Source organism: Marinicella litoralis, from assembly GCF_002591915.1.
Classification (GTDB): Bacteria; Pseudomonadota; Gammaproteobacteria; order Xanthomonadales; family Marinicellaceae; genus Marinicella; species Marinicella litoralis.
In genome coordinates, this window is record NZ_NIHB01000002.1 from 173,014 (window position 1) to 255,493 (window position 82,480).

The following is an 82,480-nucleotide window of genomic DNA, read 5'->3' on the forward strand; positions in this document are numbered from 1 at the left end:
TGTATGGTGCGCCGAACAATTCATCAGCACACCGTCAATTATGGGTTTCGAAATCCTGTGAAGGACAATTGGTGGTTGGAGCCACATGGGGTGATGCAGCACCTTGGTGGATGCAGGCGGATGCTGATGCAGTATTTACCTACAGCGATCATTTTTTTTCATTGGCCATAAGGTTTACATTAGATGACAATAATCAAGCCTCAGAACTCACTCATGATCTAGCAAACTTTACCAGTCCCTTGATTCGCACTGGACCTTTGACTGCTGACTATCCATCATGCTTAGAACCACACAGAAGATAAAGATTAATTGAAACCCATTGAAACAATTAACATATTTGAATGACAAATTTTTATGTCAGCACTTATGCTTCTTGTTCAGGTACTTCCATCAACAAGGCAGGCTTATCCAATTCAAAATCAAAGGGCATAGAAACATGCTCATGTACCACTTTCCAGTGATCATTGATTTTTTGAAAGCAAACAGTGAGTCTGAACCAAGCTTCGGCAGCTGGGTTATCAGTTTGCGCCCCACCGACTCTTGAATACCCATACAAAAAACCCATACCATCTGCCGCATGTATGGTGACACGCTGTCTTTCCACTGAAATATTTCCAGCAAAATAAGGAAAGCACTTGATCCACAGGTTTTTGTAACCCTCTTTGGTTTCGGTTTGTGTGCCCAAATCATAAACTTTGGCATCATCACTGTAATAATGTGCCATTAACTCAGCATCTTTCTCATACAGTGCTTCCGACCACTCCTGCATCAATGCTTCAATCTCTTTGGCTTGTTCTGTGTTTCCTATTCTTTCAATTTTCATGTTTTGACTGTCAATAATATAAATATGTTCATCAATTTATCACAGCTGCAATATTCTGATCAAAAAATCACAAAATGATTTAAAATCTAACTTCCTTAGAAATACCTCAATGGTTAACATGATTGAATTTTTTGCCCGCAAAACTTTACAAGCCCTACCCGCTGAATTGGCTCATGACTTGGCCATCAAGGCACTGGGTTCTCCATTGTCGATTTTTTCTAAAGCCAAACAAATGAAGAACCCTGTTGAATTGATGGGCATCACTTTTCCAAACCCTGTAGGTTTGGCGGCTGGCTTTGATAAAAATGGCGATGCACTACATGGCTTAAGTAAACAAGGTTTTGGTTTTTTGGAAATTGGCACCATCACACCCAAGCCTCAAACTGGAAATGACAAACCTCGATTATTTAGGTTGGCGGCCGACGAAGCCATCATCAACCGAATGGGGTTTAACAACAAAGGCATTGATTACTTGGTCAATCAAGTTAAGCAATCAAGTTATAAAGGCATATTAGGCATCAACATTGGTAAAAACAAAACCACAGCCAATGAAAAAGCCGTTGATGACTATGTCCATTGCTTTGAAAAAGCCCGCACCTTATGCGATTACATCACGGTCAATATATCGTCACCCAACACACCTGATTTGCGTGAGTTACAAAACGACCAAGCACTGATCCATTTATTGACTGGAATCAAAGCCAAACAATTAGAATGTGAACAAAAAGACGGTAAATACACCCCTGTATTGGTAAAAATTTCGCCCGATCAAAATGAACAACAACTGGAGTTCATGGTGCAGCAAATAATAGCATTGGGCTTCGATGGCATCATCTGCACCAACACCACTGTTGACAGACCCAAGACACTAAACAGTGATAAAGAAACCATCAATCAAATGGGTGGATTAAGTGGTAAGCCATTACTAAAAAAATCCAATGAAACCTTGCGCTTGGTAAGAACTTTTGCAGGCGAAAATTTCCCAATTATTGCAGTTGGTGGTATCATAGATAAAAAGGACGCACTGACTAAATTAAAGTTAGGTGCCAATTTAATCCAAATTTATACTGGCTTCGTGCTCAAAGGCAATAACCTTATTAAACAAATCAATGACCATATAAACAGTGAAAATACACAACGATTATAACCTTAAGCAATTAAACACCTTATCTGTAGATTGTCACTGTGATCAATTTGTTGAAATCAATTCACTGGCAGATCTAGAATCATTGCCTCAAGACATTAAAATCACTGAAATGCTGGTATTGGGCGGAGGCAGCAATTTACTGTTCACTCAAGACCTCAATCGTTTTGTGGCACACATTAAACCCAGAAAGCACATCACCATCGTCGACAATTTAGTTGTGGCCTGGGCCGGTACTGTTTGGAATGATTTGGTTGACTGGGCAGTAGACAGGAATTTGGGGGGGATTGAAAATTTAGCCGCCATTCCTGGTTTGGTAGGGGCAGCACCCTTTCAAAACATTGGCGCTTATGGAGTTGAAATCAAAGATTGTCTGGTTTGGGTCGAAGTATACAACTGGCACACCGGACTTTATCACCGATTAAGTAATGAAGAATGTTTATTTTCTTATCGTCACAGCATATTTAAATACCATGATCAACCATGGATAATCAGTAGAATTGGGTTGGATCTAAGATCAAATGCACCCGTCAACATTGAATATGAACCACTCAAGCAAAGGATTATGGGCACCACCAAAAATCCAAGCTACCGACAAGTGGCTGATGAAGTCACCCGAATAAGGGCTGAAAAGTTACCCGACCCAAAAACCTTGCCCAATGCAGGAAGTTTTTTCAAAAACCCTGTCATCAACGCACAACAAGTCAAGCGAATTCAAAGGCGGTTCAAAGACCTTCCCTTGTTTGACACGGCCCAAGAACATGAATACAAGACCAGCGCAGCCTGGTTATTAGAACAAAGTGGTTTCAAAGGACACAAAGAAGGCGACGCGGGTTTTTATGACAAACATGCCTTGATTTTGGTTAATCATGGCAATGCCACTGGACAAGATTTATTTCGCATGACTAAACTGGCCAAAAGAGCGGTCAAAGCCAAATTTGGTATTGAATTGGAAGATGAAGTCAGGGTGCTTTAAACTGAAGCCTTGAAAAAGTTTGACCCAAGTCAAAAAGGCAGAAAAGAGTCCCTCTTTTTATTACATATTGATTTTTAATTCACCTGTAAAATGATAACCTTGCCTCACGATTAAAAATTGGAATATATCATGAAAAAACGCACCCTCTTTGTATTTATATCAGTCCTGTTTTCACTTCCAGCTATGGCAGGTGATGTCGCAGCAGGCAAAGCCAAATCTGCCGTTTGTGCTGCTTGCCATGGTGCCGATGGCATCAGCCCAACACCCATTTGGCCTAACCTGGCCGGACAAAAAGAAGCCTATTTGGTCAAACAAATCAAAGCATTCAAAAGTGGTGAAAGAAAAGACCCAAGCATGGCCCCAATGGTTGCTGGGTTAAGTGATGCGGACATTGAAAATTTAGCCGCTTATTATGCCAGCTTAAAATAAAGCTTAATATATTAACTGTTTCACTAAAGGGTTGTATTTCAACCCTTTTTTTTCGGAATTAATTTGAATTCGATTGAGTCATCATGCCTATCTGACTATAATGGGCGTTTTATTAAATTTGGATTAAAATGAAAACAATATTGATACTGGCATTGATGATTTTATCTTTCCAAGCATTGGCAGCAGGCGATGCAGAGAACGGTAAAAAAATAGCTTATACTTGTACCGGTTGTCATGGCATTCCATTTTATCAAAACACCTATCCTCGTTACCACGTTCCACGTTTAGGTGGCCAAAACGAAGCTTATATTCAATTGGCATTGAAAGCGTATCGTTCAGGTGAAAGAAGTCACCCAACCATGCAAGCGCAGGCAGGTAACTTAACGGATCAGGACATCGCTGATATTGCCGCTTATTTCAATACTTTTAACAAATAACAGGAAGTCATCATGAAAAACATATTTTTATTAAGTCTACTGGTATTTGCTTCAGCTACATACGCTGGTGACGCTGAATTAGGAAAAGCCAAAGCAGAACAAGTTTGTAAAACTTGTCATGGTATGGATGGTGCTGGAATAGACGACACTTACCCTAAGTTAGCGGGCCAATACGCTGATTACATGGCTCAGGCTTTGAAAGATTACAGATCTGGCGCCAGAAAAAATGCCATCATGTCTGGCTTTGCCGCCACATTGACAGATGAAGACATTGAAAATGTTGCCAAGTATTATTCAACCCTGAAAGAAGGTCGCTTAACCGATCTAACCATCAAGTAAGCCAATACAACTTCCAAAGGCCAGTTTACTGGTCTTTTTTTTGGCATTAAACTGCCACCTTAAAGAAAAAACAAAATCATGAAAAATAAATGGGCATTGATCACTGGAGCTTCAGCAGGCATAGGTGCTGAATTTGCTCATCAACTGGCAGTCAAAGGCTGGCATTTATTGTTGGTTGCCAGGCGTGAAGAAAAGTTATTGGAGTTACAAAAAAAATTAATTGAAAATCAATCAATTAACTGCCTCGTTTTACCTAAAGACTTAAGTCAAACTTCGGCCAACCAAGAGATCTATAACTACTGCCAACAACAAGGCATTCAAATTTCAATGTTGGTCAACAATGCTGGCTACGGTGTTCCTGGTGATTTCGATTCAGTTGATTGGAAAACCCATCATGACATGCTCCAGTTGATGCTGACTTCGGTGGTCGAACTGACTCACCTGTTCTACCCCAACATGAAAAACAATCAAAATGGTTTTGTGATTAACGTGGCCTCATTGGCGGGTTTTGCACCACCCACAGCTGGCCACACTTTATACGGAGCCGTTAAATCCTTCGTGATAAAATTCAGCCACTCATTACACCTTGAAGCCAAGGAACATGGCGTTCATGTAACGGCGTTGTGCCCTGGCTTTACCTATACAGAATTTCATGACGTCAATGGCACCAGAAACATGGTAAATAAAATGTCATCAAAATTATGGATGAGTGCCAATGATGTTGTCAGCCAAGGCATTGCTGCGGTAGAAAAAAACCAAGTGGTGTTGATCAATGGTTGGCGCAACAAAGCCATCGCAACTTTGGTCAAAATACTACCCGATCGTTTAGTCAGGTTTTTAATGCAAGGCAGTGTCGCTAAATTCAGAAAACGGTGAATTTAGCCTGAGTATTAACTGGGTATAACCACTGCCTAATGATTGTACCCAGTCAATGACCAAAACATTTATTTGGTCGCTGCCACCAAATGACTCAGTGTGTTGATGGCAACCATGATGGTAGGATAATCAATTTGTTTTTCTACTTTAATGGAAGACATCATGTCTTTAACATTCTTCACCTTTTGACCAAACTCTTGATTCCATTGTGTCAATGATTTTTCACTGTCCTGTTTCTTACCATAACGCTTTAACAAGGACGAAGTCAGCTGCGCATGGTAATCACTCAAATCATCACGCAAGCCACCACGAGCATGAACATGCCACTGATTACTTACCTTAAGTTTCTCAATCATGTTCTGCAACCAAATCAAATTCAACATTTTACCCAGTGGGAAATACATGTCTGCTGCTTTTTTAACGGTAACGCCCTGCTCATTGGCTACCATAACCACATCCAAAGCGGCACTTAAATAAGGCAAGGCAGCAATGTCATGGGCTAAGTTTTTGGCAAATTTTTGCTTACTCAAAGCGTTGATAACCCGCTCCATAGAAACGCGATCTGTGTCACTGATGTATTTGGCAAAATCTTTTCTGAACTGTGAAACACCCTTGCTTAAATCATTGACATGTTTTGCAATGTCTAAATTATGACCGAGGTTATTCAGCACCCAGCGAATGGTTTGTCTAACAAACTTCCAAATCGCAACAAAGGCTTCAATTTGTTTTTCAAACTCGACTTTGCCATCTTGTGATTCGATGCCATGCCACAAATCATTTAAATTAAACAATTCGGTAACAATATAAAATGCCTGGCAAATCGCTCCGACATCAGCACCAGTATCCTCTTGCATCCGCATCACAAACGTGGCCCCCATGCGGTCAATGATTTGACTGGTTAAAATGGTGCCAATGATTTCACGTTTGAGTCTGTGATTGTCTAAATATTTATCATCGACTTGCTGTAATTTTTCAGGGAAGTAATTGATCATTAATCGACGTAACCAAGGGTCATCCAATACATTTGAACCAATCACCTGATCATACAAGTCTAGTTTTGAATAAGATAACAACACACACAGTTCTGGCCGAGTCAGCCCTTCTTTGCTTTTTCTTCTTCTTTCCAGTTCGGCATCATTCGGTAAGAACTCAATGTCACGATCCAACAAACCTTTGGCCTCCAAAGACCTGATCAAATGCGCTTTGGCACCCACTCGATTAGCACTTAAATGCGACATGAAACTGAGGGTTTGGGTTTGCATGTAGTTATTTTTCAACACCAACTCACTCACATCATCAGTCATTGAAGCCAACAATTTGTTGCGTGACTGCATGTCGTACAAATCATCTTCCATCATCGCTTTTAACAAAATTTTGATATTAACTTCGTGGTCTGAACAATCCACACCAGCAGAGTTGTCAATAAAATCGGTATTGACTTTACCGCCATTGTTGGCGAATTCAATTCGGCCTTCTTGTGTCATTCCCAAGTTGCCACCTTCTCCAAAGACCTTACATTTCAACTGCTTACCGTCTACTCTTAATGCATTATTGGCACTGTCTCCAGCATCGGAATGAGATTCATTGGATGCTTTTACATAGGTACCAATACCACCATTCCAAATCAAATCAACTTCAGATAACAACAAGCGATTGATTAACTCTTGAGGAGCCAGTTCGTCTTCTTTGACCTTTAGCCAAGCTTTTACTTCAGGAGAAATGGGGATGGATTTATCAGAACGAGCATACACACCGCCTCCTTTTGAAATTAAAGAGGCGTCATAATCTTCCCAACTTGACCTTGGTAATTTAAATAAACGGTTTCGCTCTTTCCAAGAACTGGCAGAGTCAGGCTTTGGATCGAGGAATATGTGCATGTGATTGAAGGCCGCTTTTAGGCAGATGTGCTTAGATAACAACATGCCATTACCAAACACATCACCCATCATGTCACCAATACCGACCACTGAGAAATCTTCCGTTTGACAATCAACGCCCAATTCTCTGAAATGGCGTTTAACGGATTCCCAGGCGCCCCTGGCAGTGATTCCCATGCCTTTGTGATCATACCCTGCAGAACCACCTGATGCGAAAGCATCACCCAACCAAAAACCACGCGCCTCTGAAATGCCGTTGGCAATGTCTGAGAATGTCGCGGTTCCTTTATCCGCTGCCACCACCAAATAGGGATCATCCTCATCATGACGCACCACATTTTTAGGTGCAACGATGCGTTTTCCTTTGATGTTGTCGGTGATATCCAGCATGCTACCAATGAAAATTTTATAACAACTGACCACCTCAGCCATCACTTCATCACGTGAACCATTGGGTAGGTTTTTAACCACAAAACCACCTTTAGAACCCACGGGTACGATGATGGCATTTTTAACATTCTGCGCTTTCATCAATCCCAAAACTTCCGTTCTGAAATCTTCATAACGATCAGACCAACGCAAACCACCTCGAGCCACCTTACCCATTCTCAAATGAATCGCCTCAACCCTTGGAGAATAAACAAATATTTCTCTGAATGGCACAGGTTTAGGTAAAAAGGACAATTCAGATGAATTGAATTTCATGCTGATGGCCGGTTTAAAATCACCATTGGCTTCGGTTTGATAAAAATTGGTGCGCAACATCGCATTGATGGTATCAACCACATATCGAATGATTCGATCTTCGTCTTGTGATTTAACGGTATCCAATAAAGCTGTAATGACTTTGACCACTTTATCGGCCATGGTGTCACGGGCAAATTTACGACTTCTGATGTACTTATCGACGCAATCCTGTTGATACTGAGTCAGTTCAACATTCAAATGATTACATTGTATGCTGAATTTCTCACTGAATTTATCTAAATAAGCGCGCACTTCTTTGGTATCGACATGATCCAGTTTGGGTGAGAATTTTATGGTGAACAATTCAACCAACCACCGTGAAATGTGTGGGTGTTGGATCATTGCTTTTTCTATGTAATCCTTACTGTAAGGCAAACCGGTTTGTAGCAAATATTTAACCACGCCACGCAAAAAGTTGATTTGTCGCCACGTCAAACCACCTAATATAATCAACTTATTCAATGGATCTGATTCTAATTCGCCATTCACCACTTGGCCAAAGGCTTCATGGAATCTGGTTTTAACCAAATCCAACTCAAGTCCTTTGCCTGAAGCTAAATTCAAATCAAAATCTTGGATCCAAATACTCTGGCCAGAATTGATTTTTAATTCATAAGGCCGCTCACTGACCACATGTAGCCCTAAATTTTCTAAATCGGGCAAAACTTCACTGAGTGGGATGGTGTTATGAAACCTGAATACTTTGAAACGAAAATCACCTTGGCGTTTAATCCGCGGTTCATACAAGCTCATTTCAATGTCGTTTTCATTTTGTACTTTGTCCGCGTTTTCAACATCATAAGATGCCACCCATGGACTCACGTCTTCGGTGTATGCCACTGGAAACGAACCTTTGAACTTATCCATCATCCGCAGGCTTTCTTCTTGACCCAACCGTTCTTTCAGTGCCGCCGCTAGTTTATCTTCCCATGTGGTGACAATATCAATCACATCGGTTTTGATGTTTTCCAGAATAGTCTCATTGAATTGCGTGATGTCTCTGATAACAACATATAACCTGGCATAATGCGAATCATCAATGGCCACGGCATATTCAACTTCAACACCACCCACCGATGAAGCCAACAGGCTTTGGATTTTATGTCGCGTATTGGTATTAAATAAGTCTCTTGGTACATAAACCATGAACGAACAGAAGCGGTTGAATTTATCTCTTCTGGCGGTGACTTGAGTGGTGATTTTCTCTTGAATCACCAATGATTGGTAGACAGCGTGGAAAAGCTCTTTGGTATTGGACTGTAAAACTTCATCGCGTGGCATGGTATTGATGATGTGCATCAGCATTTTGCCAGAATGAGATTGTGAATCGAAACCAAACTGTCTGATCAATACTTTTATTTTGCTGTTGATATATGGAATTTTCAGTGCGTTGGTATTGGATGCAACTGATGTAAACAAACCAATAAAGCGGTGTTCAGCGATGACTTCCCCTTTGTTGTTGGTTTCCAACAACCCAATGTAATCTAAATTGCCTTTTCGGTGAATTTTTGAGATCACATTGACTTTGGTAATGACCACCAAATCTGATTGCTTTTTGATTTGGTAAGAATCAACCGATAATTGGCTGGCATCATTACCATCCGCATCCAACTGAGAACTGAGCAATCCCAAACCAGACTTTGCATCTGCCATCAATTGATCTTTTTTTCTGTTGTATTTTCGATAACCCAAGAAGGTGAAATTGTCTTCAACCAACCAATCAATAAAGGCTTGCTGTTCAGACCTGACTTTTTCATTGTCCAACACACCGATGGCTTGTTTGGCTTGGTTGATGGCGTCCAACATGGGTTGCCAATCATTCACTGCTTGCCTGATTTGCGAGAACACTTGATCTAAATAGTTTTGTAAGGCTTGCGCTTCTTTTTTGCTTTCTAATCGCTTGACTTCAATATAAATCAATGATTTTGCTTCGGTCTCACCTTTTTGCGATTTATCAATCAGCACACGTTGATTGTCTTCGCCTTTGATTTCAATGATCGGGTGCGAAATCAACTTGACAGTCAACCCAAATTCAGCACAGGCCATGGTTGCAGAATCAACCAAAAATGGGATGTTGTCATTGACCAGAAATATTTGGGAAACCGAACTGTCAACTTCAGATTGATTGACTTCAATGATCGGGTTCTTTAAACGCCGCACTGACATACTCTTGATCATGTCTGAAATGGTTTGGTACCAGTAATTTAATTCATGACTTTTGATTTCATCCATCGACATGTGCGTAAACAATTGCTTACCCAGCTGCTTTATGCTGTCGGAAAAGGGGGCATTACATTGATTGATATGCTTTGAAAACTTTTTGATGAACTTTTTGTGTTCTGCCGTAAGTAATGATTGCATCAGCTTCTCTTTATCAATTTGTCCTGTGACTCATGGGTACTACCATGAGGTTTATTTAACGTGCAGACGATTACAAGAGCTTGGAATCAACTCATTGCATATTGTCCCGCTTTATCAAAAAATAGGCCCATGTACATCTTGTACACTAAGAGCCAAGTGCAAACTGGATTTTAACTTTTTAATCAGCTGAAATATAGGGAATATAAAATTTAATCGCAGATTTTTTCTGTCATTTTAAGTCGCTGCGACAGAATAAAATTGCTTTCAAGCACCGCGCCAATTTATAAGGCCTGAAACAGCTTGTCATTGGACCAAACCAAAGACTCATTCTTATTGTGCATGATTCATTCCCACTTTGAAAGATTCCCTCTCACTCAGCATATCAAACCATTGTTTCACATTGGGAAATCGCTCATTAAGCAAATATACTTTCAGCGCATCCACAACTGGAAAAGCCGCAATATCAGCAATACTGAGTTGCTCACCTACCAGGTATTGTTGGTCAGCCAATTGTCGTTCAAACAACTGGTAAAAATCGATGGCCCTTTGCTGCAAGACTGTTGCGGCTTCAGGGTGTTTGGGTGAGACCAAACATTTCAGAAAAAAATGATTGAAAACATTGGTAGAAATGTCTGTTAACTGAAACAGCAACCATTCTAAAACTTGGGCTTTTATTCGCGGTTCATCAGGTAACAATTGTCGGGATTTTTCAGCCAAATATATCAATATGGTACCCGTTTGCGAAACCACAATCGGCGGGGTGATTGATAGGTCAACTATCACTGGTATCCTGCCTGAAGGATTCAATCTCAAGAATTTTGGCTGCTTTTGTGCACCCTGCATTAAATCAACCACGACCACATTGTATTCAATGTCCAACTCTTCGAGGGCAATGGCCACGGCTTTACCATTGAAGGTTCCATAGGAGTAAAAGTCAATCACATCAATCTCACACCATTAACTGTTTAACCCCATTATTTTATAAGCTTTATCAAAGGAATGAAACCTTTTCACTCCTTTGGTTTGGGTCGACTCCACAACTTAAAGTGGGCTTTCAAATCCGTCTTCAAAGATCAAATCGTTACCAATAATAGTGAAATTGCTGTTTGAAACATCAAAGAACACATGGTCTGAGCACTGAACTCTTATGCGAACTTGATCTGAGTCTACGTTGGGAACTTCAATATTCTGAATACCGTCATTGGCGGCGCCTGAAACAACACTGAAAAAATGCCCGCCGCCATTGATCGTCATCATGATATCAACCGCTGAACAACTGACAGGAGGTGAATCTGTATTGGCCACATCCCAGGTAACGTCCATCGAATCATAAGCATTGAATGTGAGCGCTGAGTTGGGATAAGTCACCAAAAACGGCCCACTGTTACCAGCCACCGATACCGCGTATTCAACGGTATTGAATGCACCACCGTTCAGTTCATTGTCTCTGGCCGTCATTCTGAAGCTTAAATCCCGCTCATAAGAGGGTAAAATTTCACCTTTGGTTTGGGTATTATTTAGAATATCTGACCATTGGGGAAAGGCTCTACAGCCAGACGGACTGGCCAGAAAACTTCTGAATATGGGGGCATTTCCTGTCGGTGAATTGGGAGAACCTGCTGGGCCTAAATCATATTGTTCCCAACTGTAAGTTAAGTTATTGTCATTGGTATCAATATCCGTGGCATCTGCACACAGTTCAAAGGGGGTGTCACTGGGAATGGTTAAACCAGTTGGTGACTCGACTGTTATGGTTGGCGCCACGTTATTGGTGAGCAATAAATTGGCACAAGAAGCACCGGCGTTAGCAGTAACATAGGTGTTCATTTGATCCAATGACCTGGCATGAAAATATGGGTCAGAATTATTTTGTAAGTTATCCGAACCACAAATGCCGGCATATCCTTGAATGGTAGAGGCACTGCCTGGTTCATACGCTGAATTGGCTGAACGATTTCCGCCTCCACAGGCACCAGTGACAGAATTAAAGGTGTGACTGCCACCCCATTGATGTCCCATTTCATGTGCCACATAGTCTACCCAAAACACGTCTCCAGTTGGACTGCCAAGCCCGGTAACACCACCTGCCTTAGAACCTGACTGACAGGGAACACCTAAATAAGCAACACCACCACCGCCGGTGCTGAATACATGGCCAATGTCATAATTCGCATCACCAATCACTGCGTCTATGTTGTTTTGGTTTTGACCCAACATGGCACCACCGCTGTTATTGGAATAAGGATCGGTTGAACTGTTGGTATAAACAATGGCATCATTATTGGCCACCAAAATCATGCGGATACCCAGCTCATTTTCGTAAATACCGTTTACTCGAACCATCGACGTCACAATGGCAGCCAAACCAGAGTCAACCGTTCCACCGTGAAAGGCCGTGTACTCGCCGGTGGCCGCCACAGCCAAGCGATACCGTTTCAAAGTCAATTCATTGATGGGTGCTGTGCCTCTGGTTGATCCCGATTTAATTTCATGATCATGATCTGCTACACCACAATTCCATGCCTGGTGCTTATTGCTATAATCGTTTCTGTAATAACTTGCATACAGGCCATTGCTTTGTTGACTGATTGGGTCAATCCAATAAGACTTCCCACCACCCAAACTCATGGCATGTAAGCCATTTGGTGTGATATCCATATAAATAGTTTCCGCAGGATTGTTGATGTTAAACCCATGAAATGTTTGAATTTCTGGAATTTTGTTTTTCAGCCCCTCCTCCATCATCTCATACACCGCTATTTGATATTCTGCCACCCCGCCGTCTGGTAGAGGTAATGCCACTGTGCTGTGCTTTTTTATCGCCATTTCCTGATTTATTTGTGCCTTAAAGGCAACTAAATCTAATTCCAAGGCCCTGAATTTATCTGGATGAACGTTTATTTCTTGTACTGATGACCACATTTCACTCGACGAGATGTCCTGCCAATTAGAGTTGGCTGCAAATACCAAATGAGGAGTCAGGCTTAACAGCCAAATTATATTTTTCATTCTTTACCTCTGAAATAGTTTGATTGAATCACAATGACTCAATTCAATGATTTTAAATGGCAGATTATTATCTATTTTTCGACCCTGATGTTAGAACGCCATCACTTTTTTGTCTATTGACACCATATTAAGGATTAAAATCACAACCAAAGTTTCCAAGAACAATAAGACATACACCCTATTTAATGCTTGTAAATTCACAATAATAGCCTAAAATTCAATATATCTCTTAATCAAGATACAAAGATATAATGAATTTAAATGACTTGTTCAAAACACTGGCTGATGAATCTCGCATACGCCTGATTCTGTTACTACAACAACAGGAGTTGACGGTTGCAGAACTGGCAGAAATCACACGTTTGGCACAACCACGCGTTTCAACCCACCTGTCACATTTAAAGAAAAACCACTTGGTTCAAGTCAGAAAACAAGGGGTCAGTTCATTTTATCGCCTCAACAGCAATCAATTTGATTCCGATTACTCAGGTATCTTGGATATGGTGATCAAACATTATGCCGGCCATCCATTGATTGCTCAGGACAACAAACAATTGTCATTGGTGATGTCCAGTCAAGCCGCTTCTAACCAATGGGTAGACTCTGTGGCTGGGGACATGGAAAGACATTATTCCCCTGGGCGAACTTGGGAAGCAACCACTCGGGTGGTGGCCAAACTGGTTTCATTGGGTCATGTCCTTGACCTCGGTTCAGGCGATGGTGTTCTGGCAGAATTATTGGCAAAAAACTCTCAACAATACACCTGTGTTGACAACAACGCCAAAGCCATTGAAGCGGCAAAATTCAGACTGAAGCATTTAGATAACGTCCACTTTCGCCAATGCGATATCCATGAGCTGCCATTTAAAGACAATCAATTCGATTGTGTGTTGATGCTCCATGTTCTGACTTATTCTACTCGTCCCGAAGAAGTGATTAAGCAAGCCTATCAAGTATGTAAACCAGGCGGTCAATTGATCATTTCAACCTTACAAAAACACAACCATGAATCAGTTAAAGTCGATTATGGACATAAAAACCTGGGCTTTGAAGCTGATCAATTGAATCAATGGTGTACAGCGGCTGGATTCAGCCAAATTGATGCCGTGATCAGTTCACAAGAACAAAGAAAACCACATTTTAAAATCGTCACTGTAGAAGCCAATAAATAATGAATGCAAATAAAACCAACACCCGAGATCAAATCATGGCTCATTTGCAACAAAGGATTTTGTTGTTAGATTCTGCCATGGGCACCAAGATTCAAACCTTGAAATTACAGGAAAATGATTATCGAGGTGAATTACTGCAAAACCACTCAGATGATTTGAAAGGCAATAATGATATTTTATCGTTGACCCAACCACAAATCATACAAGACATTCATGAACAAAACTTAGCAGCTGGATCTGACTTTGTTGAAACCAATACTTTCAATGCCACCCGCATTGCTCAAGCGGATTATGCCACCGAACATTTGACCTTTGAAATCAACAAGCAATCTGCCCAACTTGCAAAACAAGCCTGCGACAAATACAACAGTACTGAAAAACCCCGTTGGGTGATTGGTGTGCTGGGACCGACCAACCGCACCGCATCCATATCACCAGACATCAATCGACCAGAATACCGCAATGTCACCTTCGATGAGTTGGTGACAGCCTACACCGAAGCCACCTTGGGCTTGATTGAAGGGGGTGCAGATGTGTTGATGGTGGAAACCATATTTGATACCTTGAATGCCAGGGCTGCCTTGTTTGCGCTACAAAGTGTACTAGAAACGCAACAATCAGCCATTCCCATCATGATCTCAGGAACCATAGTTGACGCCAGTGGCAGAACCTTATCGGGACAAACCTTGGCGGCCTTTTACCACTCAATTCGTCATGTTAAACCATTGGCCATAGGTTTAAACTGTGCCCTGGGCGCTGACGATTTAATCCCATACATCAAAGAATTGTCTGACATTTGTGACTGTTATGTCAGTATCCATCCCAATGCGGGCTTACCCAATGAACTCGGTGAATATGACCACAGCCCTGAACACATGGCAGATATCATGCAACAAATGGTGGCCTATGGTCACATCAACATCATGGGCGGCTGCTGTGGTACCACGCCAGATCACATTGCTGCCATGTCTGAACTGGCCACCCAGCACCCACCCAGGCAAATTCCGGAATTGCCCACTTACTGTCGCTTGTCGGGTTTAGAACCCTTGACCATCACCCCTGAAATGAATTTCATCAACGTGGGTGAACGAACCAATGTCACCGGTTCAATCAAATTCAAAAGGTTGATCAAAGAAAATGACCTTCAAACAGCCTTAGAGGTGGCCCAAGAACAAGTGGACAATGGCGCTCAAATCATTGACATCAATATGGATGAAGGTTTGATTGATTCCAAGGAAATGATGGTTACGTTTTTGAATTTAATTGGTTCAGAGCCCAATATTGGTCGTGTACCCATCATGTTGGACTCTTCCAAATGGGAAGTCTTGGAAGCCGGTTTACAACACATCCAAGGCAAAGGCGTGGTTAATTCTATCAGTCTCAAAGAAGGCGAAGCTGAATTCATTAAACAGGCTCAATTGGCGCAAAAATATGGTGCTGCTGTTATTGTCATGGCATTTGATGAAACCGGTCAAGCTGACAGTTATGAACGCAAGATTCAAATTTGCCAACGTTCTTATGACGTACTGACCAAACAAATAGGGTTTGCCCCTGAAGACATTATTTTTGACCCCAATATATTTGCCATAGGCACCGGCATAGAAGAGCACAACAATTACGGTAAAGATTTTATCGATGCCACTCGTTGGATCAAAGCCAATTTACCCCATGCCATGGTATCAGGCGGGGTATCAAACATCTCTTTTTCTTTTCGGGGTAACAACCCGTTGCGTGAAGCGATTCATTCGGTGTTTTTATACCATGCCATCCAAGCGGGTATGGACATGGGTATTGTCAATGCCGGACAATTGACAGTTTATGATGACATTCCGACTGAGATTAAAGACAAAATCGAAGATTTGTTGTTCAATCGAGATGCCAATGCCACTGAAGAATTACTGACTTTGGCCCAAGGCATGCAAGGCAGCCAACAAGACGACTCTGATAAGTTAGCGTGGCGGGAGTTACCGGTCAAACAGCGCATCAATCATTCTTTAGTGCATGGCATCATTGATTTCATTGAAACCGATGCCGAAGCAGCCATGGACATACACAATGATCCACTGTCAGTAATTGAAGGCCCATTGATGGATGGCATGAATGTGGTGGGTGATTTGTTTGGTGAAGGTAAAATGTTTTTACCGCAAGTGGTTAAATCGGCGCGGGTAATGAAAAAAGCAGTGGCTTGGTTAACCCCGCACATTGAAGCACAGAAAGGCCGACAACAAGCCAAAGGTAAAATCATCATGGCCACTGTTAAAGGCGATGTGCACGACATTGGTAAAAACATCGTTGGCGTGGTGTTGGGCTGCAATAATTATGAAATCATCGATTTAGGCGTGATGGTGCCCGCTGAGAAAATTCTCAAAGCCGCAGTCGACCACCAGGCTGACATCATAGGCCTTTCAGGGCTGATCACACCTTCATTGGATGAAATGTGCTATGTCGCTGAACTGATGAAAACCAAAGGCATGAATTTACCACTGCTGATTGGTGGTGCGACCACTTCCAGAACCCACACGGCATTGAAAATTGAACCCGAATACGACCAAGCCACCGTTTGGGTCAAAGATGCGTCACGTGCAGTGGGTGTGGTGGCCAAACTTCTCTCAGAAATAGAACAAGATGAATTCAGTGCCAGCATCAAAACGGAATACCACCAAATTCGCGAACGCCGAAAAAATCGCAGTGGCATTAAAAATTTAATCAGTTTAGCACAAGCCAGAAACAATGCTCTTAAATTGAATTGGTCTGAATTTAAACCCGCACAACCTCAGTTCACTGGCACCAAAGTGCTTGATAACACCTCTTTAGCCACCTTACGTGACTACATCGATTGGACACCATTTTTCCAAACTTGGGAATTACATGGTAAATACCCTGATATTTTGAGTGATGAAGTGGTCGGTGAAAGTGCCTCTGAACTGTACCAAGATGCAGTGGCCATGCTGGATCAAATCATCCGCGAGGAATGGTTACAATGCAAAGCCGTGTTTGGCTTCTTTCCAGCCCATTCTGAGGGTGATGACGTGATCATCAAAAAAGACGGAACTCAACACAGGTTAGTGAACCTCAGACAACAGGCCAACAAGCCAAAAGCCAACCTGTGCCTCAGTGATTTTATTGCACCTGAAGCAGCCAAGCTCAATGACCACATCGGTGCTTTTGCAGTCACCACAGGCATCGGCATTGAACAACATGTTGAACGGTTTGAAGCCAACAACGACGATTACAACAGCATATTACTCAAAGCCCTGGCAGACCGATTGGCCGAAGCTTATGCCGAATACCTCCATCAACAAGTCAGAATCAATTATTGGGGTCATGACCAAAACGAAACATTGACTAACGAAGAACTGATCAAAGAAAAATACCAAGGCATCCGACCGGCTCCAGGCTACCCAGCTTGCCCAGACCACACCCAGAAAGAACTGCTGTTTGATTTGCTCGATGTGACGAAAAATACCGGCATTGAGTTAACTTCTGGTTTAACCATGTACCCAGCTTCATCTGTCAGTGGCTTTTACTATGCCCACCCCGATTCGCAGTATTTCGTGGTTGGCAAGATCAAAAATGAACAAGTTGAAGATTACGCGCAACGAAAAAATGTATCTGTTAAAGCAGCCCAAAAAGCGCTGAGACCAAATTTAGAAGATTGATTATTGAATTGCTTGCTTAGCCCATGAAACAGGGTCATCAGTCTCAATAAAATCTGGATCAACCCAGAGCAAACCATCAGCTTCGTTTGCCAATGTTGCAGCCGCCATCATTGCTGCTACCACAGATTCTTCGGGAAGTCCTGCAGCAATTGAAAAGCCTACACAAATATCACGTTTTTGAAGACGATTGGCTAATGCGTAATCGGTGGTCGGATCAAACATGGTATCCTCGAGTACATCATAGTAATATTCAAAACCTGCTTCCTGACCATCTAACTTGCACGGTAGCATCCCCGACATAATTTTGGTATCAAAGCTCGGGTACAGGTCAACCGAAAACCCTGCCAATTCAATTTTCTCTTGCCAATCATTTCGTGAAAGCATTTTATTACCTTCAATAAAAACATTGATATCTAGTGACATTTGTTACTCTCCACTTTTTGCAAACTTATGATTATATTACATGTTCTAGCAATAAAAATATAACCGAGTCAATCAAAATTTAAAAATGACTGATTTGAATTTCTACACTTTTAAGTGCGTCAGAACTGACATGCGATCAAGTCTACCAATCATGGGTTATAAATAAAATGATGATGTTGAATCAAATCCAAATGACTTAAGCACACTGAGCCTGTCTAAGTGTTTTATAATATGCCAATGCCATTAGAAACAACATTAACAACAGGTGATGCCACATGAGTTTTTATGAAATAGATGGGGTTCGACCCGTCGTTAATCCCTCAAGTTTTGTCCACCCAACCGCATCGGTCATTGGCCATGTGGTGATTGGAAAAAACTGCTACGTTGGACCGCATGCCAGTTTGCGTGGTGATTTTGGTAAGATTGTTTTAGAAGATGGCGTTAATTTCCAAGATGGTTGTATTGCGCATTGTTTTCCCGGTGGCGAGACACGAGTGCGTAAAAATGGTCACATCAGTCATGGTGCCGTATTACATGGCTGCGACATTGGAGAAAACTCGATGGTAGGCATTCAAACGGTGGTGATGGACAATGCCAAAATAGGCAAGGAATGCATGATTGCTGCCCTGAGCTACATCAAACCCAATTTTGCAGCCCCTGCCCGCTCAATCATTGCTGGGTCGCCGGCAGAAATCAAAAAACAAGTCACAGACCAGCAAATGATTTGGAAAACCGAAGGCACTGCTGTATACCAGCATTTGGCACAGCGTTGTTTGGATACCTTACACCAGTGTGAAGCACTGGAGTCAGTTGATGATCAATATTTAGCCGGAAAATTAAATATCAAAAACTTTAAACCTCTTTAAGTTTAATTAGGGTTAATTAAATTTAAACATCTTATTGAATCATAATTTTGTGTAGGGTATAGCTTATTTGAAGGCAAATATACAGTTTCAATTATCTGCTCTTCAGTTAAGTCTAGAATTGTTTCATCTTCATATACAATACTAATCAAATCAGGAAATACGCAAATGTTTTCAATGTCCCAAATTTCAAATCTCTTACTCGATATTGCACCGGGAGGCGTTCGGTCTAAAACTTCAATTTCAATTGGAACAAACGGTGTAGATTTTTCCACTATTGAATTTAGTGGATAAAATGACATATTAATTGACTTTATCACTTTATCAGAAGCGTTCAATATTTCTACAAAGCCTTCATTAATATCAAGAGACTTATTTCTATCAACTTCAATTCTTTTAATAATAAAAGGCTTCGCTAATTTATGAGCAAAATTCAAATAGTAATCATTTTCAAATTCCATAGATATTATTGGGCCAAAATCATATCTTTTAAACCACTTAACTCCAACCATAGAAATTCCTTTTATTTTTTTTTCTTCCTTGGCTCCTATGTTTTGAAACAGCAATTGTGGGTATGAGTAAGAAACTTTTGAATGTAATCCATTTTTATCAAAACGATCAAAGTCTAACCAAGTCCAAATAATTGCATATTCAGAATCGTTTTTTAAATAACCGCTCATTTTGCCATTAGATTTAACTTTCAAATTCGTAAAATGCAAATTAAAACCTTCATTTTCAAATGTAGGACTATACTCTTCTCTTACTTCATACTTACCTTTTCCCAATAAGCTAAAGCTTAAAATACTCAAGAACAAAATTAATATTTTTTTCATATTTAATTACATTATTATTTTAAATAATAAAACAATAATAGTTATACTAAGCTTTTGAATCAATAATTTTTAATTATGAAAATTACAACTCTTACCTTGATAACATTTATATTACTTTCATTCAATTCAAATTCTCAAACAGTAAATGATGTGCCAATGGCCGACATTGACAGTAATTACATTCAAGTTTCAGCTTATAACAAGTTTATGAGTAATAAGCTAAAAGTTCATTTGGACTTCGGACAATTCAATAGTATTTGGAAATCAAAAGACACCCAGTTGAGAGGACGCGATGGCAAAATGATACAGTTCAATTCAGTCGCTCAGCTATTGAATTATATGACTGAAAATGGATATGAACTCATTAGTTTTAATACTTATGCAATAGATAACGCATTAGGTCATACTGTTTACTCAAACATGTTGTTGAAAAAGATAAAAAAATAAATCTATCAAACCAAACCATCAACCTTCTTGGCACAAATAAAATCATTGGTGGTCAATCCTTTGGCCTCATGTGTGGTCAATCTTACCCTACAATAATTATATCCAAATTCAACATCTGGATGGTGCCCTTGTTGATCTGCCATAGCAGCCACCGCATTGACAAAAAACATGGTTTTGCTGAAATTTTTAAAGTTGAATGAACGCTTGATAGACACTGCTTCCGGCAGATATTGCCATGCTGGGTTTATCGTTTGCATATAGGATTTGATTTGATCCTGGGACAAAGCATTCATCCCGCCCTGACAGGGTTGGCATTGTGTTTCTAGGGTGTCTGAATTGTTCATGATGTTTTGCCTAACAAGCTTTGGCCAATAAATGATGTGGATCCTGCAAACCCATTTTACGGGCTTGCAGGATATCAATCACTAAATTTCTGGCTGAAATTTCAGCCAATTGATCAAAGGATTCCAACACATAATAAATGGGTTGTTTGATATCAATGCGATAAGGTGTGGTCAAAACATCCATCACATCGAACGGTCTCCTTTGAGGTGCTTCACTGCTTGCGGCATATATCAACTCTGTGGGAGAAGACGCTAACCCTGAACCCATCGGTACCACGCCATTGATGTTGTTTTTGTTTTTTATCAGGCCAAACTCAATGGTAAACCAATACAATCGAGCCAGCCAGGCATGGTTGTCTGCAGTGACATTGCTACCCAATTCTCCAATAAACTGAGAAAAGGCGGCCACCTGTGGATGAGTCAGTAAAGGGATATGACCAAATATTTCATGGAAAATATCAGGCTCTTTGACATAGGCAAAATCTTCCTGGCGTCTGATAAAAGAGGCCGCTGGAAATCGCTTATTCGCTAACATATTAAAAAATCGATCATAGGCAATCAGTGCTGGGACCGGCTCAACTTGCCAGCCATTCAATTTTTGTAATTTTTCTGATACTTCAGAACATTGAGGTATTCGATGACTTGGCAGGTCGATATGATGCAATCCCTCTATATACTCGTTGACCATGTGCCGGTGTACCAGACTGATTTGCGCTTGGTAAAGTTCAGACCACATGCGGTGTTCATTATCTGTGTAATGTATCAAGCCATAAGCATTGGCTTGTTTGGCTTGATATTGATTTGATGTGTATCTGGACATGTTTATTTAAAATGTAAGCGTGTGTCTATTTTAAGTACAAACATTGAAATATAATTCTTTAAATTCTTTATATTCTCGACACATTGAAATATAGTTCCTATTTACTCAATATTTATAGCATTAAATTCCATGAACGACTTAGACATCCATGATTTTAAGATTTTACAAGCCTTACAGAAAAACTCCAATATAAGCACCCAAGATCTGGCAGATCAGGTCAACTTATCAAAAACCCCTTGTTGGCGGCGAGTCAGAAAACTGGAAGAACTGGGCTACATCAAAAAGTATGTAGCGCTGCTTGACCACAAAAAGTTAGCACTTTCGGTGATGGCCTATGTTCAGGTATCCATGCTGAATCATGACTTAAATACTTTGCGAACCTTTGATGCTTTTGTAGAACAGAGTCCTTACATCCTTGATTGTAATTCGACTGCTGGAAACTTTGATTATGTGATGAAGGTGATCGCCAAAGACACCGAACAATTGGAAAGTTTTTTAATGCGAGACTTGCTCAGTGTCGGTGTGGTGCAATCCACCAACACCAACCTCATTTTAAGACAAAAGAAAAGCACCACAGAATTACCCTTATAAGTTTCTCATCGCTTCGAGTTAAGCACCTATTACGGATACAAAAAAACCCAAGTAACTACCGCTACTTGGGTTCGTTTTTTAAACTATATGGTCAGCTTATGATTTTATGCTTTGTTTTCTGTAAAGCAAAAACAACATCATGCCCATCATAATCAACAAACCATAAAAACTCAAACTTGGCACAGGGATTGAGAAGCCAACATAAAAGACCGTTGGACCATTGCCCGTTGGCGGGTTACTCAAGGCACTGCCTTCATTCAAGTTATCACCATCGTTGTCATAAAACACTTCGGCTTGATTAGGAATGTCACCACCCACACCATCATTGATCATGGCATCTATTGTGACCGTAACAGTACCACCAGCGCTGACGGCGCCATTCCATGAGACTGTATTACCCACATTCGAAACAATACCTGAGGACGCCATTGCCGATACATAGGTCAGTTGACCTGGTAACACATCAGTCATTTCATCACCAGGGTTATCCAGTTGATCATTCGGACCAGCGTTACTGATTTCCAAAGTATAAGTGACAATCTCTCCAGGACTGAAATTACCCACCACTGACTTAACCACAGACAACACGGCATGGGTGGAGTCATCGTTGTTGATCGTGCCCGTACCTGTAGAGTTGGCGCCCAATACAGCACCGGACTCATTTGACAAGTTCACACTGAATGTTTCATTGCCTTCAATAAAGGTGTCGCCATTGACATTGACCGTAACCACTTGGGTGGTTGCACCACCTGCGGTGAAGTTAACCGTTTGGTTGTTGACCGCCACATAATCATTGTTAGCCGTGGTGGCACTGCCGTCACTGGTAGAGACATCAACACTGGCATTGACAGATTGATCCAGGCTGACCGTGAAATTGAACGAGGTTGTACCTGAGTCACCTTCAGCCAATGTCACATCATCTATAGAAAGGGTGGCCGCATCATCATTGTTGATGGTACCTACCCCAAGCCCGTCAGTAATGACACCACCTGTGGCATTGGACAAGTTCACATTAAAAGTTTCATTCGGCTCAACCGTGGTGTCGCCGTTTACATCAACAGTCACTGTTTGAGTGGTTGCGCCACCTGATGTGAAATTAACCATGAGTGCAGTGATTGCTGCATAATCGCTGTTTGTTGTGGTCGCTGATCCATCGCTGGTATCAACTTGTACCGATACATCTGCAGAAGCATCAATACTTACCGTGAAATCAAAAGCAGTGATTCCAGCATCGCCTTCAGCCAGCGTCACATCATCGATGCTGATATTAGGCACCACCAACACATCGTCATTCTGTATTGTTCCGGTGTCTGTATCATATATATTAATACCTCGATTGGGTGCATCGCTTAACTCAACTATAAAACCTTCATCCGATTCAACATCTGTGTCACCTGACACATTGATTGTTAAAGTCATGGACGATTCACCTGCAGCAAAATTAACCACACCTGAAGGGAACGTACCTCCAAAATCTGCTGCATCTGCTTGATTAGCACTAAACCCACTAACATTATAAAACATTGAACCCGCAAGACAGCTGTTTGAACGTGTTACAGTAAAATTAAATGCTGTATTACCAACATCACCTTCATCTAATGAAGGTGTTCCTGTTATCGTTACCGTACCAAATGGATCTTGAAGTACCATGATACTGCTTGTATTTTGACCACCGTTGGCAGCACTTTGGGTCAATGTACCACCAGACCAGCTTCCCGCAACATCTGCAGAAAATACAGAGTCGGTATTGAAAATGCCTGTGTTATTGGCAGGGCCTGAAATGGTTACATTTGCATTGGCACCAAATGTACCTGGGGTAGAATCCCAGTTTACTGCAAACCCATCTGCACTGATGGTGGTGTTACCTTGGGTCCCATCCGTATCGACGTAGACCACATCCGTACCGGCAAAGTTTCCGGTGCTTCCATTACCAGTTAAAAACGAACCTGCCGTCTGTAAAGCGATTGACCAATCACCGTTTGCTGGGTCATAGGCTGTATCTTCAGTCGCCACACCAGCAGTTCCTCCGACAGAGATTATAGTCCCTGCACAGAAATTAGCTGCGATTGTTTCCATGGTGGTAAATTGATAACTTGCAAACTTGGAGGCTGTTGAACCGGTTGAATCACCGACAAAAAATCCATTCAATTCGGCAGCGGTTAAATCTTCCAACAAAACAATTTCCGCCCATTCATCACCGTTGGCTAAATCACCACCTCGGTAAAATTCATTAACGACAATTTTAGAGGAAATACCTCCGGCTTCAGATGCTGTTGGTATTGCAGTCAATGATGCAATGCCCAGTGCCAAAATTAAAGGTTTGATGTTATTTATATTCATGTGTGCCCTGTCCTTCTTGTTATAAATCAGCAGATTATTTTACCTATTGAGCCGAATAATTTATACCGTTAATTGAAACAATTGACGATTAAGCACTCCCTTGCTACCCAAAGGTTCATCAACAAGCCAATCTCTCGGCATCAATCTTTAATGGGTGAGAGCAGTTCTTGCCATTGGTGCTTGCCTAAGATTTCATTGATGTGACTGGTTTGACTCAATAGATTATCGGCCAACTCCTGTTTGTGTTTCTGCAGATTATGGATTTTTTCCTCAACCGTTCCATGGGTAATCAACTTATATACAAACACTTGTTTGTCCTGTCCTATACGATGGGCCCGATCGCTGGCCTGTAACTCAGCGGCAGGATTCCACCAAGGATCAAAATGAATCACTGTATCAGCCGCTGTCAAGTTGATTCCCGCGCCGCCGGCTTTCAGACTGATCAGAAAGACCGGTTTATCACCTTGCTGAAAGGCATCAATGCGCGCTGTTCTTTTGTGGCTCGGGGTCTTTCCTGTAAGCTTAAAATATTCAATATTCAGCTCATCTAAATTATCAGCAATGATTTTTAACATACTGGTAAAGCTTGAGAAAATTAAAACCCTTCGACCCTCTTCAATCAAATTAGGCAAAACCATGGTCAACCAATTTAACTTGGCAGAATCGGCCTTATCGACCACAGAATTCAATTTCAATAATGAAGGGTGACAACACACTTGACGCAAGCGCAACAAGGCATTACCAATTAAAATTTGATTGTTTTGTTGGTTTTTAACAGCCTTCAATATTTCATCATTCATGGTAATGCGAATGCTTTCATATACATCTGCTTGTGCATCAGTTAATTCAATCAATTTGACTATTTCAGTTTTATCAGGCAGCTCTTTGGCCACTGCTGATTTGGTTCTGCGCAAAATAAATGGGGCCAACCGACTTTGCAAGGCCATCAACTGTTCTCTGTTTTGCTCCTTTTCAACAGGCCACTGATAGAGTTTTTGGAATATTTTTTCGGATGACAAAAAACCAGGCATCAGAAAATCAAACAACGACCAAATTTCACCCAAATGATTTTCCATCGGCGTCCCACTGAGGCAAAGCCTGTGCTTGGCGGATATCAATTTAACGGTTTTGGCTACTTGGGTTTTTCTGTTTTTAATGGCTTGGGCTTCATCCAAAACCACAGTGTGCCAAACCGTCTGACTTATTTCAGCATAATCCCTGCTCATCACCCCGTAACTGGTAATCACTACATCATATTCATCCAACACCTCATAATGTTGCTTGCGGTGTTGTCCAGTTAAAATAACTGCGTTCAATTGAGGTGTGAATTTATTCATTTCAGCCAACCAATTGCCCAACAAACTGGTTGGAGCAACCACCATCACAGGGGCGTCCAATAAGTTTTGATTTTTCAGTGCCAAAAAATGAGCCAAAACTTGTAGGGTCTTACCCAAGCCCATGTCATCGGCCAAAATACCATGAAAATCATTGTCATGTAAAAACCGCAACCAAGCCAGTCCAGTGAGCTGGTATGGCCTCAATGTTGCTCTTAGCCCTTGAGGTGCTTCGATTTCAGGCAAAGCCTTGATTGTATTCAACTGTTGGGTTTTCAGCTTTAAAGCATCACTGCCTAGCCATTGAATGTCTTTTAAAATATGGGTTGCAGTTTCAGCTGAATCCTTTTGAATTTCAGCCAATCGAATCAATTGATGTTGATTCAGTGATAACTTATCTTCTTGATTCAATTGCTTTTCATCATACAATTCGTTCAAGGTAGATAAAATTTGGAGTATTTTTGACTTCGGCATATCAATCAATTGACCCGTGTCTAACTTGATCAACAAATCCTCTTTCACTGAATCAAACTGACCCGTTTTGATGGCTTTGACCAAGTAAGGCAATATATTGATTGATTGGTCACCCAACTTAACGCCAACTTCAACATCAAACCAGCCCAGACGGTTGTTATTTGAAGCTTTATTGGTTTGCTGATCCACTTGAATGTATAAGCGATCAACCCTTTCATTGTTCAAGCGATAACTGTCATCAATTTCAATCAACCAATTTCTTTTTTTCAAGGCCAACAACATGGGAGCCACTGCAGTAAAAGGAGCTGGAATGTAACGGTCATTGATGTCAAATCCTTGACTGATGGGTTGTTCATATTTGGCATGAATCGATGCCAACTTTTCAACTTGATAACAGAAGCCAGCCACCTGTTCCAAAGAAGCTGAATCCAATACCACTTTGCCTTTGGACACATCCGCCAGTTTAAAAACCACGTTTTCTGTCACAAAAGTCATTGCTGCCCAGTCAATGCGCTCACCAAACTCTGGCTGCCAATTCAACTCTTGCCAAGTCGTGGTTAATGACAATTTGGGCCTTATCGATTGATTGGCCGTCACAGGCGTCACTGTCTGATTAACCTCACTTTTAATTTGCTGAATGAATTTGTTTTCTGCGGGCACAAAAAATAAAGTTTTTGTGACCTGCGAATAATACCGCTTGGGTTTAACTGAAACGGTATCTAATAACAATGGTGGACGGTAACAAGCCCGCCAAAAACAACGATTGGTTTTGAGCATGGACAACAACAAGGCTTCATGCTCAGCAGTAATCGCAAAACGATGGGTTTTCAGTAAAGCAAATTGGTTCATTTGATGAAACACATGTTGATCCAATAAGCTGACGAATTTGGGCAAACTTTTTTTGAATATAAGGCTGCTGTCAATTTTGCTTTTGACCGAGTATTGATCTTCTTGTGACAAGTAGCCCTTAAACAGATCCACTGTAAACTGACCGTCCTCATTCTCATTAAAAACATAAATCACACGGTGCCTTGCCATCGCTGGAAAAGGATCATGGGTTTGTTGGTTCAGCCAATGCGCAAATGTTTGAGTGATGTTCTTCAGTGCCCTGACTTGTTGGGTGAAAGGCGGTAACAGATCCAACCTTGATTTGTTGTACATGGCCAAAGCAATCAAATGATCGCAGACCCCCTGTACTGGACATTGACAGGTTCCTATTTGATCGGCTTGGATTGGCCAAGCCATCACCATTGGGAGAGCTTCTCCCGTCGTGGTTAAAAAAGTCGCATAACTGATTTGTGACTCTTCATTGAAACGCCAGTGAGAAATCGAATCATCCTCCAATAACTTAAACGCTTTGAATACATCTTTTTCATCAAATATTTTCTCAAGTTGACCCAATGGGCCTTTGAAACTGATGGGCGTTTTAAGCATGGAATTAAACACTCTAAAATAAGCAACAACCGTCCATTATAGATCACTGCTGATTGCCACGTGTGAAAATATGCTCGCTTTTAATTGGCCTATTCTTGTGACTGATTCTTTCACGGATTTATTTATTTAAGAACCAATAGATACATTGATATTTATTTTGCTTTTTCAGTTGTTTGCACAAGTCAATTAACAGTGATATTATGAATTGTAATCTTCTTGCTAAAAATTTTATAAAATAATGGCTACGATAGAATCTCTTTCATTTAAATGGTGCCATTATTGCTGGAGTGTCTATGTCTGAAGTATTCAGCAAAGTACTTTGGAGGTTGTATGTTTTTATTATCATCGTCTCTGCAAGTTTGCTGGCCTTAGGTACTAAATTTTTATGGGATTCAATTGTAAAGGAAGTCAAAACAGAGTTAATTTATTCCAATAAAATAGTATCAAGATCTCTGTTCACAATGTTAAACAAAGACGAAGCCTTGTTCCGCTTAACGGGTGAACGTTTATTAGAATTAGGACTTTTTTCCAATAATCCAGAGTCAATCACTTTACTAGACAATCTATTGGACCACAACCAAGCGTTGGTCGGTATGACCGTGGCCAACCCTCAAGGTGATATAATCCTTTCATCGTCAAACATCGATAAAGAAGAATTTTCCAATTTATTAGAACAAGAAGAAACTCAACTATCCTTTATTCAAGCAATGAATTCAGACGCCTTGGTAATGGGGCGCACGTATTTTTCAACAGAATACAATGATTGGATTGTCCCCATCAATTACCGTATATTGAATAAAAACAAAGAAGTGGTTGCTGTGCTTTCCAATGGCATCAAAGTAAAAGGCAATCATTCACCTTGGCAAAACAACAATGAAGATAGTGCGCTGCGTGTTTCAGTCATGGATTCAAATTATTATTTTCAATTTGCTTCATTTGTTGAGGCCGATGGTCTAGAAGCACTCTACAGCCAACCAGTTAAAGACATCTATTTAACTATGTTTTCTGATTCTTTGTTCCAACAGACAGGCTACACCTTAAAGGAATTTATGACCAAAAACCATGGCACGGTTGTTATGGAATATTTAAACCACACCGGAGAATTATTGATAGGCGCATTCAGCTATGATTTGAAATACGGCCATTTTATTTTTACCACCCATAAAAAATCAGCATTAACTTACAAACTGATGATCCCCTTTGTTTGGCTATCATCATTGATACTTGCATTCAACATAGTCTTGTTTTACTTATTCAGGAATTTCAGTCGATTACAAAGAAATTCCAAAGCTGATTTAGAATTCCAGTCTCAACAAGATCAATTAACCAGCTTGCCCAACTTGCGGTATTTATCTAGGCATTTTGCACAATGGAAAAAACAAAATGGTGAGCAGTATTCAGTCATATTCATTGATTTAGATAATTTCAAAAACAGTAACGACATTCATGGCCACCCCGTAGGTGATCAAATTTTAATTGAAGTGGCCCGTAGGTTGAAATTATTTTTCAAAATGGGCTTATGCGTGCGCCAAGGCGGGGATGAATTTATCGTAATCACACCTTATTCTAATAAAGACAGCACCATTGAACTATGTAATGATTTCCTTTTGACATTAAAACAACCCATCAAAGTGGAAGAGTTGGAGTTTTCAATCAGGGCCAGTATAGGGATAGCACATTCACCTGTTGATGGAGAAGCCGACGAAACCTTGTTAAGAAAAGCCGACATAGCGATGTATGAAGCGAAACGTTTGAAGTGTGGTGTCTATGTTTTTAATCAACAATTAGATAAAAAAAATGCACGGAGTGCAATGATAGGCAAAGAGTTAAATCATGCATTAGAAAAAGGCGAGTTCAGCCTTGTTTATCAACCGCAAATAGATGTAGTGAGTAAAAACGTTATTGGCGTTGAGGTTTTGTTGCGATGGCACAATGAAATTTTGCATCAAGTCTCACCTTATGAGTTTATACCCATTGCAGAATCCACTGGTGCAATTTTAGACATTGGCAATTTTGTCTTTGAAAAAGCCTTCGAAGAATTTGAAGACATTTGCAATGAAATTGTAAAAAATAACAAAAAATACACACAAGCCAATCCATTTCGACTGTCAATCAATGTGTCAATATTACAATTATCAAACGAAAATTTCTTGAGCAATTTGTTCGATCTCATCAATAAATACGATTGTGAAAACGCCAAACTGATGCTGGAAATCACCGAAACACTGATCATAGAAAACCCAAGAAAAATTGGCACCATTTTAGAAAAAATCAGGCAATCTGGTATAGAAGTGTCACTTGATGATTTTGGTACGGGTTATTCATCACTTTCCTATTTAACCAAATTACCCATCAATGAACTAAAAATCGATCAAAGTTTCATCCATGGTCTAACCACCAAAAAGACCAACTTGACCTTGGTCAAAAGCATCATCAATTTGGGTAACAGTCTGGGGATTAAAGTTTTGGCAGAAGGTGTAGAAACTAATGAGGAACTCATGATATTGAAAAATCTAAAATGCCAATTCATTCAAGGATATTATTTCTCGAAACCATTGAATAAAACTAATTTAATGAATTTTTTAAAAGAACATTGAATATACAATTCAAGCAAACACCATACAACGAATAAAGCCAATATGGTTCATACCAAAATCTTTTCTCTGCTGAGCAAAATTCTTTAATTACAGCCAACATTCAAACAAACGTTTGAAATTATTTTGATTTTATGATAAAAAAATAACACAGCCCAACTAATTAGGGCTGATTAATTATAAATAATAAAAAAGAGGAGAGAATATGAAACATCGCATCATGCTATTGATGTCTTTGGCTGTGCTGTCATTCAGCACCTTGGCCAATACAGGCGTCGCCTTCGTCCACGGTACCGGACACCAAACCAACGCAGCCAGTGATTATTGGCAATGGAACAACATCAATTCCATCCGCCAAGGGCTTGCCAACCAAAATAACTATGTAGTCATCAACTGTGATTTTGAACAATACATGTGGGACTCAAGGGCATCGGGTTGCTTGGCTGGCCAGCTAAGCAGTTTCATCAGCAGCAAGAACATCACCGACCTGGTGGTGATCACTCACTCAAATGGTGGAAATGTCATCCGTTGGATCATGTCCAATCCCACTTATGACAGTCGTTACCCAAACATCATCAGTAAAATCCGCTGGGTCAATGCATTGGCACCCTCATCAAAGGGAACCCCATTGGCCAATGCCGTGATGCAAGGCAATGTATTTGAATCAGCATTGGGTTGGTTGCTGGGCTATAAAAGCAATGCCGTCAGAATGCAACAAACTTCATGGATGGATTATTACAACAACAACTACCTACTCGGCACTGCTGGGCGCCCCAGTTTACCCAAGACCTTTTACAATGTAGTGGGAACTGATGTAGAGACATCCATTTTTGATGGTGACTCTTATTGTGGTGGTTACAGTTTAAATCTAGGATTAGAAATCACCCAAGCTTGGTTGAATTCCTGTTCTGATGGTTTCTTAGAATGCAGCTCTCAAGAAGGTGCCGGCACCACTTGGTTTCGCGACACCGCTCGCACATCAGGTCGAGAGCCATTAAGTCATAACCAGAGTCGCAGAAAATGCTTCAATCTGGATGTTATTTTAAGAAATGATCTTTGAGCCCAGGAGAGTCAAAATGAAAAACCACAACATACATAAAACAATCATCTTAGCCAGCCTGTTGGCGGCAAGTCAAACCAGCTTGGCTGAATCAAGCATCACCTGGGTTAAAGCGCCACAAATGAAAACTTTGCCCAGTTTACAACAAACCAAAGCAGCAACAGCCACCCAGTGGCAACAACAACCTGTTCAGTACAACATCGATGCCATAGACAAAGTCATCACAGCCGCAGAAAACCAAGGCTATGTGGCTGAATCCAAATCATTTTATATGGATGTGAATGGGGCTGATTTGACCAAAGGCATAGACATCCCAGTGGCATCGCATTCAGCGGTCATCAGAATCAGTTCAATGGGAGAAAATATTCAGATCGACGGCAGTCAAATTGAGTTAAGCCAAGGACCAACACAAATTTCTAAACAGGTAATGGCCACCGGTGAAGAACTTAACAGCATTGGTATGGCCGTGCCAGAACACACCGTTGCAATGAAAATTAATCACCAGCCTGGTGCTTTAAGGTTGAAACTGAATGGCTTAAAAACAGCTAATAATGATCGATTTGTGATTCATGTTTTAGAGCCCGAAAGCCCTTACCGCTTGGCCATGACTACCAGCAAACAGTTGTATCAAGCAGGTGATACTTTAACGGTAAAAGCTGAATTATTGGCTGCAGACAGCAAGCTACCCATAGCCATGCAAGGCTATATCAGTCGTCCAAATGGTGAAAAGTATGCAGACCTTAAATTCACCACTGATGGTGATGGCCAAATGGTCGCCAACTTAGCTCAGTTGCCATTGGCATCATTGAATGATGGCCTTTGGGAAGTTCACACCATAGCCAAAAGTGAAAATGCTGACCAAACCATCCTCAGAGATGTTTCTTCTGCTTTCGCTGTGACTGTGCCAACAGCCCAATTCAATGGTCAGTTAAAGATGACCCATGCTGAAATCAAATTAGGCATCGATAATCACATGAGTTCCAGGTATGAAGCCAGTGGCCTGTTGATGGGGCATGACAAAACCGGTAACGCACAACCCATTGCCATGTTGATGACGGCTGATTGGTTGTCACAAGGTGAAGCCACTTTAAGTTTTAAACTGCCTAAACTACTGATCAATAAATCTGGATTATCAGCGCCATTTTTGGTGACTCAATTGAATTTAAAAAATCAAAGTTTAATGGCACCGGTACAACAAATTGATTCAGGCTTTCAATTCAATATGAAGTAAAAACGCAGTATAAGTACCGCAACTGGCTGAGCTTAACTTCAAGTTGGCTGAGCTTGTCGAAGCCTCTTTCTAGCCTGAATGATCAGTGCTTTGCATAAAACACTTCGACAGGCTCAGTGAGCTGCATAGAATCAAAAGCTGGCTGAGCTTGTCGAAGCCTCTTTCAAGCCTGAATGATCAGTGCTTTGCATAAAACACTTCGACAGGCTCAGTGAGCTGCATAGAATCAAAAGCTGGCTGAGCTTAACTTCAAGTTGGCTGAGCTTGTCGAAGCCGCTTTCAAGCCTGAATGATCAGTGCTTTGCATAAAACACTTCGACAGGCTCAGTGAGCTGCATAGAATCAAAAGCTGGCTGAGCTTGTCGAAGCCGCTTTTAAGCCTGAATGATCAGCGCTTTGCATAAAACACCTCGACCGGCTCAGTGTCCTGAATGTCCAGTCGACATCAACTCAACCCATGAAATACCCAGCCTTGATTAATACCTGGTTTTTATAGTACGCTTGCTGCGTTTATTTTTAACTTTAATGTGAAAAACCATGAGCCCAATTCAACTGTGGAAATTTATTGCAACCATTTACGTACTGATTTTTCTCACCGCTTGTCAAACGGTTCCCATCGAACGTAAACCACAGCCAGCATCGGCTTTTGATTTGGACACATTGTATGCCGAACAAAGCCTTATCGGCACCACCCCACAACAGCCATCCTGGTCAACTGATGGCCAGCAAGTGGCGTTTCTTTGGAATGATGCCGGGTATACATTTCGGGATGTCTGGAGTTACTCGGTCACCACTGGTGAAAAGCATCGACTGACCCATCTTGCCGAACATAAAAACAAACAAGGCTGGCACCCAGGAATCAGCGAAGTGGTCTGGCTTGATGCGGCTAAAATCGCTTATGTATTGGATGGCAAACTTTATTTTCAACAGGCTGACAACGAACCACAACAAATGGAAAGCGATAAAAGCCGCCTCAGAAATTTAACCGTTTCGCCCAATGGACAATACCTGGCTTTTACTGCCGAGGGTTCACTTTGGCTGAGATCAACTGACATGAATGCTACAAACGAATCTCAATTACTGATTGATCGAGGCCAACCCAAGGCCTACATAGAAAGTTATGCATGGTCTAAGGACAGTCAACAACTGGTGTTTAAACTCACCAACAACAGTCCACTGCCGGAACGAGATATTTTTTATTATGCAGACGCTGCCTTACAAAAGTACCAAGTACAACGGGCTTTTCCTGGAGAAAAAACCGCCGAATTCAAGATTGGAATCGTCAACATAAATGGTCAGGACAGTCGCTATTTTGATCGACCCAATACAACTGATTATATTTGGGATTATGCACTGTCAACCGATGGCCAATCACTGATGATCAATTCATCGGACTTACTGGTCAAAGACCACAGTGTTTTTGTCTATGATGTGCACACTGCTGAACACACACTTTATTACCATGAACATGATCCCAAGCATTTAAGACCCGATTGGCAAGTGGCATGGGCTCCCAATGATGATGGGTTAATCATCATGACCGACCGAGATGGCTATTTACACCTTTACCACCAAAGATCTGCTGATTCAAAAGCTGAGGCACTGACTCATGGCAATTGGGAAATTGCATCATTTGAAGTCGATCACAACAATGAAAAAATCTATTTCATCGGTAATAAATCACACCTGGCTGAAAGACAGATTTACAGCGTATCAATGACTGGCAATGACATCAAAAGAATCAGTGCTGCTGAACCCGGCAGCCATCAAATGTCTTTTTCAACAGACAAACAATATATCACCACCCTGTTTTCCAGTGACAACAAACCATTGGAATTGTATGTGATCAATCTTAACAGTATGCAGACAACTCAAATCACCGACTCGCCGCAACCATTATTTCATCAACTGCCATGGGCCAATATCAGTTACATTGAATTCAACAGTCACTTAGATGATACCAAACTGCTGGGACGTTTGAGCTTGCCGGCTAATTACACACCAAATCAACGGTATCCATTGATTGTTGGATCGGTTTATTCTGACAGCGTGCAAAACCAATACGGTGGCAGGACTTCTCACCCCACCTGGGGTTTTGACCAATATTTAACTGCGCAAGGTTATATTGTACTCAATGTGAATGTTCGTGGTAGTTGGGGCCAAGGCAGAAAACACAATCAAGGCCTGCGATACAGTTATGGAGTGATTGACATCGAAGATTTACACAGTGGTGTCAAACACTTGGTTCAAACAGGCTATGTAGATCCTGAACGTGTGGGCATCTGGGGCTCGAGCTATGGCGGCCTGATGACCATGATGTCTTTATTCAAAAAACCAGGTGTATACGCTGCTGGCATCGCTGGCGCACCAGCCACCAATGTAGCCCATGCTTACCCAGGACAAATGTGGGTAATGGGTGAGCCCAGTGGCGACGACCAGCCCGAACGCTACCAACAACAATCCGCGTTGTACCACACCAGTGGTCTTGAAGACCCCTTGATGATTATTCACGGCACCAAAGATCCCGTAGTACTTTATTCAGACACCATCGCTGTGGTAGAAAAACTTATCGCCGAACAAAAAATGTTTGAGTTAGTGACCCTTCCTGGCACCAGCCATGGTTGGGACAATGAAGGCAATGACGTCAGGTTGTTCTCATTCAAAAAGATGGTAGAATTTTTTAATCGACACCTGCAATCACCTTTCTGAAACTGTAAAAAACTCACACAAGCTCCCTCTCACCCTATTGCTGATGAGAGGGGGTGTGTTTTCAATATCAACCTACTGGTAATCACTGATGTCTTGGGTTCTGTTTGCGGCGTTGATGGATTTTATTCTTGCCAAGATGGTATCCAATTGACTTCGATTATATAAACGGCCATTCATGATGACAGCATTTATGGTGGTGGTGTTCTTGATGTCATCCAAGGGATTTTTCTCGAGTAAAACCAAATTGGCCACAAAGCCGGGTTTGATGGCGCCAACCTGACCATTGGCTGGATTTTTATTGACTTTATCAAGCCATTGTCCGGGAATTCTGGTGGCAGTTTGAAGTGCTTGGGCTGTACTCATACCAAGGCTAACCATGGATTGTAGCTCATCGTGAATCGAGAAGCCTGGTACGCCACCGGAAACCACTGAATCGGTACCCGCAGTGAATTCGACTTCATGCTCGACCAAAATTTGGGTCATCAGGTGGATGGCATCAACATAGGTGTTCCAATACAACCACAATTGATTCCTGTTTTCTTCTGACTCAAACCAGTATGGATGACTGGCATAACTGTGATGACCTGGTAACCAGCCACTTACCAAAGGTGAGCCTTCCACCATAGCCGGATCGACGTATTCCAATTCAACAGTTTTAAGGAACACTTCCAATTCAAACTTTTGTTCAAGCAAGCTTTCAATCAACCAGATAACAGACGTCACATGCACGCCTTTGGCTTTGATGGTTTTAGCCACCTCATGGCCTCGTTTTTCAACATATTCAAGGTATTCAGCGATGGTTTGATCATTGATTTCATTGATATACAATGCAAACTCCCGCTCAAAAACCTTGGTGATTTCCTCTACATGTGCAATTTCTTGCTGTCCCAGATCCAGCACTTCTTCAATACTGACCCCTTCAGGAATATGCCCAGTAACCAATAAATCAGCTTCATGAGCGGCTTTGACTAAACTGCGATAATGCGCAGGTTCTAGTCCATTGCTGATTTTCAGAGCATCAAATCCACGCTGTTTCAGGTCATTAACTATGGCCTCACCTTGTGACGCGTCACTCATGGTAATGCGACTATAAGTCCAGTTCATAAACCAGGTTTTCCACCATGGCGTGGTGTAGACTTTTTCAGAGGCAACGAACACATCCGGCCACAATGCTTGGTCAGAACGATCATCGCGAACTTTCAACTGGTAATCTGTGGCTCCCATATCCCTGACATGGGTCACCCCATTAACCAGGTATAACAACAAATTATTGACATTTTCAGACAAGTGGACGTGACCATCCATCAATCCTGGAATCAGGAATTTTCCTTGACCGTCAACAACGGTCAAATTTGTTGATTGAGTAAGATGTTGGCCCAATTGTTTGATTTTTCCTGCACTGACAAGGATGTCTTGTGCTGGTAACATGGCATCACCTTGCGGGTTCAATATATGTACATTTTTAAGGATAAATTCACCACTGATGGGTTGAATGTCAGCCGTTTCAACGACTTCGGTCAACTGGCCTTTGACTCGGCGCATTTGGTATTCTACCCACAGCACAGCAATCACAGCAATCAGGGTCATCAGGATCAGGCTGCGAAACGACCATTTACGAAGTTTTGAGTTTTTAAATTGACTTGAATTATAGGAACTGTCTTTGTTTGTCATACGTTGTACTTAGATAAAAAAACGTTATCTTATGGGTTTCAAATCCCATTATCCTCTCAAATCATGAAATGAGAATACTTAGTTTGAATTAATTCTTTGGTGCTATACACTTGATATCAATTCAAACATGTTGATGATTGGGTATGGGGATAGATTGGTTGATATCAGGAATCTCGGGGATGGTCGGCTTTGTGGTCTTTTTAACTTTTGGCGTAATGACAAGCAAACAATGGCATAAAAACAGTCAATCTGGCCAAGATGTTTCCTGGCTGGTATTTGGCTTTTTCGGAACCTTGGCTTTTGCGATTGTCTTGGTTCTTGGCATTGTTTTATATCCGGAGCCTTCCAATCAGCTTGGCATCGGCCAGTACATCACAGGCATACTATTCAGTTCTGCAATTATTGGCGGATCACCTGGTATCGGTTTACTAACAAGTGCCATGGCAGTGAAATTAAAACAAAAATCCAACTGAATGCAAGACCGCATATTCGTTACAAACAACCGAAAATGACAAGGCCAGTGGCTCAATGGTCACATGACAAATGATTTAACCAAATCACTGACCAAAGACTTTCTTCAGTAATTCAGTGGTTTGTTTGGCAGGATCTTGGCGAATGGCAGCCTCTTGTTTTGCCAAATAATAAAACACACCATCGATGCCTTTTTCCACCACATATTCGGTCAGATTGGGGTTGACCGAGGACACAAAAGGGATGTCTTGGTATTTATCCATCACTTTATTCAATGATTGTAGCGCCCCTACTTCTGCCAAACTGCTTTCTACGATGGGATTCATGTTCTCAGTTAACCTTGCGGTCATTTTTTGTTTGAAATATTGCGTGGCAGAATCATCAGCACCTTGGTATATGGTTTTCACATCTTCAAAGGTCATGTCTGTGATGGATTTGATAAATAAATCCTTGGCAATAGGTACCGCAGTTTCAGCGGCTTGGTTCATCTTTAATTTCAAATCATCTATTTGCTCAGTCATGCCAATTTTCTTCAATACTTTGGCAACTTTTTTGAGGTTCTTTGGCAATGGAATTCGAATGGCTTCATCGGCACTGAAGCCACCTTCTGTACCCAACTGACTGATGACTTTTTCAGCACCTATGGTCAAGGCTTGTTTAAACGCTCCACTCAAATCAGTCACACTCAACTCATTGGTTTCAAAACCTTCTTTACTGAATACTTTCTGCCACCATTTTTCACCCGCCTCAGCTGTATTGCCAAACAAACACAGCATGAGCATGGATAAAATGCCTGCATTTTTGATCGATTTCATAATGAACACCATTTAATAGTTAAAAGTTTTTAACGACTGTTGCTTGAATCGTTCAAGCAAAAACGCTGCTTGCTGTCATGCCACATCGCTACATCACACCATACATAATACCATGTCAAAGACAATCGCTTGTTAATGATGTACTTGGAAGCATTTTGACACGACAATTTTAAGCCCCTTGCTTCCGGTAAACGATTTACGCTTCGATCGACAGCCAGTCGGGCTATTTGATTACCTTTTATTGACTTCAGCACAATTAAAATTGATGAACAAATATTCGGGAGGGTTTCGGCTCAGCGTAATTGGGCTGTTTGATTGGACCAGTTGAGAGGCTTTGACTTTGTCAATCAACTCAGTGTCCTTTCGCTCATCAAGGTCTTTTTCAAGAAAGACAATGCGCTCACCGATGATGTCATGCGATTGCCAAGACTGATAACAAGCTGGGATGTCATCGAAAGTGCCATGTTGTTCAAAGACCACGGTGGTCTCTGGTTCATTGGGAATGCAATTAAAATCTGCAATCATGTGGTTCTCCTAGGTTATATTTAAAATGAATAGTTGGATGTTTTAAATCTTAGGAGGCAGGATTCGCAATACATGAGAATGGACTGACTTATTCAGTTGTTCGAATTGATGCATTTAAGGAAAGTTTTGAAATGATATAAACCCTTAAAACACCCCAGTTCATACTGTTTTCCTAATGCACAGCCCAAAGATGACAACAATGATATTTAATCGGCTTCAGCCATCAAACAAAATAAATGGCGCAGAACTGATCATTTTCTCGCATATACCTATATTGCACGTTTAAAAAGAGGTATTCATCATGTGTAAATTTGCATTCATATTTTTGCTGTCGTTACTAACGTCTGGACTTATTAGAGCAGAAGGTACCGGCGCACCAGGTAACTGGATCAATGTTCCCATCTTCAATCAAGCGCCCTTAGAAGCCAAAATAGGCATATTTTCAGACGACATAAATCCAGACTTGGCAATTGTGGTGTTGTGGAATGATGGTAATAATAACCGCCTTGATGCCATTAAAGTTCCACCACCCTATGACGGAACTGGCATAACCACCACCTTTCTCGAAAACACCAACAACCTCTTTGCTTTGGGAGACATTTGTACCGATGGAATCAACGTTGTGGTTCCATACATCAAAAACTTCAATGTCGAAATAGCAAGATTCAATGGCTTGAGTTGGTCCAAATCCACCCTGCCTGGCACCAAGACCAACAACTTCGACAACGCCGACTGCGCCACCACTACTGATGGAATCTTCATTTCCACCCATGACTTATCTGATGGGGAAACAGAATTTTTTAAATCCAACAACTCTGGAAACTCGTATACCTTTTACGGTAGGTACATGTCAAGCGGGCCTTTTGATGGTGCAATCAGAGAACCTTTGGCCACCAGTTTTGGTGATCGTTACGCGATGACTGTTTACCAAAACAGCAGTGGTATGGTCAGAACAGCAAAATTCAATACCGCTGACAACCCACCGGTCTTCAATCATACAAACATTGAACAATTACCTGCTCCCACTGGATTTACATTTGTAAAGGAAGGTGCTGGGGTATTTAATGGTGCGGGCATTACAGTCACCTACAATGCCAATGGCAGCGCCAAAGCCGTCGATATCCCTGCAACTGATCCGTCAGCATTCACCAGTAGAGATTTGGGCATAATCAATAACAATGGCAGTCAATTTAACTTTCAAGGCGGCACCGTCCTCAGTGTATTGGATGAAAATAACCAACCGATGCAAAACAATGTGCTTTGGGGTGACTATCACCTATACCGCCCTTTTAACCCATCAATTCCTCCAGAAGAGGACAACAATTTTCCCTTCGCAGGTGTCGGTGGGCCGGTAGATGGTTGCGTAGCCAGAAAAACTGAAGGGACTGTAGATTTGTTTCTGCAAGCTTTCTTCGTGGCCTCCAGAGTGGGTTCAGATGGTACCGATCTATTTAAACGTGAAATAGCAGCAGACCCAATTTTTGCCGACGGGTTTGAGTCTGGAGATGTATCAAGTTGGTCAATGACTTGTCCTTAATCAATCAATGTCTCGATTCACCACCACAGAATTAAATTTTAAAGGCGTTTAATCTTTGTCTTGCAAACGATTAGTTGGATTGGTTGCACATACACCTCTCAAGCATTAAATATTCAAAACCGAAAAAACTTATGAACAACTTTGATTGATTAATATTTATCAGAAAGACTATCAATTCAGGATACTGTTTTTTTTATTCAATGATTAGTCAACAACAAAGCCTTGTGTCATTATAATAATGGCTTTTAAAAAACAAGCACAAGACAAACCATGACAAAGAAAACAAACAAACCCCAATATACCTTGGCTCTTTTAACTCTGGCAGTTTGCAGCCTGATGTTGACCGCCTGTGAAAAACAAGCTGATTCTGCCATCTCTGAATTGAATTCATTCATAGCAGAACAAAAAGTAGACAAAACCAAAAACAACTGGAAAACCAGTTTAAGTAAGCCACCAAAAGTTAAATTCAGTAAAGACAAAACATACCAATGGCACTTGGAAACCACCGAAGGCAAAATGGTCATTGAGTTTTTACCTGATGAAGCGCCCATGCATGTATCCAGCACTATTTATTTGACGCTTTTGGGCTTCTATGATGACATCAAATTTCATCGAGTGATCAATGGTTTTATGGCTCAGGGCGGGGATCCATTGGGTATCGGATCTGGTAACCCCGGGTATAAATACGATGGTGAATATGATGGTTCATCAAAACACGACAAAGCAGGCACTTTGAGTATGGCCAATGCTGGCCAAGGTACCGATGGCAGTCAATTTTTCTTGACCTTCACAGCTACGCCCCATTTAAACGGTAAGCACACCGTCTTTGGCTACCTCAAAGATGGCATGGACGTATTAAGAAAAATAGAGAAACTGGGTTCAAGATCTGGCCGACCCAGCAAAGAAATCAAAATCATCAAAGCGACTGTAGCCGTTGAATAATCCCAACATACGTTAAGCCTGGTGACATTTATCATCGGGCTTAGCAAGCGAACCAGAGCACAACGATTTTTCCTTAGATTGCCAAGTTATCTAAGACCTAAAGCTTAAAGTAAACAATAAGTATTACATAGTAAAAACTTATACCCATAAAAACACTGCCATTTTTTAGCAGTGAACTGTTCCAAAAGACCCTTATTTCAACAACAACCATGCAAAATCCATCAAAGTGACTAAAACCATGGGTTTGTAGCGGGAAATCATGGCAGCTTCATTACCAATCAGTAACATAGTTAATAAGTGTGTGCCGGTATTGTTCTGCAGTGTGTGTAAAGCTTGTTTTTCCGGCGTCTCCTTGTTTGTGTATTGATACTTTCTATTTTAAAGCACTCGATACATAAGCACGGAATGGATTTGCCAACGAGGTATTGAATGAGCGAGCAACAATTTTCACCTGGCTACCTGGCCAATCAAGTGAATCGACTGAGAAAATGGTCTTTGAATTTGGCAGCGATTTATTTGGTTATTCTGGTTTTATTGGATTTTGTGCGTTTTCCCGCTGATGTCATCACCAGTGTATTTACATCAAGAATTCTGTTGATGATACTGCCGTTGTCGGCCATGATGGCGGCATTTTATTACCAACAGAAACTGAGTCTAAGTAAACCATTGGTTCATAAGATCACATTTATTGGTGTCTCTCTAATTGGCATTGGTCACTCAGAAATCCTGTTACTGGCTGAAAGCAGCGGAGTCATGTTCCCCAAAATTGGTATCACCATCATCCTTATTTATTCGGGAATGTTATTGGCCCTACCCATTAAACTGGCAACTTTCAGTTCACTGGTCATCATCGCTTTCACCTGTTACTCATACAGTTTGATTGGCATGGATTACAAAAGTATATTGTCCTATTTATCGTTCTATTTAATGTTCAGCAGTTGTTGTATTTTCAGTAGCATGGTGAGTATTAAAATCCTGAAAACCAACCTAAACTTAATCAAAGACAAAGACAAACTGGCCAGTACAGATGAACTGACTGGGCTCAAAAACCGTCGGCACTTTTATACCCACGCAGAAAATGTCTATAAACAATCGACTCTTGAAAATAAAAACTTGGCCTTGGTTATTATTGATTTAGACAATTTCAAAGCCGTTAATGATGCACTCGGTCACTATATGGGTGACAAAGTATTGGTTGAAGTGGCAGAAATCATCAACAACAATTGTCGTCGGGCATTTGACATGGCAGCACGGATCGGTGGCGATGAGTTTGTCATCATGATTTATGATTCTAAAACAGATTACCTGAAAACCATGTGCGAAAGTATTATTCTTAAAGTTGGACAGATAGCAAAAACCATCAAAAAAGAAGCGCCATCCATCAACTTGGGGGTATCGATTGGTGTGGCTGAAAACAAACAAGGCTGTTCATTTCCTATCAAAGTGCTATTGGACATCGCCGATAAGTCATTGTATGAAATCAAAGCCAATGGCAAGAACAATTACAATATCAGCAACACTCGCCATTTTGTCCAAACTGATAGCCCCATCAATATACTTGAAACAATTTAAAGCCAATCAGATAACCACAACGATGACCTAGCCACCGTTGCGGTAATCAAAAAACACTTTTAAGTTTTATAGTCTTTGTTTGTTTGACTGTATAGCGCTTACGATTTCATTTCGTCCCTTGGTTTTTATAAATCACCCCGTCCTTCATCACAAAACGCACATCTTCCAAGGTTTTGATGTCATCTAAAGGATTTTCCGTGACGGCTATGATGTCGGCTTTGTAGCCTGTTTTGATTTGGCCAATGTCATTGATACCAATCAAATCAGCACCATTGATGGTGGCCGATTGGATCGCTTCTAAAGCGGTCATACCGTGACTCATCATGGCCGATAACTCATAGGCATTTTTACCATGTGGTATCAAAGGTGAATCGGTACCCAAGGCTATTTTAACTTTGGCTTTGATGGCCTTTTTCAAATTGGCCTGAGCCAGTGGCAAAGTTTCGCGGGCTTTTTGTGCTGTGATGGGCGGCATTTTATCGACATCATTAAGCACAAAATCTACCAAACCAGATGTGGGGACCAAATACACACCCTGCTGCTTCATCAGCTTCATGGCTTCATCATCAATCATCGAGCCATGTTCTATCGAAGCCGCACCGGCTTTAACAGCCGCAATGATGCCCTCAGTGCCATGAGCATGAGCCGCTACTTTATAGTGGTGTCGATTGGCTTCTTCCACGATGGCGCGCATTTCTGCATCACTCAATTGCTGTGCGCCAACCGTATCCTCTAAAGACAATACGCCAGAAGTGGCATGCATTTTTATCACTTTGGCGCCCTGCTTGATTTGATACCGAACGGCTTTAATGGCTTCATCGGTACCACTGACAACGCCCATCTTGTGCGTGGGCTCAAGTAAAGAGGGCACCAAACCTTGGGTCACATCGCCATGTCCGCCCAAGATGGTAATCATGTGACCAGCTGGAATGATGCGCGGGCCCTTGATCCAGCCCTGCTCTACTGCTTGGGCCAAAGAAGCACCGATTAATTCATCAGTGATGTGCAAAGAACCCACGTTCCGCACCGTGGTAAAACCGCCCATTAATGTTAACTCAGCATTTTTGGCGCCCCGTAAAGCGCCTTTGGTGGCAGTTTCCTGAGTGATGATGGCATCAAAATTACCCACATAATCTAAATCCAAATGGGTATGCATGTCAGTCAAACCAGGCAGCAGGTATTGATGTGTTAAATCAATGATGTGGGCATCTGCCGGATACTGATCGGGGTTAATGGCCTCAATGCGACCACCCACAACCAAAACATTGGCAGGTTCTATCCATTCTCCATTAACCACATCCAAATAGGCTTTGGCCTGTATCAATTGGCTGTTTTCAGCTTGGGCCATGCCCATTGAACTTAAAATCACTAATAGCAGTATCCGCATAATCACCTCTTAAAAAATCTCACAAGCATATCATATATATTTTAATCATTAATTCAAAAGCACTCAATACCAGACACCACACGTCAACAGGCTTGACCTTGGTTGAAACCAATGAATAAAATGTAAGTAAATTTACATATATGACATAAATTCACAAAAATAAACTAACAATCTGTGATAAAAATGAATACATTATTAGTTATGAAGATGATATTCAAAAAATTGAATATTTATGAATTTAAATCAAGCTATCTGGAGTTAGCCTATTAATATGAGTACTAAAGACATCAGTATTGCCGTCTGTGGCGAACCTGCTTACATAAAAAGTTTGATTGACAGCATCAGTTTTGAACCCGTTGATTCCGTTACCCTTCGAATTAAGGTACCAGGCATCGAAACAAAGCAGGTCCTGGAAATGAATATTGGCAAATTACAGGTTGATGACAACCATCGAATTGATTTTTTTGGTAGCAATGACGAGGCTTTGTTTGAATTCATGAAAACCCGACCAGCCAACGAATTTAACGGTTTGATTGTGGTGGTGAATGCCGATGACACACACAGGCTTGAAAGCATCCAGGATGATTTGATGCAGCACAAAAATTATTTAAAAAAACATGCATTGGTGGTGGCCGTTACTGGCAAAGAATACAAACGGATTAAACAGGCCGAAGAGCACATCAGACAAGCCTTGTATGACATCAGCATTGTCGCCCCAGTTTTCAGTATAGACCCTGAAAACAAACAAGACGTGAATCTATTGGTTGAATCACTGTTGTGTTCAGCCAGCCCTGGCATCAATGAATCGAATGTCGCCACTGCTTAATAAGCAAATCAATGATTGAATTAAACCCTATAAAACACTTTAACCATGACTAAATCTAAATCCACAGTTAAATTTGTCGCTGTTTGTTTCCAGAACTTTGACGCCATTACGCAAAAATTATTACTGTCTGCCTTGACTGACTCAAAATATTCAATTGAGTTGATGGAAGAGCCAGTTGATGCTGATTTATGCTTTTTCAATCAAGAACGAGAAAGCGACCAGCCGGAAATTGAAACTTTGATCGAGTTGTTAGAAAATCATGACATCCCATTGATTTTATTGACTGATTATAAAGACTTATCCGATAAACCATTGTTAAAAACCTTGGACAAGCCGGCTGAAAACCATCCAATCAGTGAATTTCTCAACCAAGTTCAAACCGTCTTCTACAAAGAACTCAACAACACCTTAAAACGCAAAGCAGCACAACAACCGGCCAAATTAATTTTCAACAAACATTTATCCAATGCGATCAACCCAGAACAAATTCAGTATGAAACCAATCGTTTCTATGCACAAAAATACGTGGGTCTAACCCCTGATATTGATTTTGATGTGGCCGCAGAACTCAAACACATCCAATTGAATCCTCAAAGCTACTTCTTTCATTACCTCAAAGCAGCGTTTGCTCTTTCCAAAGAGAATCAAAGAATAGCTCGGGTCAAAACGGTTTATGGTATTTTTTATGTCGATGCTTTACAAAAAGTGATTTATCACGATAAAAACACCGAAGAAATCATCAACATCCATAAAATTCCATTTTACAAAGAAACCCAAGTGACCATCCCTAAATTCAAACGTGCAGAATTGAATGCATTACAAGAGCTGTATAAGTTTGATTACGAGCCCTTTGTCTGGCTCAGCAGCATCAATGCCAGCAAAGGCAAGGTTCCCGCCCATATCGACTTCAATGCTCCCATAAAATTGCTGGCCTGGCCCGATTTGACAAAGTTGGTGGTCTTTAAACACTCCATTCGCATCATTGCCTTGTGGTCCAGAGGTCAGTACTCATTGAAGCAAACGGGTCAACTGTTAAAAATTCCTCAACGCTATCCACTAACCATCTACACGGCCATGCACGCATTGGGACTGATTGAAGAAGCGAAGCCTCAGTAAACCGCATTGATATGCAGTACATCATGAATGCTAAACGTTAAAATCACAGCACCAAAATTCTGACTACTGAAACAAGCTGAAATCAATATTCAGACACGTTTTAGTAGCCGTTCACTCAATTGAATTAAGCACCAATCAATCAAAGCCATGCCTGAATATAATGTCAGGCGCATATTCAAAAGCACCCGCATCGTAAGCACCGAATGCATTGTTGACACTTGCCATGTCATATCCCCTCAGCACATTGTTCAGATCATGGTATTGTGCTGGGAATAAATCATTGGCACAAAAATCAATGGCATCAGATGCCAATGATGGCCTGAAATCTGCAGCAGCTGCATTGATAAACAACGGATCGTTGCTTAATACAACACCAACATTTCCGCTCAAAGATGCCGTTTCATGAACTATTGAACAATCAATTTGTGCTGTGGCAGGTCCGTTAAAATTGAACACCGTACCGTTGTCCCAAATGATGCTGTTAAACACATTGAGCACTTGTCTGTTATCAATGTTGTTGGCCGTAAAAAAGTTGTTAACGTCATTGTTGACTACCGTGTTGTACACAAAATCGAGTTGCGCTGCTTGGCTATTGGCAGCCCCTATGTGAATCAATGAAGTCGCGGGTGATTGATTGCCATTCGATTCGTTGTCTCTGATCAGGTTGCCCTCTAAACGCAACATGGCCGAATCATTGATGACAAAGCCACTGACCAAGTTTGAGCGATTGCTGTTGATGTCAGTTTGGGAAATTTGTACATTGGACCCATCACTGAAATACCCTGCACCACCCTCAGCAGCAAGTCCATACCCAGTGTTGCTTTTCATTTCTGAACAATACTGCTCACCATAACTGCAGCCTGTTGCTGCTTGACTCATCACCAAAGAAGCTTGGTCTGTCACCACCATACCTGCACCATGGTTTATAGAACCATTAAAATTAACTTCTGTATTGATCAAATGAGCCGTTGAGTCTACACCCGTTAAATAGAGTCCGCCTCCACTTGGCTGTTGATCTTCATAAGCATAGTTGATGCTGATTTGTGCTGGATAATCAGGAGTGCCTGTAACGTTTAACTGGGCGCCTGTCTGTAAATAGATACCACCACCTTTATTGGCTTCATTGTAGATGATCCCGAAATAAACACGTCCTCCCACCAACTCTCCACTGGCATTGGTGATTTCACAGCCCTGCCCACCAAATATTCCACCACCATTAAAAGTGGCTTCATTGTTATTGATGGTTGATTTACTGTCTATTATCAATCGAGCCCCATCCGAACAATAAACACCGCCGCCGTAACCCGTGGCTTGGTTGCTGTGTACTTCGGTATTTTCTAACCTGAGGGTGGCGTCAGCACCATACACATGCAGCCCACCACCTTCAACCCCACGATTGTCATAGACAATTGAATTTCGAATGATGACGTTGCTGTTACCACTGACTTTGATCCCACCTGCCCCACCAGCAGAAACATTGTTGCCATCATACACCTCAAAATTTTCAATGATCACCGTAGCCACAATGGGTAAATCTGCAGCAACTTCAATCACCGTGTTGTTGTTGGCATTCAAGCCACTCCATTTAGATTTTTCACTGCCCAGTACATCAGCCTGGGCATCCATACAACTGTCATATCCACCTTTGAAACTTTTGAATTTATCCATGACAAAGTTATTGGTGTAAACCTGTTCGTTGGTTACCCGGACCTCTAATTCATTACTTTGGTAAGCCTCAAACAATTGATTGAAATCACAATCCACTCCCAATCCAACAGTGACGAATGATTTCACAACGCCTGTGATTGAAATCATTATTAACAAGCTTATCAATTTAAATCTGCACATACACACCTCTGCTATCTAAAAACTTATTTATACAATTTGAAGTCTGAAAGAGCCTGAAAACAGTCTGAATAGCATGGCAAATCGGTCTTTTTGTGAACCACTTATCAATTTTTGTAACAATCAACCTTCAACTAAATCGTTCAACACCATTCATCACAACTTATGCAAGTTAAACATATCGGCCCAAAAAATCGAAGAGTACGTCCTTACCAAATGATAAAACAAGATAAATGGGCAGAGCTGCCAGCCAAAAGTGATTATTCATAAGACAAATAACAAACAGCCACAAGCTCATGGGGTAGCAAAAACACACGAAACAAAAGCCATTAAGCCACCCCTCGCACAACAGATCATCATTTAGCCAAGCACACTCATTTAAACAGTTGATTTTTCAACGTTTTTATATCAATATAGTATGTAGTGAGTGGGCACAGTTCAAAAAGCAAATCTAATCTTTCAATTTGGAATATTTTTCAAGTGTTTCTCTGCAATGGACTTCTACTCTATGCCATTATGCTGGCTTCAATTGCCAACGGTGCTGATTCCATACAATTTAAACAAATGCTGGGGGAGGATGACCTGGCTTCAAATTATGTAAATCACATCATCCAACGGCAAGACGGGTTCATTTGGATTGCTACCGCCGAAGGGATCAGTCGCTATGATGGCAAAAACATCATCAATCACAAGTCTTATCCTGACAACCACAAAAGCCTTCCAAACCCATGGGTTAACTACCTATTGGAAGATCATAATCAGCAGCTTTGGATTGCCACTGCCACGGGCGTAGCTCGCATGTTGCCGGATGAAATTAACTTTGAACAATACAATTTTTCACCCATCAAAGAAAACTCAATTGCTGGCAACTACGTCGTACATATGATTGAAGATGACCACCATAGATTGTGGTTTGCCACGGAACGCGGTTTAAGTATGTATCAAGCTGACAGCAATGATTTTAAAAACCATTATATCGACAGCGATACAGACAACATTGACATAAACATCATCAATGCAATTGCTCAAAAAAACTCCCAACAACTGTGGATTGCCAATGACAATGGTCTTCATGTATTTGACATCCAAACAACCACCTTCACACCCCACCCATTAGATGACACAAAAACTTTTTCAATCTTGGATCTGGCTACAGAAAGCCAAGGTTCATTGTGGATAGTAACCGCTGATCATGGACTCAAAAAATTGGATACAAAAAACCATGAGCTAACCTCTTTTCGTTACCAATCTGACAACCTAAATTCAATGATCAGTGATGGACTTTGGGATGTCTTCATTGACCGAGATGACAATGTATGGGTGGCCAGTTGGGGTGAAGGCATCAGTCTAATCTCTGCAAAAAGCGGTGAAATCAGTCGTTTTTCTCACAACCAAGGCGATCCGCGCAGCATACCTAGCAATTTAACCACTGGTATATTCCAGGACAGCAATGGATTAATTTGGGTTTCAACCTATGATGGCGTTGCCCTATATGACCCTAATAATCACATAGAATCCATTCGTCCAGTACCTGGTAAGAAAAATTCATTGAGCAGTGATTTGGTGTGGAATTATATAGAAACAAAAGATGCCATTTGGATTGGCACCACCGAAGGCATCAACCGCTGGGATAAAAACAATGGTTTGATTGAAAGTTTTTATTCAGGTAAAGACAAAGATGCAAAGAACGACTTTACCTCAATTTGGACCATGGCCAAAGCAAACGATCAAACCTTTTGGCTAGGAACAGAGTTTGGTCTGGCTCAATTCGACACGCAAACCAAAGCAATGACTTTCTTGTCAGAGTCTCCCAATCGCAGCGAAAGTGAGGTTAAAGTGTTGGAAAACCCAGTGTGGTGCATGACTGTTAACCCAGATCAGTCGATTTGGGTGGGGAGCAATTCTGCCAATCTTTACTTAATTGACAAAGAACATAATTTAATCAAGGATTACACTGATCTGATTAAAACGACATTGGCAAAATATGAAAACATTGAGTTCACCGATATAACCCATGACACCCATGGCAACCTGTGGTTAAGTACGGTTTCTGGCTTATACTTTTTTAATCTCGAACAAAACTTGATTACACCGGTCAGATCAAACCGAGGAGAAGTCTTATATGAAAATGACTGGATTTTTTCGGTCGAAAATCATCGGGACAATCAATATTGGGTTAGCAGTCAATATTTTGGACTGTCACTGTTCCAACTTAATTTAGCAGGAACCATGGATCAGTTGTTACATTTTGATAACAGCCACCCTCAAATCGTTGATAGCAGCGTTTACACCATCATCCCAATCAACGACACTGATGTGTGGTTTACAGGCAGGAAAAACCTCTATCACATTGATTTAAATACTAATGAAGTAACCAACTATGGTCATAGTAATTTTGAATCCGATCTTATTTTTCATGAAAACTCTCAGCTCTTTTCAAATGACGAATTGATTTACTTGGGGAGCAATAGAGGCGCCATCCGTTTTGATCCACTGTTGGTTAAAAAGTCTAATTTCCAACCGAAAGTCTATCTAACAGGGATAAAAAGTAACAGCATGGCGATAGCGAAATCACTAAGTGATCCTGGTCTCCAGAATTTCAAGCAAAGCACCCAACCCGAATTCAGCATGGTGCCCATTCACTTGATAAAAAACCATACTTTTGATTATGCAGACACCATTTTTACATTCGAATTTGCTGCCTTGAATTACATGTATTCTGATGAATTGAATTACGCCTATCGAATACCTGAACTGGATGAAAAATGGATTGAACTACAAAACCGCAATGAATTGACTTTAACCAATTTGGCCGCAGGCGATTACCACCTGGAAGTCAAGGCCACCAACGCAGACCTCCAGTGGAGCGACCACACTGCAGCAATCAACTTCACGTTACTACCCAAACCCTGGTTAACTTGGTGGGCCAAATCAGCCTACATTTTAATCACCTTACTGATTCTTTCTGTCTTTATCAGACTCTATCGCAGCCGTTTAATGACCCAGTACGCCTTGGCTCACAGAGAAGTACAACTATCACAAGCCATTTGGGGCAGTGGTGATGAATTGTGGGAATGGGACATTCGGAAGCAACAAATCACCAGAACCAACAGTGAGGAATTAGACGACCAGCGCTCTCGATTTTTCAATGGTATTTTTGAATCCAACACCTTAAATATTCACCCTGATGACATCGAAAAATTACAACAAAAAATTCAAGACATACTGAGCGGCAAAAGCAATGAATTTGACGCGGTTTACCGCCAAATGAACAGCCAAGGTGACTGGCTTTGGATGCAAGACCGTGCCAAAGTAACCAGGTGGTCAAGCCAAAATAAACCCATCATCATCAATGGCATCAGCCGAAACATCAATACCATCAAGAAAAAAGAAGAAAGAAGCCAGCTTATAGCAACCGCTTTCCAAAGCAGTTCAGATGGCGCGCTGGTTTTAGATTCATCACTTAAAATCGTTTCAATCAATGCCGCATTCACCGACATGACTGGCTATGACGAGCGAATAATTGACAAAACCATGCTGAGGGATTCTGGACACATTTCTACTGATTTAATGAACTCAACGGCTTTATTCAAGCACATCAAAACAGCCATCGAAAGCGGTGATCCTTTCCGCAATGAAATAGCCATAACCACCATCACTGGTCAGACGATGCCAGTCGATCTAAGGGTCAACAGTATCTATAATGCACAAAAGAAACTCACCCATTTCATTGCAACCATCACCGACATCACATACCGCAAAACTTCAGAAGAAGCGTTAAAGAAACTGGCCAATTATGACAGCCTGACTGGATTACCCAATCGCTCATTGATGATGATCAAATTGAATCACGCCTTACTGCAAGCAGAACAAGAACTGGCACACATGGCTATCTTGTTTATTGACCTTGATCATTTTAAAAACATCAACGACAGTTTGGGACACACCATAGGCGACGAATTGTTGGTTGCGGTAGCCAATCGCTTAACCCAATGTGTCAGACAATCTGACACCATCGCCAGAATTGGTGGCGACGAATTCACCATTGGTATCCTCGGTTATGACAGCGAACATGATGTGATCAAGGTGGCAGAGAAAGTGTTACAAAAAATGGCCAAACCATTCCAATTAGAAAACCATGAATTAATCATTACACCGAGTATTGGCATCGCCACTTATGACGGCAGTAAAACCGACATTGAAACTCTATTAATGCAAGCGGACACCGCGATGTATCAAGCCAAAAGAAGTGGTCGAAATAACTTTAGGTTTTTTACCGAATCAATGAACCAAGCTGTGCTGCAAAGAGTCGACATTGAGATGCGCTTAAGAAAAGCGATACTCAATGATGAGTTACTGCTGCATTACCAACCTAAGTTTTGTTTGAAAACTGAAAAAGTAACGGGCTTCGAAGCGCTGTTGCGCTGGCAAGATGCCAACAACATCCTGACGCCTCCCGATGAATTCATCCCGATAGCAGAAGAAACAGGGCTGATTTTTTCCATTGGTGAATTCGTACTCGAAAATGCCTGCAAAGAACTCAACCGATGGCACAACAACGGACACCAAGACATCAGCGTAGCCATCAACCTTTCAGCGATTCAATTCATGGACAAAAAACTGGTATCAAGGGTCAGCCAAATGATGGAAAAATACCACATTCCACCATTGTCCTTGGAAGTAGAAATCACTGAAAGCACTTTGATTGAAAATTTACAATACACCGTTAAAACGTTGAAAGAACTGAAAAAACTGGGAGTGAAATTATCATTGGACGATTTTGGCACGGGCTATTCTTCATTGAATTATTTGAAACGCTTCCCCATTCACGCCTTAAAAATTGACCGCTCATTCATTTTAGACATGGTGAATGATGCCAGAGACGCCAGCATGGTTGAATCCATCATTTCATTGGCTCATAAACTGTCCATTGAAGTGATCGCTGAAGGGGTGGAAACCAAAGAACAATTAACGATGCTTGCATCCTACCAAATAGAACAGGTTCAGGGCTTCTTGCTCAGCGAAGCAGTGGATACCCATGCCGCTGCTGAGATTTTGCAACAAGACATCACTGTTTCTGAAATTCTGAACAAATGAATTAAGTTGAAATCTTCACTCATCATCATTCAATAGACCCATTATTTTAATGACATCCCCGGCACACCATCACTGCTGACAAAATCGCAGCAAAAACTGTCGATGACTTGGCATACCAGCAACCAAACTTCCAATTTGAGACTGCAATTCAGGCAACCCATCGGCTTGATCCAAGACTGACATCAATGGATGATTCCTGACTGGAATCACCCCTCTGGAAATCAACATCGCAGCCCATTGATGCTTGGCAATCAATGCCTGCCGTTGATCAATTAAACGTCCATGACTTTTAAACAGTGCCAATTGATGCTGCATGGCCTCACTGAGTTCGAGCTTTTTCAGCGAAATCCAAAATTCAGTTTCATTGTTTGCAGCCAAAGACATGGCCAAACACTCATAGTCTAGAAGCTGATTATAATCAGCCTGGGTCCAGCGGTTATACTCATGTGAATTGTAAGAATTTTTATTGTGAGGGAACAGTTTAACAAATGATTCTAACGCCTTAAAAACATATGAAAAATCACAGTAGTCTAACTGGCATGACTGAAAAGTCCCGGCTCCAATAAACAAACAATTATCCACCCATGATGCGACCTTATTCCCAGGGGTCAGTTCAGAAAACACCACATCAGCGGGTGGCTGTTCATCAGAATCCTGATTCACCATATGTTGCAGCAGGCCAATTGCCACTTCTTGATCAGTGAGTTGATTGCTGTTGTAGACGAATGTGGTTGCTGTCCTGTTTTGATCGCTGCATTGCTTTAACCAACCATTGGGCAGTGCCCGTACTGAAGTCTGCGGTAACAACGGCTCATCTTGATTGTTCAGCACAATACACGCCGTCCTGTTCACCGGTGAAGTCTCATAGCGGCTGTGAAACGACAAATTAAAATGGCTGTCTAAAACCGATTTTGCCAATAGACTACAATCGATAAAAAAATCGCCTTGAACTTTTAAACCCGTACTCATAAGCACTGCCGAAACCGTGCCATTCTCATCTGACTCAACCGCTTGCAAAGTCCCATCAGCCACTTTCACGCCGGCATTTATCGACAAACTTCGCATAAATGCCATCAGCTTAGCTGAATTAAAATTCAAGCCAAATGACAACTGTGTCAATGGATTCGGATTTGCCGGTGAAGGAAATGCAAACTTGCCTTGTCGAGCTGCCATCGCAGCCAAAGAATACTGGTGATAATCACCAACGTTACCACTTTGCATTGATTTCAGCCAAAAATGTTGAAACTCAAAAAAGCCAGCCATGTTCGGTGGTGCTGTGAATGAATTAAAGGCCCACGAACCAGCTCCCAACCAACCCTCATAGGCTTGACCTAAATTAAAAGCTGCATCGGTGGCTGCCATCAGTTGTCGCAGGTCTAAGCCCATAGATTGAAAAACTGAATTGACACTGGCTTGGGTTGAAACAATCGGTGAATACTCGCCACTGCCATCATCAATGATTTCGACTTGCAAACCGGACCCTTTTAATTGTGATGTCACATAGGCCGCTGCACAAAACCCAGTTAAATTGGCACCTACAATCACCACTTTTTGAATTGGCACACTCATGATTTACACCACCTGTTGATGGTTTCCTGGTGATTGGGCATACCCGCCACAGCTTGATTGACCACGCCTTTCATTTGTTGCATGATCATTTTTAATTGAGCGGTGTCAATCATATCCACCTTAGGATGGTATTGTTCAGGCATCAACTTTTGCCCCAACAACACCGCCAACCAATTCTCATGGACAAATATCTCATCATCACAGCGTGCGATTTGACCGGTTTTTTTGAATAATTCAATGCGATAAGACAAGGCTTCAGGAATTTCCATGTTTTTACAATAAGCCCAAAAAGGTGTGTCTGATCTTTGTGTGGTTTTGTAATGCAGGATCAAAAAGTTTTTAACCTGTTCAAACTGTTCAATCATTTGTCTGTTGTACTCATCAATATCAGCTTGATTGAAACCTTGATCAGGAAACAAGTTAATTAATTTCATGATACTGGTTTGAATCAAGTGAATGCTGGTGGACTCCAAAGGTTCTAAAAAGCCACTGGACAGCCCCACCGTCACACAGTTTTTATTCCAAAATTGGTTTCTTCTGCCAGTATTGAACCGAAGCACCCGCGGCTCAGTCAAAACCTCACCTTCCACATGCTTCAACAAAGTATCAATGGCCTCATCATCAGATAAATATTGCTGACAAAAAACATAACCATTGCCCACCCTGTTTTGCAATGGGATGCGCCATTGCCACCCGGCTGCTTGCGCATTGGACTGGGTATATGGAGTTGGTGCTGCAACACTTTCAGTTTGCACCGCAACTGCACTGTCACACGGCAGCCACCGACTGTAATCTTGATACCCCGTTTTTAACGCTTGTTCTATCAGCACCCCCCTGAAACCAGAACAATCTATAAACAATTCACCCTCAATGACCTGCCCGCTTTCTAATGCAACGTCCTTGATACCACCTGCATTATTCAGTGACACAGCAACCACTTTACCTTCGATTCGCCTCACACCCGCCTTTTCAGCCACTTGCCTTAAATACTGTCCATACAAAGTCGCATCAAAATGAAACGCATAAAAATAACGTGAAAGCACTGATTTCGGATCCTGATTGGGATGGATGAACTTATTTTGTTTGGCCGCTACATAACCAGGTGAATAAGCACTGATCGGTGTCTCATCGCCCAGTTGATTCAGTTTAAGCCAATAATCATGAAAGGAAACGCCATTCATGTCATGACCAAAATAACTGAACGGATGCATATATGAGTCACCTAATTGGGTCCAATCATTGAACTCAATGCCTAGCTTATAGGTGGCATGGGTCGCGCGCATAAAATCATTTTCATCAATCCCCAGCTTTTGATTGAACTCACGAATGCCGGGAATGGTCGCTTCACCCACGCCCACAATGCCAATTTGATCTGACTCCACCAAGGAGATTTCACAGTGAGTACCTAAATACCGTGACAAAGCCGCTGCAGTCATCCACCCTGCTGAACCACCACCCACGATAACAATTTTTTTAATCAATTGATTTTCCATACCCAACAATTCTAATGACTTTTCAAATCAAAGTAATGCATTTATTATTTATTCACAGAATGAGCAGCCATGATAATAGATTTAATGACTGATGGCCTCTTCAATCTGTTGACTTCATTGCTCTCCTCATGTGTTTAATCATACAAACACAAAAACAGTCATTTGACCCACGGTTTCGGAAAAAGACCTCATCGATTAACGCACAGTTAACAATCAACTGAAGGACTTCCTCGTCCTCACCACCCAACCCTAAGCACATCACCACTAAAAACACAGCTACCCCAAGATGAGCAACAATTCAGTATTAAATCAGTAATTAGTCAGCTTTGCTTCAGTATTCAAATCCCAATGTTTCTTATACTTTTCTGTGAACGATCAGCGCCCAAACCAATGGCCCGGTCGCCTAAAAACCGAAAAGAGGAAAATCATGAAAATACACATCAAGTTAATCTTATTGCTGTTCACCGCATCATGCCACGCTGCCATCGATTGCACTTTACCGGCCACCGTCGGAGGGGTTCAATATTGCCCCAATGTGGGTTACCAGACCTGTGCCATCGATGTGCCCAGTGTTGTGGGCGTGGTCCACCAACGCTATTTTTGTTTCAGTCAACCCAATAACCTGGCATCGGCCAATGCGGCCTTTATGTTCCATGGCGGAGGCCACACCGGCAATGCTGTGGCCAAACATTGGAGTGACCAACAGAACGAAGCGTTCATCATATTGCCATCAGCACGAATGGTGAATGGTACCCGCAAATGGAACACCGTTAACACAGAATACCCAAATTTTGACGCCTTGGAAACCATCCACGGACATTCAGACACGCGATTCATTGGCATGGTACTGAATGCCATCAATGATCAATTCAGCTGTGATCAAGCCGCCCCACCCGTACCCTGTGTCAACAACCACTATGCCGCAGGCTTTTCCAGTGGTGCCGCAATGGTGCTGCAATTACTCACCAGAAATGAATTCAGCGACCAATTCAGCGGCTATGCTGCAGTCAGCAATTACCTCGATGAAGCCAAAAAAACACCGACCCAAACCCTGCCCAATGGCAACACCATAGGTAACATCAACGCGCCCTTTGTACCAGTTCCCACGGCTTACATGATGGGCACCGACGAAAGAATCAACTTACCACTCAAAGTAATTATAGACGTGGTCGAAAGTGGTTGCCCAGATCCTGATTTGATTTTCGATGATTTGTTGTGTTTTGGCTCCATGGTAGAAGAAACACTGTATACCAACCGCTTGGATACGGCCGTGTGGTTGCGTCATCACTTGGGTACCATCAAGCAATCGATCACCCAAATGTATGACAACGCCACCGACGATACATTAATCACATCCCAATTGTATGAGGCAGATCCAACCATTCCTAATGCCGTCAGTGTCTGGGTCGGAACCGTCATCAATGGTGGTCACAGTTGGCCCAGCATCAACAACCCCAAAGCTGACCCCAACCACTCCGAAGACTTTGAAACAGCCGCACAGCTGATCACATTCTGGACCGACCACGCTGATTGGTAAACTGAGCAAAGGAATCTAGCCAGCATTCAATCAAGGAACATCAATGCATGATTTTGTATGAAAGAACTGGCTAGAATCTATAACCGTGGTCAAATTGGCTGACCGCTACAAGTTGGCGTTCTGTCAATAACAGCATCACCGTCTAAACCCAACCATCAAGAAAACCCCAAATAAGTTTACTGTGATCACAGGCGGTCTAAATAAGCCTGATCACCCAACTGGATGATCTGCTGTTCTATCCATTCTGCCCGTTGTTCCATGTAATCGGAGGGAGGCTGAATGGTATAGCTTTTCGGCGCGGGTAATCGGGCAGCCAACAAAGCCGACTGATGGGTGCTCAGCGATTCAGCCGGAACCCCAAAAATGGATTGTGCAGCGGCTTCGGCACCATAAATGCCATCACCAAACTCAGCCACATTCAGATACAACTCAAGAATGCGCTGTTTCGGAACCAGGGTCTCAATCGCCGCCGTAAAATATACCTCCAGTCCTTTGCGTACCCAGCTGCGCCCAGACCAAAGGAATAAATTCTTTGCCAATTGTTGACTGATGGTGCTGGCACCGCGCATTTGTTTTCCCGCTTTACCGTCTTCAATCACCTGTTGAATGGCTGCCACATCAAAACCCCAATGATCCGCAAATTTTTGATCCTCAGATGCAATCACTGACATGGCCAGCGAAGGGGCAATCCGATGCAGCTCACGCCATTCATGCCGTATCTCGATAGGACCGTGCTCCTCACTGTAATCACGCTGTAGCATAAATGCAGTGGTGGGTGGATCAAACCAACGCAAGCACAGCACCAACAACAAAGTGGTGGAAAACCAAACCACCAATAGGCCTAATAGCCACCGTTTGAGTTTTGATAAAAAGCCCCGTTTTTTATTTTTTTTCACTATTTAATTGCTTTATAAAATCACGTAAATCGCCCATATTTTCAATAACTTTATGTTGAATACTGTTAGGTTCATTAGCATATTCAAACTGACCAGGCATTTTATTACCGGCCTTTCGTTTAATTTGATTGTTTGCTGTCACTGTAAACATATCGTAAGAACCATTTCGAGCATGAAAATAGCCATCGCTACCCTTTTTTAACAACATCAAACAATCATCGTTCAAATCAAAATCATACGTTGTAGAAACGCGCTCACAAACACCATTGATACAGCCGCCAAATTTAATAATTGTTAAATGATTCTCTTTTACTACACCCTTCAGAACCTCTTCTATTTCAACCGTATAAAAAGTATGCGGAGAATTTTTATTGACCGCAAATGGAATCTTTTCTCCATTCAAAATTGTAAAGGCATTTAATGTATATTCATGATTTCTAACTTCTATGTCAATGATTTTACCTTTGACAATATAGTCAGATTCCTCAATTTGTTTTTTCCAACCTATGTCAACAAAAATCGCGGAAATTGAAATGTTGTATATAGATAACAAAGTGATAAAAATGTATGGTTTTAGCTTCATAAATAATTCCATATTTTAATTAAAATAAATATATTGTTTCTCTAAACCATCAGGCACAAACCTCATGAATCTATTTTCACACGCGTCTCAAATTTTTGCCACTGATAAAAATCACAGCATTGGCCACATTCATGGATTCAATGAGATTTAAGTGATCAAATATTCAATATTATTTACCCTGAATGATGGCTTGTGCCTAGCCTGTTTTTTTTCAATTCGCCCCATCAGTTGATTGGCCTTGATCGAACCCTTATAGCACGGCTTCATGTTTAAGTTAACCGGTAAATCGAATACCTGAATTTTATCAATCACCGCATAGGATTCAAAATTACTTTTTAACAGGTAAAAGTGTCTATATGCCTCAAGCTTTGACTGACAGTAATTTTGTGCTGATTCACTGCATATACCCGTGATTTAACTGCAACTGAATTGCAAAGCAATGGCCCATTATCTATGCTAAATAACAATAAATAAACAGACAAAACATGCAGGGAATGTTTGCTGTCATTGCTCCGTTGTGGGTCAATTTAAACCAGGCTTTATATCATACAGTTGCTGACTTATCGATCACCATGCACCACGCCTTTGGTCTACTGGTAACATGTTAACTGGATGGTTTTACCCACTAATCGGCACTTTTATCTAAAAACTCAATTTTAAGATGATGGGAAACACTTAACCAAACAACATTTCCTCATTCACTACAACATTGAGATAACAAGGTTACTGAGCTCATATTTCATATATTAAATAACGCAGTCAGTACCTATAGCATATTGGCAGCAACTAACCACACAAGCTATGCTGTGGGTTTTAATATTTCATTAAAGAATTGAACACCATAGAAATGCAAATAGAAACCAAAAACATCAGCAATAAAACCTTTATCAGCATTACCCTATTATTGTGCCTAACAATGATATTCTTTCAGACGGCGCAACAAATGCATTATTCTAGTCTATATAACATTGGCGACCCCAATTTAGGTTTTGATGAAGTGCTTTTCAAACAATTCAGAAAATGGTTGCTGTGGTTGCTTTATGCAGGAATATTATGGTTCCAAGTCAAATCCATGGCTAATAAAGAACAACTGAGTATGCTGGATATCAGTAAAACATTGGCAGTTATTGGTCTGATCTTGGTGCTGGTGATCGGCAGCATGTCAATGTTGGAAGTGGTGATCAGTGGACAAAAACTATTGGAAGGCAACAATTACCAAAACTACTTCATCTCCTTGGTCTTTCAAAAACTACCCATATACTTTTTTGGCTACAGTTTTCTGGCATTCATCATGTACCTCTATTGCATCAACAACCAACTCAGCGTCCAGGTTCTTAAGCTCAGCCAATTAACCAAAAAAGATTTGAGCCAATACTACCAAAAAACAAGCAACAAGGACCTAGAAACCCCTGTTTTAAAAATCAAAGTGGGCAACTCATATAAAATCATTTCGGTTGATGACATAGACTGGATAGAAGCCGATGATTACTGCGTCAACATTCACTGTATCAACAAAGAAGCGACTTATTCAATGCGATCCAGCCTCAAGGCGCTGGAAGGCAACCTGCCAGAGAACTTTCTTCGCGTTCACCGCAGCGCCATTGTTAATATGAATAATGTACAAGAATTTCAAACCCAAGGCACTGGCCTGGTTAAACTTAAATCAGGTGATGAGGTTTCAGTATCTAAAAGCAAGATTAAAATGATCAATGATTTTTACCATACTGGGTTGGCATAAAATGGATGTTCTGGACTGATGATTCATCCCATGTGCCCTGCCATTTGATTTCAAAGACAAACCCACCTTTCATCGATGAAATAAAACCAATAGCTAAGATTTTTGCTTTGCTCATAGCCTGCCAATGCCTCTTAATAATGACGGCATGTCTTCAGGTCTACTGACTCAAAACAAGCACAGTCGCCAATTCCTATTGAGGCTAAAGCCTCATTGACCATCAAACCTATATTTCCACATCACAGGTATTTATTGCCAATTAGATCCATGGCCACAAGGTTTCTAAAGGAGTGTCCACATCCACCCTGATTACCATTATGTATGACTGAATTATCAACACAACTCCCTGACACTGGCTTCACCTTTTAAAAGCCACCACAGCCCTTAAACTCCTATACAAAGGCCAAACACAAGAACCGCAGAGATTTACACTATCGATCGTTGTCAGTAAACATGTGAACAACAATCATACAATGCATTCACGGTCTCAGGCTTTAAACAAGATCATGGCTTTGTTGTAGCAACTATTTTCATCCTTTGGGTGCTGAGGCCGAATCAATTGGATGATTCTGAAGAGTCATTTCAAACGCAGTCATGTGCGCCCTCACTGCTGTAAAAACGATAAATTTTGATTTAAACGGCTGAAATTTTGCAGTTAACAGCCCTTTTCTGCCGTTTAGGGTTAGCAATGGCGTTCAATCCCTTCACTTCAATATCGCCTAAGTTCACTGCATTTGTATTTTAAATCATCGAACAGTATCTAAGATAGTCGTTGATGGCTCACATTAAGTTAATGAAATGCTAATGAAATATTAACTCTTTTAGCAACAAAAGAAACCCTATGTGAAATAACGCCATGCCATTTTTAGGATAATTATTTTGGAGAAAAAAATGAAATTGAAACGTAATCCTATTACTAATGCTGTACAAAAAGCATTATTTACAGGTTTTATCGCTTCTTCTGCTTTTGGTACTGTTGCTTTGGCACAGGAAGAAGACGCAGTTGAAGAGCAAGGTAAAATCACTGTAACGGGTTCGCGCATTAAACGCTCAGACGTTGAAGGTGCATTACCTATTACAGTCATTACTAGAGAGCAAATCGAATTAAGTGGTGAATCTAACGCTGCTGACTTCATTCGCAGCTTAACTTTTAACAGTGCCGGTTCTTTCCGTCCACAATCAGGTAGCTCAGCCCAAGGCGAAGCCACTGTATCATTGCGTGGTTTGGGTTCTTCTAGAACTTTGGTATTGATCGACAACCGTCGTTTACCAAAATCACCTGCCACTGGTTCAACACAAAACTTGAGTACCCTGCCTATGGGTGCGATCGAAAGAATTGAAGTGTTGACCGATGGTGCTTCAGCGGTCTATGGTTCTGACGCGATTGGTGGTGTTATTAACATCATCACACGTTCAGATTACCAAGGCGCTGAAATCATGTTGGGTGCTGCCGACGTTTCAATTCCTGCCAACGGCGGTGAAAGAGAAGAAGGTTCTATCGTATTCGGCGCTTCATCAGACCGTTCTAGCTTATTGGCTGGTGTCTCTTGGAATGACCGCGAGATCGTTTTCGCACGTGATTTCCCTTGGGTGATTCAAGGTTCTTCTGTATACGGCAACAGCTTCACCACCATCACTGATGGCTTTGACAATTTCGATTGGACCTCTTATGCCAATGGCGCAGGTTGTGATTTCCCAGGCACTGGTTTCTTCACTACACCCAACTCGAATTCACCGAATGGCACACGTTGTTCATACGATTTCACTTTGGTATCAGCTGATGAAGCTTCTACTGAAAACAAGTCTTTCTATGCCAAAGCAACACATGAAATCAATGACAATTGGGAATTGTGGGCCAACACCACATTTGCTCAATCTGAATCTTTCGGTCGTTATGCACCGGTTCCTGATTCTTCTTACTTTGGTGCGCCGTTGACTGCCAACAGCCCCAACAACCCAACCAATCCAGCAAGCCCTTTGTATGATCCATCTTTGGGTCTGGACCCACAAGGCGTTAACTGGTGGCACCGTTTTGATGCCCTGGGTAATCGTGATGGCACAGTAACCACACAACAATTGGATTTCTTGGTGGGCACAACTGGCCAAGTAGGCAATGCCGAAGTTGAATTCGGATTGCGTCACACCGACAACAGAACCACTGATGTGGGAACTAACTACTTATTGCGTTCTGCTGCTTTTGCTTTGATCGAAGACGGTTCTTATAACTTGGCAGACCCATACAACTCGCCAGAAAGTGTGTTGAATGCCATGAGAATCACTATTTACCGCAATGCCAAGTACGATCAAGACGAACTGTTTGGCTCGGTTGCATTTGATCTGTTTGATATGGACGGTGGCCCGGCTTCAATGTATGTGGGTGCTGAGTATCGCCAAGAAAAATATGCAGATCAATACGATCCACAATCAGAAGCGGGTCAAGTCGGTGGTTCTGCTGGTAACTCAGCTGCTGGTAACCGTGACGTAACTTCTGTGTTCTTCGAAGCCTTGTTCCCAGTTTTGGACAACTTAGAGTTCAACTTAGCCGGTCGTTATGATGACTACTCTGATTTTGGTGACAACTTTGCACCTAAATTATCTGTCAGATGGCAGCCATTGGATAACTTAACGGTACGTGGTTCGTATGGTCAAGGTTTCCGTGCGCCTACTTTGGACATCTTAACTCAGAAACCATCTTTTTCAGCGACTTCTGTTCGTGACCCACAGTCTTGTATCGCACAAGGCCAAGACCCAGCATGTTCATTACAAATCAATGACAACATCGTAGCTAACCCAGCGTTACAACCAGAAGATTCTGATCAGTTCTCTGTTGGTTTGGCTTATGAACCCGTCGATTGGTTTAACTTCACACTTGATTATTGGGACATCGAAATCACCAACCGTATTCGTAGCTTTGGTGCACAAACTTTGATCAACAATGATGCAAACGGTGTGGCCAACCCTCCAGGCTTGAGTTGTACCCGTGCGCCATCAGGTGCCATTTTGTTCTGTACGTCCGGTTTCGGTAATGACGGCACAGTTGACACTTCTGGTATTGATTTGAATGCCAGGTTCAATTATGAGTTGTTTGGTGGAAACATGAGTACAAGTTTCCAATTGGCTCACATGCTCGATTACACCATCGACGGAGGCAGTGACTTAACGAAAACGCCTGGTTTACCAGAACAACGTGCCGTACTGTCTAACATGTATTCATATGGCGATTGGAGCTTGGCTTACAACATCAACTACATTGGTGACCAAGATGCAGATGCAGCAAATACATCAGCGCCTTCTTGGACCACTCATGATGTACAGTTGAACTACCATGCACCTTGGGACGGTCGTTTCACAGTCGGTGTACGTAACGCCGGTGAGAAATTCCCACCAATTGGACGTGGATTCATTGATTCACGTGATTATGACTTTAACCTGTATGACGGTTTTGGTCGTGTGACTTACTTCAGATACACACAAACTTTCTGATCAAGTCATTGACTGAGCACATGAGTTTCAACGGAAACTCATGTGCTTAAAATAGGTTTGTACCATCACTTATAAAACACAGAAGCAATGAACCATGTGTTTTGGTATGTTCTCTTAAAAGAATTGCATCTATATAGTAGGCATCGGAGTGGTGGTACACTTTTTCTTAAAAACCCTTTCTGTAGTAAATCCTATTGCTAAACTCAGGCGTTTGGCAGTTATCAATTAACACCTGTCTTTGTATTTTCTGAAATTTCTATTTTAATACAACCCTCACTGGCCATCTAATGCCTGGCCTTGACCAGCTCAAAGCGTCAGAAATCAAAATTTTACCATCAATCCTTTCACTGAAATGTCACCCGGTCTGGAGGTGATTTATCAACCTGGCCAATATCAGGAACGATTGAACTATGTCGGGTGTTGTGATAGATTAATTGTTGTTATAGGTATCACCTCAGAGGTCATCATGACAGCACGCATATTAATTGTTTCTATGTTATTGATTTACAGCACTTGGCTGAACGCCCAAAGCACAGCCATATCATTGTATGAGTCAGAACATTTTGGAGATGCCACCTACTACACTGGATTGGGCAGTGCTGGAAACTGTCAAATCATGGCAACCTTACCTGCATGGGGAAATCAGTTGGATTTCAAAGTGGCGTTGAATCAATCCCAATACACCTCTGGTGATATGTCAGCAGGTTGTGGTACATGTTTATCAGCCACTTATTTAGGCACGGGTTTGGGTAATGACCCACCTCCACAACAGTTTACTGCCTTGGTGGTTGACCGTTGTCCTGAATGTATTGAAGGAGACCTTGACTTACATGCTGAACCGCAATTGGACGGCCGATGGGACATCGCATGGTCAGCCATAGATTGCCCAGTTGGGAACACCACTCTGGCCTATTTGTTTGAAGGTTCCAACCCTTTTTATATAAAAATGGGTGTCAGAAACCACCGCATAGCCATCAAAAGTTTACAAGTACAACCGCAAACAAACGGTCCATTCTTTACTGCAGAAAGAACCTCAGACAATTTTTTCACTTGCAGCGCCTGCACAGTTCCATACGAGTTCCCAATGGCAGTCAGAATACAAGGCATCAACAATCAAATCATTACAGATACAGTCCCTGGAATGATGGACGACGTATTGATCACCGGCAGTGAAAGTAAACAATTTGAATCCATCGACTCAATCATTTTTGTTGATGATTTTGAAGACTTTGGCTTTTGAAAAAAACATAATGGCAGCAGTAAATTAGGAGTCACTTCAGCCTTTATTTCTTTGTTTGACCAAAACATCGCCCTAGGCTTGGTTTTCAACGCTTAAGCGCTGCCTGTCCTTGATCAATTAATGGCTTTTTCCATGAATGTCGCTTCCATGGTACTGCCGTTGCTGAGTATTTGTTTGACTTCTTTAATTTTTTGAAAACCCATGTTTTTATAAAACGAAATTGAGTTTAGAGAAGCTTTGATGTTGAGTTTATCAGCCTCTTTTCTGTCAGCGAAGCGCTCAATTCGCTGCAACAATCGTGAGCCTATGCCCATTCTCGAATGTTTAGGATCAACGTACAATGATTTGATACATTGTTCAGCGATTAAATAAACGGCCACACCCAACACTTTGCTTTTTTTGTTGGTAGCAACATAACAGCGTACATTGTCATTATTGATGTAATCAGCCCACCACTTTATTCTTTCGGTGTTTGGTTTAGGAGACCACGCTGATAAAACCTGTTTGGGATAGTTCTCTTTTGAAATTGATTGAACCGCTTTAAATTGAACGGTAATCATGTCTTTGGCATCATTAGACCTCGCGGCCCGGCATTCTATTTCTTTAGTCATAACCATTTATTCTAACACATTTACATAGAAACTTAAAGCCACCAAACATGCTTGATGGGTCAAAAAAGCTTCAAATCCATGGGGTTTTATTCGTAACAACCCTGAGACTCACCCTGCAGGGCTTGCGTGAAATTTCTCATTCTAAGTGTGGTACTGAGTTGGGGGAAGGTCAAGATCCTGCTCAGTTTAGCCTGCTCAATTAATGTCTATCCTTGATCGATGACTTGATCGATGTTGGTACCTAAATTCACCGTACCATATATGAATATTTTTTTACTTTGGATGGATAAGAGATTCTACCGTACTATTATTATTATTGTAATTTATGTCATTTACATCAGAAACATAAACTCTATTTATCAAGATATTACCCACTGCACCAACAACATCAAATTCCATAGTACAACTTAATACATCTCCTGGTTCAAATGAACTGATACTTCTTTCCGCTAAGTTCCAACCGGGCGCTGTTTGAAAGAATGAGAATCCGCAGTTACTATCGACATAGAAAATATCTTCCCAGTACACATCATGAACCTTAAGTGATTGTACTGTTGAAGGTCCTAAATTTTGTATAACTAACTGAAAAGTAATTCGATCTCCAGCTTTTATGGGTTCAGGTGTTAATAAACGTTTACTCACAGATACATCAGTTAAAGCACTAGGGAAAAGAGATGATGAGTTTAGATATTCTCCATTCTCTGCAGCAACCAGAATGTCCAACTTAGCGTCATTCTGATCAAACTTATTCACCACAGGATCGAACCCTGAACCAAATACACGATCAGGTGAATTGATGGTAGCAACGACGTCAGTTAAGCCTGGTGTATTTGCTGGTAAATTGATGTCTTCAACCCAGTCAGTTCCATCGTATGTCCAAAGTACTCCTGAGTTTCCACCATTACCATCTGGCTTGAATCCAACCGCAACTATATTCCCAGGCCCTGTTCCATCTAACCAAGACAACGTTTGATCACCTGGAATCGTCACATTCATATTTGACCAAGCTGAACCATCAAAATGCCAAAATTCATTGGTGTTTCTGATAGCAAAAGCTTCAAATGGCTTAAATGCACCAGGAATACAGCCTAATTGAGGAATCCATACCGCCGTTAGATCCAGAGGGATTAACTCATCATGCAATGGCATATCAGCTGTTCCACTGAGCTCTGCTAAAGTGCTGTCAATATGATGTATATCTCCATCAGATGTGAACATTTTCATGTCTTCAGTGGTACCACAAGCCGTTAACATGGGATCATTGTAACCACGACAAAAGGGTTGTTGGTTTGGAGGCAAACCTGGATGGTGAGGACAAACAAAATTAAAAAAAACTAAAGATTGATAAAAAACAACATCTTTTTCAGGGGTTATCCAGCTCCCTGTATAGGGTGTATCAGTGGCAGAATCCACAATTTTATTCCAGGCAGACCCATCCCATAATAACACCACGTCCTTTCCTGTAGCTACCGCCAGATCCTCTGAAACAGCATAGACATCATATAAATCATTGGTCGTGCCAGAGGGAATTAGGGTGCCATTATCGCCGTTAACAAAATGCACAATACTGCCATAGTTGCCAACACCTATTACAAAGTAATTATTGACAGCAGAAATACCATTCAAAACTTCCCCTGTGGGGCTTTGATTCAAATTCCATAAAGAAGGGCTGCATCGGCATTAAATATAAAACCAAACACCAAAACACGGATCAATATTCTGTTTTTCATAGACACAATTTAGGTTAATTAAATATAGATGCGAGAAAGCGAATGATTTAACGCCAAATAGTTTTTAATTAATTTTTGAATTTATATTATTTCAATGACGGTGGATTAATATCAGGCTGCCTTAAGCGCCCTACTTTTGGACCAATCAGGTGAACCAATCAGGGACAGGCACCCCAATCCTTGGAATTAAGCCAACATCAGCTCTGGAATAACACTTTAACCCTCAAATTCTATCCAGCAGAACATGTCTGCAACCGTCCCGCTCAAATAAAATCCAGTAAAACCGTTTAAAAATCAACTTCTACAAAACCAACTCAAAAATTCACCCAGCTAACACCTTAACCAAGCCATTTTAAGCGCTAAAAACCCAGAAAAACTTCAACTAAGTATCCTCAGTCAGTGCCTGTCCTGTATTAGTTTTTCAATGCCTCTTGATTAATTTTTTAGTTCTTCCCAGCTATTTTAATAATTCTAGCAACTGGAAATTCATCTTCATTTAAGGACTGCCAATAATCTAAAACCACCTTATGCTCAGCTTTATTTAAAAAACCAAAAAATACTGATAAGCTCTCATACGTTTGCATATTATTTAATAGCACTTCATTAAAAGAGGCTATTATCAATTCCTCTATTTGGTATTTTTCACAAGATTCAAGATTAGAATCACAGTAGTATTTATTAAACTCTATAAATCGACTTGAATCAGCGTTAATTATTCCCCAGTCTTGAGGTTCATATGATAACGACAACTGATTGGAAAGGTTTTTGAGCAACTCTAACGCTTTATATTTCATTTTTATTCTCTTTGATATATCGGAAATGCTGATGAAACACCAGATTTACTAGGAACTATTCTTATATGTTTAGCATCAGTAAAAGTTCCATTAGGGTGGATGATTCGACCCAAACCAGGAGGCGCATCAAATGTTTTTGCCCCATTCTTCAATTGGCCCAACCTATCTGCTATAAATTTTTCAGCAGCAATATCATCTAAAAATTGGCCTTGCGGGATTCCAGATCCTCGCGCTTCTTGTATAAAACTAATCAAGGACAGGCACCCCAATCAACAAATTCTTACACGCTCTTCAGTAATTTGCCACAGATAATTACCCACCAATTGCTCAAAATATAGTTTTTAAACGGAGTTTTTGTATGACTATTGCCCGAAACCAACAGATTTGTGTCGAAGAAACGCCGTATTACCATATTGTCTCAAGATGTGTTCGACGCGCTTTTCTTTGCGGTGAAGACAAGGCTTCAGGAAAGTCGTTCGAACACCGCCGTCAGTGGCTCATTGATCGCATCAAACAAGTGACATCTGTCTTTGCAATTGATGTCTGTTCATATGCCATCATGAACAACCATTTGGCCTAATAGCCCCTACTGTTGGTCATATTGTATTAAAGGTCAATTCAACTGAAGAATGGAACGCCACACAAGTGCTCATGACTTGGTGTTCACTTTACTCATTACCCGTACTTTGTGACCGATATTTGAAAGGTGAGATTGAGACCGAAGCAGAGTTAAGGCGAGTGAAAGAATATGTCGCTGAATATCGTGCTAGATTAGCGTCTGTTTCTTGGTACATGAAGGCGATTAATGAATACATTGCTCGCATGGCCAATGAAGAAGACAAGTGTACTGGACACTTCTGGGAGTCAAGGTTCAAGAGCCAAGCACGCACGACCAGTTAAAACACTAAGACTTCTTTCACTTCGTGAAAACCGTCATAATGTTTTTCCTTGTGCTGCTTGATGAACGGGCTTTACTTATTAACCTGCATGGCAGCATAGGCTAAAAAGTGATTACGGTTTTTGCGAAGCAAAAGAAGTGGTTGCTTTGTGCCGTTATGCGTGTAGATTTAAATCCGATAAGAGCCGCAATGGCTAAGGATCTAAGGGGCTCTGATTTTACTTCGATTAAGGAAAGAATTGAGAACAATAACACTTGGCTTTCAGGTTTTGGGAAAGATGGTAATGACTTGCCCTTTTATCTTTCAAGCTATATTGGTTTGGTCGATGAAACCGGTAGATATTTAAGGGATGACGCCTACATGGATGTAGGTGTGCCGAGTGAGCAGGATGCGGAAGCGGCCAAGCGTGGTTTTATCTCTGAGATATCAGCTAAAGCCATTGATCAAATTGGTATCAATCCTGATGACTGGGTAGCATAGGCTAAAAAGTGAGTGCGGTTTTTGCACAGCAAAAGAAGCGCTGGCTTTGTGCCGGTATGCGTGAATTAAAGGACTTTAAATCCATAGGTTTTTATTCGTATCATCCCTGACACTCACCCCTGCGGGGCTTACGTGAAAAATCGTTCCGAACGATTTTTTCAGCGGTTGGAACAGCCAAACAACTCAAAGAATTCTCAGCCAAGACCAAGCGAAAATGGACACTTGGAATTAAGTTAACGCCCGCTTTAGAGTAGCTTAAAATCGCCACAATTCAATCTTCAGATTCTGTCTGCAACCGCTCAACTCGGATCAAATTCGGGAAATCCAACTAAAAACAGTCCAAACCTTTAATTGACCATTTCCTTTGTGAGTTCGGAGGTCAAATCAGTAATTTTTTATGACTAAAACATCGATCAATGTTCGGTTTGCAGTCCATAAGCGATGCATGTCCTTGATTAGTTTCCAAGCGAAAATGGACGCTTGGAATTAAGCTTAAACCTGCTTTGGAATAGCTCAATAATCATCAAAAATTAATCAGCAGATCATGTCTGCAACCGTCCAACTCGGCCTGGATTTGTCAAATCTCCTCAATTTTAAGTAGTCAGCTACTCAATCCAAGTTGATCAATTAATTCCAGATACATCACATGCAAAAAATTAATTTTCTATGACTAAACCATCGCCTAAAGCTTATATTTCAATTCTTAAGCGATGTGTGTCCTTGATTAGTTTATCCAAACTATCTTCTAATATTCTGTAATTCCAGCCGATCCAACACCAAGCCAGCATCTTTTTTAACCCAATTAAAGCAAAAACAAAGCCCAAATAGTTAAATTGAATTCTTTAACTAATGCCTGTCCTTTATTGGTTCTTGTAAATTAGCAGGTCAAATCAGTCGTTTTTTTATGACTAAAACATCGCTAAAAATTGAGTTTGTAATTCTTAAGCGATGCATGTCCTTGATTGGTTAGCAAACTGGCAACAACATTAAAATAGTATTAATTTGCTTGAATTAATCGAGGCGTTCATATATGTCTTTTATTGGTTATCAAATTCTTCATCTTTCATAATCTACCTACTTTAACTTAGTTAGTTAATAATAGGCAGATACACAGATTGATTTACAGTCTCGACACACCTAATACATTTTAATGTGATGGGCCGAGATATGAAGAAAAATAAAAAATTAATATTGGAATTACAAATAATATACTTTTTTGATATAACTTAATCTTATTTGCAAAGAGTAATGGAATTAACACCAAAACTAATAGTATAAATAAGTTATTCGAAATGGATATGTTTTTTAAATAGCCATTTGAAATAGTTTGTTCAACTTCATTAAACAAAGACAAATGTTCTTCTATTGTTTTTGACATACTTATTAGCACTTTATTTTGTATTAAAACATCTACATTAATACTTATAATCAAACAACTGATTAGATATATTAATACAATTATCAAAAAATAAAGTTTTCTATCATTTATCTTAATCATCTTCTTTTAATCCAATTATCGAAATTTTCTTGAATCTCTCTTGCTCTTAATGTTATTTTGGTATGCATTTCACCAGATTTACTATAGAAAGAATCAAGGACAGGCATCCCTTTCAATTAATTCTTACACGCTCATCAGAGTTTTGCCACAGATAATTTTGCCTTTAAAGTCCAAAATCATACTTTTAAATGGAGTTTTGTATGACTGTAGCCCGAAACCAGCAGATTTGTGTTGAAGAAACACCTTATTATCACATCGTGTCCAGATGCGTTCGCAGAGCCTTTCTTTGCGGGGAAGATAAAGTATCAAAAAAGAGTTTTGAACACCGCCGTCAGTGGCTCATTGATCGCATCAAACAAGTCACTTCTGTGTTCGCCATTGATGTGTGTTCCTATGCCATTATGAGTAACCACTTTCACATCGTTTTAAAGGTTAATTCAACTAAAGAATGGAATGCCACACAAGTGCTCATGACTTGGTGTTCACTTTACTCATTACCCGTGCTTTGTGACCGATATTTGAAAGGTGAGATTGAGACTGAAGCCGAACTTAGACGTGTTAAGGAATATGTCACTGAATATCGTGCTAGATTAGCGTCTGTTTCTTGGTACATGAAATCAATCAATGAGTATGTTGCCAGAATGGCCAATGAAGAGGACAAATGTAGCGGTCATTTCTGGGAAAGCCGCTTTAAAAGCCAAGCCCTGCTTGATGAGCGAGCATTATTAACTTGCATGGCTTACGTAGATTTAAACCCGATTCGAGCAGCTATGGCTAAAGATTTAAAGGACTCTGATTTCACCTCAATAAAGGAACGTATCGAAATGAAATCCACTTGGCTTTCTGGTTTCGGCAAAGGTGATAATGACTTACCCTTTTATCTTTCTAGCTACATTGATTTGGTGGATGAAACTGGTCGATGTTTACGTAACGATAAAAGAGGTTATATCTCTTTAAGAATTGCTAAAACTATTGATGCAATTGGCATCAATCCTGATACATGGTTGGATGAATTAAAGGGCTTTAAATCCATCGGTTTCTCTGCTGTTGGAACGGCTGAGCAGTTAAATGAATATTCGTTAAAAACCAAACGTAAATGGACCCTTGGTATTAAGCTTACTCCTGCTCTGGAATAGTTCAATAACACTAAAAGTTTATTCAGCAGATCATGTCTGCAACCACTCTGCTCGCCCTAAATTCGACTAAACCATTAATAATCCAAACTATCTTCTAATATTCTGCAATTCCAGCCGATCCAACACCAAGCCAGCATCTTTTTTAACCCAATTAAAGCAAAAACAAAGCCCCAATAGTTAAATTGGATTCTTTAACTAATGCATGTCCTTTATGTATGCGGAAGCGGCCAAGCGTGGTTTTATCTCTGAGATATCAGCTAAAGCCATTGATCAAATTGGTATCAATCCTGATGACTGGGTAGCATAGGCTAAAAAGTGAGTGCGGTTTTTGCACAGCAAAAGAAGCGCTGGCTTTGTGCCGTTATGTGTGAATTAAAGGGCTTCAAATCCATCGGTTTTTATTCGTATCATCCCTGACACTCACCCTTGCAGGGCTTACGTGAAAAATCGTTCCGAACGATTTTTTCAGCGGTTGGAACAGCCAAACAACTCAAAGAATTCTCAGCCAAGACCAAGCGAAAATGGACGCTTGGAATTAAGCTTAAACCTGCTTTGGAATAGCCTAACAACACCACAAAGTCACTCAGCAGATCGTCTCTGCAACCGTCCAACTCGGATAAAAGCCGCCAAAACCAACTAAAAACAGTCCAAACCTTTAATTGACCATTTCCTTTGTGAGTTCGGAGGTCAAATCAGTACTTTTTTATGACTAAAACTTCGATCAATGTTCGGTTTGCAGTCCTTAAGCGATGCATGTCCTTGATTAGTTTCTTGATTAGTTTTCTCAGGGCAGTTAAGGAAGCAATGTAAAAATGGGCTCACATTGAGATAATACCTCAATCGTCTCATCATCAACACTTATAAGCACATAATGCTTAATTGGTTGTTCATCATATAGGTTGAACGTTTCATGATGGTACTTTCTAATCAGCGCAGAATCGTTACTGACATAGAATGGCCATTTTGATGACTCAAACAAATCTATTGAACGATCAGGAATATTAGGGCTAACGGTATAGTATTCAAAATCTTCAAATGTCAATTTCACTCTCTTTGCATCAACACAATCCTCTTCTTTCAAAATAACACGAAACCCTTCAATATCATATTTGATTGATTCAATATTGATACGCTTAGGCACCTTTTCATCAAATATTTTTTCAAAATTGCAATTTCCAAAATAACCGCTACTCATTTGGCTTTTTTCCATACCTAACCTCATTAGTTGTTCTCTTTTGCTCAGGTTTTGTTGCTTTATTTTTCTGAACTTGTATTGTTGGCCTTCCATCCTTACTACGACTTCGGACAGTAACTGTTCTACCATCATCTGTGCTTCCAGTTTTCCCTTCAACACCGTCGCCAGTCAACGGTTTAACGTCATCTAACCCTAGCTCATCAAACTCTTCAACAGCCCCATCAAAATTACCTTGAGGCTTTTCAGAGATTGTATTTTTACTCTTATTAGTTTTGTGATTTTCAGATGAACCAATCAATGTATCTAATTTTTTACCCGAACTTTCACTTTCTGTATCAGAAACATCACCCTGATCACTAGTCATTATACTAGTATCTTGAACATCTCGCATACCATTATCACCAGCAGTATCATGCTTCTGTTCTGGTAAAGGAGCAGTTTCTGGAGTTGTAGCTGGTTCTGTAGGTGGTGGTGTAAAAATTGACAATGGATCGGTTGGTGGAGGTTTAACAAAAATATTAGGAGGTAATTTACCTTCATTGGCAATAGTCTTTTTGGCTTCAATGATACTCATTGTATTATCTGTTGATAAAGTAGACTCTCTTGAAGGAGTCATTCTACTACTCTTCAAACCAGCCTTTGCTGCCTTGCCTAAAACTAATCTACCAATATTTTTAGCAATAGCAACTGTTACAGGGTTGACTATTACATACCCACTAGGATCAATCCCTGACAAAGGATTATTCTGTATATAACTATAAGGATTAATCGCCTGAGATGTAGTCCCTTGTATGAATGGGTCTACGCTGAGGAACCTGCCATTATTAAAATCATACATTCGGCCATTCATATGAATCAGTTCAAAGTTATCCAGATGTTCATGGTCGGTAAAGCCCCGCTTGGTCACATCGATTTCAGCGGTGCTTAGGCTGTCCTCATCTTCGAAATTCAAAGCTGGTGCTGACATCCGGCCCCACGTATCTCCTTCTCTTGGTTTACCAAAGGCGTCATAGCCTTTCAATGCAATGCGAATGCCTTGCTTATCCAGGATCTGAGTGGTTGAACCCAAACGGTCTTTTTGCATAAAGTGGTATTTAAAGACCTGATTGGCATCACGGGTTACCATCAGATAATCAGATAGCTGAAACTTGGACTGAAGCTCACCTGTGGTGGCGTTCTGAATCAATTCAAACTGTGGCCCTAAGTATAAAGTGGTTTCGATCACAGCCTCATTATTTTGATCGAAAGATGTCTCTTCTTTAAAATATCGTTGGTTGTCAGTTCCATATCTGAAGTTAATCGATTCTGCTGAAACAATTTTCTCTGACTGAATCAACAAGTTATATGAATCATAAACAAAAGTGTTAAATCTTGATGATGAGGATTCGTTTATTCTGTTGCCTTTTGCATCATAATTATAACTGATGGTTTCATTAGTCAAAACTCCGTTGGCATCTACTAATGATGCTGTGGTAATGGCATTGGGCCCAGCATGACCGTGGTTATTCTCACCATACCTCTGATCTATTGAGAAGTCTGATTTAACTTCCAAGTTCCCTAAACCACCATTGTCATAGGAATAGCTAATGGGGGTTAGTCCACCAACTGTAGATGTAATCAATCTTTGTAACTCATCATAGGCAAATGTTTCTGATGCATTTATACCGCCACCATCTATATTCTGATTATGACTGGTGATGTTACCCCAGCCATCATATTCATAGTTGAATACTTGAGAATCAGTTCGATTCGCATCACCGTGACTGATAGATTTTGCTTGGCCTGTGCCCGGATAATAGGTATAGCTACTGACCATGCTGTTCTCACCGGTTAGGCTATATAAGGTTTTATGTTCAATCTGCCCCCTTAAGTTGAAGTCATCTACACTCATGATGGTACTAGAACGTGGATTGTCCCTTTGTTCGATTAATGAACCAAAAATGTCATAGTAATTAACCACTGAGTACCCTGTATGAAGCTGCTCATCATCTGGAGACGGGTATGAATAGATGGTTTGTTTCAAGAAGTTATGATCTTGATAATAATAATGATCTGTACGAGAACTCACATCGGTAATATCAGTGATGCCTAGATTTGGATCATTGATAGTAACTTCTTCAGTTATGATTCGAGCAAATTCATCGTATTCGAATGACTTGTAATGAACTTGATTAAAATGATCTTCATTGACAGAACCCATTTGACTGGAGTTGCTGTCTCTTGTTTGAGAAGTCAGCAGTGCATGGGTATATACGGTTTTATCATGGTATGCCCTATAACTAGTTTTGGGTTGTAGGTTTGTATCAACATTGGCATATTGGTCTGTAATTCGTCCTAACTCATCATAGACCATGTAGTTAGCCAATAGTTGTGGTTTTTGCACATCATCTTGTTGGTAAACAACTTCACCAAATGAGTTGTACTTGAAAGTCTTTTTACCCATATTCGGGTCTTGAACTGTTAATTTGCGACCTAAATTATCATACTCAGTGATAATCGGGTTGCCCATGGCATCAGCGATGATGTAAGGAGCTCCGGCTGAGTCATACCAGTATTGTGTTACGTGTTTATTGGCATCGACAGTTTGACGCAGTTTTCCAGCTGAGTCATAACTTCGGTACATGGTTAGGCTCGGATTGTTGGTGTTTTCACATCCTGAGTCGGCTGCCATGGCCGTAATTTCTGTAAATCCACCTTCTGTAACGTACTGGGTGTTTCTTTTACAGTCTGAACCGCCATTGGTGGTTAAATTACCCATATCGATTAACGTTTCAAATAAACGGCCTCTTTCATCGTATTGTGTGAATGTGTAATGAGGAATGTTTCTACCTGAAACACCAGTGAAATTATTGTTTAAAACTTCAAAAGGTTGGGTCACCAACTCATTTTGTCCGAGTGGATTAGTTAAACTAAATACATATGAGTCTTCACCTGAATGTATAGTCCTACTCAAAACAGCTTGACCGTTTTGGTCTAGCCAGGATGTGATCATCGGAGAGCCTGGCTTTCTGGTTTCAGTTATAAATTTAAGCTCTGGAATGGTAAGACTTGAGTCTGTAAAGAAAAATCCGGTGTTAGAAACTGTACTGAATTCTGTATTAAAATTACCCATCAACGTATTAACCAAGTTTTGTTGATCATCACAATAATTGTTGCCACATTGACGCAAAGCTGATGCGGTTGGTTGTTCTATTAAGTTATTAACCGTTGAACTATAGGTAAAGGTTCCAGTTGGTGTGTTGTAATCATCATATGTGAAAGCCGTTATAACCCCATTTGGATCTGTTTGATTTTTTACTTTTCCTGAGTTTGCATGATAATCCATACTGGATAACAGTCCTTGGTTATTGATGATTTCAGGAAAGTAACCCAATGCATCAAAAGTTATGGTGGTATTTCTGTTTTGTGTGACTAAATTATCATGATCAGCAACGCCAGAAGTTATGGTGGTCATTACATTGCCATAATTATCATATTCAAAAACATTCTTAACCAAATCAGATCTGTTTACCGCATGATTACAGTCAATATTATTTGAAATGTCATATCCAGCTGTGAATTGGCATTCTAGTTTTCTAAGATCATTCGAGCCCCAGAAAAACAATGATTCTGTTCGTCGATCAACTGGGTGGGTTCCATAATTTTGATGTGTGTCATAACTTCCTGATTCTGATAAGGTCGTTTCAGTCACGCTAGTGGTTATTTGATCAACCCACCAATTGGATTCATTGGAGTTATAAGTATAACTAATCAGGGACAGGCACCTCTTTCAATAAATTCTTACACGCTCATCAGAGTTTTGCTACAGATAATTTTGCCTTTAAAGTCCAAAATCATACTTTTACATGGAGTTTTGTATGACTGTAGCAAGGAATCAACAAATATGTGTTGAACAGACGCCCTATTATCACATCGTGTCCAGGTGCGTTCGCAGGGCTTTCCTTTGTGGTGAGGATAAGGTATCTGGTAAGTCATTTGAGCATCGCCGCCAGTGGCTGATTGACCGCATCAAACAAGTTACTTCAGTATTCGCCATTGATGTGTGTTCCTATGCCATTATGAGTAACCACTTTCACATCGTTTTAAAGGTTAATTCAACTAAAGAATGGAATGCCACTCAGGTGCTTATGACCTGGTGTTCGTTATACTCTCTACCCGTGCTCTGTGATCGATATCTTAAAGGTGAAATAGAAACTGAAGCTGAGCTTCGGAAAGTCAAAGAATATGTGACTGAATACCGGTGTAGATTGGCGTCTGTATCTTGGTATATGAAGTCAATTAATGAGTACGTTGCTCGTATGGCTAATGAGGAAGATAAATGTACCGGACACTTCTGGGAGTCACGCTTCAAATCCCAAGCCCTGCTTGATGAACGGGCTTTACTGACCTGCATGGCTTACGTTGATCTGAACCCGATTCGAGCTGCTATCGCGAAAGATTTGAAAGGTTCTGAATTCACTTCGATTAAGGAAAGAATTGAGAACAATAACACTTGGCTTTCAGGTTTTGGGAAAGATGGTAATGACTTGCCCTTTTATCTATCAAGTTACATTGATCTAGTTGATGAGACAGGTAGGTGTTTAAGGGACGACAAGCGTGGCTTTATTTCAGAGAAAACAGCCAAAACCATTGATGATGTTGGTATTAACCCAGACTCCTGGTTAGACGAATTAAAAGGATTCAAATCCATTGGGTTTTCAGCTGTAGGAACCGCTGAACAACTCAAAGAATATTCAGCCAAGACAAAGCGCAAATGGACGCTTGGAATTCATCTAAAACCTACCCTAGAATAGTTTAGAGCTCATCAAAAATCAACAAGCAGATATTTTCTGCATCCGTCCAGCTCGAGTAAAATCCAGTAAAATCGCTTAAAAATCAACTTCTACAAAACCACCTCAAAAATTCACCCAGCTAACACCTTAAGCAAGCCATTTTAAGCGCTAAAAACCCAGAAAAACTTCAACTAAGTATCCTCAGTCAGTACCTGTCCTGTATTAGTTTATGTATGTCCTTGATAGGTTTGTATGTCCTTGATAGGTTATCCAAGAAAACTAAACGCAATTGGGCCGTTGGTATTAAGCTCACTCCTGCTCTGGAGTAGTCAAATGACCTACAAAAGTTAACCAGCAGATCATCTCTGCAACCGTCTAACTCGCTTCAAATCTGGCTAAAGCCATAAAATCTTCAGTTAACTAGCAAGCCAATCAAATTAAAGTTTAAACCTCTATAATTTTCACCTGAAACTCAACTAAAAATGAGCGTTTTGAACTGGTTTTATTTTCTTAATCAATGACTGTCCTGTATTGTTCTTAATCAATGACTGTCCTGTATTATTCTTCTTAATCAATGACTGTCCTGTATTGTTTTTTATTTTCTTAATCAATGACTGTCCTGTATTGTTTTGTATTGTTTTTTTTATAGGTTTAAAGTATGGTAATTATTATTGATCATTTATTGCCAATGAGCTTCCCATCGAAACTGATTCAAATACGTAAGTCGCAAGGCTTAACCCAACAAGCACTGGCTGATACTGCCAACATACATATCAATCAAATTAGACGGTACGAGGCAGGTTCTTCTCAACCAACCTTAGAGGGTTTAATTAAACTGGCTAAATCACTGCATGTATCTATAGATGAACTGGTCTTTGATGGATCTGATCGAGCACCTACAGATAAAATGAAGCTGATGTTTGAAGCTGTGGCCAACCTGGGAGAGAAAGAACAAGACATTATTCAGGAACTGCTGGAAGGCATGTTGGTTAAATATGAATCAAGACGCTGGGATTCTGGAAGACAGGCGGCTAAATAGAAATGGCTGTAGATATTTCTATTTTCATAAAGCAGGTTGATATGATTGATATTGATCAACTTCAATCACTATTAGCCAAAAATAGTTTTGAGATTAGCATTGACCCTGGCACAGAGTTAAATTCATCGTGGACACAATTTAATTGCTCTTTCAGAGGGAAAAAAATAAGTTTCGAATACTTTTATGAGCCCATTGAAGACACCATGTTTGCAGTTGAAGACCACCCGGAAATTAAAAATTTTGATACCTGTATAGGGTTTCAAACATCTGCTGATGAAAATGCCATAATCTGTGCAGTAGTAATCTCCGGCTTAATAGCAAATCATTGTAACGGAGCATACTGGTTGATGGACCGTTTTGAAAAGAACACCGCACCCATAGACATGGCAAAGCATGTCTATAAGCACGCATTAGATATTATTCACTAACAAGCTTATTTTCCAGCCTTCTTATACCTTCTTCAATAAGTTCTAATTTTTCCTGATAAGCTTGATTAATCGATTCAATTTTGGTGGGTCTATAGTCTTTTTGGGTATTAAATTGATGAATTTTTAAATGTTTCAATGAATTCTCGACTTCTCCTATAGCTTCGTAAATACTAGCTATAGCACCATTAAAACCTTTTCTATTATTTTTAGGAAACTTAATATCTATATCTATGAGAATTGATTCAAATTTTTCCAATGCTTTCTCAGGCAATTGAGATTCACTTGAATGTTCAATGTGACTTAAATACTCAATCATTACCTTAGGGTTCATAATCCAATTAATCCAAGGAATAACACAATTATCAAGACAATTAGCTAAACCACTAATGTCGTCAGTTTCCCAATGCTGCAAATCACTCCATTCATCAACTAAAATCATTTTTCCTGAATTTGTTGAAACCGAGGCTTCAATAATATGAATTGGAATATTTTTTTCATAAAGCTTAGAATATTTATCATATATTTCTATAGACACAATAATAACTATTTTTTTTTCTACTTCTGTGTGTGAACTTAACTCCCAAAAATCTGATGTCTCTAATCTAACACTTAATTCAATATTATTACGACATAAGCTCACAGCATGTTTGATTAGCTTGCTGTTTTCGAACCCAGAAGGTAATAGCTTTTTTAAATCATTTTTTTTCATAATCATTTATTCAAATAGATATGCAATGTTCAAATTAATTTTATATCCTGTTTCTTTTATCCAGCCTTCCATTTGTTGTACTTTTGCTGCTGTTGGCTTAGTTTTAAACACATATGTTAAATTACCTTCATCTTTCAAATACATTGCATACTGCTGGATTTGATTTTTCTTTACGGCGGATCCGGTTAATTTTGCTTCTAAAATCCCCCCTTTATAAAACCAATCAGGGATTGCCGAACCTTTAGGGATTCCAACCACATCACTTGTACCATTTAGAATTGCTTTTGTATTAGATTTCAAGCGAATTAAATGACCTATGAATTTTTCAAACTCATTCCCCGATTTAATTCTGCTCAACCAATATGAGCTCTCTGCTAATTTTCTTGCTTTATCAAGATTTTTTATACCTTGATAAGTTAACGCTCCACCAGTAATCAAACCTGCAGTTACTGGATTCAATGCTGCAATTTCAATAGGCGTGGCGACACCTGCAGCAATTTCAACCAACCTATAGGTTCTTGGAAATGCTAACGCATACATTTGCATTCTTGCGCCAATTTGTTGAGCTAGGCTCAAGGAGTAAGTATTGAAACTGTTACCGGAATAATCAATTAAATTAATCGGATCATTGGCAGTGTACAAATATTTATGTAATGTTTTAGGCTCAAACTGCATCCCCGGGAACGTATCCATATTCTGGAACCGCCCAATACCCGGATTATAATACCTCGCCCTTAAATAATAAAACCCAACATTGTTATCATACTGCTCGCCAGTAAACAGGTAGTTGTTTTCAATGGCACCATACTGATAATCCAATTCACCAAAAATTCTTCAGGAAAGAATTTTCACGACAGCCCCGAAGGGGTGAGTCTCAGGGAAGAGACGAATAAAACTTGATAACCAACTCAATATTAAAAAATCTCACTGAATTAACTTAAACAACTCTAGCCCCTTACTCTGAATCAAAGCAACCCCCTTTTCAATTTCATTTCTGTATTTATCCGCATCAAAATCGTAACCTGAACAAATTTCATAACCAATTTCATCAATAAGCTTTCCTCCAATAGACTCCCCAAACATTAATTCGACTTCAAGAAAAATATACAGTGATTCAACTAATGAATAAGCATCTTCCTTTTCTTCATCTGTAAAGTCCGAAATGTCGCCGAAAGAATGATGAAATAAAACTGCAAGACTACCATATCTTTTAATCTCTTCACCACTAAGTTCACCATCAATGATCATTTGGTCAAAGCCACCATCAAAGTAAAAGCCTATTATTTTATCAATATAATCATTCATTAATCCGCACCTGCCAAAAAGTCTTTCTTTCCTCTTCTTACATAAGTCGATAAATTTTTTGGGGCTCTCAACTTACAAAATTTATCAATTGAACTAATCAAGGACAGGCACCCCAATCAACAAATTCTTACACGCTCTTCAGTAATTTGCCACAGATAATTACCCACCAATTGCTCAAAATATAGTTTTTAAACGGAG

General features: G+C 40.7%; 62 protein-coding genes (1 of these 62 cut by a window edge). 34 read left to right on the forward strand and 28 right to left on the reverse strand.

All coding sequences use genetic code 11. The annotated features are described in order from the left end of the window. Positions 1-302, forward strand: the end of a protein-coding gene (locus tag CCS90_RS07315; protein WP_099018900.1) for a hypothetical protein. It extends 508 nt beyond the left edge of the window; 302 of the gene's 810 nt are visible here — the last part of the coding sequence; its start codon lies beyond the left edge, outside the window; its stop codon occupies positions 300-302. 62 nt (positions 303-364) lie between these two features. On the opposite strand, the gene CCS90_RS07320 is transcribed toward CCS90_RS07315, so the two are convergent. Next, complete coding sequence (locus CCS90_RS07320; RefSeq protein WP_099018901.1) at positions 365-823, reverse strand: YybH family protein; 459 nt, start codon at positions 821-823, stop codon at positions 365-367. Positions 824-941: 118 nt separating this feature from the next. Between CCS90_RS07320 and pyrD the strand changes: the two genes are divergently transcribed. The 6 genes from pyrD to CCS90_RS07350 all read left to right on the forward strand — a co-directional run bounded on the left by pyrD (position 942) and on the right by CCS90_RS07350 (position 5,024). After that, the gene (gene pyrD / locus CCS90_RS07325) at positions 942-1,970 is read left to right on the forward strand and encodes a dihydroorotate dehydrogenase (quinone) (RefSeq protein ID WP_099019444.1); all 1,029 of its coding nucleotides are present in this window, start codon (positions 942-944) and stop codon (positions 1,968-1,970) included. After that, complete coding sequence (gene murB, locus CCS90_RS07330; protein WP_099018902.1) at positions 1,948-2,943, forward strand: UDP-N-acetylmuramate dehydrogenase; 996 nt, start codon at positions 1,948-1,950, stop codon at positions 2,941-2,943. Before pyrD ends, murB begins: the two co-directional genes overlap by 23 nt. A gap of 129 nt (positions 2,944-3,072) precedes the next feature. Continuing rightward, positions 3,073-3,372: a c-type cytochrome gene (locus CCS90_RS07335; RefSeq protein ID WP_099018903.1), complete on the forward strand. Its 300-nt coding sequence runs from the start codon at positions 3,073-3,075 to the stop codon at positions 3,370-3,372. Positions 3,373-3,500: 128 nt separating this feature from the next. Further along, positions 3,501-3,809 carry a c-type cytochrome gene (locus CCS90_RS07340; protein ID WP_099018904.1) on the forward strand — a complete coding sequence of 103 codons (309 nt, stop codon included), beginning with the start codon at positions 3,501-3,503 and terminating at the stop codon, positions 3,807-3,809. 12 nt (positions 3,810-3,821) lie between these two features. Then, positions 3,822-4,148 (forward strand): c-type cytochrome, encoded by a 327-nt coding sequence (locus CCS90_RS07345; RefSeq protein ID WP_099018905.1) that lies wholly within the window; start codon positions 3,822-3,824, stop codon positions 4,146-4,148. Positions 4,149-4,226: 78 nt separating this feature from the next. Next, on the forward strand, positions 4,227-5,024 hold the full coding sequence (locus CCS90_RS07350) for an SDR family NAD(P)-dependent oxidoreductase (protein WP_099018906.1): 798 nt from the start codon (positions 4,227-4,229) through the stop codon (positions 5,022-5,024). Positions 5,025-5,092: 68 nt separating this feature from the next. On the opposite strand, the gene CCS90_RS07355 is transcribed toward CCS90_RS07350, so the two are convergent. From CCS90_RS07355 to CCS90_RS07365, 3 genes are all read right to left on the reverse strand, one after another. Beyond that, positions 5,093-10,009 carry an NAD-glutamate dehydrogenase gene (locus CCS90_RS07355; protein ID WP_099018907.1) on the reverse strand — a complete coding sequence of 1,639 codons (4,917 nt, stop codon included), beginning with the start codon at positions 10,007-10,009 and terminating at the stop codon, positions 5,093-5,095. A 330-nt stretch (positions 10,010-10,339) separates the two neighbouring features. Beyond that, the gene (locus CCS90_RS07360) at positions 10,340-10,951 is read right to left on the reverse strand and encodes a glutathione S-transferase family protein (protein ID WP_099018908.1); all 612 of its coding nucleotides are present in this window, start codon (positions 10,949-10,951) and stop codon (positions 10,340-10,342) included. 99 nt (positions 10,952-11,050) lie between these two features. Continuing rightward, entirely contained in the window at positions 11,051-13,018 is a 1,968-nt protein-coding gene (locus CCS90_RS07365; protein ID WP_099018909.1) for a reprolysin-like metallopeptidase, read from the reverse strand. Between the two features lie 251 nt (positions 13,019-13,269). Between CCS90_RS07365 and CCS90_RS07370 the strand changes: the two genes are divergently transcribed. Both CCS90_RS07370 and metH read left to right on the forward strand, forming a co-directional pair. Beyond that, on the forward strand, positions 13,270-14,190 hold the full coding sequence (locus tag CCS90_RS07370) for an ArsR/SmtB family transcription factor (RefSeq protein WP_099018910.1): 921 nt from the start codon (positions 13,270-13,272) through the stop codon (positions 14,188-14,190). Then, entirely contained in the window at positions 14,190-17,849 is a 3,660-nt protein-coding gene (gene metH / locus CCS90_RS07375) for a methionine synthase (RefSeq protein WP_099018911.1), read from the forward strand. The genes CCS90_RS07370 and metH overlap by 1 nt, the downstream gene beginning before the upstream one ends. Here metH and CCS90_RS07380 read toward each other — a convergent pair whose 3' ends face one another. Beyond that, on the reverse strand, positions 17,850-18,272 hold the full coding sequence (locus CCS90_RS07380) for a hypothetical protein (RefSeq protein WP_099018912.1): 423 nt from the start codon (positions 18,270-18,272) through the stop codon (positions 17,850-17,852). 275 nt (positions 18,273-18,547) lie between these two features. On the opposite strand from CCS90_RS07380, the gene CCS90_RS07385 reads away from it, so the two are divergent. Beyond that, entirely contained in the window at positions 18,548-19,138 is a 591-nt protein-coding gene (locus tag CCS90_RS07385; protein WP_099018913.1) for a transferase hexapeptide repeat family protein, read from the forward strand. 2 nt (positions 19,139-19,140) lie between these two features. Here the strand turns inward: CCS90_RS07385 and CCS90_RS07390 are convergent, their stop codons facing one another. Then, entirely contained in the window at positions 19,141-19,968 is an 828-nt protein-coding gene (locus tag CCS90_RS07390) for a hypothetical protein (protein ID WP_099018914.1), read from the reverse strand. A gap of 75 nt (positions 19,969-20,043) precedes the next feature. On the opposite strand from CCS90_RS07390, the gene CCS90_RS15055 reads away from it, so the two are divergent. Further along, entirely contained in the window at positions 20,044-20,415 is a 372-nt protein-coding gene (locus CCS90_RS15055) for a hypothetical protein (RefSeq protein ID WP_133566545.1), read from the forward strand. A gap of 5 nt (positions 20,416-20,420) precedes the next feature. Here CCS90_RS15055 and CCS90_RS07400 read toward each other — a convergent pair whose 3' ends face one another. Together CCS90_RS07400 and phhA are read right to left on the reverse strand one after the other, a co-directional pair. Continuing rightward, the gene (locus CCS90_RS07400) at positions 20,421-20,759 is read right to left on the reverse strand and encodes a 4a-hydroxytetrahydrobiopterin dehydratase (protein ID WP_099018916.1); all 339 of its coding nucleotides are present in this window, start codon (positions 20,757-20,759) and stop codon (positions 20,421-20,423) included. A gap of 10 nt (positions 20,760-20,769) precedes the next feature. Further along, positions 20,770-21,579 carry a phenylalanine 4-monooxygenase gene (gene phhA / locus CCS90_RS07405; protein WP_099018917.1) on the reverse strand — a complete coding sequence of 270 codons (810 nt, stop codon included), beginning with the start codon at positions 21,577-21,579 and terminating at the stop codon, positions 20,770-20,772. A 129-nt stretch (positions 21,580-21,708) separates the two neighbouring features. Between phhA and CCS90_RS07410 the strand changes: the two genes are divergently transcribed. Continuing rightward, positions 21,709-22,170 (forward strand): Lrp/AsnC family transcriptional regulator, encoded by a 462-nt coding sequence (locus CCS90_RS07410; RefSeq protein WP_099018918.1) that lies wholly within the window; start codon positions 21,709-21,711, stop codon positions 22,168-22,170. A 96-nt stretch (positions 22,171-22,266) separates the two neighbouring features. Here CCS90_RS07410 and CCS90_RS07415 read toward each other — a convergent pair whose 3' ends face one another. Next, positions 22,267-24,510 carry a beta strand repeat-containing protein gene (locus CCS90_RS07415; protein WP_099018919.1) on the reverse strand — a complete coding sequence of 748 codons (2,244 nt, stop codon included), beginning with the start codon at positions 24,508-24,510 and terminating at the stop codon, positions 22,267-22,269. Positions 24,511-24,650: 140 nt separating this feature from the next. Next, complete coding sequence (locus CCS90_RS07420) at positions 24,651-27,752, reverse strand: DEAD/DEAH box helicase (RefSeq protein WP_099018920.1); 3,102 nt, start codon at positions 27,750-27,752, stop codon at positions 24,651-24,653. Between the two features lie 461 nt (positions 27,753-28,213). Here CCS90_RS07420 and CCS90_RS07425 point away from each other — a divergent pair, with 461 nt between their 5' ends. The 4 genes from CCS90_RS07425 to CCS90_RS07440 all read left to right on the forward strand — a co-directional run bounded on the left by CCS90_RS07425 (position 28,214) and on the right by CCS90_RS07440 (position 35,346). Continuing rightward, complete coding sequence (locus CCS90_RS07425; protein WP_180236512.1) at positions 28,214-30,349, forward strand: bifunctional diguanylate cyclase/phosphodiesterase; 2,136 nt, start codon at positions 28,214-28,216, stop codon at positions 30,347-30,349. 202 nt (positions 30,350-30,551) lie between these two features. Further along, complete coding sequence (locus CCS90_RS07430) at positions 30,552-31,406, forward strand: lipase family protein (protein WP_099018922.1); 855 nt, start codon at positions 30,552-30,554, stop codon at positions 31,404-31,406. Between the two features lie 16 nt (positions 31,407-31,422). Next, on the forward strand, positions 31,423-32,637 hold the full coding sequence (locus CCS90_RS07435) for a DUF4785 domain-containing protein (RefSeq protein WP_162846908.1): 1,215 nt from the start codon (positions 31,423-31,425) through the stop codon (positions 32,635-32,637). Positions 32,638-33,174: 537 nt separating this feature from the next. Then, positions 33,175-35,346, forward strand: a complete 2,172-nt coding sequence (locus CCS90_RS07440; protein ID WP_099018924.1) for a prolyl oligopeptidase family serine peptidase — start codon at positions 33,175-33,177, stop codon at positions 35,344-35,346. Between the two features lie 72 nt (positions 35,347-35,418). Here CCS90_RS07440 and CCS90_RS07445 read toward each other — a convergent pair whose 3' ends face one another. Beyond that, entirely contained in the window at positions 35,419-37,017 is a 1,599-nt protein-coding gene (locus CCS90_RS07445) for an amidohydrolase family protein (protein ID WP_099018925.1), read from the reverse strand. Between the two features lie 215 nt (positions 37,018-37,232). On the opposite strand from CCS90_RS07445, the gene CCS90_RS07450 reads away from it, so the two are divergent. Then, positions 37,233-37,490, forward strand: a complete 258-nt coding sequence (locus CCS90_RS07450; protein ID WP_133566546.1) for a hypothetical protein — start codon at positions 37,233-37,235, stop codon at positions 37,488-37,490. An 84-nt stretch (positions 37,491-37,574) separates the two neighbouring features. On the opposite strand, the gene CCS90_RS07455 is transcribed toward CCS90_RS07450, so the two are convergent. Continuing rightward, positions 37,575-38,303, reverse strand: a complete 729-nt coding sequence (locus tag CCS90_RS07455) for a DUF4197 domain-containing protein (RefSeq protein ID WP_099018927.1) — start codon at positions 38,301-38,303, stop codon at positions 37,575-37,577. A gap of 231 nt (positions 38,304-38,534) precedes the next feature. Beyond that, positions 38,535-38,828 carry a hypothetical protein gene (locus tag CCS90_RS07460; protein ID WP_099018928.1) on the reverse strand — a complete coding sequence of 98 codons (294 nt, stop codon included), beginning with the start codon at positions 38,826-38,828 and terminating at the stop codon, positions 38,535-38,537. A 301-nt stretch (positions 38,829-39,129) separates the two neighbouring features. Here CCS90_RS07460 and CCS90_RS07465 point away from each other — a divergent pair, with 301 nt between their 5' ends. From CCS90_RS07465 to CCS90_RS07475, 3 genes are all read left to right on the forward strand, one after another. Beyond that, complete coding sequence (locus CCS90_RS07465) at positions 39,130-40,365, forward strand: hypothetical protein (RefSeq protein WP_099018929.1); 1,236 nt, start codon at positions 39,130-39,132, stop codon at positions 40,363-40,365. Positions 40,366-40,635: 270 nt separating this feature from the next. After that, complete coding sequence (locus tag CCS90_RS07470) at positions 40,636-41,307, forward strand: peptidylprolyl isomerase (protein ID WP_099018930.1); 672 nt, start codon at positions 40,636-40,638, stop codon at positions 41,305-41,307. A gap of 429 nt (positions 41,308-41,736) precedes the next feature. Continuing rightward, entirely contained in the window at positions 41,737-42,879 is a 1,143-nt protein-coding gene (locus tag CCS90_RS07475) for a GGDEF domain-containing protein (RefSeq protein ID WP_099018931.1), read from the forward strand. 106 nt (positions 42,880-42,985) lie between these two features. Here CCS90_RS07475 and CCS90_RS07480 read toward each other — a convergent pair whose 3' ends face one another. Further along, positions 42,986-44,266, reverse strand: a complete 1,281-nt coding sequence (locus CCS90_RS07480) for a metal-dependent hydrolase family protein (protein WP_099018932.1) — start codon at positions 44,264-44,266, stop codon at positions 42,986-42,988. 271 nt (positions 44,267-44,537) lie between these two features. Between CCS90_RS07480 and CCS90_RS07485 the strand changes: the two genes are divergently transcribed. Continuing rightward, positions 44,538-45,092, forward strand: a complete 555-nt coding sequence (locus tag CCS90_RS07485) for a hypothetical protein (protein WP_099018933.1) — start codon at positions 44,538-44,540, stop codon at positions 45,090-45,092. Between the two features lie 45 nt (positions 45,093-45,137). Then, positions 45,138-46,208, forward strand: coding sequence for a hypothetical protein (locus CCS90_RS07490; protein ID WP_099018934.1), 1,071 nt, complete (start codon positions 45,138-45,140; stop codon positions 46,206-46,208). A gap of 135 nt (positions 46,209-46,343) precedes the next feature. Here the strand turns inward: CCS90_RS07490 and CCS90_RS07495 are convergent, their stop codons facing one another. Continuing rightward, positions 46,344-48,023, reverse strand: coding sequence for an autotransporter outer membrane beta-barrel domain-containing protein (locus CCS90_RS07495; protein ID WP_099018935.1), 1,680 nt, complete (start codon positions 48,021-48,023; stop codon positions 46,344-46,346). Positions 48,024-48,569: 546 nt separating this feature from the next. Between CCS90_RS07495 and CCS90_RS07500 the strand changes: the two genes are divergently transcribed. Beyond that, entirely contained in the window at positions 48,570-53,150 is a 4,581-nt protein-coding gene (locus tag CCS90_RS07500; RefSeq protein ID WP_099018936.1) for an EAL domain-containing protein, read from the forward strand. A 69-nt stretch (positions 53,151-53,219) separates the two neighbouring features. Here CCS90_RS07500 and CCS90_RS07505 read toward each other — a convergent pair whose 3' ends face one another. Together CCS90_RS07505 and CCS90_RS07510 are read right to left on the reverse strand one after the other, a co-directional pair. Continuing rightward, positions 53,220-54,719, reverse strand: coding sequence for a tryptophan 7-halogenase (locus tag CCS90_RS07505; RefSeq protein WP_099018937.1), 1,500 nt, complete (start codon positions 54,717-54,719; stop codon positions 53,220-53,222). Next, positions 54,716-56,212, reverse strand: a complete 1,497-nt coding sequence (locus tag CCS90_RS07510; RefSeq protein ID WP_099018938.1) for a tryptophan halogenase family protein — start codon at positions 56,210-56,212, stop codon at positions 54,716-54,718. Before CCS90_RS07510 ends, CCS90_RS07505 begins: the two co-directional genes overlap by 4 nt. Positions 56,213-56,639: 427 nt before the next feature. Here CCS90_RS07510 and CCS90_RS07515 point away from each other — a divergent pair, with 427 nt between their 5' ends. Further along, the gene (locus CCS90_RS07515) at positions 56,640-57,749 is read left to right on the forward strand and encodes an alpha/beta hydrolase family protein (protein ID WP_133566547.1); all 1,110 of its coding nucleotides are present in this window, start codon (positions 56,640-56,642) and stop codon (positions 57,747-57,749) included. Positions 57,750-57,934: 185 nt separating this feature from the next. Here CCS90_RS07515 and mtgA read toward each other — a convergent pair whose 3' ends face one another. Both mtgA and CCS90_RS07525 read right to left on the reverse strand, forming a co-directional pair. Further along, positions 57,935-58,645: a monofunctional biosynthetic peptidoglycan transglycosylase gene (mtgA, locus tag CCS90_RS07520; RefSeq protein WP_099018940.1), complete on the reverse strand. Its 711-nt coding sequence runs from the start codon at positions 58,643-58,645 to the stop codon at positions 57,935-57,937. Further along, positions 58,632-59,228 carry a hypothetical protein gene (locus CCS90_RS07525; RefSeq protein WP_133566548.1) on the reverse strand — a complete coding sequence of 199 codons (597 nt, stop codon included), beginning with the start codon at positions 59,226-59,228 and terminating at the stop codon, positions 58,632-58,634. Before CCS90_RS07525 ends, mtgA begins: the two co-directional genes overlap by 14 nt. A gap of 847 nt (positions 59,229-60,075) precedes the next feature. On the opposite strand from CCS90_RS07525, the gene CCS90_RS07530 reads away from it, so the two are divergent. From CCS90_RS07530 to CCS90_RS07540, 3 genes are all read left to right on the forward strand, one after another. Then, a complete protein-coding gene (locus tag CCS90_RS07530; RefSeq protein WP_099018942.1) occupies positions 60,076-60,966 on the forward strand; it encodes a LytR/AlgR family response regulator transcription factor in 891 nt (296 codons plus the stop codon). 888 nt (positions 60,967-61,854) lie between these two features. After that, positions 61,855-64,446, forward strand: a complete 2,592-nt coding sequence (locus CCS90_RS07535; protein WP_099018943.1) for a TonB-dependent receptor plug domain-containing protein — start codon at positions 61,855-61,857, stop codon at positions 64,444-64,446. Positions 64,447-64,912: 466 nt separating this feature from the next. Beyond that, entirely contained in the window at positions 64,913-65,686 is a 774-nt protein-coding gene (locus tag CCS90_RS07540; protein WP_133566549.1) for an expansin family protein, read from the forward strand. 113 nt (positions 65,687-65,799) lie between these two features. On the opposite strand, the gene CCS90_RS07545 is transcribed toward CCS90_RS07540, so the two are convergent. The 4 genes from CCS90_RS07545 to CCS90_RS07560 form a co-directional block, all read right to left on the reverse strand. Next, entirely contained in the window at positions 65,800-66,297 is a 498-nt protein-coding gene (locus CCS90_RS07545) for a GNAT family N-acetyltransferase (protein WP_162846909.1), read from the reverse strand. A gap of 273 nt (positions 66,298-66,570) precedes the next feature. After that, positions 66,571-67,923 carry a DUF11 domain-containing protein gene (locus tag CCS90_RS07550; protein WP_143751549.1) on the reverse strand — a complete coding sequence of 451 codons (1,353 nt, stop codon included), beginning with the start codon at positions 67,921-67,923 and terminating at the stop codon, positions 66,571-66,573. Between the two features lie 547 nt (positions 67,924-68,470). After that, positions 68,471-68,821, reverse strand: a complete 351-nt coding sequence (locus CCS90_RS07555; RefSeq protein WP_099018947.1) for a hypothetical protein — start codon at positions 68,819-68,821, stop codon at positions 68,471-68,473. A gap of 2 nt (positions 68,822-68,823) precedes the next feature. After that, positions 68,824-69,075: a hypothetical protein gene (locus CCS90_RS07560; protein ID WP_099018948.1), complete on the reverse strand. Its 252-nt coding sequence runs from the start codon at positions 69,073-69,075 to the stop codon at positions 68,824-68,826. 104 nt (positions 69,076-69,179) lie between these two features. Here CCS90_RS07560 and CCS90_RS07565 point away from each other — a divergent pair, with 104 nt between their 5' ends. From CCS90_RS07565 to CCS90_RS07580, 4 genes are all read left to right on the forward strand, one after another. Continuing rightward, a complete protein-coding gene (locus CCS90_RS07565) occupies positions 69,180-69,401 on the forward strand; it encodes a hypothetical protein (protein ID WP_099018949.1) in 222 nt (73 codons plus the stop codon). 71 nt (positions 69,402-69,472) lie between these two features. Beyond that, positions 69,473-69,721, forward strand: coding sequence for a hypothetical protein (locus CCS90_RS14845; protein WP_143751550.1), 249 nt, complete (start codon positions 69,473-69,475; stop codon positions 69,719-69,721). Positions 69,722-69,828: 107 nt separating this feature from the next. Continuing rightward, positions 69,829-70,200, forward strand: coding sequence for a hypothetical protein (locus CCS90_RS07570; RefSeq protein ID WP_099018950.1), 372 nt, complete (start codon positions 69,829-69,831; stop codon positions 70,198-70,200). 1,698 nt (positions 70,201-71,898) lie between these two features. Then, on the forward strand, positions 71,899-72,834 hold the full coding sequence (locus CCS90_RS07580; RefSeq protein ID WP_099018952.1) for a transposase: 936 nt from the start codon (positions 71,899-71,901) through the stop codon (positions 72,832-72,834). 793 nt (positions 72,835-73,627) lie between these two features. Here CCS90_RS07580 and CCS90_RS07585 read toward each other — a convergent pair. Beyond that, positions 73,628-74,044, reverse strand: coding sequence for a hypothetical protein (locus CCS90_RS07585; RefSeq protein ID WP_099018953.1), 417 nt, complete (start codon positions 74,042-74,044; stop codon positions 73,628-73,630). Beyond that, positions 74,022-77,354 carry an RHS repeat domain-containing protein gene (locus CCS90_RS07590; RefSeq protein WP_162846748.1) on the reverse strand — a complete coding sequence of 1,111 codons (3,333 nt, stop codon included), beginning with the start codon at positions 77,352-77,354 and terminating at the stop codon, positions 74,022-74,024. Before CCS90_RS07590 ends, CCS90_RS07585 begins: the two co-directional genes overlap by 23 nt. 532 nt (positions 77,355-77,886) lie before the next feature. Here CCS90_RS07590 and CCS90_RS07595 point away from each other — a divergent pair. The 3 genes from CCS90_RS07595 (at position 77,887) to CCS90_RS07605 (ending at position 80,268) form a co-directional block, all read left to right on the forward strand. After that, entirely contained in the window at positions 77,887-78,822 is a 936-nt protein-coding gene (locus CCS90_RS07595; RefSeq protein ID WP_099018955.1) for a transposase, read from the forward strand. A 637-nt stretch (positions 78,823-79,459) separates the two neighbouring features. Then, complete coding sequence (locus CCS90_RS07600; protein WP_211336984.1) at positions 79,460-79,840, forward strand: helix-turn-helix domain-containing protein; 381 nt, start codon at positions 79,460-79,462, stop codon at positions 79,838-79,840. A gap of 2 nt (positions 79,841-79,842) precedes the next feature. Then, positions 79,843-80,268 carry a hypothetical protein gene (locus tag CCS90_RS07605; protein WP_099018956.1) on the forward strand — a complete coding sequence of 142 codons (426 nt, stop codon included), beginning with the start codon at positions 79,843-79,845 and terminating at the stop codon, positions 80,266-80,268. On the opposite strand, the gene CCS90_RS07610 is transcribed toward CCS90_RS07605, so the two are convergent. The 3 genes from CCS90_RS07610 to CCS90_RS07620 all read right to left on the reverse strand — a co-directional run bounded on the left by CCS90_RS07610 (position 80,258) and on the right by CCS90_RS07620 (position 82,282). Then, positions 80,258-80,977 carry a hypothetical protein gene (locus CCS90_RS07610; RefSeq protein WP_133566442.1) on the reverse strand — a complete coding sequence of 240 codons (720 nt, stop codon included), beginning with the start codon at positions 80,975-80,977 and terminating at the stop codon, positions 80,258-80,260. The two genes, CCS90_RS07605 and CCS90_RS07610, sit on opposite strands and share 11 nt — an antisense overlap. Positions 80,978-80,983: 6 nt before the next feature. After that, positions 80,984-81,796 (reverse strand): RHS repeat-associated core domain-containing protein, encoded by an 813-nt coding sequence (locus tag CCS90_RS07615; RefSeq protein ID WP_162846749.1) that lies wholly within the window; start codon positions 81,794-81,796, stop codon positions 80,984-80,986. Positions 81,797-81,901: 105 nt separating this feature from the next. Continuing rightward, positions 81,902-82,282 (reverse strand): hypothetical protein, encoded by a 381-nt coding sequence (locus CCS90_RS07620; RefSeq protein ID WP_099018959.1) that lies wholly within the window; start codon positions 82,280-82,282, stop codon positions 81,902-81,904. Positions 82,283-82,480: the final 198 nt, after the last annotated feature.

What these genes read in the sequence shown, in the direction of transcription:
- CCS90_RS07320 (WP_099018901.1), bottom strand. Translation starts at nt 823, where the DNA reads ATGAAAATTGAAAGAATAGGAAACACAGAACAAGCCAAAGAGATTGAA.
- pyrD (WP_099019444.1), top strand. Translation starts at nt 942, where the DNA reads ATGATTGAATTTTTTGCCCGCAAAACTTTACAAGCCCTACCCGCTGAA.
- CCS90_RS07335 (WP_099018903.1), top strand. Translation starts at nt 3,073, where the DNA reads ATGAAAAAACGCACCCTCTTTGTATTTATATCAGTCCTGTTTTCACTT.
- CCS90_RS07340 (WP_099018904.1), top strand. Translation starts at nt 3,501, where the DNA reads ATGAAAACAATATTGATACTGGCATTGATGATTTTATCTTTCCAAGCA.
- CCS90_RS07345 (WP_099018905.1), top strand. Translation starts at nt 3,822, where the DNA reads ATGAAAAACATATTTTTATTAAGTCTACTGGTATTTGCTTCAGCTACA.
- CCS90_RS07350 (WP_099018906.1), top strand. Translation starts at nt 4,227, where the DNA reads ATGAAAAATAAATGGGCATTGATCACTGGAGCTTCAGCAGGCATAGGT.
- CCS90_RS07355 (WP_099018907.1), bottom strand. Translation starts at nt 10,009, where the DNA reads ATGCAATCATTACTTACGGCAGAACACAAAAAGTTCATCAAAAAGTTT.
- CCS90_RS07365 (WP_099018909.1), bottom strand. Translation starts at nt 13,018, where the DNA reads ATGAAAAATATAATTTGGCTGTTAAGCCTGACTCCTCATTTGGTATTT.
- CCS90_RS07370 (WP_099018910.1), top strand. Translation starts at nt 13,270, where the DNA reads ATGAATTTAAATGACTTGTTCAAAACACTGGCTGATGAATCTCGCATA.
- metH (WP_099018911.1), top strand. Translation starts at nt 14,190, where the DNA reads ATGAATGCAAATAAAACCAACACCCGAGATCAAATCATGGCTCATTTG.
- CCS90_RS07380 (WP_099018912.1), bottom strand. Translation starts at nt 18,272, where the DNA reads ATGTCACTAGATATCAATGTTTTTATTGAAGGTAATAAAATGCTTTCA.
- CCS90_RS07385 (WP_099018913.1), top strand. Translation starts at nt 18,548, where the DNA reads ATGAGTTTTTATGAAATAGATGGGGTTCGACCCGTCGTTAATCCCTCA.
- CCS90_RS07390 (WP_099018914.1), bottom strand. Translation starts at nt 19,968, where the DNA reads ATGAAAAAAATATTAATTTTGTTCTTGAGTATTTTAAGCTTTAGCTTA.
- CCS90_RS15055 (WP_133566545.1), top strand. Translation starts at nt 20,044, where the DNA reads ATGAAAATTACAACTCTTACCTTGATAACATTTATATTACTTTCATTC.
- CCS90_RS07400 (WP_099018916.1), bottom strand. Translation starts at nt 20,759, where the DNA reads ATGAACAATTCAGACACCCTAGAAACACAATGCCAACCCTGTCAGGGC.
- phhA (WP_099018917.1), bottom strand. Translation starts at nt 21,579, where the DNA reads ATGTCCAGATACACATCAAATCAATATCAAGCCAAACAAGCCAATGCT.
- CCS90_RS07410 (WP_099018918.1), top strand. Translation starts at nt 21,709, where the DNA reads ATGAACGACTTAGACATCCATGATTTTAAGATTTTACAAGCCTTACAG.
- CCS90_RS07415 (WP_099018919.1), bottom strand. Translation starts at nt 24,510, where the DNA reads ATGAATATAAATAACATCAAACCTTTAATTTTGGCACTGGGCATTGCA.
- CCS90_RS07420 (WP_099018920.1), bottom strand. Translation starts at nt 27,752, where the DNA reads ATGCTTAAAACGCCCATCAGTTTCAAAGGCCCATTGGGTCAACTTGAG.
- CCS90_RS07425 (WP_180236512.1), top strand. Translation starts at nt 28,214, where the DNA reads ATGTTAAACAAAGACGAAGCCTTGTTCCGCTTAACGGGTGAACGTTTA.
- CCS90_RS07430 (WP_099018922.1), top strand. Translation starts at nt 30,552, where the DNA reads ATGAAACATCGCATCATGCTATTGATGTCTTTGGCTGTGCTGTCATTC.
- CCS90_RS07435 (WP_162846908.1), top strand. Translation starts at nt 31,423, where the DNA reads ATGAAAAACCACAACATACATAAAACAATCATCTTAGCCAGCCTGTTG.
- CCS90_RS07440 (WP_099018924.1), top strand. Translation starts at nt 33,175, where the DNA reads ATGAGCCCAATTCAACTGTGGAAATTTATTGCAACCATTTACGTACTG.
- CCS90_RS07445 (WP_099018925.1), bottom strand. Translation starts at nt 37,017, where the DNA reads ATGACAAACAAAGACAGTTCCTATAATTCAAGTCAATTTAAAAACTCA.
- CCS90_RS07450 (WP_133566546.1), top strand. Translation starts at nt 37,233, where the DNA reads ATGACAAGCAAACAATGGCATAAAAACAGTCAATCTGGCCAAGATGTT.
- CCS90_RS07455 (WP_099018927.1), bottom strand. Translation starts at nt 38,303, where the DNA reads ATGAAATCGATCAAAAATGCAGGCATTTTATCCATGCTCATGCTGTGT.
- CCS90_RS07460 (WP_099018928.1), bottom strand. Translation starts at nt 38,828, where the DNA reads ATGATTGCAGATTTTAATTGCATTCCCAATGAACCAGAGACCACCGTG.
- CCS90_RS07465 (WP_099018929.1), top strand. Translation starts at nt 39,130, where the DNA reads ATGTGTAAATTTGCATTCATATTTTTGCTGTCGTTACTAACGTCTGGA.
- CCS90_RS07470 (WP_099018930.1), top strand. Translation starts at nt 40,636, where the DNA reads ATGACAAAGAAAACAAACAAACCCCAATATACCTTGGCTCTTTTAACT.
- CCS90_RS07475 (WP_099018931.1), top strand. Translation starts at nt 41,737, where the DNA reads ATGAGCGAGCAACAATTTTCACCTGGCTACCTGGCCAATCAAGTGAAT.
- CCS90_RS07480 (WP_099018932.1), bottom strand. Translation starts at nt 44,266, where the DNA reads ATGCGGATACTGCTATTAGTGATTTTAAGTTCAATGGGCATGGCCCAA.
- CCS90_RS07485 (WP_099018933.1), top strand. Translation starts at nt 44,538, where the DNA reads ATGAGTACTAAAGACATCAGTATTGCCGTCTGTGGCGAACCTGCTTAC.
- CCS90_RS07490 (WP_099018934.1), top strand. Translation starts at nt 45,138, where the DNA reads ATGACTAAATCTAAATCCACAGTTAAATTTGTCGCTGTTTGTTTCCAG.
- CCS90_RS07495 (WP_099018935.1), bottom strand. Translation starts at nt 48,023, where the DNA reads ATGATTTCAATCACAGGCGTTGTGAAATCATTCGTCACTGTTGGATTG.
- CCS90_RS07500 (WP_099018936.1), top strand. Translation starts at nt 48,570, where the DNA reads ATGCTGGCTTCAATTGCCAACGGTGCTGATTCCATACAATTTAAACAA.
- CCS90_RS07505 (WP_099018937.1), bottom strand. Translation starts at nt 54,719, where the DNA reads ATGAGTGTGCCAATTCAAAAAGTGGTGATTGTAGGTGCCAATTTAACT.
- CCS90_RS07510 (WP_099018938.1), bottom strand. Translation starts at nt 56,212, where the DNA reads ATGGAAAATCAATTGATTAAAAAAATTGTTATCGTGGGTGGTGGTTCA.
- CCS90_RS07515 (WP_133566547.1), top strand. Translation starts at nt 56,640, where the DNA reads ATGAAAATACACATCAAGTTAATCTTATTGCTGTTCACCGCATCATGC.
- CCS90_RS07525 (WP_133566548.1), bottom strand. Translation starts at nt 59,228, where the DNA reads ATGAAGCTAAAACCATACATTTTTATCACTTTGTTATCTATATACAAC.
- CCS90_RS07530 (WP_099018942.1), top strand. Translation starts at nt 60,076, where the DNA reads ATGCAAATAGAAACCAAAAACATCAGCAATAAAACCTTTATCAGCATT.
- CCS90_RS07535 (WP_099018943.1), top strand. Translation starts at nt 61,855, where the DNA reads ATGAAATTGAAACGTAATCCTATTACTAATGCTGTACAAAAAGCATTA.
- CCS90_RS07540 (WP_133566549.1), top strand. Translation starts at nt 64,913, where the DNA reads ATGACAGCACGCATATTAATTGTTTCTATGTTATTGATTTACAGCACT.
- CCS90_RS07545 (WP_162846909.1), bottom strand. Translation starts at nt 66,297, where the DNA reads ATGACTAAAGAAATAGAATGCCGGGCCGCGAGGTCTAATGATGCCAAA.
- CCS90_RS07555 (WP_099018947.1), bottom strand. Translation starts at nt 68,821, where the DNA reads ATGAAATATAAAGCGTTAGAGTTGCTCAAAAACCTTTCCAATCAGTTG.
- CCS90_RS07565 (WP_099018949.1), top strand. Translation starts at nt 69,180, where the DNA reads ATGACTATTGCCCGAAACCAACAGATTTGTGTCGAAGAAACGCCGTAT.
- CCS90_RS14845 (WP_143751550.1), top strand. Translation starts at nt 69,473, where the DNA reads ATGACTTGGTGTTCACTTTACTCATTACCCGTACTTTGTGACCGATAT.
- CCS90_RS07580 (WP_099018952.1), top strand. Translation starts at nt 71,899, where the DNA reads ATGACTGTAGCCCGAAACCAGCAGATTTGTGTTGAAGAAACACCTTAT.
- CCS90_RS07585 (WP_099018953.1), bottom strand. Translation starts at nt 74,044, where the DNA reads ATGGAAAAAAGCCAAATGAGTAGCGGTTATTTTGGAAATTGCAATTTT.
- CCS90_RS07590 (WP_162846748.1), bottom strand. Translation starts at nt 77,354, where the DNA reads ATGGATTATCATGCAAACTCAGGAAAAGTAAAAAATCAAACAGATCCA.
- CCS90_RS07595 (WP_099018955.1), top strand. Translation starts at nt 77,887, where the DNA reads ATGACTGTAGCAAGGAATCAACAAATATGTGTTGAACAGACGCCCTAT.
- CCS90_RS07600 (WP_211336984.1), top strand. Translation starts at nt 79,460, where the DNA reads ATGGTAATTATTATTGATCATTTATTGCCAATGAGCTTCCCATCGAAA.
- CCS90_RS07605 (WP_099018956.1), top strand. Translation starts at nt 79,843, where the DNA reads ATGGCTGTAGATATTTCTATTTTCATAAAGCAGGTTGATATGATTGAT.
- CCS90_RS07610 (WP_133566442.1), bottom strand. Translation starts at nt 80,977, where the DNA reads ATGAAAAAAAATGATTTAAAAAAGCTATTACCTTCTGGGTTCGAAAAC.
- CCS90_RS07620 (WP_099018959.1), bottom strand. Translation starts at nt 82,282, where the DNA reads ATGAATGATTATATTGATAAAATAATAGGCTTTTACTTTGATGGTGGC.